Annotated in this window: 81 protein-coding genes and 4 tRNA genes; 30 read left to right on the top strand and 55 right to left on the bottom strand. The window is 35.0% G+C overall.

Annotated features, from left to right (window positions below):
• Positions 1-467 precede the first annotated feature (467 nt).
• The 6 genes from B0I10_RS07200 to prfB form a co-directional block, all read right to left on the bottom strand.
• Positions 468-779, bottom strand: coding sequence for a hypothetical protein (locus B0I10_RS07200; RefSeq protein ID WP_146740321.1), 312 nt, complete (start codon positions 777-779; stop codon positions 468-470).
• A gap of 223 nt (positions 780-1,002) precedes the next feature.
• Positions 1,003-2,673 (bottom strand): RluA family pseudouridine synthase, encoded by a 1,671-nt coding sequence (locus B0I10_RS07195; RefSeq protein WP_112085822.1) that lies wholly within the window; start codon positions 2,671-2,673, stop codon positions 1,003-1,005.
• A gap of 47 nt (positions 2,674-2,720) precedes the next feature.
• On the bottom strand, positions 2,721-3,149 hold the full coding sequence (locus tag B0I10_RS07190; RefSeq protein WP_112085821.1) for a hypothetical protein: 429 nt from the start codon (positions 3,147-3,149) through the stop codon (positions 2,721-2,723).
• Between the two features lie 41 nt (positions 3,150-3,190).
• On the bottom strand, positions 3,191-4,819 hold the full coding sequence (locus tag B0I10_RS07185; RefSeq protein ID WP_112085820.1) for an acyl-CoA carboxylase subunit beta: 1,629 nt from the start codon (positions 4,817-4,819) through the stop codon (positions 3,191-3,193).
• 65 nt (positions 4,820-4,884) lie between these two features.
• Positions 4,885-5,874 carry a UDP-3-O-(3-hydroxymyristoyl)glucosamine N-acyltransferase gene (gene lpxD, locus B0I10_RS07180; RefSeq protein ID WP_112085819.1) on the bottom strand — a complete coding sequence of 330 codons (990 nt, stop codon included), beginning with the start codon at positions 5,872-5,874 and terminating at the stop codon, positions 4,885-4,887.
• Positions 5,875-6,030: 156 nt separating this feature from the next.
• Positions 6,031-7,126 (bottom strand): peptide chain release factor 2 gene (gene prfB / locus B0I10_RS07175; protein ID WP_112085818.1). Its coding sequence is split into 2 segments (ribosomal slippage): positions 6,031-7,062 and positions 7,064-7,126, totalling 1,095 coding nucleotides; the frame shifts between segments, so codons are not numbered across the junction.
• 122 nt (positions 7,127-7,248) lie between these two features.
• On the opposite strand from prfB, the gene B0I10_RS07170 reads away from it, so the two are divergent.
• Together B0I10_RS07170 and B0I10_RS07165 are read left to right on the top strand one after the other, a co-directional pair.
• The gene (locus B0I10_RS07170) at positions 7,249-8,274 is read left to right on the top strand and encodes a threonine aldolase family protein (protein ID WP_112085838.1); all 1,026 of its coding nucleotides are present in this window, start codon (positions 7,249-7,251) and stop codon (positions 8,272-8,274) included.
• 48 nt (positions 8,275-8,322) lie between these two features.
• Positions 8,323-8,826: a hypothetical protein gene (locus B0I10_RS07165; RefSeq protein ID WP_146740320.1), complete on the top strand. Its 504-nt coding sequence runs from the start codon at positions 8,323-8,325 to the stop codon at positions 8,824-8,826.
• A 204-nt stretch (positions 8,827-9,030) separates the two neighbouring features.
• Here the strand turns inward: B0I10_RS07165 and B0I10_RS07160 are convergent, their stop codons facing one another.
• Positions 9,031-9,357: a YbaB/EbfC family nucleoid-associated protein gene (locus B0I10_RS07160; protein ID WP_112085816.1), complete on the bottom strand. Its 327-nt coding sequence runs from the start codon at positions 9,355-9,357 to the stop codon at positions 9,031-9,033.
• A gap of 142 nt (positions 9,358-9,499) precedes the next feature.
• On the opposite strand from B0I10_RS07160, the gene B0I10_RS07155 reads away from it, so the two are divergent.
• Together B0I10_RS07155 and B0I10_RS07150 are read left to right on the top strand one after the other, a co-directional pair.
• Positions 9,500-11,560 (top strand): S9 family peptidase, encoded by a 2,061-nt coding sequence (locus B0I10_RS07155; protein ID WP_112085837.1) that lies wholly within the window; start codon positions 9,500-9,502, stop codon positions 11,558-11,560.
• 76 nt (positions 11,561-11,636) lie between these two features.
• Complete coding sequence (locus tag B0I10_RS07150; protein WP_112085815.1) at positions 11,637-12,677, top strand: PLP-dependent cysteine synthase family protein; 1,041 nt, start codon at positions 11,637-11,639, stop codon at positions 12,675-12,677.
• 61 nt (positions 12,678-12,738) lie between these two features.
• Here B0I10_RS07150 and B0I10_RS07145 read toward each other — a convergent pair whose 3' ends face one another.
• Both B0I10_RS07145 and B0I10_RS07140 read right to left on the bottom strand, forming a co-directional pair.
• Complete coding sequence (locus tag B0I10_RS07145; protein WP_112085814.1) at positions 12,739-13,932, bottom strand: LETM1-related biofilm-associated protein; 1,194 nt, start codon at positions 13,930-13,932, stop codon at positions 12,739-12,741.
• Between the two features lie 84 nt (positions 13,933-14,016).
• On the bottom strand, positions 14,017-15,105 hold the full coding sequence (locus B0I10_RS07140; protein WP_112085813.1) for a M42 family metallopeptidase: 1,089 nt from the start codon (positions 15,103-15,105) through the stop codon (positions 14,017-14,019).
• A gap of 77 nt (positions 15,106-15,182) precedes the next feature.
• On the opposite strand from B0I10_RS07140, the gene B0I10_RS07135 reads away from it, so the two are divergent.
• On the top strand, positions 15,183-15,893 hold the full coding sequence (locus B0I10_RS07135) for a DUF4294 domain-containing protein (RefSeq protein WP_112085812.1): 711 nt from the start codon (positions 15,183-15,185) through the stop codon (positions 15,891-15,893).
• Positions 15,894-15,938: 45 nt separating this feature from the next.
• A complete protein-coding gene (locus tag B0I10_RS07130) occupies positions 15,939-16,874 on the top strand; it encodes a TerC family protein (protein WP_112085811.1) in 936 nt (311 codons plus the stop codon).
• Positions 16,875-17,410: 536 nt separating this feature from the next.
• Here B0I10_RS07130 and B0I10_RS07120 read toward each other — a convergent pair.
• The 14 genes from B0I10_RS07120 to B0I10_RS07055 all read right to left on the bottom strand — a co-directional run bounded on the left by B0I10_RS07120 (position 17,411) and on the right by B0I10_RS07055 (position 33,204).
• Positions 17,411-20,713 carry a T9SS type B sorting domain-containing protein gene (locus B0I10_RS07120; protein ID WP_112085809.1) on the bottom strand — a complete coding sequence of 1,101 codons (3,303 nt, stop codon included), beginning with the start codon at positions 20,711-20,713 and terminating at the stop codon, positions 17,411-17,413.
• Between the two features lie 400 nt (positions 20,714-21,113).
• Positions 21,114-21,572 carry a PA2169 family four-helix-bundle protein gene (locus B0I10_RS07115; RefSeq protein WP_112085808.1) on the bottom strand — a complete coding sequence of 153 codons (459 nt, stop codon included), beginning with the start codon at positions 21,570-21,572 and terminating at the stop codon, positions 21,114-21,116.
• Between the two features lie 365 nt (positions 21,573-21,937).
• Positions 21,938-22,022, bottom strand: a tRNA-Ser gene (locus B0I10_RS07110).
• Positions 22,023-22,179: 157 nt separating this feature from the next.
• Entirely contained in the window at positions 22,180-23,310 is a 1,131-nt protein-coding gene (gene ribB, locus B0I10_RS07105; RefSeq protein ID WP_112085807.1) for a 3,4-dihydroxy-2-butanone-4-phosphate synthase, read from the bottom strand.
• A 3-nt stretch (positions 23,311-23,313) separates the two neighbouring features.
• Entirely contained in the window at positions 23,314-24,753 is a 1,440-nt protein-coding gene (locus B0I10_RS07100; protein WP_112085806.1) for an LptF/LptG family permease, read from the bottom strand.
• Between the two features lie 8 nt (positions 24,754-24,761).
• Positions 24,762-25,403, bottom strand: a complete 642-nt coding sequence (locus B0I10_RS07095; RefSeq protein WP_112085836.1) for a LolA family protein — start codon at positions 25,401-25,403, stop codon at positions 24,762-24,764.
• A gap of 1 nt (position 25,404) precedes the next feature.
• Entirely contained in the window at positions 25,405-27,855 is a 2,451-nt protein-coding gene (locus B0I10_RS07090; protein WP_112085805.1) for a DNA translocase FtsK, read from the bottom strand.
• A 45-nt stretch (positions 27,856-27,900) separates the two neighbouring features.
• On the bottom strand, positions 27,901-28,284 hold the full coding sequence (locus tag B0I10_RS07085) for a diacylglycerol kinase family protein (protein WP_112085804.1): 384 nt from the start codon (positions 28,282-28,284) through the stop codon (positions 27,901-27,903).
• A gap of 6 nt (positions 28,285-28,290) precedes the next feature.
• Entirely contained in the window at positions 28,291-28,788 is a 498-nt protein-coding gene (gene tpx / locus B0I10_RS07080; protein ID WP_112085803.1) for a thiol peroxidase, read from the bottom strand.
• Positions 28,789-28,902: 114 nt separating this feature from the next.
• The gene (locus B0I10_RS07075) at positions 28,903-29,160 is read right to left on the bottom strand and encodes a DUF6952 family protein (RefSeq protein WP_112085802.1); all 258 of its coding nucleotides are present in this window, start codon (positions 29,158-29,160) and stop codon (positions 28,903-28,905) included.
• Complete coding sequence (locus tag B0I10_RS07070; protein WP_112085801.1) at positions 29,160-29,474, bottom strand: thioredoxin family protein; 315 nt, start codon at positions 29,472-29,474, stop codon at positions 29,160-29,162. Before B0I10_RS07070 ends, B0I10_RS07075 begins: the two co-directional genes overlap by 1 nt.
• 14 nt (positions 29,475-29,488) lie before the next feature.
• Positions 29,489-30,127: a peroxiredoxin gene (locus B0I10_RS07065; RefSeq protein ID WP_112085800.1), complete on the bottom strand. Its 639-nt coding sequence runs from the start codon at positions 30,125-30,127 to the stop codon at positions 29,489-29,491.
• A 280-nt stretch (positions 30,128-30,407) separates the two neighbouring features.
• Entirely contained in the window at positions 30,408-31,889 is a 1,482-nt protein-coding gene (nhaC, locus tag B0I10_RS07060) for a Na+/H+ antiporter NhaC (protein WP_112085799.1), read from the bottom strand.
• 88 nt (positions 31,890-31,977) lie between these two features.
• Positions 31,978-33,204, bottom strand: coding sequence for an aminotransferase class I/II-fold pyridoxal phosphate-dependent enzyme (locus tag B0I10_RS07055; RefSeq protein WP_112085798.1), 1,227 nt, complete (start codon positions 33,202-33,204; stop codon positions 31,978-31,980).
• Positions 33,205-33,372: 168 nt separating this feature from the next.
• Here B0I10_RS07055 and B0I10_RS07050 point away from each other — a divergent pair, with 168 nt between their 5' ends.
• The 3 genes from B0I10_RS07050 to B0I10_RS07040 all read left to right on the top strand — a co-directional run bounded on the left by B0I10_RS07050 (position 33,373) and on the right by B0I10_RS07040 (position 35,490).
• Positions 33,373-33,834 (top strand): Lrp/AsnC family transcriptional regulator, encoded by a 462-nt coding sequence (locus B0I10_RS07050; RefSeq protein ID WP_112085797.1) that lies wholly within the window; start codon positions 33,373-33,375, stop codon positions 33,832-33,834.
• 83 nt (positions 33,835-33,917) lie between these two features.
• Positions 33,918-35,066 (top strand): N-acetyl-alpha-D-glucosaminyl L-malate synthase BshA, encoded by a 1,149-nt coding sequence (bshA, locus tag B0I10_RS07045; RefSeq protein ID WP_112085796.1) that lies wholly within the window; start codon positions 33,918-33,920, stop codon positions 35,064-35,066.
• Position 35,067: 1 nt separating this feature from the next.
• Positions 35,068-35,490 (top strand): protease complex subunit PrcB family protein, encoded by a 423-nt coding sequence (locus tag B0I10_RS07040; RefSeq protein ID WP_112085835.1) that lies wholly within the window; start codon positions 35,068-35,070, stop codon positions 35,488-35,490.
• A gap of 38 nt (positions 35,491-35,528) precedes the next feature.
• Here B0I10_RS07040 and B0I10_RS07035 read toward each other — a convergent pair whose 3' ends face one another.
• Positions 35,529-36,029, bottom strand: a complete 501-nt coding sequence (locus tag B0I10_RS07035) for a hypothetical protein (protein ID WP_112085795.1) — start codon at positions 36,027-36,029, stop codon at positions 35,529-35,531.
• 97 nt (positions 36,030-36,126) lie between these two features.
• Entirely contained in the window at positions 36,127-36,957 is an 831-nt protein-coding gene (locus B0I10_RS07030; protein ID WP_112085794.1) for a UDP-2,3-diacylglucosamine diphosphatase, read from the bottom strand.
• Between the two features lie 160 nt (positions 36,958-37,117).
• Between B0I10_RS07030 and aroC the strand changes: the two genes are divergently transcribed.
• Positions 37,118-38,179, top strand: a complete 1,062-nt coding sequence (aroC, locus tag B0I10_RS07025; protein ID WP_112085793.1) for a chorismate synthase — start codon at positions 37,118-37,120, stop codon at positions 38,177-38,179.
• 5 nt (positions 38,180-38,184) lie between these two features.
• Complete coding sequence (locus B0I10_RS07020) at positions 38,185-39,456, top strand: dicarboxylate/amino acid:cation symporter (protein WP_112085792.1); 1,272 nt, start codon at positions 38,185-38,187, stop codon at positions 39,454-39,456.
• 91 nt (positions 39,457-39,547) lie between these two features.
• Here the strand turns inward: B0I10_RS07020 and B0I10_RS07015 are convergent, their stop codons facing one another.
• The 3 genes from B0I10_RS07015 to B0I10_RS07005 are packed head-to-tail and all read right to left on the bottom strand — an operon-like array spanning position 39,548 to position 42,799.
• Positions 39,548-40,822 (bottom strand): glucose-1-phosphate adenylyltransferase, encoded by a 1,275-nt coding sequence (locus tag B0I10_RS07015; RefSeq protein ID WP_112085791.1) that lies wholly within the window; start codon positions 40,820-40,822, stop codon positions 39,548-39,550.
• Positions 40,823-40,825: 3 nt separating this feature from the next.
• Entirely contained in the window at positions 40,826-42,241 is a 1,416-nt protein-coding gene (locus B0I10_RS07010; RefSeq protein ID WP_112085790.1) for a glycogen synthase, read from the bottom strand.
• The gene (locus B0I10_RS07005; RefSeq protein ID WP_112085789.1) at positions 42,242-42,799 is read right to left on the bottom strand and encodes a thioredoxin family protein; all 558 of its coding nucleotides are present in this window, start codon (positions 42,797-42,799) and stop codon (positions 42,242-42,244) included.
• A 95-nt stretch (positions 42,800-42,894) separates the two neighbouring features.
• Between B0I10_RS07005 and B0I10_RS07000 the strand changes: the two genes are divergently transcribed.
• Positions 42,895-43,227 carry a tRNA-binding protein gene (locus B0I10_RS07000; protein WP_112085788.1) on the top strand — a complete coding sequence of 111 codons (333 nt, stop codon included), beginning with the start codon at positions 42,895-42,897 and terminating at the stop codon, positions 43,225-43,227.
• 33 nt (positions 43,228-43,260) lie between these two features.
• Here B0I10_RS07000 and rimK read toward each other — a convergent pair whose 3' ends face one another.
• Positions 43,261-44,652: a 30S ribosomal protein S6--L-glutamate ligase gene (gene rimK / locus B0I10_RS06995; RefSeq protein WP_112085787.1), complete on the bottom strand. Its 1,392-nt coding sequence runs from the start codon at positions 44,650-44,652 to the stop codon at positions 43,261-43,263.
• A 91-nt stretch (positions 44,653-44,743) separates the two neighbouring features.
• The gene (locus B0I10_RS06990; RefSeq protein ID WP_112085786.1) at positions 44,744-47,293 is read right to left on the bottom strand and encodes an ATP-dependent Clp protease ATP-binding subunit; all 2,550 of its coding nucleotides are present in this window, start codon (positions 47,291-47,293) and stop codon (positions 44,744-44,746) included.
• Between the two features lie 259 nt (positions 47,294-47,552).
• Between B0I10_RS06990 and gyrA the strand changes: the two genes are divergently transcribed.
• The gene (gene gyrA, locus B0I10_RS06985; RefSeq protein ID WP_112085785.1) at positions 47,553-50,117 is read left to right on the top strand and encodes a DNA gyrase subunit A; all 2,565 of its coding nucleotides are present in this window, start codon (positions 47,553-47,555) and stop codon (positions 50,115-50,117) included.
• A gap of 28 nt (positions 50,118-50,145) precedes the next feature.
• Positions 50,146-51,417, top strand: a complete 1,272-nt coding sequence (locus B0I10_RS06980) for a tetratricopeptide repeat protein (RefSeq protein ID WP_112085784.1) — start codon at positions 50,146-50,148, stop codon at positions 51,415-51,417.
• A 52-nt stretch (positions 51,418-51,469) separates the two neighbouring features.
• Here B0I10_RS06980 and B0I10_RS06975 read toward each other — a convergent pair whose 3' ends face one another.
• Together B0I10_RS06975 and B0I10_RS06970 are read right to left on the bottom strand one after the other, a co-directional pair.
• Entirely contained in the window at positions 51,470-52,231 is a 762-nt protein-coding gene (locus tag B0I10_RS06975; protein ID WP_112085783.1) for a C40 family peptidase, read from the bottom strand.
• A gap of 18 nt (positions 52,232-52,249) precedes the next feature.
• A complete protein-coding gene (locus tag B0I10_RS06970) occupies positions 52,250-53,428 on the bottom strand; it encodes an acetyl-CoA C-acyltransferase (RefSeq protein ID WP_112085782.1) in 1,179 nt (392 codons plus the stop codon).
• 290 nt (positions 53,429-53,718) lie between these two features.
• Between B0I10_RS06970 and B0I10_RS06965 the strand changes: the two genes are divergently transcribed.
• From B0I10_RS06965 to B0I10_RS06955, 3 genes are all read left to right on the top strand, one after another.
• Positions 53,719-53,802: transfer RNA gene (locus B0I10_RS06965), tRNA-Ser, on the top strand.
• 8 nt (positions 53,803-53,810) lie between these two features.
• A tRNA-Pro gene (locus B0I10_RS06960) sits at positions 53,811-53,885 on the top strand.
• Between the two features lie 5 nt (positions 53,886-53,890).
• Positions 53,891-53,964, top strand: a tRNA-Arg gene (locus B0I10_RS06955).
• Between the two features lie 237 nt (positions 53,965-54,201).
• Here the strand turns inward: B0I10_RS06955 and B0I10_RS06950 are convergent.
• The gene (locus B0I10_RS06950; RefSeq protein WP_181456908.1) at positions 54,202-55,620 is read right to left on the bottom strand and encodes a hypothetical protein; all 1,419 of its coding nucleotides are present in this window, start codon (positions 55,618-55,620) and stop codon (positions 54,202-54,204) included.
• 164 nt (positions 55,621-55,784) lie between these two features.
• On the opposite strand from B0I10_RS06950, the gene B0I10_RS06945 reads away from it, so the two are divergent.
• A complete protein-coding gene (locus tag B0I10_RS06945; protein WP_112085781.1) occupies positions 55,785-56,849 on the top strand; it encodes a sialidase family protein in 1,065 nt (354 codons plus the stop codon).
• On the opposite strand, the gene B0I10_RS06940 is transcribed toward B0I10_RS06945, so the two are convergent.
• The 7 genes from B0I10_RS06940 to B0I10_RS06910 all read right to left on the bottom strand — a co-directional run bounded on the left by B0I10_RS06940 (position 56,846) and on the right by B0I10_RS06910 (position 61,987).
• Complete coding sequence (locus B0I10_RS06940) at positions 56,846-57,298, bottom strand: sensor of ECF-type sigma factor (protein WP_112085780.1); 453 nt, start codon at positions 57,296-57,298, stop codon at positions 56,846-56,848. The genes B0I10_RS06945 and B0I10_RS06940 overlap by 4 nt on opposite strands.
• A gap of 11 nt (positions 57,299-57,309) precedes the next feature.
• Positions 57,310-57,723, bottom strand: a complete 414-nt coding sequence (locus tag B0I10_RS06935; protein WP_112085779.1) for a hypothetical protein — start codon at positions 57,721-57,723, stop codon at positions 57,310-57,312.
• A gap of 30 nt (positions 57,724-57,753) precedes the next feature.
• Entirely contained in the window at positions 57,754-58,296 is a 543-nt protein-coding gene (locus tag B0I10_RS06930) for an RNA polymerase sigma factor (RefSeq protein ID WP_112085778.1), read from the bottom strand.
• 72 nt (positions 58,297-58,368) lie between these two features.
• A complete protein-coding gene (locus B0I10_RS06925) occupies positions 58,369-59,430 on the bottom strand; it encodes a GyrI-like domain-containing protein (RefSeq protein WP_112085777.1) in 1,062 nt (353 codons plus the stop codon).
• Between the two features lie 187 nt (positions 59,431-59,617).
• On the bottom strand, positions 59,618-60,454 hold the full coding sequence (locus B0I10_RS06920) for an OmpA/MotB family protein (protein ID WP_112085776.1): 837 nt from the start codon (positions 60,452-60,454) through the stop codon (positions 59,618-59,620).
• Positions 60,455-60,533: 79 nt separating this feature from the next.
• Positions 60,534-61,529, bottom strand: a complete 996-nt coding sequence (locus B0I10_RS06915; protein ID WP_112085775.1) for a glycosyltransferase family 2 protein — start codon at positions 61,527-61,529, stop codon at positions 60,534-60,536.
• Positions 61,530-61,531: 2 nt separating this feature from the next.
• On the bottom strand, positions 61,532-61,987 hold the full coding sequence (locus B0I10_RS06910; RefSeq protein WP_112085774.1) for a type I restriction enzyme HsdR N-terminal domain-containing protein: 456 nt from the start codon (positions 61,985-61,987) through the stop codon (positions 61,532-61,534).
• 45 nt (positions 61,988-62,032) lie between these two features.
• Between B0I10_RS06910 and holA the strand changes: the two genes are divergently transcribed.
• The 4 genes from holA to B0I10_RS06890 all read left to right on the top strand — a co-directional run bounded on the left by holA (position 62,033) and on the right by B0I10_RS06890 (position 67,261).
• A complete protein-coding gene (gene holA, locus B0I10_RS06905) occupies positions 62,033-63,037 on the top strand; it encodes a DNA polymerase III subunit delta (protein ID WP_112085773.1) in 1,005 nt (334 codons plus the stop codon).
• A gap of 61 nt (positions 63,038-63,098) precedes the next feature.
• Positions 63,099-63,281 (top strand): CAL67264 family membrane protein, encoded by a 183-nt coding sequence (locus tag B0I10_RS06900; protein WP_112085772.1) that lies wholly within the window; start codon positions 63,099-63,101, stop codon positions 63,279-63,281.
• Positions 63,282-63,301: 20 nt separating this feature from the next.
• Positions 63,302-64,996 carry an energy-dependent translational throttle protein EttA gene (ettA, locus tag B0I10_RS06895; RefSeq protein WP_112085771.1) on the top strand — a complete coding sequence of 565 codons (1,695 nt, stop codon included), beginning with the start codon at positions 63,302-63,304 and terminating at the stop codon, positions 64,994-64,996.
• Positions 64,997-65,068: 72 nt separating this feature from the next.
• Positions 65,069-67,261 carry a response regulator gene (locus B0I10_RS06890; protein WP_112085770.1) on the top strand — a complete coding sequence of 731 codons (2,193 nt, stop codon included), beginning with the start codon at positions 65,069-65,071 and terminating at the stop codon, positions 67,259-67,261.
• Here B0I10_RS06890 and B0I10_RS06885 read toward each other — a convergent pair.
• The 4 genes from B0I10_RS06885 to B0I10_RS06865 all read right to left on the bottom strand — a co-directional run bounded on the left by B0I10_RS06885 (position 67,258) and on the right by B0I10_RS06865 (position 75,299).
• A complete protein-coding gene (locus B0I10_RS06885) occupies positions 67,258-68,505 on the bottom strand; it encodes a DEAD/DEAH box helicase (RefSeq protein WP_112085769.1) in 1,248 nt (415 codons plus the stop codon). The genes B0I10_RS06890 and B0I10_RS06885 overlap by 4 nt on opposite strands.
• 259 nt (positions 68,506-68,764) lie before the next feature.
• Positions 68,765-69,232, bottom strand: coding sequence for a DUF1905 domain-containing protein (locus tag B0I10_RS06880; RefSeq protein WP_112085768.1), 468 nt, complete (start codon positions 69,230-69,232; stop codon positions 68,765-68,767).
• Positions 69,233-69,875: 643 nt separating this feature from the next.
• Positions 69,876-72,281, bottom strand: a complete 2,406-nt coding sequence (locus tag B0I10_RS06870) for an alpha-ketoacid dehydrogenase subunit alpha/beta (protein ID WP_112085766.1) — start codon at positions 72,279-72,281, stop codon at positions 69,876-69,878.
• A gap of 186 nt (positions 72,282-72,467) precedes the next feature.
• A complete protein-coding gene (locus B0I10_RS06865) occupies positions 72,468-75,299 on the bottom strand; it encodes an aminopeptidase (protein ID WP_317047181.1) in 2,832 nt (943 codons plus the stop codon).
• Between the two features lie 123 nt (positions 75,300-75,422).
• Between B0I10_RS06865 and B0I10_RS06860 the strand changes: the two genes are divergently transcribed.
• Positions 75,423-77,387 carry an endonuclease gene (locus B0I10_RS06860; RefSeq protein ID WP_112085764.1) on the top strand — a complete coding sequence of 655 codons (1,965 nt, stop codon included), beginning with the start codon at positions 75,423-75,425 and terminating at the stop codon, positions 77,385-77,387.
• Positions 77,388-77,463: 76 nt separating this feature from the next.
• On the opposite strand, the gene B0I10_RS06855 is transcribed toward B0I10_RS06860, so the two are convergent.
• Both B0I10_RS06855 and uvrA read right to left on the bottom strand, forming a co-directional pair.
• Positions 77,464-78,189 carry an LOG family protein gene (locus tag B0I10_RS06855; protein WP_112085763.1) on the bottom strand — a complete coding sequence of 242 codons (726 nt, stop codon included), beginning with the start codon at positions 78,187-78,189 and terminating at the stop codon, positions 77,464-77,466.
• A gap of 31 nt (positions 78,190-78,220) precedes the next feature.
• On the bottom strand, positions 78,221-81,052 hold the full coding sequence (gene uvrA, locus B0I10_RS06850) for an excinuclease ABC subunit UvrA (RefSeq protein ID WP_112085762.1): 2,832 nt from the start codon (positions 81,050-81,052) through the stop codon (positions 78,221-78,223).
• Between the two features lie 109 nt (positions 81,053-81,161).
• On the opposite strand from uvrA, the gene B0I10_RS06845 reads away from it, so the two are divergent.
• Positions 81,162-81,683, top strand: a complete 522-nt coding sequence (locus B0I10_RS06845) for a hypothetical protein (protein ID WP_112085761.1) — start codon at positions 81,162-81,164, stop codon at positions 81,681-81,683.
• Positions 81,684-81,751: 68 nt separating this feature from the next.
• Here the strand turns inward: B0I10_RS06845 and B0I10_RS06840 are convergent, their stop codons facing one another.
• Genes B0I10_RS06840 through B0I10_RS06830 form a run of 3 tightly spaced genes read right to left on the bottom strand, consistent with a single transcriptional unit; the run spans position 81,752 to position 85,867 of the window.
• Positions 81,752-83,566 carry a chloride channel protein gene (locus B0I10_RS06840; RefSeq protein ID WP_112085760.1) on the bottom strand — a complete coding sequence of 605 codons (1,815 nt, stop codon included), beginning with the start codon at positions 83,564-83,566 and terminating at the stop codon, positions 81,752-81,754.
• 37 nt (positions 83,567-83,603) lie between these two features.
• Positions 83,604-85,286, bottom strand: a complete 1,683-nt coding sequence (gene ggt / locus B0I10_RS06835; protein ID WP_112085759.1) for a gamma-glutamyltransferase — start codon at positions 85,284-85,286, stop codon at positions 83,604-83,606.
• Complete coding sequence (locus B0I10_RS06830) at positions 85,283-85,867, bottom strand: acyl carrier protein phosphodiesterase (protein WP_112085758.1); 585 nt, start codon at positions 85,865-85,867, stop codon at positions 85,283-85,285. The genes ggt and B0I10_RS06830 overlap by 4 nt, the downstream gene beginning before the upstream one ends.
• Positions 85,868-85,987: 120 nt before the next feature.
• Here B0I10_RS06830 and glmM point away from each other — a divergent pair, with 120 nt between their 5' ends.
• The gene (glmM, locus tag B0I10_RS06825; protein WP_112085757.1) at positions 85,988-87,385 is read left to right on the top strand and encodes a phosphoglucosamine mutase; all 1,398 of its coding nucleotides are present in this window, start codon (positions 85,988-85,990) and stop codon (positions 87,383-87,385) included.
• Between the two features lies 1 nt (position 87,386).
• Positions 87,387-88,034: a peptide deformylase gene (gene def, locus B0I10_RS06820; RefSeq protein WP_112085834.1), complete on the top strand. Its 648-nt coding sequence runs from the start codon at positions 87,387-87,389 to the stop codon at positions 88,032-88,034.
• On the opposite strand, the gene B0I10_RS06815 is transcribed toward def, so the two are convergent.
• Positions 88,031-88,450 carry a 5-fold beta-flower protein gene (locus tag B0I10_RS06815; RefSeq protein ID WP_245942957.1) on the bottom strand — a complete coding sequence of 140 codons (420 nt, stop codon included), beginning with the start codon at positions 88,448-88,450 and terminating at the stop codon, positions 88,031-88,033. The two genes, def and B0I10_RS06815, sit on opposite strands and share 4 nt — an antisense overlap.
• 112 nt (positions 88,451-88,562) lie before the next feature.
• Between B0I10_RS06815 and B0I10_RS06810 the strand changes: the two genes are divergently transcribed.
• Positions 88,563-90,044 (top strand): aminotransferase class V-fold PLP-dependent enzyme, encoded by a 1,482-nt coding sequence (locus B0I10_RS06810; RefSeq protein ID WP_112085756.1) that lies wholly within the window; start codon positions 88,563-88,565, stop codon positions 90,042-90,044.
• A gap of 1 nt (position 90,045) precedes the next feature.
• Here B0I10_RS06810 and B0I10_RS06805 read toward each other — a convergent pair whose 3' ends face one another.
• Positions 90,046-90,915, bottom strand: coding sequence for a lysophospholipid acyltransferase family protein (locus tag B0I10_RS06805; RefSeq protein WP_112085755.1), 870 nt, complete (start codon positions 90,913-90,915; stop codon positions 90,046-90,048).
• A 103-nt stretch (positions 90,916-91,018) separates the two neighbouring features.
• Between B0I10_RS06805 and B0I10_RS06800 the strand changes: the two genes are divergently transcribed.
• Positions 91,019-91,660, top strand: coding sequence for a rhomboid family intramembrane serine protease (locus B0I10_RS06800; RefSeq protein ID WP_112085754.1), 642 nt, complete (start codon positions 91,019-91,021; stop codon positions 91,658-91,660).
• A 57-nt stretch (positions 91,661-91,717) separates the two neighbouring features.
• Entirely contained in the window at positions 91,718-92,404 is a 687-nt protein-coding gene (locus tag B0I10_RS06795; protein ID WP_112085753.1) for an SIMPL domain-containing protein, read from the top strand.
• 62 nt (positions 92,405-92,466) lie between these two features.
• On the opposite strand, the gene B0I10_RS06790 is transcribed toward B0I10_RS06795, so the two are convergent.
• The 3 genes from B0I10_RS06790 to purB are packed head-to-tail and all read right to left on the bottom strand — an operon-like array spanning position 92,467 to position 96,342.
• On the bottom strand, positions 92,467-94,338 hold the full coding sequence (locus B0I10_RS06790; RefSeq protein WP_112085752.1) for a monovalent cation:proton antiporter-2 (CPA2) family protein: 1,872 nt from the start codon (positions 94,336-94,338) through the stop codon (positions 92,467-92,469).
• Complete coding sequence (locus tag B0I10_RS06785; protein ID WP_112085751.1) at positions 94,331-94,942, bottom strand: NAD(P)H-dependent oxidoreductase; 612 nt, start codon at positions 94,940-94,942, stop codon at positions 94,331-94,333. Before B0I10_RS06785 ends, B0I10_RS06790 begins: the two co-directional genes overlap by 8 nt.
• Before the next feature lie 53 nt (positions 94,943-94,995).
• Positions 94,996-96,342 (bottom strand): adenylosuccinate lyase, encoded by a 1,347-nt coding sequence (purB, locus tag B0I10_RS06780; RefSeq protein ID WP_112085750.1) that lies wholly within the window; start codon positions 96,340-96,342, stop codon positions 94,996-94,998.
• 171 nt (positions 96,343-96,513) lie between these two features.
• Here purB and B0I10_RS06775 point away from each other — a divergent pair, with 171 nt between their 5' ends.
• Positions 96,514-96,918 (top strand): DoxX family protein, encoded by a 405-nt coding sequence (locus B0I10_RS06775; protein ID WP_112085749.1) that lies wholly within the window; start codon positions 96,514-96,516, stop codon positions 96,916-96,918.
• Here the strand turns inward: B0I10_RS06775 and B0I10_RS06770 are convergent, their stop codons facing one another.
• Positions 96,919-97,608 carry an SIR2 family NAD-dependent protein deacylase gene (locus B0I10_RS06770; protein ID WP_112085748.1) on the bottom strand — a complete coding sequence of 230 codons (690 nt, stop codon included), beginning with the start codon at positions 97,606-97,608 and terminating at the stop codon, positions 96,919-96,921.
• Positions 97,609-97,620: the final 12 nt, after the last annotated feature.

The following is a 97,620-nucleotide window of genomic DNA, read 5'->3' as shown; positions in this document are numbered from 1 at the left end:
CGCCATACAAACACTTGTTAGTTAGAAAAGGCTACTCTCCGGAGTAGCTTTTTTGTCATTCACCTGCTATCGGTTATAAATTATCAATTGTCAATTATCTGTCAATCATCAATTGTCAATTATCAATTGTCAATTATCAATTGCCTATCCGTCCAATCCGTGGCAAATTACCAATCAACATTCTCAGTATTCAGCCTTGCAAACAACCGTCAACGCTCCCCAATTTTGTCATCCGAAATGTGTGTCATTTCGACAATAGCAGACCCGAACGATAGTGAACAGGCAAAGCAAATCACATAAACCATCTCGCCAGTCCTGTGTCATTTCGACGATAGGAGACCCGAACGATAGTGAACAGGCGAAGCAAATCACATAAAGTAGGTTTAGACAAAGTACTAAACAAAAATACTCAATTTCTCAAATCTAGCGTTGTCAAATCAGGAAATTTTTATGTAAAAATCGGTAATCTACCGTTCTTTCCAAACCCGCCGCTTTTTATCTCCTTGCAATAAAGTAAAAAGAATACAGTCTGTCCGCACCACAAACTTCAACCGCGGCACATAAGCACTCAACTTGTTTAGTTGCACCGCCATTTGCTTGTCCAATACAGTTATCATGATAAGCTCCCACACTAACATTTTTTCCCAATCAGCATCCGTTAGCTCTATACCTAACAGCTCAAACAACAACCTAATTTTTTGCTCATTCAAATCCGCAATCTCCACATCCAAAGCCACCAAAGCATCAAGATAGGAGGGCAGTACAATTATTTTTGCCATAAAAAAAACTAAAATCAAAACCCTAAAAATACTACTTTTCTCCAAAAAAAACATTAAAACAGCTTCCCAAAACTCCACCAAACAACCGACAACCAACAACCAACAACCGTCAACTGTATAGATAAAGCATAGATAAAGTATGGATAAAGCATAGATAAAGCATCAATGGTGACAGATTGATGACTCAATAAATAGTATGCTCAACAGTTTACAATCCATCCAATCAAAACGCAACTCTATCCACAACCTCCAATTCCTTCCCCAAAACCGGATGCCAAAACCGTATAGCTTCGGCATGCAAATACAAGCGGTCGGCTTTGGTGCCGTATAAATCGTCGCCCACAATGGGGGTATTTAAACCTTCGGGATGGGCGGCGTGCACCCGCAACTGGTGCGTGCGTCCCGTGATGGGGTGAAAGTGTACCAACGTGGTGTTTGCTCGTCGTTCGATGACTTTCCATTGCGTTTTAGCGGGTTTGCCGTGTTGGTAACACACCAACTGATTGGGGCGGTTGTCTAAATCGACTCGCAACGGTAAATTGATTTCGCCACTGTCTTGCTCAATTTTTCCGGAAAGTAAGGCAACGTAGCGTTTTTGCACCGTTCGTTTCATGAACTGCGCTTGCAAATTCAAATAGATTTCAGTGCTTTTTGCCATAACCAAAATGCCGGAAGTGGACATATCCAAGCGATGCACAATCAACGGACCTGTTGCTTCGGGAAATTTTTCTTTGTAGCGACTATACACCGAATCCTGTATCGATTTTCCGGGAACGGATAGAAACTCCGCCGGTTTATGCACAACCGACAAATACTCGTCGTCGTATAAAAAGGTTAATTCTTTGTTTTCTGCCGGATTTTGCAAGAGCGGATTGTCGTCTAATGCCATTCCGTGCAACATGTGAGCCAAAATGGGTTTGCATTTTCCGGTGCAAGCGGGATAGAAATGACCGTGTTTGCGGATTTCGGATTTGGGCGATTGTCCCCACCAGAATTCTGCCAACGCAATGGGTTTGAGTTGATGTGTAAACGCATACTGCAACAATTTGGGAGCGGCACATTCACCCGCACTTGCCGGAGGATTATCTTCAAAAATGGCTCCTAAACTTTTGGTTTCTCCATTTTGATTTAAAAAGGAATACTGCTGAAACAATTTTTGTTGCAACGCCGCCGATTTCGCTTTACGTTCTTCTTTTAATTGATTGATTTTGGATTGAAAATCATCCACTTTTTGTTGAGCTTTCGCAATTTCTTCCTTCCAAAAATGATTCATTTGTTTGAGCTGAATGCTTTCTAACTGACTTTCTTTGCTCAACCTTTTTTGTGTGCTTTTATAGGATTCAAAGTCTAATTCATTTTCAGCTTTCATCCGAATTTCATCACGAATGATTTTGTTTTGTTTGCTAAGTTCTTTCTTTTCGGTTTTGTCTTTTTCGGCATTCAAAAGGGTAGAAGCGAGCTCATTTTGACACGAAATGAAGTTTGTTTCGTTTTCTAACGCTTCAATTTTGCGGTTGTATTCGTTTAGGATTTTTTCTTCTTGTTTAAAGAAACCGTCTTGTTTCAACATATCAAAAACCGGCGGAACAAAGTGTTGGTGTTCGTTGCTATCGGCTAATTTTCCGGAGAATGCGGCTAAATAACCGATTTCACCTGCTTGATTTTGCACGACTAAAACGCCAAACATTTTTCCGATTACTAAGCCTTTTTGTCCTTCTTGGAGACCGAAATTGTGTTCCCAATCGGTTTGGGTTTGCAGATAGTCTTGCAATTCGGAAGCCGCTATTTTACTCAATTGATGAGGTTCGTAGTAAAACGGAAAAGTGAATTTTTGAGGTAAATGAATACCTGAAATGTTTTGTTTGAAAGCGATAAAATGCGAATGGTTTTTCATCGCTGCAAAGCTATAAAAGGAAATCGGAATTTGGATGGTTTTGGGTTTTATTCCTTCTTTGAAATTTTTAAGTTTTCAATCCAAAAAATGTTGGATTTATAGAATTGAAGAGCGGTAGGCACAATTTTGTCTGTTAAGTCTCTTGGTGATTTTTTGATTAAACGGGCTGTTGTTCCTGCAAAGTTTAACGTGTTTTTTGTATCCAAATCATCCTCATTGGTTGAAAAATGAAGAATTTTATTTTCAATTTTCCAATTTCCTTTACCGTAACTGTTTTCTTCTTTGCAAACCGAACAAATGATGTTTCGGTAAAAGTGAAAAGTAAACGTTTGATCAGTGTTTAATTTTAATTCATACTTAATCACATCCCCTTTTACATCTTTACTATAATATTCATAAGTCCCTATATGGTCTTCGTTTTGAGCAGCAACTGAAGCTGAAATGAAAGTAATCAGCAAAAAGAGAATTTTTTTCATTGCAATTGATTTTCATTTTTTAATTCAAAAACTAAGCCAATTTATACTTGAATCACTCCCAAATTAAATTTCTTTTCAATCGGAGCGTGGTTCGCAGCTTCAATTCCCATTGAAATCCACGTTCGGGTTTCGAGCGGGTCGATGATGGCATCCGTCCATAAACGAGAAGCGGCGTAGTAGGGGGAAACTTGCTCGTCGTAACGGGCTTTAATTTTATCGAATAATTCTTTTTCTTTGGCTTCGTCCACTACTTCGCCTTTGGCTTTTAGGGAGGAAGCTTCAATTTGAGCTAATACTTTTGCGGCTTGCGTTCCACCCATCACGGCTAATTCGGCACTTGGCCAAGCAAAAATTAAACGTGGGTCGTATGCTTTTCCACACATCGCGTAATTTCCTGCTCCGTAGGAATTTCCGATGACAACCGTGAATTTCGGCACAACCGAATTGGAAACCGCATTCACCATTTTGGCACCGTCTTTAATGATTCCGCCATGTTCTGATTTGCTTCCCACCATAAATCCGGTTACATCTTGAAGGAAAACCAACGGAATTTTCTTTTGATTACAATTCGCAATAAAACGAGTCGCTTTGTCCGCCGAATCGGAATAAATCACACCGCCAAACTGAATTTCGCCTTTTTTTGTTTTGGAAACTGTGCGTTGATTGGCTACAATTCCAACCGCCCAACCGTCAATTCGTGCATAACAGGTGATGATAGATTGACCGTAACCGTCTTTATACATATCCATTTCTGAATTATCGACCAAACGTTTGATAACTTCCATCATATCGTATTGATCGGATCTTGATTTCGGAACAATTCCGTAAATATCACTTTCTTTTAACGCAGGTTTTTCCGCTTTTACGCGATTGAAACCGGCTTTGTCATAATCGCCAATTTTGCTAACAATGCTTTTAATTCTGTCTAACGCATCTTTGTCATCTTTGGCTTTATAATCGGTGACACCTGAAATTTCGCAGTGTGTTGTGGCTCCGCCTAAGGTTTCATTATCAATGTTTTCGCCAATGGCGGCTTTTACTAAATAACTTCCGGCTAAAAAGATGCTTCCGGTTTTATCGACAATCATGGCTTCGTCACTCATGATAGGCAAATAGGCACCACCGGCAACGCAACTTCCCATCACGGCAGCAATTTGGGTAATTCCCATACTGCTCATAATGGCATTGTTTCTAAAAATGCGTCCGAAATGTTCTTTATCGGGGAAAATTTCGTCTTGCATCGGAAGGTAAACACCCGCACTATCTACTAAATAAATAATTGGTAAACGATTTTCGATGGCAATTTCCTGAGCACGTAAATTCTTTTTTCCGGTGATAGGAAACCAAGCTCCGGCTTTTACAGTCGCATCATTAGCCACCACAATACATTGTTTTCCTTTGATGTAACCAATTTTTACAACCACACCTCCGGACGGACAACCACCGTGTTCGGCGTACATTCCATCACCGACAAATCCACCGATTTCAATGCTTTTGGCTTTCTCATCCAATAAATAATCGATGCGTTCACGAGCAGTCATTTTGCCTTCAGCGTGTAGTTTGGCAATTCTTTTTTCGCCACCGCCTAATTTGATAATGGCAAAACGTCTTTTTAATTCGGCTAATATGAGTTTATTGTGATCTTCGTTTTTATTGAAGTTAATGTCCATAAAGAATGTAAATTTTGTTGTGTGCGAAATTACGAAAACGTTTGAGATTTAAAGAGCTGAATGGTTTAATTTTTAGCCAATCTTTTTAAAACAGCCCATTGTTTTAAGGCAGTACGAGCTTCCACCGCAGGATAACCCAGCATGGTTACTCCGGCAGGAATATCGGCAGTAACACCAGAACCAGCACCCACAATAGCACCCGAACCAATGGTTACGTGGTCTTTGATAGAAGCACTTCCGCCAATGATTACGCCATCTCCCAACGTGACAGAACCGGCTAAACCGCTGTTTCCGGCCATAATGCAAAAACGACCAAGAATAGAGTTATGTCCGATTTGAACTAAATTATCAATTTTGCAACCATCGCCCAAAATGGTGGAGCTGAATTTGGCACGATCGACACAGGAATTGGCACCGATTTCTACCCAATTTCCTAAGATTACGTTTCCGATTTGAGGGACTTTTACCAAACCTCTTTCCGGACAAGGTCGGAAACCAAATCCATCCGCACCAATGGTAGAGTTAGGGTGAAGGATGCAATGTGAACCCACGTGACAACGTTCACGAACAACAGCTCCGTTCCAAATTACGGTTTCATTTCCAATCGTACATTCGTCTAAAATGGAAACATTAGAATAAATGGTTGTATTTTTTCCGATGACAACATCTTTACCGATATAGGTATGAGCACCAATTCGTGTTCCTTCACCAATTTTTGCTGAGCTGTGAACCACTGCTGTGGGATGGATATCAAATTCAAAATGGGGTGGAGGTGGAGCAAAAAATTCCAACACTTGCGACATCGCTAATTCGGCATTTTTTACTTTGATGAACGCTTTATTGTCGCCGGGTTCAATTGAAATATCTTCATTTACTACTGCAATGGAAGCCTTTGAATCGGCCCAAAATTTTTCATATTTTTTATTACCAATAAACGTAATGTGGTTTTCGTTGGCTCGTTCAATTTGCTCGGGAGCTTCAATTGAGTGCGAAGTATTTCCCACAATTATTCCGTTTACAACAGCATTAATTTCTTGTAAAGTATGTGTTTTCATATCGAAAGTAAATATTTTTCTAAAAATAAGGTTTTAAAGTAATAAAAACCAAATTTAAGTGTGTTTGATTATAAATTTCACAAAAGATATTACGTTGTAAAAAAAATAACCCATCTAAAAAGACAAGTTATTCAACTATAATAGTATCTAAATTACTTATTCTTCTTTTTGTCCCATCATCATTAAGTAAGCTTTCAAAAAGGCATCTATATTGCCATTCATCACGCCTTCCACGTCGCTGGATTCGTGTCCGGAACGAACGTCTTTTACCAATTTATACGGATGCATCACATAATTTCTGATTTGCGAACCCCATTCAATTTTCATTTTTCCGGCTTCGATGTCGGCACGCTGAGCCATTTGTTTTTTGAGTTCAATTTCATACAATTGCGAACGTAACATTTGCATCGCTCGTTGTCGATTGTCTTGTTGCGAACGCGTTTCTGAACACTGAATTTGAATTCCGGTTGGTTTGTGAAACAACTGCACTTTTGTTTCCACTTTATTCACATTTTGACCACCGGCACCGCTTGATCTTGACGTAATGATCTCTAGATCTGCTGGATTAATTTCAATTTCAATCGTATCATCTACCAATGGGTAAACATAGACAGAAGCAAAGGATGTATGGCGTTTGGCATTGCTATCAAACGGAGAAATTCGCACTAAACGGTGTACGCCATTTTCGCCTTTTAAATATCCAAAAGCATATTCGCCTTCGATTTCTAGTGTAACGGTTTTAATACCAGCTACGTCGCCTTCTTGAAAGTTAAGTTCTTTAATTTTGTAGCCTTCTTTTTCCGCCCACATGAGGTACATACGCATCAGCATTGAAGCCCAATCGCAACTTTCCGTTCCGCCGGCTCCTGCAGTAATTTGTAATACGGCACTCAAATTGTCGCCTTCGTCTGAAAGCATATTTTTGAATTCCAGGTTTTCAACTAAGGTATTGGTTTGTTCGTAAATGGCATCTACTTCCTCTTCGGTGGCATCGCCATCTTTAAAGAATTCGAAAACCATTTGAAGTTCTTCCACTAAGGCTAATCCTTTTTGATAATCTTCTACCCATTTTTTCTTAGAGCGAAGGTCTCGGACTACGATTTCGGCTTCTTTGGGATTGTTCCAAAAGTTTGGATCGAACGTTTTTTCTTCTTCGTTGGTGATCTCGATTAATTTCTTATCGATGTCAAAGATACCTCCTCAACGCACCAAGACGCTCTACAATACCTTTTATTTGTTCGGTATTTGTCATAATTATTGTAGTTTTGTTTTTTGCAAATGTAGGAACAAGTTGTGATTTGTCCTAATGGTGAAAATTAATAATTGTGTAGAGCCAGTTCGCGACCTGTCCGTACAGAAAAAAATAAAAATTCAATGGAAATAAATTTAGTAAGCGATACCGTTACCAAGCCAAGCCCTGAAATGTTAAGTGCGATGTTTAATGCAAAAGTAGGTGATGATGTTTTTAAGCAAGATCCTACCGTGAATGAATTAGAAGCGTACACGGCTGCTTTTTTTGGAATGGAAAAGGCGTTGTTTTTTCCAAGTGGAACAATGGCGAATCAAGCAGCGATAAAATTACACACACAACCGGGCGAACAATTGATCGCCGATAAATATGCTCATATTTTTAATTATGAAGGTGGAGGTGTTTCGTTTAATAGTGGTGTTTCATGCCGTTTGTTGGATGGAAATCGTGGAATGATTACTGCTGAACAAGTAGAGGATGCGATTAATCCGCCGGATTTTTACCATAGTCCGTTAACGACCTTGGTCTCGTTGGAAAACACGACTAACAAAGGGGGTGGAGCTTGTTATGAAATGAAAGATTTGTTAGAAATTAGAAAAGTGTGTGATAAACACGGCTTGAAATATCATTTAGATGGTGCTCGAATTTGGAATGCTTTGGTGGCTAAAAATCAAGATCCGCTTCATTACGGGCAATTATTTGACACGATTTCGGTTTGTTTTTCCAAAGGAATGGGAGCACCAATTGGTTCGGTTTTGTTGATGAGTGAAAAGGATTATCAAAAAGTGATGCGAATTAGAAAAGTGCTGGGCGGTGGTATGCGACAAGCCGGTTATTTAGCTGCTGCGGCAATTTATGCTTTGGAGCACAACATAGAACGATTAACAGAAGATCACCGAAGAGCAAAAGAATTAGGCAAAGCCCTCTTGAAAACAAATTGGGTGCAATCGGTGGAGTCTGTGGAAACAAATATTGTTATTTTTTCAGTAAAACCAACGATTCAAGATGCGGTGGTGATTGAAAAATTGAAGCAACGAAATATTGCGATTAGTTCGTTAGGAAAAGGAAAATTGCGTTTGGTAACGCATTTGGATTACAAGGAAGTAATGCACACGTATGTGTTGGAAGCGTTAGAAAAAATGGTTTTTTAGTGGGAATTAATGAATCTTTTTCAAGTTTATAAAAACGTCAGAAAAAAAATGAAAACAATATTTCTACTTATCACTTTATTTTTTTCTTTCTTATGCATTGGACAAAATATTGATTCACTAGTTTCTAAAAGAAATAATTTAGAATGGATTAATGAATTGAAACAAATTAATTCTAAAGAAGAAAAAATTAAGAAGATTATTGAAAAAATTAAATCTGACTCAATTGTTTCGAAACCAGATATTCCAGAAATAATTGTAATTAAAGTTGATAAAGGAGAAGATCTGTCAGATGCAATTAGAAAGAGAACAAAATGCAAAATTATTTTTGTATTGACTCAAAAAAATAGTATCAGGTTACTAGACTTAAATCAATATCCAAAAAACACTATAATTATTAACTATTTTAATAGTATCTCTATCGATTCGATTGAAATAATTGAAGGTGATAAGGCACTTTCTCTGTTTGGAACTTCTGCAACTTGTGGTGTTGTAGTTTTAAAAAGTAATAATGGAAAATTAAAAAGAGCAATTAAAAAGAGTTTGAAAGTATAAATAAAAGCTTAATGTAATTTTGAAAAGCGATTTTTAAATGGTTTCCTTTCTAGCCCCGATTGCAGTGGAAATCATCTTTGGCAAAGTTTTTAATTTTGCCAATTATATTGGAACGGAAAGCGGGAATAGGGTTTGCTGAAAAAGCCCGAGCCATTCGCTTCTTAAAAAGTTGTCTGTTGTCTGTTGTCTGTTGTCTGTTTTCGGTTATTTGTTGAACATATCCATTCCCGGGATATTCGGCATCCCGTCTTTGGCGACTGCAGCGAGTTCTGTTTCGTTTACGTTGGTTGCTTTTTGGATGGCTTTGTTCATAACCAAAATCAAATAATCTTCTAATTGCTCTTTGTCTTCGAGCAAAGTGGGGTGAACATCGATTGATTTTAATGTGCGATTTGCGGTTAATGTTACCTTTAAAAGCCCGTCATTGCTTTGTTCGTCTACCAAAACGTGGTCTAAACGTTTTTTAGTTTCTTCGATTTTTTGTTGGGTTTCTTTAAGTTTCCCCATCATTCCCATTAGGTCTCCAAACATGTTAATAATTTTTATGGTTTGTGAACTGCAAATGTAGTATATTGCATAGTTTTGAGTAAATAATTTTTTTATGAATAAATCGTTAGCGTTAAGTTTAGTTTGTGTTATTTTTGCAACTTCTTGTCAAAAAAAAGAAGCTAATATGTCAGAAAACATAGTGCCGCCAATTGCGGCTAAAAAAGATACTGTTCTTGAAAAACATGGGGATAAACGTGTAGATCCTTATTATTGGTTGAATGACCGCGAAAATCCGGAAGTGATTCAGTACCTTAAAGATGAAAATGAGTACTACCAGAAAATGACGGCTCACACGCAGGCTTTTCAAAAAGATTTGTTTGAGGAAATGAAGTCGCGTATCAAAGAAGACGATGAGTCTGTTCCCTATTTATATAACGGTTACTATTACATTACCCGCTTTGAAACCGGGAAAGAATACCCGATTTATGCACGAAAGAAGGGAAGTTTAACGGCTAAAGAAGAGATTATGTTTGATTGCAATGAAATGGCAAAAGGGCAATCTTATTTCAATTTAGGCGGTTTGAATGTGAGTGAAGATAACAAATTGGTTTCGTTTTCTACCGATAAAGTAGGAAGAAGGATTTACACCTTACAGGTAAAGAATTTAGAGACCGGAGAACTTTTGTCAGACAAAATTGAAAATGTTTCCGGTGCAGCTGTGTGGGCTAACGACAACAAAACGTTGTTTTATACCACTAAAGAAAAAGTTACCTTACGTTCGGATAAAATTCACAAACACGTTTTGGGTTCTGATGCCAAAAAAGACGAATTGGTTTTTCATGAAAAAGATGAAACCTTCAGTGTATACATTGCCAAAACAAAAACGAAGAAATTCTTGGTAATTAACAGCAGTAGTACGTTGACCTCAGAATTTCAGATTTTAGATGCCAATAAGCCTACTGATCGATTTAACGTTTTTCATCCCAGAACAAGAGGATTAGAATACAATATTTCACATTATAATGACCATTTTTACATTGTTACCAACAAAGACAAAGCAACCAATTTTAAGGTAATGAAAACGCCGGATACCGCTACAACATCCGAGAATTGGGTGGACTTGATTCCGCACAACGCAGCTGTTTTGATAGAAGGAATTGAAATTTTTAAAAATTACTTGGTTGTCGAGGAGCGTTCAAATGGTTTAAACAAAATCCGTATCATGCCTTGGAGTGGCAGCGGTGAGTATTATTTGCCGTTTGAAATTGAAACATATTCCGCTTTTGTAGGAACTAATGTAGATTTTGATACTGATATTCTTCGTTATGGCTATCAATCGTTAGCTACTCCGTATTCGGTTATCGATTTTAATATGAAGACCAAAACAAAAGAAGTGAAGAAAGAAATGGCTGTTTTGGGTGGAAAATTTGATAAAAATAATTACAAAGAAGAACGGGTATGGGCAACCGCAACGGATGGAACAAAAGTTCCTATTTCGTTGGTTTACCGCAAAGAAGTGAAGAAAGACGGAAATAATCCGTTGCTGCAATATGCCTATGGTTCCTACGGCAACTCGATGGATCCTAATTTTGATTCTACTATTTTAAGCTTACTCGACAGGGGTTTTATTTATGCGATTGCCCACATCCGAGGCGGAGAAGATATGGGGCGTCAATGGTATGAAGACGGAAAATTATTAAAAAAGAAAAACACGTTTACTGATTTTATTGATTGTTCAAAATTTTTAATAGAACAAAAGTATACCAATCCCAAGAAATTATATGCACAAGGAGGCTCTGCCGGAGGTTTGTTGATGGGTGCAGTAGTGAATATGGCTCCTGAATTATACAATGGGGTGATTGCTGCAGTTCCTTTTGTAGATGTAGTTACTACCATGTTGGATGAAACAATTCCATTAACTACCGGTGAATACGATGAATGGGGAAATCCGAATGACAAGGAATATTATGATTATATGAAATCATATTCGCCTTATGACAATTTAAAAGCACAAAATTATCCTAATATGCTTGTGACTACCGGTTTACATGATTCTCAAGTACAATATTGGGAACCGGCAAAATGGGTGGCCAAATTACGAACATTAAAAACAGATAAAAATTTATTATTTTTAGATACAAACATGGATGCGGGTCATGGTGGGGCTTCAGGAAGATTTGAAGCCTTAAAAGAGCTGGCAAAAGAGTTTAGTTTTCTTTTAGATTTAGAAGGAATTGAAAAGTAAAATTTTTTTTTATAAATTTGCAAGGTTTTAAGGTTGCCAAAAACAATAGAAGTTTGCCTTGACTAACATATTTTTTATGAAAGAACAGATAAAAGCTTATAATAGTGTATTGGATTTAATTGGGAATACGCCATTAGTTAAACTCAATAGAATTACAGATAATTTAGAAGGTAATTTTTATGCTAAGGTTGAATCGTTCAACCCAGGTCATTCAACCAAAGACAGAATTGCACTTTACATTATAGAAGAGGCTGAAAAGCAAGGAATACTCTCACCGGGTGATACAATTATAGAAACAACCTCCGGAAACACAGGATTTAGCTTAGCAATGGTTAGCATTATCAAAGGATATAACTGCATTTTGGCTGTAAGTTCAAAGTCTTCTCGCGATAAAATTGATATGTTGCGAAGTATGGGAGCAAAAGTATATGTCTGTCCAGCACACGTATCTGCCGATGATGAACGTTCCTATTATAATGTAGCGAAACGTTTACACGAGGAAACAAAAGGCTCTATCTACATTAATCAATATTTTAATCAATTAAATGTTGATGCTCACTACAAATCTACCGGTCCTGAAATTTGGGAACAAACAAACGGTCAGATTACACATTTAATTGCTTGTAGTGGAACGGGTGGAACCTTATCAGGAGCCGCAAAATTTTTGAAAGAAAAAAATCCAAATATTAGAATTTTAGGGGTTGATGCGTATGGTTCTGTGTTGAAAAAATACCATGAAACCAAAGAATTTGACAATGAAGAGATTTATCCCTATCGAATAGAAGGTTTAGGTAAAAACTTAATTCCAACGGCAACAGATTTTGACATCATTGATAAATTTATCAAAGTAACCGACGAGGAAAGTGCTCACACTACACGAGAAATTGCCGTGAAAGAAGGTTTGTTTGTTGGATATACTTCCGGTGCAGTCGTTCAAGCTATTAGACAATTTGCCGAAGAAGGGGAGTTTGATGCAAATTCTAATGTAATTGCCATATTTCCGGATCACGGCTCACGTTATATGAGTAAAGTATTTAGTGATGAATGGATGAATGAGCAAGGCTTTTTTGACAGTGTGAATATGGAAGAAGTTCAAAAAATTGAGTTCATAAAATAAGAAGAAGTAGATTCCATTACACAAGAAATAATATAGAAAATCTTCCTTTTTATTGTTTTTTTTAATCCAAGTTCTCATTAAAAGCAGAAGGTAACATCTGCGGAATAAACTTTATCAAAATAGGCAAAAGCAAACTTCCGCCGGGTAGCAAAAAAATGGTTAGCGATGGTACGGTTTTGCAGACATCCAACAATTGTTTTTTCATTCGTTTCTTTTCGTCAGTATTGAGTTCTCTGGTTGTAGAAGCGGCTAGAAGTTTGACCAAATCTTTACTTTCAGTCAATTCTTTATGCAACCGCTTTTTATTTCGAGTGATAAGCATGACAACTGTCTGAGTAGTTTGATCATAAAAATGCTTAATCGGGTTGGAATAATTGAAATACGGAATATCATTTCTATGTTTTTTAATAAATTCATCAATAGCTGATAAACTCTCAATAACATAAAATTGCTCAAATTTAAAGATGCCACCTAAATCATATAAAAAGGCAACTTCATTTTTTTCCATTTTTTCATCAGACCAAATTGCCATACCTGCCAAATCCATGACGTAGTATTTTTCTAAATCGGTTTGAAGAAAATCTAAATTCAAGGCTTTTAAATCAGTTGTTTTGAATCCTGAAAATTTGGTGTATCGTACAGAGGTTTCAAATAATTTAATTAACAAATCATCATACTGCGATTTGTTTGATTTGGTTGTTAAAGCAAGTGTAACAATACCTACAATGGTTTCTTCCAGTTTTTGAACATAACCCTTGGTTATTTCTTTGTTTATTAAATAATTATGGAAGGACAAAACATCAATAAACAAAAGTGCATTGGTGACTATGTGCGAAAAGTTTTTAATCAAAAGATTGTCATTGGTTTGCACCCTTGCGTCAATTATTTTTTCTAATTGAATGGCCTTACTTTCAGAAGGTAGCATCTTTTTAAAAAATGAAAAACCTTTTGGATGCATTAAATTATAAAAATCCAAGGTCAAATCGATAAAAGAATTTTTTGAGGGATTTTTTTCAGTCAACTGATAAATGCCAAAAAGTGTATTTAGTAGAGCCACTTTAGAAACTTCTTCCGAAGTCCATCCTCGGATTGATAAAGGTTCCAATGTATCAATACTAACCACATGACCATAGATGAAACCGGTTTCTCTCGTTTTACAATAAAAATCCTTTGTGTTATGTAAATAAGGTGAATTCAACAAATAATATTTGCTGAAAAACTTATCTACCCAACCCTGTGCAGAAGGATTTATCATTGCTTTTATTTTTTTGCAAAGCTATCATTTTTAAAACAAAAATTCCCGAAAAATAGCATCGGGAATTTTAAATTTTAGTTATTTTTATTTGAAGTAGGAGAACGTTTCGTTATTCTCAATTTTCAACAAGGTTTCATAAATTAATTTAATTACGTTTTCCACATCATCTCGATGAACCATCTCAACGGTGGTGTGCATATAGCGAAGAGGAAGTGAAATTAGAGCTGACGCAACGCCACCATTACTATAGGCAAACGCATCGGTATCTGTTCCTGTAATTCGAGAAGATGCTAAACGCTGAAACGGAATTTTCTTTTCCTCTGCTGTGTTTATAATTAGTTCACGTAAATTATTTTGTACCGCCGGAGCATAGGTAATGACCGGACCTTTTCCAATTTGCGTTTCACCTTCAATTTTTTTGTCAATCATTGGGGTGGTGGTGTCGTGGCAAACATCAGTTACAATAGCCACGTTGGGTTTTATGGTTTTAGTGATCATTTCGGCACCACGCAAACCAACTTCTTCCTGAACAGAATTGGTAATGTATAAACCAAAAGGCAATTTCTTTTTATTTTCGTGTAATAAACGAGCCACTTCGGCAATCATAAATCCACCCATTCGGTTATCGATAGCACGACAGACAAATTTATTTTCATTTAATACCATAAATTCATCTGGGTAGGTAATTACGCAGCCCACATGAACGCCCATTTTTTCTACCTCCTCTTTGGTTGAACAGCCTAAGTCGATAAATAAGTTATCAATACGAGCCGTTTCTTCTTTACCGCGATTTCGGGTATGAATTGCAGGCCAGCCAAAAACGCCTTTTACAATTCCTTTTTTGGTATGAATATTAACCCGTTTTGAAGGTGCGATTTGATGATCGGAACCACCGTTTCTGATGACATAAATCAATCCGTTATCAGTGATGTAATTCACATACCATGAAATTTCATCAGAATGCCCTTCAATAACCACTTTATAGGCCGCATCAGGGTTGATTACACCAACAGCAGTTCCGTAGGTATCTGTAATAAATGTATCAACATACGGTTTAACATACTCCATCCAAAGTTTTTGACCCTCTGATTCGTATCCGGTTGGAGAAGCATTATTTAAATAATTCTCTAAAAAAGTAAGTGATGATTTTTTTAGTATGGTTTTTGCTGACATAGATTTTGTATTTTTTTGCTAAAATATAAATAAGATAACACAGTTATAGTATAAATCTTTACTTTTGATTTTTATTTATGAAAAAAATGAAACCCAATCTGGTATTTTTAGTATGCTTACTCATTACAACCTTTGCTTTTGGACAGGAAACTGAAACCAAGAAGGATTCTACGGTAATTTATTATTTAATAGGTAATGATTCCATCTTAAGAACATCGCTTGATTTAGATGAAGTGGTTGTTACCGGTAAAAAATCAAATAAGGTAGATGAAGATCGAAAAAAGTTTCTCTTACTTCAACAACGGGTTATAAAAGTTTATCCTTATGCTAAGGTTGCTGCAGATAATTTGACCAAATTGAATCAAAACATGGGAAAATTTAAAACAGAACGTGAAAAAAAGAAATATTTTAAAATTGTAGAAAATTATCTTGAAAATGAATTTGAGGAGCAACTTAAAAAGTTGTCACGTAAGCAAGGGCAGATTTTAGTAAAATTGATACACCGTCAAACCGGAAAAACCACCTACACATTAGTAAAAGACTTAAAAAGTGGATGGAAAGCTTTCTGGGCAAGTAATACGGCAAAAGTGTTTGATATCGATTTAAAGGAAGAATATGATCCGTTTACAGTGACCGAAGATTTTTTGATAGAAAGTATTTTAATTAAAGCTTTTAACGAAGGTAGATTGCAAAGGCAGCCTCCTGCAGATGCAATAGATTATGTGGAGTTATCTCGAATTTGGAGAGAGAAAGTCCAAAAAGTAAAAGACAAACAAGCAGAAAATTAATTATTTTTTGATTCGTATTCTTGACTACATTTACACAAAAAAAATATGATTGTCTGGATTATTTTCATTGCTTCAATTGTCTTGTTTTTAGCCTTAGATTTAGGAATTTTTAACAAAACTCCTCACATAATTAGTTCTAAAGAGGCCGGAATTTGGACTGGAATTTGGGTTACGTTATCTTTTGTTTTTTCCGGAGTTATTTATTGGCTTTATGGTAATCAATATATTTCAAATCCAGAAAATTATGAACCCGCCATTGCGTCGATGAAATTTATTACCGGATACCTCATCGAGTTGTCCTTAAGTGTGGATAATATTTTTGTGATTGCAGTTATTTTTTCCTCATTTAGAATTCCGCAGAAATACCAGCATAGGGTTCTTTTTTGGGGAATTCTCGGGGCAATAGTGTTTAGAGGTCTCATGATTTTCTTTGGTGTCATACTGATAAATAAGTTTAGTTGGATGACCTATATTTTTGGTCTCTTCTTATTATTTACGGCCGGAAAAATGTTATTTAAAAAAGACGAAGAACAATTTAACCCCAAAAAATCTTTTATTTATCGTACCCTCAGAAAAATAATGCCCATCACCATGCACATGGAAAAAGAGCATTTTTTTGTAAAAAGAAGGCATATTACTGCAGCAACTCCTCTTTTTGTGGCATTGATTGTTATTGAACTCATGGACGTTTTGTTTGCATTAGACAGCGTTCCAGCAATTTTAGCTATAACTCCCGATCCTTTCTTAGTGTTTAGTTCCAATATTTTTGCTATTTTAGGTTTGCGATCAATGTATTTCTTTTTATCGCACATGCTTAACAAATTTGCTCATTTGGAATTCAGCTTAATAGCAATTCTAACATTTGTTGGTATAAAAATGCTTTTGGTTCATCATATTAAATTCCCGGAATGGGTTTCCTTGGGATTCATCGCCCTTGCTTTAGGGATAGGAATTGTTGTTTCTCTTAGAAGTAAAGATTAGAAATGATTGAAAAATAGCTTTTTATCGATTTTATATTCCTATTAACAGAAATATTTTTTTTAACGGAAGTACTAGTATACTTTTGAATCACCATAAGTTAAGTAGGTTAAGTTTATGGATAAATTTGGGGCAAAAAGGGTGAAAGCAATTTCACCTTTTTTTTTGGAATAAACTGAATAAATAAAAAAAGACTTTTGATTTCAAAAGTCTTTTTACGTGTGTAGTGGTTTTTGGTTTTTGGAATTATAATGAATTGTATATTTCTCAAAAAGAAATATGAATGATATACTAAAAAGAGAGGCCTAGTTTTTAGTAAAACAAATTTATAAAAAATAATTTGCATAAAAAAAGCTCCTCCAAAAAGAGGAGCTTCATCCCAAATTTATTTTTAACCTTATAAAGGTAACTAGTTTCAAAAGTAAATAAAAACAAAAAATCAACCTAGTAAAACCTCCTTTTTTCGATGAAATGCCTTAATTAACAGATTGTTATGAAAAAAGCTGTTTTTAGAGTTTTTATATTACGAAGCATCAGATTTATCTTTTCAAGCTGAAATGTCCTTTGTGTGTACGTCCGTCATTTCGATAGATCATAAACCAATAATCTGCAGAAAATAAAGGTTGTCCATTGAAGGTTCCGTCCCAACCATCGCTTTTAGAATTAAAAACAGTAATTAATTTTCCATAACGGTCGAAAATATGGACAATAAAATTATCTTCCAAACGGGAATCTGTAATTAACCATTTATCATTATATCCGTCACCATTAGGGGTAAAGAATTTTGGATAATATAAAAGCCAAACCACTTCTGTAATTGTTCCACACCCAATGGAATCTTGAACATAAACGGTATAAATTCCAGGCAATAAATTGGTAAATGTATTAGCGGTTTGGTAATTTGTTCCATCTATTGAGTATGTATGAAAACCACTATTATTTGAATTTACGGTAATTACATTTTGATTTTCTGTCCAATCTACCGTAGTTATTGAATTGATAACGGGCGGTTCTGATATTGAAATTGTGATTATTTTGGTATTATCACAAATTAAATTAGAATTATTAAACGTAGTTGCTGCAGTGACATTAACAGCAGATGTTCCATAGGTTGAGACGGTGAATGACTCACCAACGGTGCCATCTGACCAGACATAGTGAGTATTTGGCAAAGGATTATTTATCGTAACAGTAAAGGGCAATTCATCACAAACTAAATAATCTGAACTTAAATTAATAAAAGGAATTTCTCCCACAAAAACAGTAAAACTTTTAACTTCATAACAAGAGGGAAGTAGATCTAGTATGATACGTGTGTAGATAGTTTGCGGATTTGATATAGGATTAAAATTGGAAGGATTTGATATTGGGTTTATATTTTGTTGTGCATTGTTAAGCGAGGTATAAAATGTAACGGTATACTGCTCCAAGTCATCGGGATGAATCATTGTTGAAATCTGATTGGTTAGATTAAACCGTTCATTGTTAGTGATTGAAGGCACACAAATAACCATATCTGTTGGTTCTAAACTATTTATGATTGATTTTAACGTATCTACGTCAAAAACTTGTGTTTTAATATTTCCACAAGCATCTTCAATTTGGAGTGTATACAAACCAAGTGGAAGGTTAAAAAATAGTGGGGAATTTCCATTATCTAAATTAATAATTTCACCATTTCTAAGGATTAATTTATATTGAATTGGTGCTTGTCCCATTGCGTTCACCACAACATCTAATACGCCATTATCTGAACAAGGTGAACGATTAATATCGATAATTTCCAGAGCTTCGTTAAACACAAAAGTTGGATTAAAAATTTCTAAGCAAACTTTTGTTTCATCAGCTTGATTTGTAATGTCATTACCATTTTGGTAAGCATTGAACTTTCGAGTAACGCGGAATTCACCATTAAAAACAAAGTTAAAATTCATAGAATTGTTTGTCAAAACAATTGAATTTGTTCCGTTAGGAGAGGAATTCTGTGGGTAAATGACATTTGTTTCAGGATGACCCCAGCTATTTGTTAGGGGATCAATTAATTTTTGAAGCCAAAACGACTGCCCATTAACGCCGTTGCTTAGAAAATTTAAATTTATATCGAATGAACCGCAATTAAAGATGGGGTTAAAAGTAGCGTTATTGATTATGTATTCATTTAATGTAACGGTGAGAGAATTAGAAAACCCACATTCATCGTCCACTTCAAATGAATAATCACCGGGCGGTAAATTATTCATAAAAAAAACACCATCATTGGCTGTGATAAAATTAGATGCATTAAATGGAATGTTCTGTCCAAAGGAACTAGGAGCAGCTGTAATAAGTATGTTGGTAATACTTGCGTTGTTACTATCAATTCGAATTGATGTTGTTCCTAAAGCACACCCTACACGTTCATTATAAGTTAGTCCTTGATTTTCAAAAATTGGTACTTCAATAGCCTCAATTTCAAAGGAGGTATTGCATTCATCAAGAATCGTAATTTCATAAAATCCAATTGGTACCGGGTTTAATTGAATAACTCCATCAACCAACTGATTCGTAACATTATGAGGAAGAGGAAAAGGAAAAGCAGGGGGTGCTACCACTACTGTTGCCCCAACAATTTCATTAATAGGAATAGCTATTTTGATAAAACCATCATTAACATAGCATCCGTTATTTCCGGTGGTTATGCTTGGAACAATCGTATTTTGAACAATTGAAAAAGCAACTGATTGTTCCCGTCCACAGGAGTCTAAAATAGTAAAGTTGTAATCTCCAAGTGGAACCAAATTTTCTTGACCACCGAAAACAATAGCACTCGAGTTTATTGGCCCGGGATAATCAGCATTAAAATTCTCCGGAGTAAAACCTGATGGTATGGTATCAAAATTGAGCTGAAATGGGGGTATTAAATTCGCAGTATTAATTGTAAAATAATTAGAATCACACGGTTGTCTATTTAATGTAACAGATACTGAACTTGCTAAATTAGCTGTAAAATTTTGGCTGGTAGTTATTCCGCAGTTATCGGTAATTTCTAATGAGTAAGAAAAATTAGTAAAAGTAAAGTTTGGAAAAGTAGTACTAATGCTTGTTTCTAAAGGATTTCCCGAAACGATTGTTTCATTACTAGTAAAGTTTGGAGAACCATCAGGTGCAAAAACAGTATAGTTAATCAGGAGCGGATAGGCAATTACTGCTCCATCATTCGGATAAATTGAATTTGAAATCATGGTATTATCACATGAAGGAGGAACAGTATTATTTAAAATAGGATTACCTATCGTTAATCCTAATGGAGAATAGGAAACTGTAAAAGTTGTGACTATTGCAATTCCACAAACATCAAAAACCCGGATAGTATATGTTCCTTCTGGTAAATTGGAAAAGATATTTGACATTTGTGGCGAAAACAGTACTGGTCCGGCTGTAATTTCAAAACTAGTAGCTATTCCGGAATTTATATTTACAACAACATTGCTCAGATTGCTACAAGATTGATTAAGGTAGTTAACAGAGTAAGATAAAGGGGTAAAGGTATTTGTGATAGTTACGGTGCCTTGTTGTGTGGTTGTCTGATTTCCGATTGTTTCAGTTGCAATAACTAAATAATCTCCGGCTACTAGTCCATTAATTGATGAAAGAGTTGGAGTAGCGTAAGGAATAGAGGTGTCAGGGAGCTTGAAAACTACAAACGAAATTGTTCCGGTTGCGTCTGGATTAGAAATCACAAATTCAATCGAACCGTTGCCCGGACAGCTTTCGTTAGTGATTGATAAATTAAGTTCAAAAGCACATGAAAACTGAGCGAACATCAACCATGTCAGTAAAAATAGTATTCTGAAAATGCTCATTTCAACAATTTTAATCAAATTAAATGCTTACGACTGTAATTTAATTTTGCATAAGTTCACAACAACTAAACATTTTATCTTTTCAAATAAAGTAAGGATGACAAAAAAATATCAGTTGTAGAATAAATTACTGCAAGTTCTGAGTAACCACTTTGAGTACAAAAATATATACAAATGTAGGTATTGTCTACCTCATGCAAAAATTTAAATTATAAAAATACAGCATTTAGGCGTACTATTATCTAGCTACATTTTTATAAATTTTTAAGAGTAGTATTCATGTCAGCATGAGCTTGAAGAAAATCTAACCACAAATAACGACAAGCTCAATTTGACATGTAACTTACTACTCACCATATAGTTTTTATGTAGAATAATGGTTCACTTTCCAACACTTTTATTAAACTTCTTGAAAATAGTTATGCAACTGATTAATCCTTTCGTAGTCCGCTTTCAGCAGATTATACTGCTTAAAAAGTACACTGTTTTTTTCTGAGTTTACCAAAGAATCACTCTCTTTAATTATTTTTTCATACTCATTAAGCACTTTATTTTCTCCATGCTTACATGAAGATAAAATTGATTGTCGGTCATCTTTTTTGATCGCTTTTTTCATTTCACCCCAAATGATAAAGAACTTTCCGGTTTCTCTAAATCCGTTATTTCTTTTCGCTCCTAATTTTTTTAATTCCTGAGTAAGCTCCTTTTTACATTCTAATGATGTGAGAGCCAAAGTTGAAAACATTATTTTGATATCTGGTTCTTTCGCTTCATAGAGAGCAGATTTATATCCTTCCACTCGGTCATTGTTAATACAAAGCAATGTATTTAGGTTCTCAATTGTTTTTTCAATGCTCATGGTATCCAAATTAGATGATTAATACTAGAGTGTAAATTTCATGATATATTGCCCACGATTACTTACATAATTTTGGATTTATATTACATAATTTATGATTAATTGATTTAATATGTTTTAACGTTATTGCCTCATTTGTAGAGATGTTGTACACAAGGCTTGAAACTCATTCCTGACTTTAAATAGCACTTCTAATTGTTTTCCAATAAACATAAAATCCGATATTATTTGCTTGATAGTTGAGCTTCCATAATAATTTACTTTACTGTAAAAATAATAAATTATAAAACAAAAAATTTCTCGGGATATAATGCAAATAAAAAACCCTAACTAATTGATATTCAATTGTTAGGGTTTTAATTTTGCGGAGAAAGAGGGATTCGAACCCCCGGACCTGTTACAGTCAACAGTTTTCAAGACTGCCGCAATCGACCACTCTGCCATTTCTCCAGTAAAACACAACCATTTTCTGATTGCGAGTGCAAATATAGAACGATTTTTGGTTTATACAAACCTTTTTAGGCGAAAAGTATGCACTATTTTAAAAGAATCTACTAAACGTTTCATTTTCTATGATTTAGAATCAACGGAGAATGAAAATACATAATTAATAATTTACATATTCTGTAATTTCCAATCCATAACCAATCATTCCAACTCTTTTTGTTTGTTCAGAATTAGAAAGTAATCGGATTTTTGAAATGTCTAAATCATGCAGAATTTGGGCTCCAATTCCAAAATCTTTTGCATCCATTTTAATTGGTGGAGCTTTCATTTGTCCTTGTTCTTGTAAAATCTTAAGTTCACTAATGCGATTTAATAATTCAATTGATGGAATTTCTTGATTGATGAAAAGAATTGCACCACGACCTTCTTCGTTTATACGATTGAACATGTTTTCCAAACGCTTTTCAGAATTGTTTGTCAATGTTTCTAAAATGTCATTATTCACTTGTTTCGAATTGATGCGGGTTAGAACCGCCTCGCCATTATTCCAACTTCCTTTGGTTAAAGCCAAGTGAACTTGTTTATTGGTGGTTTGAAGATAAGCCCTTAGTCGGAATGAGCCAAAACGAGTAGCGATTTCAAAATCCTCTTTCTTCTGGATCAAACTATCATGTTGCATGCGATAGGCTACTAAATCTTCAATAGACACTAATTTTAAATCGAATTTTTTTGCCACTTCAACCAATTGTGGTAAACGAGACATCGAACCATCTTCGTTCATAATTTCACAAATTACACCGGCAGGAGTGAAGCCAGCAAGCCTAGCAAAATCAATGGCAGCTTCGGTGTGCCCTGTTCTTCGCAAAACACCACCCTGCTTTGCAATTAATGGGAAAATGTGTCCTGGTCTGGCCAAATCAAACGGTTTTGTGTTTTCGTCCACTAAAGCTAAAATCGTTTTTGCTCTATCTGCAGCAGAAATTCCGGTGCTAACACCATTTCCTTTTAAATCTACAGAAACCGTGAAAGCAGTTTCCATGTGATCGGTGTTGTTCGTCACCATCGTGTGAAGCTCCAATTCTTTACAACGTCTTTCAGTGAGTGGAGCACAGATGAGTCCGCGACCGTACATTGCCATAAAATTAATCATTTCCGGTGTTACTTTTTCTGCAGCAGCCAAAAAATCGCCTTCGTTTTCACGATCTTCATCATCCACCACGATGATTACTTTTCCTTGACGGATCTCCTCTATGGCTTCTTCAATGGTGTTTAGTTGTATTTTTTGAGACATGATTTATGTTAGTTTTTTTTCTTTGGAACGCTTTTTAAATAATTTAAAGAAAGGTTGTAAAATGACATCCATATTCACCAGTCCAATATCGTTTGTGGCTCTGTAGGTTAGCAGGATTGCAACTGGAGTTAATAGAATTGAGGACATCCAAGCACCTAAAAAAGGTGTAATGCCATCTTCTTGAGCTAATTTTTTGCCAAAAACATTAATAAAATGGTAGACAATAAAAACAATCATTGCAAATACAATGGGTAAGCCGAGACCACCTTTTCTGATGATAGCTCCAATTGGTGCCCCAATAAAAAACATCAACAAGCAAGCATAAGCAATTACAAATTTGTCGTAAAAAGCTAGCCAATGGTTATTAATATTTTTTATTTTCTCAGCGAATTCATAGTTTGAACCTTCAATGGAGAACTTTATATTTGAAACATTTGCTTTTGCATTATCGTAGAGACTTATAACTTGATTAGGTTGAACAAGGGTAGTTAAGTCATTGACTACAGAGTCGTTACTTTTTTGATTACTTGTATACTTGGGTCGGGTTATTGAAAAACGCTGCTTTGAATTTTCTGTGAAAGAAGTGATATCTTTTTTGTAATTATTCTCCAATGAATCAAGCGTGTATCTTAATTCGTTGATATTTAACATGTTGTTTGTGTTCGAGATTTGATCTTGTTCTAAATCAATTTTTTGAAGAGGCGATAAATCAAAATTAATAATATATTTTTTGAAAGAACTCTTAGCAAAAGGAACTTTGTTTTTTTCGGTATAATTTTTAACGGGAACATCTTCATAATAATTTCCGTCATGCAAAATTAACTGAAGAAAATTTGAGTTTTCGTTACTGATTAATTCACCTCTTTTGGCTTTAATAACCACATTTGTTCCTACGCCTAAATTAGATAGTTTATGTATGGTAACATCTCTTAACAAATTATCGTTATCACCATATTTTTCGGCTACTTTTATCGTATGGTTTCCAACAGTACTAAATTGCCCTTCTGCAATAGCCGTGGAGGGTTTTTGTTGCACAATACTTTTTCGAAGGTTGATGAATTTGTACTCTGCTTGCGGAATGATATTATTAGCAAATAAAAAAGCTACAAAACTCAATCCAAGAATAAATATGGCTAATGAATGCATGGCACGTCTCAAAGAAATCCCTGACGATTTCATGGCAGCAAATTCATAATTTTCTGCAAAATTTCCAAAGGTCATGATAGAGGCCAATAGAACTGAAAGCGGTAGTACGAGCGGAACTACTTTGGGAGCATAAAAGGCGAGGAATTTAAAAATTAAAAAAGTGTCTAGATCTTTACCTGCCAAATCTGCGATAAAAAGCCATATTCCTTGAAGAATAAAGATAAAAAAGAGGATAACAAATACCGTAGCAAATGTACTCAAAAATGAAGTAAGGATATAGCGATCTAAAATTTTCACTGTAAAAATTAGTCTATTCTATTGATGTAGTAATTTTTGAATTTACTCTCGTCAAAGGTAAACTGATTTTTTGATAATGGCTGATTGGTTTTGAAAGAATTAACAGTGAGTGTTGTTTTGGTTCCTTTTTTACCCACTTCGATCAAATTGTAGATGTGTTTAGTTTGAACATCAATTCCCAAAAGAATTTCTTTTCTTTGGTCTTTGGAACTTATAGGAACTAGCTTGATGTATTGAATTTTTCTTCCTTTGATGTCTTGCGGAATATCCCAATAGTATTTATACCCCGAATTAAAAAAAGTTAGCATTTTGGCAGGAGTAATAGCATTTTCATCTTTTTCATCTACTTTTGAAATGGTTACTTCTTCATCTTCTGGGACAATCGTATACGTTTTTTTTCCATCAAAAATCTTAGTTGTTCCCATAAAACTTAGATGGTATAAATTACTTTTTAAGACAACACTTCCTTTACTGTCTTGATTAATGTTTTCTTTGGTATTTTGAAGACTGTATTTAAAATCAATTGAAATGTTTTCGTAGCTTTTTACTTTGGCGGTTACTTCATCCAATAAATCTTTTGCTTTTTTATCCTGTCCTTGTGCATTGAATACAGATAAAAAGAGAATTGAAATCCAGATAAATTTTTTCATTTCAAGCATTATTTTGTTCGTTGTTAAAAAATTCGTTTAACGAATTCAAGTCAGGAATATTGACCGATCGGGCTTTGCTTCCTTCAAAAGGACCTACAATTCCGGCAGCTTCCAATTGATCAATCAATCTTCCGGCACGGTTGTAGCCCAGTTTTAATTTCCGTTGCAATAATGAGGCGGAACCTTGTTGTGCGGTTACAATTACCTCGGCAGCATCTTTAAACATTGAATCACGTTCGGATATATCTATATCAAGCATTGTGCCATTCTCTTCGCCAACGTATTCCGGCAGCAAATAAGCGTTTGGATAGGCTTTTTGCGAGCCAATGAATTCTGTAATACGTTCAACTTCCGGTGTATCAACAAACGCACATTGCACCCTTACCAAATCGTTGCCGTTGGTATAGAGCATGTCACCTCGACCAATCAACTGATCGGCACCTTGCGTGTCTAAAATGGTTCGCGAATCTATTTTAGAAGTTACTCTAAAAGCAATTCGAGCTGGGAAATTCGCCTTAATCAAACCTGTAATCACATTTACGGAAGGTCGTTGCGTAGCAATAATCAAATGAATTCCGATTGCACGAGCTAATTGAGCTAATCGGGCAATTGGTGTTTCTACCTCTTTGCCGGCAGTCATAATTAAATCGGCAAACTCATCCACAACCAAAACAATATAAGGCAAAAACCGATGCCCTTCATTTGGATTTAATTTTCTGGCTTTAAATTTATCGTTGTATTCTTTGATGTTTCGCACCATCGCATCTTTTAGCAACGTGTAGCGATTATCCATTTCAATACAAAGTGAATTCAACGTATTGATAACCTTGTTATTATCTGTTATGATAGCATCTTCGGTATCCGGCAATTTAGCCAAATAATGACGTTCAATTTTATTAAAAAGTGTAAGTTCAACTTTTTTCGGATCAACCAACACAAATTTCACCTCTGCCGGGTGTTTTTTGTATAACAACGAGGTTAACACGGCATTTAATCCTACTGATTTTCCTTGTCCTGTCGCCCCTGCCATTAAAAGGTGTGGCATTTTAGCCAAATCTACTACAAAGGTTTCGTTGGAAATAGTTTTCCCTAAGGCAATAGGTAATTCCATTTCTGCTTCTTGGAAACGGGTTGAACCAATGACCGATTTCATTGGAACCATCGTTGGGTTTTTGTTTGGCACTTCAATTCCAATGGTTCCTTTTCCGGGAATAGGTGCAATAATTCTTATTCCAAGTGCCGAGAGTGACAAAGCAATGTCGTCTTCTAAGCTTTTAATTTTTGAAATTCGAATGCCGGCTTCGGGAACAATTTCATATAAGGTAACTGACGGACCAACCGTTGCTTTGATTTGAGCAATGTCGATTTTATAATTCCGAAGTGTTTCCAGAATTCGGTTTTTATTTTCTTCTAATTCTTCTTGATTGATTGTAATACCACTTGCACCATAATCTTTTAATAAGTCTAACGTTGGAAATTTGTATTTAGACAATTCTAACGTTGGATCAAATTCACCGAAGTCAGCTACTAAACGGCTGGCAAGGTTTTCTTCAATTTGTTCTTCTTCGGGAGCTTTTTCTATTACAAAATGCTCGTCTTCGGTTTGAATAATTTCGGGTTCTCTAGCAACGGGTAGAGGAGTAGGTTCAAACGTTTTAATCTTAGGTTCAAGATTAATTTCTGAAGCGTTTTCGATGGTTGGTTTAAGATTTTCTTTATTTATTTCGAAGGCTGAAGTAGGTTTTTTGATAGAAATAACGCCATCTTCTAACTCTTCTTCCTTTTTATTTTCAATAGGTTTATCAAATGGATTTATTACCGAAGCTTCTTCTAAATCTTCTTTAATTTCACTTTTCTTTCTTTCGAATAATTTTTGAAAGGTTTCAGGAGAAACATTCACTTTAAAAATCAAATAAATTAAAAAACTGAAAACCAAAATCAATAATGTTCCGGGTTTTCCCATAAAATCTTGAATATACGAATTCATTTCAAATCCGACAATACCACCTAATTCGGGAATATAGTTGGAAAAAAAACCAAACATTAGGGAGAAATTCACCATTGCAAATAAATCCCAAAACCATAAATTCTTTAATTTTTTTATCGGAAGACTTAAAATCATATAAATCCCAGACATAAAAAAAAGTCGCACCAGCAGAAAGGAAGCTATTCCAAAACCTTTATACAGAAACAAGTCGGCTAAGTAAGCCCCCACTTTCCCCAACCAGTTTTTTACATCAACAGAACGATTACCAATACTATTAACCGCACTTTGGTCTTCTTGCCAGTGAATAAAAAAGGAAACCATAGAAAGAAACAAAGCCACCGAAAAAAGCACTAGAAAGCATCCAAACAAAAAACGATGTTGTTTAGTAAAAGTAAATGATTTTTTAGATTCAGATTTTGTTTCTGCTTCTTTTTTGGCAGAATTTGTCGAAGATGTTTTAGCCATTAACTCCCTTAATTTGTTGTAAAAGTAATTATTTTTAAATTATTTTCAATATAATTCGACAAGGTAAGGAACATAAATTATCATTCCAACAGCAATTGCCGTTAAAGCGGCAAAAAATACTGCACCGGCTGCAATATCTTTGATAAAGCCAATCTTTTCGTGATAATCGGGATGCATAAAATCGGCCACTTTTTCAACTGCGGTATTTAATCCTTCAATTGATAAAACTAAACCAATACACAAGGTTTGAATTAACCATTCGTTTTTTGAAATATTAAAATAAAACCCGGCAATTGTAACAAGAATTCCTAAAGAAAACTGAATCATCACACTATGCTCCGTAAACAAAAGTTTGCAAGCACCTTTAAAAGCATACGAAATACTTTTTAAGCGTCCGTTAATGAAGCTGCTATCTTTTTGGAATTCCATGACTAATTATAATGCAGCTAAGGCTGTTTCATAATTTGGTTCGTCTGCAATTTCAGGTACTTGTTGAGCATGTGTTACCACCCCGTTTTCATCAACTACAATTACAACTCTTGAGTGAAGTCCGGCCAATGGTCCGTCTGTCATCGTTAAACCATAATTTTTTCCAAAATCTCCTTCTTTGAAATCAGATAAATTTTCAACGTTTTCAATTCCTTCTGCACCGCAAAAACGTTTTTGAGCAAATGGTAAATCGCGGGAAATGCAAAGCACTTTTGTGTTTTCTAAAGTGGAAGCTTTTTGGTTGAATGTTCTAACAGAAGTAGCACAAACTCCGGTATCAACACTAGGAAAAATATTTAAAACTAATTTACTCCCTGCAAAATCGCTTAATGAAGTGACTGATAAATCGGTTTTTACTAATTGAAAATCAGGTGCTTTTGACCCCACTTTTGGTAATTCGCCATTGGTATGGATAGGATTTCCTCCTAAAGTTATTGTTGCCATGTTTAATTTTTTTAAGAATTCAAAAATAGGAATTATTTAATAAAGTTTCTCTTATATCACCAACAAAAAAACGCTTCTCGAAAGAAGCGCCTTTTATAGGTATTTGTATGGAAATTATTTGTCTATTGAACCCAAAACCCGTTGCATAAAACTGTTTAAAGCTTCTTTTTTTTCCATTCCGTTTTGGATGGATTTATTCACCTCTAATGCTCCGTACATATTTGAAATTAACTCACCAATCACATCCAATTCTTCATCTTTTAGCGAAGGAACTTCTGTTAAGGCTTCTAAAACTTCGATGGTTTCAATGAGGTAATCTTTATCGTTTTCCTCAATAAATTGAGTCAACTGTTTGATAACGGGTAATTTCATTAGTTAACTGAAATTTCTGCAACCAATTCAGCTAAAACTTCTGCTTTGTTGGTTTGGGTTTGATTCACTAATTCTCCATTTACAAAAGTGGCAAACGTTGGTAAATTGGAAACATTGGCTAATTTTCTCGATTCAGGAGAATTTTCAGCATCAACCAAAACAAACGTAATGGTTTCATTTTCTGTTGCCAATTTTTTAAATTTTGGCTTCATAATTCTGCAATTTCCACACCAAGAAGCAGAATATTGAACTACTACTTTGTTGTTTTGATTGACTAAGTCTTGCAGTATATCTTCGGTTAAATCGATTAACATAGAAATTAGATTTTTTAGTTTTGACTTAAATATGCAGCAGTACTCAAACGGTCAGCAACCATTGCTTCTTTTCCTTCTTCCCAGTTGGCAGGACAAACTTCACCTTTGGTTTGCACGTGCGTGTAAGCATCAATTAAGCGTAAATATTCGTTCACATTTCTTCCCAACGGCATATCGTTTACACTTTCGTGGAAGATTTTTCCGGTTTCATCAATTAAATAGGTAGCTCTGTACGTTACGTTTGAACCTGAAATTAAATAGGTTTCAGTATCTTCGTTGTATTCTCCGGCTTCGATGTCTAAAATTCCTAAAGCAGATGATAAATTTCTGGCTGTATCCGCAATTAAAGGATAGGTTACTCCTTCAATTCCGCCATTATTTTTTGCTGTATTTAACCACGCAAAATGCACTTCATTTGTATCACAAGAAGCTCCAATAACAACTGTATTTCTTTTTTCAAATTCTGGTAAAGCCGTTTGAAAAGCGTGTAATTCAGTTGGACAAACAAAGGTGAAATCTTTTGGATACCAAAATAAGATTACTTTTTTGTTGTTTTTAACCGCTTCGTCCAACACATTGATTCTCAAATTGTCTCCCATTTCGGAAATTGCATCAACTGTAATGTTCGGAAATTTTTTACCTACTAATGACATAATTATTTATTTTTTAAATGTTAAAATCTACTACAAAATTACAATAGATTACAGATTTAAATCATAATAAATAGCATACATTTTCTTATGAAGGCATTGATTTTACTGATGCTAAAGAAAATTTACTTCATAAATAATTAAGTCTATAATTTTTGTATGATAATATTTTATTATCCCTAATTTTAAAACTAGTTTGATGAAGAATTAGCAATTGTTAAAATTGAATTAAATTAAAAAACTGCCGATTAAAGCAGTTTTTATGATTAATGAGTAGAAAATCTTATTTTGTTGTTAATTGTCGGATTTTTATATTAAACGCTGCAAACAACAATGTCATAAACGGACTAATAATGTTGAAGAAAGCATACGGTAAGTAAGCCCAAGTAGAAACGCCTAACACACCGGCTTGATAGGCTCCACAGGTATTCCACGGAATTAAAACGGAGGTTACCGTTCCGGAATCTTCTAAGGTTCTACTCAAATTTTCAGGTGCGAGACCTTTATCTTGATAAGCTTTAGAAAACATTTTTCCTGGAACAACAATAGCTAAATATTGATCGGAAGCAGTAAGATTTAATGCTAAACAACTGGCAACTGTACTGGCAAAAAGTCCAAAGGTGGTGTGAAATAGTTTCAATAATGAATCTGTAATTCGGGTTAACGCTCCAATGGCTTCCATAACACCGCCAAATACCATCGCACAAAGAATAAGCCAAATTGTATTGAGCATTCCAAACATCCCTTTCGATGAAAATAATTTCGCTAAAACAGTATTTGAACTTTCAATTGACGTTTCGACAGTGATGGCGTTTATTACCCCTTTGTATCCTGAAAAAAAGGATAAAGTATCACTTCCTCCAATTTTGGCTACTAATTCAGGTTGAAAAATAAGAGCAAAAACACCTCCTAATAACGTTCCGATCAACAAAGCGATTAGCGGCTCTGTTTTCTTTATAATTAATAAAATAACAACACCAGGAACTAAAAATAACCAAGGAGAAATGGCGAATGTTTCTTTAATAGAATTTAAAGTTTCGGCGTTATCACCGGAACCGTTCGTTGTTTGAGCTAGTCCTAAAAATATAAAAATGATTAACGTTATTACCATTGTTGGAACCGTTGTCAAGGTCATATATCTAATATGTGTAAACAAATCCGTTCCGGCCATTGCGGGTGCGAGGTTAGTTGTATCTGATAAAGGAGAAAGTTTATCACCAAAATACGCTCCCGAAACTACTGCTCCGGCAACCATTCCTAAAGGCATTCCAATAGTTGAACCAATTCCAATCAAGGCAATACCAACTGTAGCAGAAGTTGTCCACGAACTGCCTGTTGCAACTGAAATGACAGCACAAATGACAACGCAAGCAGGAAGAAATATAGCAGGATGAAGAATTTGAAGTCCGTAATAAATCATCGTTGGAATTACACCACTAATCAGCCAAGTTCCCGACAGTGCTCCAACCATCAATAAAATAAGAATGGCACTTGAAGTCGATTTAACGTTTTTGGAAATGTCTTCCATCATTGCTCCATAGGAAACTTTGTTTCTAAAACCCACTATGGCGGCAATTGCAGCACCAATAATTAAAGCAAATTGATTTGGTCCGTACGTTGCGTTATCTTCATAAGCATAAACATTATATCCTAAAATTCCAATGAGTAAAAATATCGGCAACAGAGCTTCTAAAAGTGATAAATTTTTGTTCTCAATTAGTTCTTCGTTTTTTGGGTCGAATGGTTTTATATCTTGACTTTCCATGTAATTTGTTTGTGGATGCAAGATATAAAAAAATCATTATTGAATATAAATAAAAAATCCGACTCGTAGGAATCGGATTCAACGTCATTTATACTTTTTGGAGTTCTTTAAGGACCCCAATTTCCATCATGCAGGCTTTCATCATTTGATACGTTCGTTCAATATCGTTGTCTAAACCAATTGAAAAACGAATCAAACCATCGGTTAAACCCATTTCTTTTTGTTCGTCAAGCGGAATTTCAGACGAAGTGGAAGTTCCCGGAGCACTGAACAACGTTTTATAAAAACCTAAACTCACAGCCAAATAGCCCAAGTTGCGATTTTGCATTAATTCCATTAATTCATTGGCTTTGTCAAGCGAACCCACATCAATTGTCATCATGCCTCCAAAACCATATTCCTTATTAATCATAGTAGAATAAATTTCATGACTTGGATGACTTTTTAAACCCGGATAGACGACTTTTAAACCATCTTTTTCAAATTTTTCAGCCAAATAACTTGCGTTGTAACTATGTTGTTTCATACGAATATGAAGTGTTCGCAAATTCTTTAAAATACTAGCCGATCGCAGGCTATCCATCGTTGGCCCCAACAACATACTCGCACCATTATTCACATTTTTCAAATCATTGATAAATTCTTGCGAAGCACAAACTACGCCACCAACGGTATCACTACTTCCGTTAATGAATTTAGTTAAACTATGAATCACCACATCAGCACCCAATTTAGCAGGAGCCACAGAAAGTGGTGAAAAAGTATTATCAACAACTAATTTAATATTGTATTTATTTGCAATTTTAGCTAAGCTTTCAATATCAGCGACTTCTAATAAAGGATTACTTACGGTTTCGCAATATAACACTTTGGTATTCTCTGTGATAGCTGCTTCAACTACATCTAATTTTGTAATGTCTACAAAGTTGGTTTTGATGTTCCATTTCGGTAACATATTTTTCATGAAAGCATAGGTTCCGCCATAAATTGTTCTACTGGAAACGATTTCGTCTCCGGCGGCACACAATTGCATTAAAACCGGCGTGATTGCTCCCATTCCAGAAGCAGCAACATTGGCACTTTCTGTACCTTCCATCGCGGCCAAAGCTTCACCTAAATATAAATTCATCGGAGAAGAATGACGAGAATATAAATAACATCCCTCGGCATTTCCTTCAAACGTATCAAACATGGTTTTGGCAGATAGAAAAGTATAAGTTGAACTATCTGAAATAGATGGATTTACTCCTCCAAATTCACCAAAATATTGCAGGTCTTGTATTTGATTGGCCGGATTAAACTGATTTGATTTCATATTGTTTGTAATTGTTTTTCATTACAAATGAAATGATATTTAGCAAAATAATCAATATATAGTTAAAAATTTAGTTTTTTATTCTATTTAAAGTAATTTTAATAGAAATTTGTGTTATATTTGGTTTGCTTTTGATAAGAACAATAGAAAATTTAAAATTTTTAGTATATGGAATTTGATATAATTGATAAAAAACTATTAATGCTTCTACAAGAAGATAGCAAAAAAACGACGAAAGATCTTTCCAACAAACTCAATCTTTCGGTCACTGCGGTTTACGAAAGAATAAAAAAACTGGAACGTGAAGGCGTTATTCGTCACTATGTTGCTTTGTTAGACAGAGCCAAAATTAATAAAAGTTTTGTCGTTTTTTGTCATATCAAGTTAATTCAGCATACCAAAGAATACCTTAATACATTTGAACATGAAGTGACACAATTGACAGAGGTCTTAGAATGTTTTCATGTAAGTGGTGATTATGATTATATTCTTAAGATTTGTGTTGGTGGAATGGAAGAATACCGTGAGTTCATGGTCACGAAACTTACTAATTTAAAGCATATTGGCAGCACGCACAGTTCGTTTATGATTTCTGAATTGAAAAACAGTACGCAGTATGAATTGCTCTAATGAATCGTAAAATTAATTTTTTAACGATTTCTTACCAAAAGGAAATGCTAAACACACTAACTTTGTTACACTAATTTTTTTACATGAAAATAGCAATAGTTTGTTATCCAACGTTTGGAGGAAGTGGTGTTGTAGCTACAGAATTGGGTTTGGAATTGGCTCAACGTGGTCATGAAATTCACTTTATAACCTACAAACAACCGGTTCGATTAGCCTTGCTTAATCCGAATTTACATTATCACGAAGTAAACGTTCCTGAATATCCACTGTTTCATTATCAACCTTATGAATTAGCTCTTTCGAGTAAATTGGTAGATATGGTGAAATTGCATAAAATTGAATTGATGCACGTTCATTACGCCATCCCGCATGCGTATGCCGGCTATATGGCTAAACAAATGTTGAAAGCGGAAGGAATTTACATTCCGATGGTGACTACGTTGCACGGAACAGACATTACTTTGGTTGGAAAACATCCATTCTATAAGTCAGCGGTAACCTTTAGTATTAATCAATCTGATGTCGTCACTTCCGTTTCAAAAAGTTTAAAAGAGGATACCTACAAACATTTTACGATTACCAAAGAAATTGAAGTAATTCCAAATTTTATCGAAATTGACAAAGCAAAAATAGATGAAGGAGCCCCTTGCTATCGTTCGTTAATGGCAAAAGATAATGAAAGAATTATCACACATATCAGCAATTTCAGAAAAGTTAAACGAATTCCGGATATTATCAAAATCTTTTATAAAATTCAACAACAAATTCCCGCCAAACTAATGATGGTGGGCGAAGGTCCGGAAAAAGAAAATGCTGAGTTATTGTGCGAAGAATTAGGCATTTCGAGTAAAGTCATCTTTTTTGGAAATAGCAATGAAATTGATAAGATTCTCTGTTTTACCGATTTGTTTTTGCTTCCCTCTGAAACCGAAAGTTTTGGATTAGCCGCTTTAGAGGCCATGGCTTGTAGCGTACCCGTTATTTCCACCAACACGGGCGGATTACCGGAGGTGAATAAGGATGGTTTTTCCGGATATTTAAGTGATGTTGGTGACCTAGATTCGATGGCAGAAAACGCCATTAAAATAATTCGAGACGATGCAACGTTATCTGTTTTTAAAAAGAATGCTTTTTCGGTTGCAGAACAATTTGATATAGTTAATATACTGCCGCTTTATGAGGCTGTTTATGAAAAAGCAATCAAAAATCAATTTAATTCTATTTCAAATTAAGATGAAAAAAATTTTTGCAACAATAGTTGTTGGTTTGGTATTGTTTTCATGTTCCACACAAAAAATTTCTGATGAGAAACCAGTACTTTATGAAATTTTAAAACAAGAAGAGCAGCGCGGAGCCAATTTTCGTTTTTTTGAAATCATTACAGAACAAAAAGAATTTAAAATGCTGTTGAATGACCCCGATTTAAAAAAGAAAATCAAGCCGACAGATATTCAAACCAGTAATTTTTTATTGTTGAATATGGGAGAGAAAAGTTCAGGGGGTTATTCTTTTTCAGTTGAAAACATTGAAGAAACAGAGAATGATATCATCCTAACCATTAAAGAAAACGAACCTCAAGGATTGGCAACGACAGTAATGACTTATCCACTTTCAATTGTGAAGATTAATTCTAAAAAGAATATCATTATCAGATAAAAAAAACGTCCCGTTTGGGACGTTTTTTGTATTCTATTCTAGAACTGGTAACGAATACCTAAAGCAATATCCGGACCAAAGTTGTTGTTTCTGTAGCCGTCTCCAATGTAGAATTCTGGTCTAAAATCAAGAGACAATAACAAGGGAAAATCAAAATTATATTCAATTCCGATGTCTCCGGCCGCTAAAACATAGGTTCCATTGTCTTTAAAATCGTCATTGCCAGGACCTTTGTAATTATGACTCCAACTACCAACACCGGCACCAACACCGGCATACCAATTAAATCCCCCTTCAATGTTCCATACCCACTGATAAAGTCCAACTAATTTAAAACCATCCCAATTGTTACTGTTTCTCCAGCCCAAATCAAACTCTAATCTGTTGTTGTCTGAAAGCCCTCTTTGATAGGATATTTCACCACCAAAACCGTCGTTGTCGCCTAAACGTAAACCAAGTGCATTCTTAGAAATTTCCTGAGCATTAGTACTCAAAATAAAGCCAATAACCATCATGGTTGATAAAAGTACTTTTTTCATTTTATGTTAATTTAAGATTTGTACAAAGATAACGCACAATTGGCCAAAATCGTATTTTAACAAGTTAAAGTATGTTAACAGAATTTTTTTGATAAAATTACTTTTTTGAAAAAAGTAAAGAGGCAATGAGTTGTTCGCTCAATTTGGTCTCCATTTCAAAGAAATCTTCTTCAATCATATTAGAATCCTTGTCATAGCGGTATATTTTCCAACGTTTTTTGTTGTATTCTAATGCCGTTAGATTTTCAACCCAGTCTCCAGAATTTAAGTAGAATGTAGTTCCTTTTTTATTGACTTTTCTGGTCATTTTTGGTTCGTGAATGTGTCCGCAAATGACATAGTCATAGTCGTTTTCAATAGCAAGCTCTGAAGCTGTAACTTCAAAGTCGGAGATAAATTTCACAGCATTTTTTACATTTGCTTTTATTTTTTTAGAGAAGGAGTAGGGCTCTTTTCCAATCTTTAACAGAATCCAATTGACAAATCGATTCAAAACAATCAACAAATCATAACCCCAACCACCTAATTTTGCTATCCATTTGGAGTGTTGCACCGAAGCATCAAAAACATCACCGTGAAAAATCCAAGCTTTTTTATCGTCTAATTCTAATACTAATTTATCTACTATGGAAAAGTTTCCAATTTTTGTGTCACTGAATTTTCGTAGCATTTCGTCATGATTTCCTGTTATGTAGTACACTTCCGTTCCTTTTGAAGCTAAATCAATTATTTTTTTGATGATTTTTAAATGAGATTTTGGGAAATAAGATTTTCTAAACTGCCAAATATCAATGATGTCTCCATTTAGAATTAGTGTTTTTGGTTTAATTGTTGACAGATAATGGTATAATTCTTTTGCATGGCAACCGAACGTACCAAGGTGTACGTCAGAAATAACAACCACTTCAACTTTTCTCTTTTTTAGCATACATAAATGAGGTTTAGCAAATTAACGAACAACTGGTGAGGTTTGCTTTATTAAAAAGTTAACGATTTATCCTCTTATATTATATTTATGTGAATTCAAATCGTTTTTAATGATACTATCTTATTGAAAAAACTTATTTTTGTTGAAACATCATTACACAATGGCAGGAAATAGTTACGGAACTTTATTCAAAATCACCACTTTTGGCGAGTCACACGGCGAAGCTTTGGGCGGAATCATTGATGGTTGCCCTCCCGGAATTTCATTGAATTTAGAAGCAATTCAATACGAAATGATTCGAAGAAAACCAGGACAATCGGCTATTGTTACCCAGCGAAAAGAACCGGATGAGGTACAATTTTTATCAGGAATTTTTGAAGGGAAAACTACCGGAACGCCAATCGGTTTTATTATTCCAAATACCAATCAAAAATCAGGTGATTATAGTCACATTAAAGATGCGTTTCGACCAAGTCACGCCGATTTTACCTATGAAAAAAAATACGGAATCAGAGATTATCGCGGGGGCGGAAGAAGTTCTGCACGTGAAACAGCAAGTAGAGTAGTGGCAGGTGCAATTGCAAAGCAAATGCTTTCGGAGATAAAAATCAATGCTTTTGTTTCTTCTGTGGGTAATATTTTTATTGATAAACCCTATCAAGACTTAGATTTTTCTAAAACAGAAAGCAATCCTGTTCGTTGTCCGGACGAAGCTACAGCCGCCAAAATGGAAGAATTAATTCGTTCCATTAGAAAAGAAGGTGATACGGTTGGTGGAACAATAACCTGTGTGATTCAAAACGTTCCGGTTGGATTAGGTGAACCTGTTTTTGATAAATTACATGCCGAGTTGGGAAAAGCAATGCTTTCTATTAATGCTGTAAAAGGGTTTGAATTTGGAAGCGGTTTTTGTGGAGCAACCATGCGAGGAAGCGAGCACAACGATTTGTTCAACAACGACGGAACAACAAAATCTAATTTGTCAGGCGGAATTCAAGGTGGAATCTCAAACGGAATGGATATTTATTTCCGAGTGGCATTCAAGCCTGTGGCAACCATAATGCAAAAGCAATCAACTATTGATAAAGATGGAAATTCCATCGATTTAGAGGGAAAAGGGCGTCATGACCCATGTGTAGTTCCAAGAGCTGTACCGATTGTAGAAGCCATGGCCGCTATTGTGTTGGCCGATTTTTATTTATTACAAAAAACATACAAATAACACTTATGAAATTAGCTTTGCATTGGAAGATACTTATCGGAATGATTTTGGGATTGATTTTCGGTTATCTGATGAAAAACATGGAGCTCAAAGAGATTGTCGTTGATTGGGTAAAGCCTTTTGGATCAATTTTTATCAATTTATTAAAAATGATAGCTGTTCCGTTAATTGTTGTGTCATTGATCGTTGGATTGTCTGATTTAAAAGATATTTCAAAACTTTCTAAACTTGGCGGAAGAACAGTTGGTTTATATTTGTTTACCACGGTGAGTGCTGTGTCTATCGGATTGGTGTTGGCTAATTTAATCAGACCAGGAGATTATATTAATGATGAATCGCGTAAAAGTTTGTTAGAAAATTTTGCCGGTGATGCCGCTCAAAAAATTGAATTAGCCGAAAAAGCCAAAAGTAGCGGACCCTTACAGCCGTTGGTTGATGTAGTACCGGATAATTTTTTTATGGCGATGACCGATAATGCCTCTATGCTTCAAGTTATTCTTTTTGTAATTTTATTAGGCATAGGCTTAATTTTAATCGACGAAAAAAAAGCCAAACCAGTTGTTGATTTTTTTAAAGGTTTGAATGATGTAATTTTAAAAATTATTGACATCATTATGCTTGGAGCTCCCATTGGTGTTTTTGCTTTAATGGCGGCTTTAATGGTTGAGATACCTGATTTTTCTACATTGAATGCCTTATTAATTTACGCTTTAACAGTTGTTTTAGGACTTTCTGTAATGGTTTTTGTCTTGTATCCTACCTTGTTGGTCGTTTTGGCAAAATATTCACCAATAAAATTCTTTAAAGCGATTTCACCCGCTCAATTATTAGCTTTTTCAACAAGTTCAAGTGCAGCAACCTTGCCAGTTACAATGGAAAGAGTAACAGAACACGTTGGTGTAGATGAGGAAGTTTCCAGTTTTGTTTTGCCCTTAGGAGCCACAGTAAACATGGATGGAACCAGTTTATATCAAGCTGTTGCTGCTGTATTTATTGCTCAAGCAATGGGAATTCCTTTAGATTTGCAAACGCAATTAATGATTGTGGTTACAGCCACTTTGGCTTCTATTGGCTCAGCGGCAGTGCCAAGTGCCGGAATGGTTATGCTCGTAATTGTGCTGGGTCAAGCTGGAATTCCGGAAGCTGGATTGGCCTTGATTTTTGCGATTGACAGACCACTTGATATGTGTAGAACGGTAGTGAATGTAACAAGCGATGCAACAGTTGCAACGGTGGTGGCAAAATCAGTTGGAAAACTACATGATGTTGATAAATAGCTTTTTATGATATTTTAATGAATTACTTAGATTAAATAAAAAAAGGTTTATCAAAATTTTCAATAAACCTTTTTCAGTTGTTTTTAGCAGCTTATTCTATCCTAAATCCGTCTGGTAAAGTAGCTCCTTTTTTCACCACAATAATACCTTCTTTGATGGTATACAAAGGGGTGTTGATTTCTTCTAGGTGTTTTCCTCCGTTTAAGTAAACATCATTCCCAATTCTACAATTTTTATCTACAATGGTGTTGTTAATGTAACAACGTTTTCCAATCCCGATGTTTTTGATATCATTGGCGATGTTACTATTTAACTCATCTAAGTTTTGATAGTAATCGCTACCCATTACATACGAATTTTTTATGATTGTGTCTTCGTCTACGCGAGCACGAATTCCTATTACAGAATGTTCAATAATAGCAGCGTTTAAAATGCAACCTTCGGCAACAATTGATTTTTCAATCGTTGTTTTTCCTAATGTTTTTCCGGGTGGTAAAACCCTCGCACGAGTATAAATTTTACTGTTATTATCGAATAAATTGAATTTTGGTATATCATCAGTTAAGCCTAAATTAGCTTCAAAAAAGGAATCAATATTTCCAATGTCTGTCCAATATCCTTCGTATTGATAACTTAAAATCTTTTGTTTTCCAATGGCTTGCGGAATAATTTCTTTACCAAAATCTTTGGTGTCCGGATTTTTCATCAATTCAATCAATAATTCTCGATTGAAGATATAAATTCCCATTGAAGCCAAATAATGTCTTCCTTCATTTTTCATTTCATCACTCACATCAGAGGTCCACTGAGGTAATAAATCAGTTGACGGTTTTTCGATAAAGGAAGATATAAAACTTTCTTCATCTGTTTTTAAAATTCCAAATTCTGGAGCTTCTTTAGCTGATACCGGAAGTGTAGCTATGGTGATAGAAGCACCACTTTTTTGATGAGCTTCCAACATCAAATTAAAATCCATTTGATACAATTGATCCCCGGACAAAATCAAGGCATAATCGAATTCGTGATTTAAAAAGTGTTGCATACATTGGCGAACTGCATCGGCTGTTCCTTGAAACCAAGTGGGATTATCAGGAGTTTGTTCGGCGGCTAAAATATCTACAAATGCTGTACTGAAATAGCTAAAATGATAGGTGTTTTTAATGTGTTGGTTTAACGATGCCGAGTTAAATTGTGTCAATACAAACATTCGTTTAATGTCTGAATTGATACAATTTGAGATAGGAATATCCACCAAACGATATTTTCCTGCTATCGGAACAGCAGGTTTTGAACGACTCTCGGTTAACGGATACAATCGAGATCCTTGTCCTCCTCCTAAAATGATGGCTAATACTTCTTTTTTCATGTGTTAGTTTTTTAATGATTGGTAAACATCGATATATTCTTGTGCAACTTTATCCCACGAATGGTCAATTTGCATGATCGTTTTTCTGGTTGATTCAAAAAGTTTGGTGTCGTTATACAAATCGATTGCTCTCGTAATGGAATGATTTACATCGTAAACACTAGTATGATCATGGCAAATTCCAAATCCGCCATCGCCAATATCTAGCACTGTATCTTTTAATCCTCCGGTTCTTCTCACGATGGGAATTGTTCCGTATCGCAACGCATACAATTGATTTAAACCACACGGTTCAACACGGGAAGGCATCAATAAATAATCTGCTCCGGCATAAATAATGTGAGCTAATTTTTCGTTGTAACCAATGTAGGCGTTATAATTTCCGCTGTAGAAATGCGTTAATTGTGTTAAACCATGTTCCACATTTGAATCTCCAGAACCTAAAATTAAAATATTGATTTCGTTCGGGTTTCGGCTCAAGGCAATGCTGCAAATTTCAGGTAATAAATCGGCTCCTTTTTCACCCACTAATCTTCCGATGAAAGTAAAAAGTGGTTTGGTTGGGTCTAAATTAAATTGCTCACACAAAAACTTCTTATTCTGCGATTTTCCATCTTTTAAGGTTTTCACATCATAATTAAAGTCGAGCATTTCATCGGTTTTAGGATTCCAAACTTCGTTGTCAATTCCGTTTAAAATGCCGAGACATTTTGGTCTTTCAAATCGCAATAGATTTTCTAAACCATTCGCTTTTTCACTCATTTCATCCAAATAACTTGGCGAAACGGTGGTGACCTTCCAAGCACATTTTATAGCAGAAGCTAGTGGATTGATGATGCCGTTCCATTCTAAAAATCCTAATCGAGACGAACTCACTTGCGGTAAATAATGCAATTTGTCAAACCCAAACCAACCTTGGTATTGCCCGTTATGAATGGTTAACACCGTTGGAACACGATTCAAATGTTGATAAATTGGTGCGTGCGACATCATAAACGGAATCAATCCGGTGTGATGATCGTGACAATGAATAACATCCGGAACTTGATTCGTTTCGGTTAACCAATTCAAGAAAGCTACTTCAAAAGCGGTGAAACGTTCCGTGTCATCTTGATAGGAATAAACATTAGGTCGGTCAAATAATTCAGGAATAGCTATCAAATACAACTCAAATCCTAATTTATTGGTTTTTTCTTTCAGAATAGTGTATGAAAATTGAAACCAGCCCAATCGCAATTGACCTTGATGAACGGTTTCAAATTCGTTTTCATTCGTGAATTTATTGTCATAACCCGGCACAACTACCTTGGCATAATGACCTAATTTGTTTAGATACTTGGGTAAAGCTCCGACTACATCGGCGAGACCGCCCACTTTTGCTACCGGATAACATTCGGCACTAATATGAATAATTTCCATTTATTTTTTCCATTTAATATTACAACCAATGCTTGGCTTTTGGATAGGATTGATGCTTCGATTGTACAATAAACCATCGATGGCACCCCGTAAATCGCTTCCACTTAATGGAATACCGTTTCCAGGACGAGAATCATCCAGTTGACCTCGGTAAACCAATTTATCTTGACTATCATAAAGTAAGAAATCGGGAGTGCAAGCTGCATTAAAAGCTTTAGCTACCTCTTGTGTTTCATCATATAAATAGGGAAAGTCAAAACTGTTTTCAAAAGCAAATTCAGTCATCAGTTTCGGACTATCTTCGGGAACTTGTTCCACATCATTACTCGAAATCGCCACCATTCCAATTCCTTGCACGCGGTAATCATTGGCTACTAATAAAATTTCTTCTAAAACGTGATGTACGAATGGACAATGGTTACAAATGAAAAAAACGAGTGTTCCTTTTTCACCTTTACAAGCTGAAAACGTGAAAAAATCATTTGAATTAGTGTCTTTTAAATGAAAGTTTGGAGCTAAAGTTCCCAAAGAAATCATGTTAGATTCTGTTCTGGCCATTATTGCGTATACATTTTATAAGTTAATGCTTAAAGTTAAGAATTTTTAGATTGATATTCTTATTTTTGAGTTTAAATTTTTAAGAATAATTTAGTATGCTTACTTGGGAAGAATTTGATAAAGTAGAAATGCGAATTGGAACCATAGTCATTGTAAATGATTTTCCGGAAGCCCGAAAACCAGCCTATCAATTAACAATTGATTTTGGCTGTGAAATTGGCATTAGAAAGACATCGGCACAAATCACCAAACGATACCGAAAGGAAGAATTAATAGGAAAGCAAATTGTGGCCGTAGTTAACTTTCCCAAAAAGCAAATCGGGAAATTTATGAGTGAATGTTTAGTGCTTGGTTCGTTAGGAGCAGAGCATGATATTGTGCTATTGTCCTCTGATCAAAAAGTTGTAAATGGTTTACGAATTGGGTAAAAATAGAACTCAAAATAGAACTACAACTATATTTTAGTCTAGCTGTATATTTTGATTTGTAATTTTAAAATTCTTCTCAATCGCTTTGATCATTTCACCTGCAATATCTTTATTGGTCGCACCCTCAATTCCTTCTAAACCCGGAGACGAATTTACCTCCAACAAAAGTGGTCCTTTGCTCGAGCGAATAATATCCACTCCGGCTACTTTTAATCCCATCGCTTTGGCAGCTTTTACAGCAATGATTTTCTCTTCACGCGTTGGTTTGATAACTGATGCAGTTCCTCCCAAATGAATGTTTGCTCTAAATTCACCAGCCAGTGCTTCTCGTTGAATGGTAGCCACTACTTTTCCGTCAATCACAAACAAACGTAAATCTTTTCCGTTGGCTTCTTTAATGAATTCTTGCACTAAAATGTTTGCATTCAAACTTTTAAACGCGTTGATTACACTTTCGGCTGCTTTTTTAGTTTCTGCCAAAACAACTCCTTTTCCTTGTGTTCCTTCTAGTAGTTTTACAATTAATGGGGTTCCGCCAACCATCTTTATTAAATCATCAGTATCTAATGGTGAATTGGCAAATCCGGTGGTTGGAATATCAATTCCGTTATTTAATAACAATTGCAACGAATATAATTTATCACGTGATTGCGTAATGGCCGAAGAAGAATTCAAACAAAAAATCTTTAACGCTTCAAATTGACGGGTTAACGCACAACCATAAAACGTAATATTCGGACGAATTCTCGGGATAACGGCATCCAATTCATTCAAAATTTTCCCACCTCGATAATGAATTTCAGGTGTGTCGGCATCCAATTTCATATAACATTCTTTGATGTTTAGAAATTGCATTTCGTGTCCGCGACGTTCACCGGCTTCCATAATGCGTTTGTTGCTATACAATTCAGGATTACTGGCTAATAACCCAATTCGAAGTCCGCTTTTTTCTTTTAAAACATCCGGATATAAATCTTTTAATTTGTCGGTTGAATTATCGCCCAACAAATATTTTCGCTCCGGGTCAACCATGGTTCTTCCACTCATGGCTTCACGACCCAATAACATGCGGAAACCCATAGAATCGCGATTGGTTAGCGTCATTTCAATTACCCAGTTAGAATCGCCCAATTTAAGTTGCGTTTGAATCACAAAGCGTTGTTCGCGAAAACCACTAGAACTTTTTACCACTCGTTTATCAATTAAGGGGGCTTGACAGTGAATGATGGTTTTGACATTATTTTGAATTGGGTTAATGTCAAATTTTACCCAGTGTTCGCCATCTTTGATAAACGGACTGATATTGATGGCATGTAGGGCAGAGGTTTTGGCTCCAGAGTCAACTCTAGCTTTAATAGTTGGGATACCTAAGTTAGGAAAGGAACACCATTCTTCGCTACCTAAAATTAATTTATTGTCTAACATGATTTAATTGATGATGATAAAAAAAAGCCACGAATTCAGAATTAAAAATAGCTATAATTCGTGAATTCGTGGCAGTAAATAAAATTATTTTTTAACTCGTTGGTTTTTCTGCTTTTTGAATTTTTACATTCAATTCTTGAGCATCGTCTTCAATATCCATAAAAATTTCGTCGCCTTCTCCAATTTTAGAAGTGATAATTTCTTCGGCTAATGAATCTTCCACATATTTTTGAATGGCTCTTTTTAACGGTCGAGCTCCAAATTGTTTGTCAAAACCTTTTTCGGCAATAAATGCTTTTGCTTTATCAGATAAATTTAAGGTATAACCTAGATCTTTGATTCGAGCATATAATTTTTTCAGTTCGATTTCGATGATTAAATCGATGTGTTCTTTTTCTAATGCATTAAACACAATCACATCATCAATCCGATTCAAAAATTCAGGAGCGAAGGTTTTCTTCAATGCGTTTTCAATCACACTTTTCGAATGATCATCCGCTTGTGAAACTTTTGCTGCCGTTCCGAAACCAACACCTTGACCAAAATCTTTTAATTGACGAGCTCCCACATTGGAAGTCATAATAATAATTGTATTTCTAAAATCGATTTTTCGACCTAAACTATCGGTTAAGTAACCATCATCCAAGACCTGTAACATCATATTAAATACATCTGGATGGGCTTTTTCAATTTCATCCAAAAGAACAACACAATAGGGTTTGCGACGCACTTTTTCGGTTAATTGACCACCTTCTTCATAGCCAACATATCCCGGAGGAGCACCGACTAATCTGGAAATCGCAAATTTTTCCATGTATTCACTCATATCAATTCGAACCAAAGCATCTTCAGAATCGAACAATTCTTTCGCTAAAACTTTGGCTAATTGCGTTTTTCCAACACCGGTTTGTCCCAAGAAAATGAAGGAACCAATCGGACGATTTGGATCTTTCAATCCGGCACGATTTCGTTGAATAGAACGGGCAATTTTCATTACTGCTTCGTCTTGACCGATTACTTTTCCTCTGATCAATTCGGGTAAATGAGCTAATTTATTGCTTTCAGTTTGAGCAATTCTGTTTACAGGAATTCCGGTCATCATCGAAACTACATCGGCAACATTATCTTCGGTAACGGTAATTCTATTGTTTTTAGAATCAATTTCCCATTGTTCCTGCGCAATTGCTAAATCTTTTTCGATGCGTTTTTCATCATCTCGCAACTTAGCCGCTTCTTCGTATTTTTGTTTTTTAACGACGGTATTTTTCAATTCACGAACATCTTCCAATTGTTTTTCCAGTTCCAAAATTTGTTTTGGCACTTCGATGTTGGTGATGTGAACGCGTGAACCGGCTTCGTCTAATGCATCAATGGCTTTGTCCGGCAAAAATCGATCAGACATATAACGACTAGTTAATTTTACACAAGCATCAATGGCTTCTTGCGTATACGTCACACTATGATGATCTTCATACTTACCTTTAATATTGTTCAAAATAGTAATGGTTTCCTCAATCGAGGTTGGCTCGACAATTACTTTTTGAAAACGTCTCTCTAACGCACCATCTTTTTCAATGTATTGACGGTATTCGTCTAACGTTGTGGCACCAATACATTGAATTTCGCCTCTGGCTAAAGCAGGTTTAAACATATTAGAAGCATCCAACGAACCGGTTGCTCCGCCGGCACCAACGATGGTATGAATTTCATCGATAAACAAAATGATGTCGTCATTTTTTTCCAATTCATTCATCACCGCTTTCATTCGTTCTTCAAATTGTCCACGGTACTTTGTCCCGGCAACTAAACTCGCCAAATCTAGCGTAACCACGCGTTTATTGAATAAAATTCTAGATACTTTCTTTTGTATAATTCGCAAGGCTAAACCTTCGGCAATGGCCGATTTACCCACACCGGGTTCACCAATTAAAAGCGGATTATTTTTCTTTCTTCGGCTTAAAATTTGAGAAACACGTTCAATTTCTTTTTCGCGACCCACCACCGGGTCAAGTTTTCCTTCTTCGGCCATTTCGGTTAAATCCCGCCCAAAATTATCTAAAACAGGTGTTTTCGATTTTTTATTGGTTTTGCTCGCCGGATTATTGAAATTACCCTCTTTCAAACTGTCATCTTGTCCTGAATCTTCATTAAACGATTCATTTTTTGGAAAGCTGTCAGTGTATTCGTCTTCGTTGTTATTCGGTATCATATTCAAATATTGTTCTTTCGCTATATCGTAATCGATTTTTAGCTTGTTTAAAAGTTTTGTTGTCGGATCGTTTTCATTCCTCAAAATGCAAAGCAAAAGATGTGCCGTACTGATGGAAGAACTCTGAAAAACTTTGGCTTCTAAAAAAGTTGTTTTTAAAGCTCTTTCCGCTTGACGGGTAAGGTGAAGGTTTTTCTTTTCGTTACCCACTTCTGCATTTGGATTAGGCGGACTCAAAATTTCGACTTTTTTGCGTAAATAGTCTAAATCAATATCCAAATTACTCAAAATAGTAATTGCTTTACCGTTTCCATCTCTCAAAATTCCAAGCATCAAATGTTCAGTTCCAATAAAATCATGCCCTAAACGCAAGGCTTCTTCTTTACTGTAAGTGATTACATCTTTGACTCTTGGCGAAAAATTATCATCCATAGCACTTCTTTTTTAGAGGTAAATTTACTAAATATGGTTGGTAAATGCAAAAACTATTCCCATTCATATCTCTTGTCAGCTAATTGACAAAAAATATTTGGAATATGAAAGTTAAAGTTCTGATTAATTATTAACCAAAGAACACCTTGTTTTTGTTAATAAATTATATAAATTACTTTGTCATTTAGTTTGAAAAAACTATTGAAATCCATATATTAGCACGTTTTGAAATAACTATAATTTTAATATATAAATACTTATGTCTGAAGGAGAAAAGTTAATTCCTATTAACATCGAAGACGAAATGAAATCAGCCTACATCGATTATTCGATGTCAGTTATTGTTTCACGTGCACTACCTGATGTTAGAGATGGTTTAAAGCCTGTACACCGTAGAGTACTTTACGGAATGTATGATCTAGGAGTTTTTTCGAATAGAGCCCACAAGAAATCGGCTAGAATTGTTGGAGAAGTTTTAGGTAAATATCACCCGCACGGCGATACATCAGTTTATGATGCAATGGTCCGTATGGCTCAAGAATGGAGTTTGCGTTACCTTTTGGTAGATGGTCAAGGTAACTTTGGTTCAGTCGATGGCGATAGTCCGGCAGCGATGCGTTATACGGAAGCCAGAATGCAAAAGATTTCGGAAGAAATTATGGCCGATATAGAAAAAGAAACCGTTGATTTTCAATTAAATTTTGATGATACGTTATACGAGCCAAAAGTAATGCCAACTAAAGTTCCTAATCTTTTGATTAATGGAGCGTCGGGTATTGCAGTTGGTATGGCAACAAATATGCCCCCTCACAACCTTACTGAAGTTGTGAATGGAACATTGGCTTACATTGACAACACTGAAATTGAAATTGATGAATTGATGGAATACATCAAAGCACCCGATTTCCCAACAGGTGGAATCATTTATGGTTATGAAGGTGTTCGTGAAGCCTTCAAAACCGGTCGTGGTCGAATCGTGATGCGTGCCAAGATTGCTTTTGAAGAAAGCAATGGAAAAGATGCTATCATCGTAACCGAAATTCCATATCAAGTGAATAAAGCTGATATGATTAAGAAAACGGCCGATTTAGTTAACGATAAAAAAATTGAAGGTATTTCGAATATCCGTGACGAATCGGATAGAAACGGAATGCGAATTGTGTACGAATTAAAACGTGATGCGGTTCCGAATGTGGTGTTGAATACCCTATATAAGTATACTCAATTACAATCTTCGTTTAGCGTAAATAATATTGCGTTAGTAAATGGTCGTCCGCAAATGTTGAATCTAAAAGAATTGATTCATTATTTTGTGGAACACCGTCATGAAGTAGTGGTTAGAAGAGCAAAATTCGATTTGCGTAAAGCGGAAGAAAGAGCTCATATTTTAGAAGGTTTAATCATTGCTTCAGATAATATTGACGAAGTAATCGCCTTGATTAGAGGTTCGAAAGATGGTGATGAAGCTCGTACAAAATTAATCGAACGATTTTCGTTATCCGAAATTCAAGCTCGTGCAATTGTAGAAATGCGTTTGCGTCAACTTACCGGTCTTGAGCAAGATAAATTGCGTGCCGAATACGAAGAAATCATGAAGTTGATAACACATTTAAGAGAATTATTAGCCAACAAAGAGCTGAGAATGCAAGTTATCAAAGATGAGTTAGTTGAAATTCGTGATAAATATGGCGATGAAAGACGTTCTGTGATCGAATATGCAGGGGGTGATGTGAGTATCGAAGATTTAATTGCTGATGAAAATGTAGTTATTACCATTTCACACGCCGGATATATCAAACGTACAAACCTATCGGAATACAAAACACAAAATAGAGGAGGGGTTGGTCAAAAAAGTGCAGGAACAAGAGATCAAGATTTCTTAGAGCATTTGTTTGTGGCGACCAATCATCAATATATGTTGTTCTTCACTCAAAAAGGAAAATGTTTCTGGATGCGGGTGTATGAAATTCCGGAAGGAAGTAAAACGTCAAAAGGAAGAGCGATTCAAAACTTAATCAACATCGAAAATGAGGATAAAGTAAAAGCCTTTATTTGTACCCAAGATTTAAAAAATGAAGAATACATCAACAGTCATTATGTGATTATGGCAACCAAACAAGGTCAGGTTAAAAAGACGTTGTTGGAGCAATATTCTCGTCCGAGAGTGAACGGAATTGCCGCGATTACCATTCGTGAAGATGATGAGTTATTGGAAGCAAAATTAACCAATGGAAACAGTCAAATTTTAGTGGCAGTAAAATCCGGTAAATTGGTTCGTTTCGAAGAAAGTAAAACACGTCCGATGGGAAGAGGAGCTTCAGGAGTTCGCGGAATCACTCTAGCGGATGAAAAAGATGAAGTGATTGGCATGGTTTCTGTAAATGATATGAGCAGTGAAATTTTAGTAGTATCTGAAAATGGTTATGGAAAACGTTCTTCATTAGAAGACTATCGTATCACAAACCGTGGAGGAAAAGGGGTAAAAACCCTTAACATTACTGAAAAAACAGGAAGATTAGTTTCGATTAATAGCGTAACGGATGCCGATGATTTGATGATTATTAACAAGTCTGGATTAACCATCAGAATGGAAGTTTCAGATTTAAGAGTAATGGGAAGAGCCACACAAGGTGTCCGATTAATCAACATCAAAGGAAATGATTCCATTGCTGCGGTTACGAAAGTTATGAAAGAAGAAGTGGCTGAAGAAGTAGAATTTGAAGATGTTTCTGCTGCAGTTGCAGGAGAAATTTCTCCCTCAGAAACAACCGATTTTGACAACGAAACCGATTCTGAAGAGGAAAATGAAGAAACCGAAGAATAAATAAATAGTAACTAAAATTAGATTTACAATGAAAAGTAGATACATCATTTCAGCTTTTGCTTTGATGTTGAGTTTGGGCGGTTATGCTCAAAAAGATCAATTGAAAGCGTTAGAAAAAGCAATTAAAAACTTTGAACCAACTGCTGTTAAAAATGCTTTGGCAGCAGCAGAAGGTGTCATTGGTAGTGCAAGTGACCAAGAAAAAGCCCAATTTTATTTCCTAAAAGGTAATGCTTTGCTAGAATTGGCAAATAAAAACATGGAAGCAGGCAAGAATTTAAAAGCCGCGGCAAAATCGTATCAAGAATTGTTGTCTACAGAGAAAAAAATTGGAAAGCAAAAATATTCTGTTCAAGCGGAACAATCTTTGATAGATGTAAAAAACAAATTAGTAACTTCTGCAGTTAAAGATAGTGATGAAAAAAGATTTAAAGAAAGTGCAGAAAAATTGTATGATGCTTACAGCTTGAGTCCAAAAGACACAATTTACCTTTATTATGCAGCCGGTAGTGCCGTTAATGGAAAAGATTATGATTTAGCTCTTTCGCATTATGAAAAGTTAAAAGAATTGAATTATTCCGGCAAAGGTGTTGCTTATTATGCCAAAAGTGTTTTAAATGGTTTAGAGGAGTCTTTTAATTCTAAGCAAGATAGGGATGGTTCCGTAAAAATGAAACTTCATACCGATCCTAGGGATGAAAAAATCCCTTCTAAAAGAGGAGAGATTTATAAAAATTATGCTCTAATTTTAGTTGAAAAAGGACAGAAAGAGAAGGCTTTACAAGCCATTATCGATGCTAAAAAAGATAATCCTGAAGATACATCTTTGGCATTAACAGAAGCAAATTTATATTTGGAAGCCAAAGATTATACTTCTTACAAAAGAGTGATTGAAGAGGTTTTGCGAAAATCACCTAATGATGCGGATTTATATTATAATTTAGGAGTAATTGCAGGAACATCAAAAAATGAAGCTGAAGCAGAAAAATATTATCTAAAGGCCATTGAGTTAAACCCGAAATATTCAAATGCCTATTTAAATTTAGCCATTTTAAAGTTAGATGTTGACGTCAAAATTGTTGAGGAAATGAATACTTTAGGAAATTCTGCCAAAGACAATAAGCGTTACGATGAATTAAAAGGAGAAAGAGAAAAAGTATTTAGAGTTGCATTACCCTACTTGGAAAAAGTTGTTGAGTTAGAACCTGGTAACATTGAAGCAAAACAAACCCTTTTAAATGTTTATACTTCATTAGATATGACAGATAAGTATAAAGCTTTGAAAGCAACTATGAACTAGTCAAATGACAATTTGATAAAAAAAGTAAAAATCCCGATTTCTCGGGATTTTTTTATATAATTTTTTTAATAACTCTAAGTTTATGTGTATGACGATTTGTCTCCGCATTATAAATTCCTAGGTGATCTAAACGGTCAATCCTAACTTTACCACTGGCGTGAATGATGTAATTGTCATTCATAATAATACCAACATGAATAATTTTTCCTTCTTCATTATCAAAGAAAGCTAAATCGCCCGGTTCACTTTCTTCAATAAAGCTCAACGCTTCACCTTGAGTAGATTGCTGAGAGGCATCACGCAGCAGTTTGTGTCCGTTAAGTTTATAAACCATCTGTGTAAAACCTGAACAATCAATCCCAAAGGGTGTTTTGCCACCCCAAAGATAGGGAGCATTCAAATACAGAAAAGCGGTTTTAATCAAATTATTTTTAGGTTTTATTCCAGTAACTTTCAATCCTTCAAACTCAAAGTTATTTTTGTTGATTCCTTCGAAATTTAAAAATGATACGGAAGCACCAATCGGAATTGGAATAAGCGAATCATCTATAGTTGTTACGTATTCGACTAAATCATAATTTAAAATTTGAGCACAATTAGAAATTTCATGGAAATCACTTTCCGAAATAATCTGACATTGTTTGGAGTCTATCCAACCCTCATAATTATCATACTGCAAACGAACTTTAAACCATTGTTTGAGTTGTTCGAGAATTTCGAAATGTTCACCAAACAATACTTGCGAAACTTGTTCGCTTCGGTCATTGGGTTCTATTCTAAGTGGAATGATGGCTAAATTGCAGATTCCGTACATGAAAAATAGTGTTACTGGTTATGCTCTTTCTATTACAATTGCTGACGCACCACCGCCACCGTTGCAAATTGCAGCAGCTCCAAGTTTAGCATTGTTTTGTTGTAATACATTTAGCAAAGTAACAATAATTCTTGCACCCGAGCAACCCAGTGGATGACCTAATGATACGGCACCACCATTTACATTTATTTTTGAACCATCAAGACCTAAAATTTTTGCATTAGCTAGACCAACTACGGCAAACGCTTCATTAAATTCAAAAAAATCAACGTCATTAATTGAAAAACCAGATTTGGCTAACGCCTTAGGTAATGCTTTTGCCGGAGCAGTTGTAAACCATTTCGGTTCATGTGCTGCATCTGCATAGCTTTTAATGTAGGCTAATGGTTTTAATCCTAGCGAAAGTGCTTTTTCTTCACTCATTAAAATTAAAGCCGCTGCACCGTCGTTTATGGTTGAGGCATTTGCTGCGGTAACTGTTCCTTCTTTAGTGAAAGCAGGATTTAAACCCGGTATTTTATCTAATTTTACATTCGAAAATTCTTCGTCTTTTGAAATAATTATTGGCTCGCCTCTTCGTTGTGGAACGGATACCGGAACAATTTCCGAATCAAATTTTCCTTCAGACCATGCTTTGGCCGAACGTTCATACGATTGAATAGCGAAAGCATCTTGTTCCTCTCTTGAAATTTTATATTCTGACGCACACAAATCTGCACTCACACCCATGGCATTGTTGTCATACGCATCCGTTAATCCGTCTTTTTGCATTCCGTCTACCATTGATGTTGGTCCAAATTTATAGCCATTTCGCAAATGAATGTAGTGCGGAATTAAACTCATGTTTTCCATACCGCCGGCAACCACCACTTCGGAATCACCAGATTGTATGGCTTGTGCACCTTGCATAACGGCTTTCATTCCAGAGGCACATACTTTGTTCACAGTTGTACATGGAACAGTGTTTGGTAATCCGGCTAAAATGGCAGCTTGTCTAGCAGGAGCCTGACCAACTCCGGCTTGCACCACGTTACCCATTAAAACTTCATCAACCAATTTTGGATCTAAATTTATTTTTGCTAATGCACCTTGAATGGCAATTGCTCCTAATTGTGGCGCAGTAACAGTGGATAAACCTCCCATAAAGCTACCAATAGGTGTTCTAACTGCAGAAACAATGACTACTTTTTTATTCATAACCTAGTATATGTTTGTTTAGATTGCGAAATTAACTATTTTACAGCTATTTTTAGCACATAAATTATATTTTTTGTAATTTTTAAGTTTAAAAAGGCATATTTAATAGTTATGATTTACTGCTAAAGTCGTACAAATTTAATTTTTCAATATTTTGTCTATGTATTTGACTTTGAAGTCATTTTAAACAAAAGCAAAATAATTATCAAAAAAATAGTATAAATACTTGTAAACTAAAGAATGAAAAGCTACATTTGCAACCGCAAAAAAGCTAAGTTCTTTGCAGAATAGGAGAGGTGCCGGAGTGGTAACGGAGCAGATTGCTAATCTGTCGACGGGTAACTGTCGCCAGGGTTCGAGTCCCTGTCTCTCCGCTTTTTTTCGGGGTGTAGCGTAGCCCGGTTATCGCGCCTGCTTTGGGAGCAGGAGGCCGCAGGTTCGAATCCTGCCACCCCGACGAATGGCCCAGTAGCTCAGCTGGATAGAGCAACTGCCTTCTAAGCAGTAGGTCTCAGGTTCGAATCCTGACTGGGTCACATCAAACCATCTGTTTTTCAGGTGGTTTTTTTGTTTTCTCAAATGTCTTTACTGATAATTTCTACAAAATACATTATTGCATCCTTAACTTTTCTGATTTAAAGAGCAATACTTTTTTCTTTTGTTCTTTCTTCAGTGCTCTTCAACTACTTTCTAAAGTATAAAAAAGTTTTTATAGAAAAAAGCAGCAATCTCAATTTTGATTTTGCTGCTTTTTGTAATTGTATAACTTAAACTTAACCTCTTCTTGCAGAACTTCCAGTACCTGAGCTAGCAGATCTAGAAGAACCAGAACTTCTTGGGGTACTCATTTGGCTTGAAGTAGATCGTGGAGCCGATTGTACTTTTGGAGCCGAAGAACTTCTCGGTGTACTTATTTGACCGGAAGAAGAACGTGGAGTCGATTGCACTTTTGGAGCCGGAAAACTTCTTGGTGTGCTTATTTGACTTGAAGAAGAACTTGGCGTATATTGTGATTTTGGAATAGATGTATTTCTGGGTGTACTCATTTGACTAGAGGAAGAACGTGGTGTAGATTCTACTTTTGGAACATTACTAGAACTTCCAGAAGTATAAGCACTGGATCTTGGTGTGTTTCTCGGCGTTGACAATATCGGACTTGCTGAGGAAGAATTATTTCTCACTCTTGGAGTTGAATTTTCAATCGTTGCAAAATTATTACTTCTAATTTCGGAACTTCTTGTATTGCCTTTTGTAGAACCAACTGAATTTCTGGGTGTATTAATCGCCATATCATTAGAACGTATTGATCCATTGCTTTGTACTCTGGTACTACCTTGATTTACATTTGCACGTACGTCATTGTTTCTGGTTCCAGTATATGAAGCTTCAGAAAGTTGATTGTTTCTAGTGCCTCCTACCGAATAATTAGAATTGTTGCCTTGACTTCTGGTGGCTCTGGTTTGCGTTAATTCATATCTATTGTTAACACCATTGTTTCGCGTTGAAAACGATCGGGTAGGATGTTGCGTTTCATAATAATTAGATCTCCTTGTTTGGTGCATTGCAAAGGCTCTTGCACTTCTTCTGTGATTAACATAATGACAAGTGTTATTTACATTTACAAAAACATTTACATGATTTCTGTATCGAAAGATTGGCCAAGGATTCCAAGCATAATAATAGGTCGGATAATAACCCCAATACCAGGAAGAGTAATACGGTCGATAGGAATGTACCCAAAACGTATTAAAAATGATTGGTCTGTGAATATAAATTGGCTCATAAATATAATTTGATCCATACATATAAACATCTCCCACAACTTGAACTTGAACATTGTTATTGCGGTCTCTTTCAACTTCAACAGTCGCAACATCTTGAAACATATCTCTCCCTAAAACAGATTGAACAATGATTAAATGTGTTCCGTTTTCCACTACTTCAATCACACGCAAATAATCAACTTGATTATCATTGTTTAAATCTAAATTAGAAATAGGATTTGAAGGATCATTTAATCTTCTTTCAAAATCTTCTAAATTCGAAGCTTCACCAAAAATGTGGGCAACAGCTCTCAAATCTAAGTTATCGCTAATATCAATAGAATTTGCTCGCACAGTGGTTCTATCTTGGGCATTTATACTTGTCATCCCGACAAACAAAACACAAAGGGTTAATAATGTAGTTTTCATAACGTTGAGTATTTAAAGTTTATAGTGTAGCTAACTTTTCTTTTAATCATTATACAATTTTTGTGCCAATACTTTTTTTGATAATTTTTTAATAAGAATATATTGTAAAAAAGTACTTGAAAAAAAATAATTTTGTTTCTATATTTGTATAAATTTTTAGTAAAATGCGTAAAATTTGTGAAATTCTCCTTTTAATCTTTTTAGTTTCTTGTACTACTGTTGAAAAAAAACCAAAGCCAAATTTACGAGCACCCTTTACCGGAGTTGAGATTGATACGCTTTTAATTGATTCGATGAGTGTTAGAGCCATTACTTTAGAAAAAGATAAAGTTTGGTATGCAACGGATAAAGGCACTTATGGTTATTGTACCTTTGATAAATCAAAAAAATATATTGGTCAGATTACTTTGGATTCAGTTAATCCTCATTTTAGAGGAATAGCTAAAAACAGCTCATCTATATTTTTGATTAGTACCGAGAAACCAGCGGTAATTTATCAAATTTCAAAAAAGGATAATTTGATTACTAAGGTTTTTGAAGATAATCATCTCAACGCTTTTTATAACGGAATTCAATTTTGGAATGATTATGAAGGAATTGCTATGGGCGATCCACAAAATGGATGTCTCTCTGTTGTAATCACTAGAGATGGTGGGAGTACATGGACAAAAGTTCCGTGTTCAGATTTGCCTAAATTAGTGTCAGGAGAAGCCGGTTTTGCTGCTAGTAACAGTAGTTTAGTTGTAAAAGGTAATAATACTTGGATTGTGACCGGAGGAACCAAAGCAAGAGTTTTCTTTTCAAATGACAAAGGTAAAACATGGTCGGTATTCGACACTCCAATGAATCAAGGAAAACCTATGGCAGGAATTTTTACAGCCGATTTTTACAATGATACAATCGGAATAATCGCTGGTGGAGATTATGAAAATCAAGATGAAAATTCTAAAAATAAAGCTTTAACAATTAATAGCGGACAAACTTGGGCTTTAATTTCAGATGGAGAAGGGTTTGGTTATACTTCCTGCATTCAATTCGTGCCTGAATCGGGTGGGCTTTTAACGGTTAGTGTTGGTCCTCAAGGAATCTATTTTTCTGACGATAGCGGTAATTTTTGGAAAAAAATCAGCGATGAAAAAAACTTGCATACCATTCGATTCATTAATGAACGAAATGCCATTGCTGCCGGAAAGAATAAGATTATCAAAATAAAATTTACGTCAAACTAATTTCGTTTGGTCGAGCGATTTTCACGGTATTGTTTTAATAAATTTCGATTAAAATCTTCTTCCGCTTTTTTAAGTTTGATGATTTTATGTGAACTAATTACACTTTTTAAATCAGCTACTAATTTCTTTCTCAATTGATGCGTTTCTTCTTCTACGTTTTCCATTTGAGCAAGTAAATTTGACGCTTCTTTTTCAGACATTGTATCTAAATCAGAATCCATTCGTTTCATATACGATTTCATTTTTTCATGGCGTAATTCAAATTGCTTTTCTTCAAAAGCATTATAAATAGGCCAAAATTTTTCTGCTTCTTGTTGCGTTAAAGACAATTCAGTAGTAATAAATGCTGTTTTTAATGTTTTAATTTTCTCTCTTTTTCCGCCCTGAGCAAAACTCATTGACACAAAAATCAAACAAATAAGAATGGAATAAATGGAACTTTTTTTCATGGTGTTTTTTATTAATCTATAAGATATTGTTCTATCAATTCGCTTTCAAGCAAATATTTTTCAATTGTTTCAGATTCTAAAGATTGTTTTTTTTGTAAGGAAATCACGTCTGAATCATCTAAGTGACTTATGATATCTTCCGTATAAACATTTGTTTGATAACTCAAATATTGTTCGATGGATTCGTTATCAAGAGGAGTAGAGTTGATTTTCCAATTTTGATATAACGGGATACTTACAGCCAAAATCACAACTGCAGCGACAGCAGAAAACCAGTATTTTCGATACGATTTAAGTTGAATGACTTTTGGCTCTTCGTTATCAATCTGACTCAAAATTTTAGATTCAAGTTCGTCAAAGTAATTTTCGGGAACTTTAAAGCCAGTTTTAATTTTTGGATGCTTATGTAAATCTATTGGATTCATGTTTGTTTGACTCTAAAAATCATAAATGGTTTAATCATGCGATAAATATTCTTCAATTTTTTTAACGGCTATGTGATAGGAAGCTTTCAAGCCCCCTACTGTGGTTCCTAAAATTTCTGATATTTCTTCATATTTTAATTCTTCAAAATATTTCATTTTAAACACTAGTTGTTGCTTTTCGGGGAGTTGAGCAATGCCTTTTTGTAATTTTAACTGAATTTCATCACCATCAAAATAGTCATCGGCTTGCATTTTTTCGGTTTGTTGTTGTAAATAATCCTCGCTTGTTGTTTGAAATCGTTTTGCTTTTTGTTGCAAAAAAGTCAATGCCTCATTGGTTGCAATTCGATAGATCCACGAAAAAAGTTTACTTTCTCCTTTAAATCCATTTAAATTTCTGAATACTTTTACAAATGTATTTTGCAAAACATCATCAGCATCATCATGATTTAAAACCAAATTACGAATATGTGCATAGAGCGGTCGCTGATACTGCGATACCAACTCCTGAAAGGATTTTTGTTGCGTATTAGGGTTTAATAACGCTTCTATAAAAGCTTTTTCGTCTTGCAAAACCGTGTTTGTACGTTAAGACTGTGAATATACAAAAAGGTTTAATAGATGATCTTGATTATAAAACGAAGTTTATTCTGTTGGAGTTGCAGATGGGGAAACTTCTTGGTTAATAGCGTTGGCTTTTTGAATAACAGGCATATATATTTCTGTAATCCATTGCGACGGTTGCTTTACATCGGTTCTGTTTTTTACATAAACTTCTCTAAAAGCTCCATTGTAATTTTGTTCTAAATTATTTTTTTTAAGGTAGTCAAATCCTTTATCCCAAGCTTCTTTACTATGAGAATAATCGCCTTTTAATACAATTTTTAACGCACGATGAGACTGAATGCTATCTACTGTAAATTCACTTTCGGGTGTTGTATAAATAATTTCGTTTAATGTTGTGGCAATTGCAAAATCCACTTTGTCATTTGTAACATCATAGTTATCAAAAACAACAAATTTTTGTCTGTTGGTTTTTATTTTATTTTCATGAACAAAGCTATACAATAAAGGCATTACTTCTTGAAGTACAGTATAAAACCCAGAAATACTAGATTGTCCCTCACGCTTTAAATATTTTTGAAGCGAAACCTCTACAATACCTTCTAAATCAATGGAATAAGTTGATATTTCTTTGCTAAGAACTTTTTCTAATGCGACAAGATTATTTTCAAAATCATTACTTAATTTATTTTCAAAACCACCGGAAAACAGGGATTCAAATTTTTCCATAAAATTTAATTTTCCAGAAGTATTCCAAGTTACTTTTGTTCCCCCAACGGTATCTTTAAATGTGATATATGCATCCCATAAATTATTGTTTCGTGAAACTTTTTGTGCAATACTATCGTTCTCTTTTATAAAAATAGTTTTAACAGAACCGTTTCCATTTGTTCCAATCCAATCGAATGAACCCCCTACACCAAGAGTGTTTTTGGGATAGTTAACTTTTCTGGTTTTATCATTTAAGTAATAAAATGATTCCCAATTCTGGTAGTCATTTACATATTGAAAAAGAGTTGATTTGTTTAGGTTAATCAATTTACTTTTTGATACAGAAAATGTTCCATCTTGAGTTGAAAGATAAACTGAAAAAGCAAGTATGATTAATAAAACCAGCAGTAAAATATACTTAAGTATTCTCATTACAAAATGTAAGTTATTAAATGACTAGGTAAAGGTAGGAAATTTATTTTGGTTCAAGCGAAACAAAATTTTCAATTAAAATAACAAATAGTTCCTTATGTTTGAAAAGAATAAATGTATTTAATGAAAATACCCCAAATAATTAGCCATTATTTGGGGTATTTTTAATTTTAATCAATTCAGAAAATTATTTTCCGGTTTGTTTTTTCATTTCTGTTTCAATCATTTGATAAAACTGATCTATTTTTGGCATTACAATAATTCTTGTTCTTCTGTTTGCTGCTCTGTTTTCAACGGTGTTGTTTTCTACCAAAGGTAAAAACTCACCTCTACCAGCTGCAATTAACTGACGCGGATTTACTTTGTGCGTATTAGTTAATACTCGAACAACTGCTGTAGCACGTTTTGCACTCAAATCCCAATTGTCTAATAATACACCATTTTTATAAGGAACATTGTCTGTGTGGCTTTCTACCATACATTCAAAGTCAGGTTTGTCGTTTACTACTTTTGCAACTTTGCCTAAAATTTCTTTAGCACGGTCGCTAATTTCATAACTTCCTGATTTAAAAAGTAATTTATCGGCAATAGAAATCATTACAACGCCCTTTTCAACATTAATTTGAATATCCGGGTCAGAAATTCCAACTGCTCCTTTTAAACTAGTTACTAAAGCCAACGTAACACTGTCTTTTTTCGTTAGAGCATCCTGTAGACGAGAAATTTTTAAATCTTTTTCTTTTAAACTTTCTAACGATTTTTCAAGGTTTTCTGCGCCTTTAGTGGTCAAAGTTGTCAAATTACCCATGTTATTGATTAAGTCCGAAGTGTTTTTCTTTAAATCACTCACCTGATTGGCTAATAATTCTTTTTCAGATAAACACATGTTTAATTTAACCGTGGTAGAATTCAACAAGTCTTGACATTCTTTGTTTTGTGCCTCTAAGGCTGCAATTTTCTTTTTTGTACCACAAGAGCCTAATGTTAAGGCAACAACTGACAGTAATAAAACTACTTTTTTCATGATTTTTGACTTTGTTTTTAATTTTACAAAATTAACGCCATTCTATCAATAGAATTACATTTTGATAGATAAACTAATGTTAAAATTTATTATCAAATATCGTGCAATTTTTTACAAAATAAGTATAAACAATAGTATTAATTTTATAATAGTTAGTCTTTATTTTGATCTCTCGTTTACGTAGTGTTTTGATTAACAAAGCGTAAAATGAAAAATGAGCTTTTAGAATTGCAAAAGTATGATTGAATTTTCCTTTGACTAAAAATTGAATTCCGGCAATTCCGTCTAAAATCATTCTTCCAACAATGATGATAATTAATTGATTGCTGGGAAGGTTTTTAGTGAGCATCACCAATGAATTTCTAAAATTTAAAAAAGTTTTCTTCGGATTTGAGGTTGCCAAAGTTGCTCCTCCCAAGTGATAAACCGTTGATAACCCACAATAAAAAGTATTATAATTTCGATTGAAACTTCGCCAACATAAATCGATTTCTTCCTGATGAGCAAAAAAATCGGCATCAAAACCGTTTAATTCTCTGTAAACTTCTTTTCGAATAAAAAAACAAGCTCCGGAAGCCCAGAAAACCGGAAGAGTATCATCATATTGACCATTATCTTTTTCTATCGTATCAAAAATACGTCCGCGACAAAACGGATAACCAAATTTATCGATAAAACCACCACCTGCGCCGGCATATTCATAGTAAGCTTTATTCTTGTAATCTAAAATTTTAGGTTGAATAATAGCTGTGTTTGGATTTTTATCAAAAAGCGATAGAATAGGAATGAGCCAATTTTCGGTCACTTCAATATCTGAGTTAACTAAACAATAAATTTCTTCTTCAATACATTGTAAACCTTCATTGTAACCTTGTGCAAAACCGTAATTAGCTTTGTTTTGAATAAGTTGAACCGATGGAAATTCTTCCTTTAAAACCAACAATGAATCATCGGTAGAAGCATTATCAATCACATAAACAGTGGCTTCTTGCGAATAATTAACGACCGAAGGCAAAAACTCTTTGAGTAATTTTGCTCCGTTCCAATTGAGAATAACAACTGCGATTTTTTTCAAGATTATTTTACGATTAAATTGTAATTCGGAATATCGTTTAAAAACAAATAACTTTCCTTTTCAAAATCCATTTGGCAAAAATAGTGATTCAATCCATTGGTTACCATTAAATAATCAGCTTTTAATGTAAGATTATACCGTGCAATTTGATCAAAAACAGTTTGGTTTATCAAAACGTTTGTTTGCTTGCATTCAACTACTAAAAAAATATTTCCATTTGGCTGAAAAACAACAACATCATATCGTTTTACTAAACCATTAATTTTAATTACTTTTTCAACATTAATTAATGATTTTGGATAATTCTTTTCTTGGATAAGAAATTGCACCACATGAATGCGGACCCATTCTTCTGGAGTGAGCACAATAAATTTTTTCCTGATTTCATCAAACACCAACACTTTATTTTCACTATTTTTGAAGCGAAAGGAAAAGTCGGGAAAATTCAGTTTTTGCATACCGCAAATTTAATTATTTAAAGCGAACTGCCAACAGTTAGTAGAATGGACGAAATTGTAAAAATCATCAACGATATTAAAAACGGAAATATCAAACCTATTTATTTTTTAATGGGTGAAGAACCTTATTATATTGATAAATTAACTGAATATATCGAAGATAACGTGTTGTCGGAAGAGGAAAAAGGATTCAATCAAATGGTTTTGTACGGAAGAGATGTATCGGTAGAAGATATCATTTCGAACGCTAAACGTTATCCTATGATGGCCGAAAGACAAGTTGTGATTGTGAAAGAAGCACAAGAACTATCCAGAACGATTGATAGATTGGAAAGTTATGCCGATAATCCACAACCATCAACAGTTTTGGTTATTGCCTACAAATATAAAACCTTAGACAAGCGGAAAAAATTAACCAAAACAATTGATAAAATTGGACTGCTGTTTGAAAGTAAAAAATTATATGAAAATCAAGTAGCGGCCTGGATTTCAAGAGTTTTGAAACCAAAAGATTATTCGATAGAACCCAAAGCTTCTGCTATGTTAGTCGAATTTCTAGGAACCGATTTGAGCCGAATTAGCAATGAATTAGACAAATTGCAAATTATTTTGCCAAAAGGAACCGTCATCAATCCGAATCATATTGAAGAAAACATAGGATTTAGCAAAGATTTTAATGTGTTTGAATTTCGAAAAGCAATTGGCGATCGTGATCAGTTGCAAGCCTATCGAATTGCCGATCATTTTGCTCAAAACAAAAAAGAATATCCAATGGTTTTAACAACCGGAATGGTTTTTTCGTTTTTTTCTCAAGTGCTGCAATACCATGGTTTAAAAGATAAAAATCCTAAAAATGTGGCGAGTGTGTTGAAGATAAACCCTTATTTTGTAAAGGACTATGATGTGGCTTTGAAAAATTATCCCATGAAAAAAGTCAGTTCAATTGTTGCCACTTTGCGTGACATTGATGTGAAAAGTAAAGGAGTTGGAGCGAATCAATTGCACGAATCGGATTTATTGAAAGAAATGTTAGTTAAAATCTTTAACTAGTCTTTAAAAAATCTTTAAATATTACCGATATTTGCCACTCCAAAACAAAAAAAACTAAATTATGGGAATGAATAAAAACACGGTCCTGGCTTGGGCAACTTTTATTATGATTTTAATGGGGTTAATTTTAATCGGATTGGGAATTTATCGCTATGCCGATGTTGCCGGTTGGGGATTTGCCACCGTAGGCTTTGGTTTTTTTGCCATCGCTTGGGTTTTTAATGCGTTGAAAGGAAGAGTATAATTTTATAAACAAACACAAAAATGTCAGACGATAAAAAAGTAATTTTTTCGATGTCTAAAGTAAGTAAAACTTACTCCAGCACGAACAAACAAGTTTTAAAAGATATTTACCTGAGCTTTTTCTACGGAGCAAAAATTGGTATTTTAGGTCTCAATGGTTCCGGAAAATCATCTTTATTAAAGATTATTGCCGGAATTGATAAAAATTTTCAAGGTGATTTGGTTTTTGCACCGGGCTATAAAGTAGGTTATTTGGAGCAAGAACCGCAACTAGATGAATCAAAAACGGTGATTGAAATCGTTCGTGAAGGAGCTGCTGAAATCTTTGCTTTATTAGAAGAGTTCAATAAAATCAACGATATGTTTGGTTTACCTGAGGTGTATGAAGATGCTGATAAAATGCAAAAACTCATGGATCGTCAAGCTGAATTGCAAGATAAAATTGATGTTGCAGGAGCTTGGGAAATTGACAACAAATTAGAAGTGGCTATGGATGCGCTTCGTACACCCGATCCTGAAACACCAATTAAAGTATTGTCCGGTGGTGAAAAAAGACGTGTAGCCTTATGCCGATTGTTACTGCAACAGCCAGATGTGTTGCTGTTGGATGAGCCAACCAACCACTTGGATGCAGAATCAGTTTTATGGTTAGAACAACATTTACAACAATATCCCGGAACTGTGATCGCTGTAACGCACGACCGTTATTTCTTAGATAATGTAGCGGGTTGGATTTTAGAATTGGATAGAGGAGAAGGCATTCCGTGGAAAGGAAATTATTCTTCTTGGTTGGACCAAAAATCGAAACGAATGGAATTGGAAGAAAAAGTAGCTTCCAAACGCAGAAAAACATTAGAACGTGAGTTAGATTGGGTACGTCAAGGAGCAAAAGGCCGTCAGACGAAACAAAAAGCACGTTTGCAGAATTATGATAAATTGTTGAATGAAGATCAAAAAGAATTGGATGAAAAATTGGAACTTTATATTCCAAATGGTCCGCGTTTAGGAACAAATGTGATTAACGCGAATGGTGTTTCTAAAGCGTTTGGCGATAAATTATTGTATGAAGATTTGAATTTCACCCTGCCACAAGCTGGAATTGTAGGAATTATTGGTATGAATGGTGCCGGAAAAACTACTATTTTCAAAATGATTATGGGTGAAGAAAATCCGGACAAAGGCGATTTTACTACCGGAGATACGGTAAAAATTGCCTACGTAGATCAATCACATTCTAATATTGACCCAGAGAAATCGATTTGGGAAAACTTTTGTGATGGTCAAGAATTAATTATGATGGGCGGAAGACAAGTGAATTCCAGAGCTTATTTGAGTAGATTTAACTTTGGCGGAAGCGATCAAAACAAAAAAGTAGCCACACTTTCCGGAGGTGAACGAAACCGTTTGCATTTAGCCATCACTTTAAAAGAAGAAGGAAACGTTTTACTTCTGGATGAGCCAACCAACGATTTAGACATCAACACCTTGCGAGCTTTGGAAGAAGGTTTGGAAAACTTTGCCGGTTGTGCCGTAATTATTTCGCATGATAGATGGTTTTTAGATAGAGTTTGTACGCACATCTTAGCATTTGAAGGCGATTCGCAAGTTTATTTCTTTGAAGGAAGTTTCTCTGAATACGAGGAAAACAAACGCAAACGACTGGGCGGAGACTTAACACCAAAACGTATCAAATACAAAAAATTAGTTAGAAATTAATTAAATAGAAATCCTGAGAAATCAGGATTTTTTTTGTAAAAAAAGTTTATATTCGATAAAATATATTTTAGGATGCCCCCCAAAAACCTACTACTTTTTATTTTTGTATTAACTTCGTATGCCCTTTTTTCTCAAGAAGATAGGATCACAAAAAAAGAAGTCCTGCAACTATTAAATTCTTCGGATAGCTGTCTGTATAAATCAGATTATAAAAACTCGTTAACTTTTTCCAGAAAAGCTCTCAATTTTGCTTTGCAATTAAATGACAATGATTTAATAGCTCGGTCGTATAACACCATTGCCGGAAATTATGAAGAAATTGTTGAAATTGATAAAGCACTTGAATATTATGATAAATCGGTTTATCATTTTGAAAAAGCCTTCAACGACACTCTAAAAGCTGCTGTATACAATAATATAGGAAATATCTATTTCTACAGAAAAAAAGATTTCGAAAAAGGAATTCAATTTTATACTAAGTCCGTCGAAATTTCTGAAAAGATCAACAATATCTATTCAATTGTTTTATCAAAGCTAAACCTAACGTCATTGTATTTTGAAAATAATCAATATAACCAAGGAATTATTCATTTGGATTATGTTGAAAAACATCAAAGCTACATCAGAATAATTTATGTTAAATCTTATTTTCATATTCTACTAGGAAAAAAATTTCAGCATTTAAAACAATATGAAAAGGCCGAATTAAATTTTAAAGAAGCAATTAACATTGGCGAAAAAAATAATTCAAAAATTTATTTATCTGATTCATATCATGATTATTCTAAGTTTTTATTTGCAATAGGAAAACATCAAGAAGCTTATACATTTTTAGAAAAACACCAATTTTTAAAAAATGAAATATTTGATTTAGAAAAAATCAAGAATGTTAAAATCATCGGAATGGATATTGCCTTAGACGAATCCAAAAGAGAATTATCTGCGATAAATAAAGAAAAAAATCTTCAATCGGAAAATTTAAAAAAAACAAAAATTATTGTTTCATTAATTCTTGTGTTTTTGATGCTAATGCTGTTCCTACTTTACATTTTATATCGAAATAATATTTTTAGAAAAAAAATAAATGATTTTTTGGAAGATAAAAATGAAGAATTAAAAATAGCCAAGGAAAAAGCGGAAGAAGCCTCCAAACTTAAAACACAATTTATTTCGACCATCAGCCACGAATTACGAACGCCACTTTACGGAGTTGTTGGGATAACGAATATGTTATCTGATGAACATAAAGAACTGGCTGATAGTCCGCATTTGAATTCATTAAAATTTTCTGCACGCTATCTTTTATCATTAGTAAATGATTTGCTTCAAATTAATAAAATTGAGGAAAATAAAGTGGTTTTAGAAAATTTGACGATGAATATTTACGACGAAATTAATATGGTTTCCAATTCACTTTCTTTTATAGCCAATCGAAATAAAAATAAAGTGGTTACTATAATTGATGAATCCATTCCGGATTATTTAGTTGGCGACAAATTGCGATTATCTCAAATTCTAATGAATTTAGTTTCAAACGCTCTTAAATTTACGCAAAATGGAGAAGTGATAATCAAAGCCAATTTAGAAAAAAGAGATAACACAATATGTTTTGTAAAGTTTGAAATTGAAGATACTGGGGTAGGAATTGCAGAGAAAGATCTTTCAAAAATATTTGACAAATTTGTTCAAATAGATCGGAAGGAAGATGATTATCAAGGAGCTGGTTTAGGACTTTCGATAGTAAAAAAATTAGTTAATCTTTTTAAAAGTGAAATTTTTGTGGAAAGCGAAGAGGGAAGAGGAACTAAATTTACATTCACTATAGCTTTTGATGCCGATATGTCAAAAGTAAATGAAATCATCAACGACATCAAAGTTGATTTGTCTAGCGATATGGTTTATAAAGTTTTAGTTGTGGAAGACAATAAAATAAACCAAATGGTTACTCGCAAAATTATGGAGAGAAACAACTTTAAAACGGTGATTGTTGATGATGGTTATGCCGCCATGGAAGCGTTATCAAAAGAACAGTTTGATGTAATTTTAATGGATATTAATATGCCACTCATTAATGGATTTGATACAACACGACTAATCAGAAAAAAAGGAATTACCATTCCAATCATCGCCTTAACCGCTTTTGCCAAAGATGAAATTTCAGAAGAAGCTATTTCTGCCGGAATGAATGATGTTTTAATTAAACCATTCGAACCATCAAAATTAATCTACAGTATTGAAACGTTAGTGAAAAGAAAAATGGATTAATACCAACGTTTTTTGTTCTTTTTAGAAGCGTCTGATTTGCGAGAAGGCGTTGCTTTCTTAGTGTTGCGGTAGTCTTTTTTTTCTGGCTCTATTACCTCTTTAACTTCACTCCAAGGAAAAGGATGATCTTTAATAGTTTTCACATTCACTTTCACCAACTTTTGAATATCTTTCCAATATACTTCTTCATCTTTACCACAAAAAGAGATGGAAATTCCACCATTTCCTGCACGACCGGTTCTTCCAATTCGGTGTACGTAGGTTTCCGGAATATTTGGTAAATCGAAGTTTAAAACATACGGTAAACTTTCAATATCAATTCCGCGAGCGGCAATATCTGTAGCGACTAAAACAGAAATTTCATTCTTTTTGAATGCCTCCAAAACGCGTTGACGTGCCGACTGCGATTTGTCTCCATGAATGGCTTCCGCATTTACACCGTTTTTCTTCAAGGCTTTCACCACATTATCAGCTCCGTGTTTGGTCCGGGTAAAAACCAATAATTGTTTCAAACCTTCATTTCGAATCAAATGATATAACAATTTACGTTTATCTTCTTTACCAACAAAATAGATGTGTTGCTCCACTGTTTCTGCCGTAGATGAAATTGGACTAACCGAAACATATTTTGGTTTAGTTAAAAAACTGTCAGCCAATTCTCTGATTGCGATTGGCATAGTGGCAGAAAACAACAACGTTTGTCGGTTATCCGGCGTTAATTTGATGATTTTTTTTACATCATTAATAAAACCCATATCCAACATTTGATCGGCTTCATCTAAAACCAAATTGTGCAAATGATCTAGATCGATATAGCCTTGCTTGTGTAAATCTAATAAACGACCGGGTGTCGCAATTAAAACATCAACTCCTTTTTTCAATTGATCGACTTGCGATACTTGGCTTACACCACCAAAAATAGTGAGCTGACGAATGTTAGTATAACGACCATACGTATCAAAACTTTCACCAATTTGTATTGCTAATTCTCGTGTTGGTGTAACCACTAACGCACGAATATTTTTGCGTTTTTGAGCCGAACCGACCATTCTGTGCAATAAATTTAGTATCGGAATAGCAAAAGCTGCCGTTTTTCCGGTGCCGGTTTGAGCACAACCAACTAAATCTGTTCCTTCTAAAATGATTGGAATGGCTTGTTGCTGAATAGGTGTTGGCGTTGTGTAGCCTTCGTCAGATAAGGCGTGTTGTATATTTTGAAGAAGATTAAGATCTTGAAAAGTCATATAAATAAATTTGCATGCAAATATAAGGTAATTTTTGAGAGCATGGGTTATATACCGTTGAAGGAGTTTAGAGAATAATTATTTTTGCAAATAAGGTGTCTCTCTTTTATAATTAGTATATTTTTTTTCAAATAATTGCAAACTGTTTTACAATTAAGCGAAAAAAATGTTCAATCTTGCACTTTAATGTTAAAAAAGCACTTCACGCTCGCTTTGAGATATTCTGTTGGAGATTCGAGTAAAAATCAAGGATGTTTGCTTAATCACTGTTGTGGCTGAGTTGGTCAATGCATTTCAACATCATCTTTATTTGTTTGTCTTCGGATTTCAACGTAGTAATTTTTCCGATGATCTCATTTCTTTCATCTTTTGATAATTTTTTGAAGGCAGGCAACACACTTGCATCTTTAAAAGTTGCTAAAAGTTCACTTTCTGTAAGCTGTTTTTTTGTAGTCAACAAATAAAGTGTAACCGTTACCATGTCGCCACCACTTTTTTTTATAGCTCTTCTGATTTTTTCATTTATTGAAATCAGTTTGTCTTGTCCCGTAATCGTAAAAAGATTGATGCTATCAATTTTGTAATGATCAATAGTGCCTGCTACTTTCAAAGAACCCCATTTTCCTACTATATGTCTTGTATTTGGAATTTGAATATGATAGGTCCAAGCACCTTTTCCCGCTTCATATTTCAACTCAAGTTTTTCGTCTTTTACTAAGAATTCCATTTTCTCGAAGGCTGTTTTTTAGTTTTTATGCGGACTCGTTTTTAGCCACACAAAACGCTGACTTTTATCTATAAAAATACTTTTGGTCCAAACGCAAATTAACATTCTTTCGTTAAAAAGTGTGGTATTTTATAATGTAATCCCAAAGCTACTACCTCAAGAACGAAAAACACAGAAGGTGCAGAAAATATTATAATTTTTTGGTTAGCTTCGATGATTTTAATTCATTTATTGTTTCGCAATACTAACGAAACGCTGTCAATTGCATACTGTTTATTCTGAAATTAAGAAATATGAGACACCAGTAGTGAAAACAAAAACTAGCAGAAGATAGAAAAATATGGAGTTAATGTTAAACTTATCTTTATACCAAAAATAAAATGCAGCAGAAGGTAGTAGAATTATTGTAGCAAGCATAGGCAACCAAAGAATTTCATATAGTGCTCCAACAATCGCAAATCTATAAACATCGAGATTCTGAACAAGTATCCAAAAAATCATTGTTATAACATAACCAAGTAAAATTACTCTAAATGATAAGTTAGGTTGATTTTCGGTCCTACTAGCTTTCATGTCTCACGATTTTAGTACTATGTGTTTGTCGATTTTTTGGCTAAAATAGAATTGTGAACGCAGTAAGCGATCAATACAACCCCGGAAATTCTCTCGGATTCACTTCATGCATCATCGCATAGACTTTCTCATAAATATCCTCTACCGAAGGTTTGCTAAAATAATCTCCATCCGTACCATACGCCGGTCGGTGCGGTTGAGCCGGTAAGGTTTGTGGTTTGCTGTCTAAATAATCGTAGCCGTTTTGGACATCCAATACTTGTTGCAAAATAAAGGCAGAAGCTCCTCCCGGAACGTCTTCGTCTACAACCAAAAGGCGATTGGTTTGGGCTAAGCTTTTCTTAATGTCATGGTTAATGTCAAAGGGTAAAAGTGATTGAATATCAATAACTTCACAATCAATTCCAACTTCCGCTAATTCTTTCGAAGCTTGTTCTACCAAACGCAAGGTAGAACCATACGAAACAATGGTAATATCGGTACCTTTTTTGATAGTTTCCACCACGCCAATCGGTGTTTTAAACGCTCCTAAATTGGTTGGCATTTTTTCTTTTAAACGGTAACCGTTCAAACATTCAATAAGTAAAGCCGGTTCGTCGGTTTCTAATAAGGTATTGTAAAATCCCGCTGCTTTGGTCATATTTCTCGGCACCAATACGTGAATACCACGCACTGCATTAATTATCATTCCCATTGGGGAACCCGAATGCCAGACACCTTCTAAACGGTGTCCACGCGTACGAATAATTAACGGTGCTTTTTGACGGCCTTTGGTCCGGTATTGTAAAGTTGCCAAATCATCGCTCATGATTTGAATGGCATACAACAGATAATCTAAATATTGAATTTCAGCAATAGGGCGGAGGCCACGCATTGCCATTCCGATACCCTGTCCTAAAATGGTGGCTTCACGGATACCGGCATCGGCCACACGCATTTCGCCAAATTTTTCCTGCATGCCTTCTAAACCTTGGTTCACGTCGCCAATGTTGCCGGAGTCTTCCCCAAATATAAGCACTTCCGGATACTTGCTAAAAATAGCATCAAAGTTATCGCGAAGTACCAAACGGGCATCTACTTCTTCGGCAGTCGCATCATAGGTTGGCAATACTTCTTTAATGGAGTTTACTTGATGAACTGATTCAGAAAACAAATGCGAGCTGAATTTCGGTTGGATGGTATTGATGTAGTTTTTAATCCAAAACGCCAATTGCGGCTGACTTTTTTCGCCCACAATCATGCGGAGTACTTTTCGGGCAACGGTTATAATATCTTTGCGAATCGGTTCTTTGATCTCTTTTAAATCGTTGGCATATTTCTGAATAAAAACACGGTTCACACTGCTTGCAGCGATGCTTTCTAACAAAGCAACCAATTCGTTTTGTTCTTTTTTAAACGGCTCTACAAAAGCTGTCCAAGCGGCTTTTTTGCCTTCTAAAACTTCTTTTTTGGTTACATTATCAATTGCATCAATTTCTTCGGCGGTGGCGATGTTGTTGGCAATCATCCACAATCGCATTTGAGCCAAACAATCAAATTCGGCTTCCAAAGCTAAGCGTTCTGCGTTTTTATAGCGTTCATGACTTCCGGACGTAGAATGACCTTGTGGTTGCGTGAGTTCGTTCACGTGAATTAAAACCGGAACGTGTTCCTCCCGGGCAATTTGAGCTGCTCGTTGATAGGTTCCCACCAAAGCAGCATAATCCCATCCTAAAACGTTCATGATTTCGTAACCTTTATTGTCTTCATCACGCTGAAAACCTTTCAGGATTTCGGAGATGTTTTCTTTGGTTGTTTGGTAGCGGGCATGAACGGAAATTCCGTATTCATCGTCCCATACGCTCATCACCATCGGTACTTGTAAAACTCCCGCAGCGTTAATGGTTTCAAAAAACAAACCTTCGGAAGTACTGGCGTTTCCAATGGTTCCCCAAGCAATTTCGTTGCCGTTTTCGGAGAATTTATTCTTTTTTGGTAAGACCGATACATTTCTATAAATTTTTGAAGCCTGAGCCAAACCTAACAAACGCGGCATTTGCCCGGCAGTAGGAGAGATGTCGGCACTGGAATTTTTTTGTTTGGTTAAATCGTTCCAGTTTCCGTTTTCGTCTAGCGAATGTGTGGCAAAGTGTCCACCCATTTGTCGACCACCGCTCATTGGGTCATGTTCCAAATCGGTATGACCGTATAATCCTGCAAAAAACTGTTGAATGTTTAACTGACCAATTGCCATCATAAACGTTTGATCCCGGTAATAACCGGAACGGAAATCACCATTTTTAAACGCTTTAGCCATGGCCAACTGCGGCACTTCTTTTCCATCCCCAAAAATACCAAATTTCGCTTTGCCGGTCAGCACTTCGCGTCGCCCTAAAAGGGAACATTCTCTACTGGTAATGGCAATTTTATAGTCGTTTAACACTTCGGTTCGAAAATCTTCAAACGTCATGGCTTGTTTTGTATCGGGTGCTGTCATAAGTCAATAAAATTCTTCTAATGAACAAATTTAAGTAAAAAGTTGGAAAAACAATGCAATCTAGTTAAAAATAAATTTATAGTATTGCTAAAAAATTAGATGATTAAAGACTAATATTTGTTTTTTTCGTTACGAAACAATTATATTACTGAATAAAATGTAAATAATCAAAGATTTATCAATCAATTAAAGCCATTTTCGGGTAAATAAACTAACCAATACATTTGGGCTTAAAGTAGCCATAAATCGGATGCGTTCGCCATAATTACCGTTTCCGACTTCCCAACCGTTAGAGGAGTAAACAGGGAAATAAAGTTCAAAAAAGTCGGTTACTAAATTGAGTCGAATGCCACTATCGTAAACAAATTTAGCCGCTTGTTTTTCATTTTTTAACGCTCCGATATCACCGTACACTTCTACCCAATTCCAAATATTAACGCTTGCGTTAACGGTTGTAATCCATTGATTTGCATAAGGTGTATCGAGTTGCGATTTAAAAGCACCTTCGGCTACAATATATTGTTGACTAAATAATCCTGAAGTTTCAGATCGGCCGTACAAACCATAATCAAACAAATAATCAGTAGGACGGTCTAGTGCAAAACTGAAGAAATCGGAGTTTGTTTTGCGGTATAAAAAAGAACCGGCATAAAAACGCAAGTTAATTTGCCTGTTGCTTTCATATAGTTTTCGATATTCTAATTCTACTGCTGCTTTTCCAAAAGAATTAGCTATTTGTAAATCAGATCTAAATCCAAAATGGTTTTTTACTTCTGTTCTAATATTCGCATACCGCATATTGAAAATGGAATAATTCTCGTTTCTGCCTTCCAAAGATACAAAGGGTGATTCTTCTCTGTCAATAATTATTTGGCGGACTACAAGTGATTCTTTCCGATTGTCCCTTAAGTTGTCAGGACGTTTAAAGAATTGAATCATTGGGTTAAACCGGATGTAACTCGCATCTTGAGCATAATCAAAAAATTGTCCGGAAAATTGGTATCGAATGAGGTATATATTGCTGTCTCTTCGGAATTGATTTCCGACGACACGAAAATTCCCAATCATTTTTTGGGTTAAGGTCGAGTAGGCAGGATTCACATCAAAAAGAATAGGTTTGTCTAAAAAAGTTTTATTGTGAAATCGAAAACCAGGCATCAAACCATTATATAAATTGTATTCTAACGTGGGAACATATAAAATTTGGTTATGGTAAGGGTCTTCTAAATCCTTCAAAAAATTAAATTTTATCGGTCGGTCATTAAACGAATATTCTTTCAATGACTTCCAGTTGTTTCTCAGATTGTACTCCGGTACTTCGTTTTTGTAATTCAAAACAATACGGTCGGCTTCCTTTCGTTCCATCGTAATAGTGCTGTCGCAATCGATGTTTTCCAACCATTCTTTAAAAACAATTTCTCCCTTTTTTAATCCATAAATTGGAATTGGAACCTTGACACCGGTTTTATTTAGAACGGTGAACGTAATGCTGTCATTTGTTTTGGAAACTTCGGTGAATTTATAATCAATTATTTCTCTGGAATTGATAATGATATCAAAAAACCAATCAATGTTGTTTGGACAATTTTGACGAAGTATAGTTTCAAAATCTTTTTCTGCTGTTTGTTGTTTTTGGTTCATGGCAACAAACGATTGAATACTTTTTGTAGCTAGGTTGTTGCCGCAATAATCATCTAAGTATTTTAAACTTAACCCGGCGCGGTATTTTCCGGCAATTTGTTCGTTGAATTTTAAGAGTGTGTTTTTGGAATTGCCGATGGGTTGGTCTAAATTTTTCCGAGCCATCAACAGATAATAATAACTGTATTGTTCATTGAAATCAAGACTAAATAAGTTAAAACCTTTCAGTATTTTTAGTTTTGAAATATTTCCCATCATTTTCATGTCGGGATAATATTCATCAATGTACTTCATCATTATATACACCTGAATGGCGTCGTAAATCCAGTTATCATCCCGTGCATTAAGTTTCAAATTGTTTTTTAAATAATTATTGACGTATGTTTTTAAAAACATTATTTCATACATAAATTGGTCGGGAAACGGACTGATAAATCCCGGAAGTTGATTTAACCCATAGAACGGATTACGCTCATAATCAACCTGTGAAACAATAGTGGTTGAATGATTAGTTGAGCCAATATTTTCATTTGTAAATTTAACAATTTTGTCAATGATAACCGCTTTTTGAATATCATCTAACCGGTTGTCTTTTAAGTTACAGTATACATCGGCAATTTCATTTTTGTAGCGATTAAAGGTGATGTTTTTTTCGGCGTATATACTGAAATCAGTTCGGTCTTTTCCTTCTAAAGTATAAATAGTATGCTTTCCTTTTTTTTCTGACGTTAGAATGGTTAGGTCGGTAAAAAGTTTTAAATGCTGAGGTAATTTAAACGTTATGTAATAATCCGATGGAGCATTGGTACTATCATCCACATTAAAGTGACTATTTCTGCAAAAAACATTGCCTTCTAATCGTGCGGGTGTTAAAAACCAATTTTTAAGATTAAAACCTCCATCACTTGTATAGCCGTATTTAGTAAATTTATCACTCGGAATTTTAACGCGATAGGTCAGGTTGAATTTAATTTTCTGATTTGGCCCTAACTTTTCATGTAGTGTCAGTTCAATCAAATCAGGATGCTTATCGGGTCTGCACCACTCCAAAAAGGATTTATTTTCGTCAATTATTGTAATTTCTGTGGTAGAACCTCGCTCGTAAGGTTTTGCCAAGTGAAAACTTCGTACAAATTCATCTGAAAAACGTTTTGCCAACGGTGTATTTTTCCCGGAAAAGGCATTGTTCCAATCGTTTAAAATAATTTTACTCAAACTATCGGTTCCGGTATTTACAAAAACAATTTCCTGCTGAATGGTCAACGAATTTTGATCTACCAACAATTCAACATAAAGTAAATTGGTGTTTTGAGCAAACAAACACTTGCCGGCCAACATAATAGCCAAACACACTATAGTTTTTATAAATAAATTCAACTGCAATTTTTTAGGTTGAAAGGTATTAAATTATTTGCATGAAAATGTTATTAAAATGTTTAAATTGTTAAAAATTCACCGCCTTTGCCTTAAATTCTTTAGATTTGTCAAAACTAAAATCCAATGACAAAAAGAGTACTTCTTTGGGTCGGCTTATTTTTGCCCTTTTGTTTCTATGCACAAGTGGTAATCAATGAGGTAGACGCAGACACCCCAGGTTTAGACGTTCTTGAAATTATAGAATTAAAATCCGAAACACCCTATTTTTCCCTCGATGGTTATATTCTTGTTCTTTTTAACGGCGGAAGTAGCGGAACAGGAACTTTGAGTTATTATACCATTAATCTCGCTGGTTTGGTAACGGATGGTAATGGGATTGTACTTTTAGGAAATTCACAAGTGAATCCTTCACCTTCGCGACTTTTTCCCCAAAATACGATTCAGAATGGACCGGATGCCATCGCAATTTATCAAGATGTAATTGATACCTTTCCCCTTGATACTCCTGCCACAACAACAAACTTGGTAGACGTTATTATTTATGGAAATGGTGCCACTCAAGCGACTGCCTTGCAAACCGTTTTTAATGTTTTTGTTCAAACCAACGAAAATGTAAATGGTTTGGCTGCTACGCAGTCCATTCAACGAAAAAACGATGGCACGTATGAAGTAAAAACACCAACGCCGAGAGCAAATAATGACGGTAGCGGAATTGTTTATAATGGAATAGAAGTTATTACTTCAACTACGTTACTAAATGAAGGGCAAAGCTTAACAATTTCATTTGAAACTGACTCACCGGTTGCAGAGACATTAAATTTTACTTTAGACTTAAATAACGGGTCTTTTACAACTGATGATTATACCGGAAATCTCTCAATTACTATTCCCGTAGGCACTTCTTCTGCATCAACACAAATTCAAATCCTTAATGACGGAATCAATGATGGTGACGAAGAAATGTCGATTGTTGTTGGTTCATTACCGGAAGGCTATATTACGTTGAATAATAGTGTAAAAGTTCGCGTGTTGGATGTAAATTTCCAAGTAGCAAGTTGGGGAACACCAAACACGCCAACCTTTGGAAATGTAACTAGTACCGCACCAGCGGGTTATTATGCTTCTTTAGAGGGACTTTCAGGAGCCTCGTTAAAACAAGCGGTTCAGGACATTATCGCAGATCCGAATAGTGTTCGTGCTCATTCATACGGTGATGTGGTTGAAATTTTAAACAATGCTGATCAAAACCCGGCTAATAATAACCAAGTATGGTTAATGTATGTAGAACGTCCGCAAACAAAAATTGATTACCAAACCGGAGCCAGTATTGTTGGCTTTTGGAATAGAGAACACATTTGGCCGCAATCTAGAGGCGGTTTTTCGGGAGGAACTTCCTCTTTTCCGGATGGAATTGATATTTGGTTGCCTACGAATGCCAATGATATTTTAACAGGGCATTCCGATGCACATCATATTCGTGCAGAAGATGGTCAGGAAAACAGTTCCAGAGGAAATCGCGATTATGGATTGACTGATTACAACGGGCCATCAGGAAACACCGGCACTTGGAAAGGAGATGTGGCTCGTTCCCTATTTTATATGGCTGTTCGCTACAATGGATTAAATTTAGTAAATGGAAATCCTCCTGATAACACAATGGGGCAAATGGGCGATTTAGCTTCCTTATTGTCATGGAATACCACTGATCCTTCGGATGATTTTGAAATGAACAGAAATAATTATATTTATACATGGCAAATGAACCGAAATCCATTTATCGATTATCCGGAATTGGCTAATTATATTTTTGGTTCCAATTTTGGAGATCAATGGTTTGCACCTCTCAGCATAAATGAAAATAATTTTAGTGATGTAAAAGTGTATCCAATTCCTGCTAAAGATGAAATCAATATTAGCGGAATTGATAATGAAGCGAATGTGACAATTTTTTCATTGGAAGGAGTTCAGGTTTATCAAACTAAAATATACGGATTTACTCAATTAAATTTGAATTTAGCGTCAGGAATGTATTTGATGAATATTGAATCGGATAACCAAAAATTGACCAAGAAAATCATCATAAAATAAAAACGAACCTAAATTATAGAGTCGTTTATAAAATAAAAACCGCAAATTTCAATTGAAGTTTGCGGTTTTTTTAGGATTAGAAATTCGGACTTAAATTGTATTTTTTATAGAAAGCATCCAGCACTTCAACTACTTCATCTTCGGTATCCACTACTTTGATTAGATTCATATCCTCCGGATTTGCATTTTTCTGTTTGTCGATCATCACATTTTTAATCCAATCTAATAAACCGGACCAAAATTCGGTTCCTACCAAAATAATTGGAAACTTACCAATTTTCTTCGTTTGAATTAAAGTAACCGCTTCAAACAATTCATCCAATGTTCCAAATCCGCCCGGCATTACAACAAATCCTTGTGAATATTTCACAAACATAACTTTTCGAACAAAGAAATAATCAAAATTCAAATTTTTATCTTTATCAATATAGGGATTAAAATGTTGCTCAAAAGGCAATTCGATATTCAAACCGACAGAAGTTCCTTCGCCGCGATGAGCTCCTTTGTTTCCGGCTTCCATAATTCCGGGTCCGCCACCGGTGATGACTCCGTATCCGGCTTTACTGATTTTGTAAGCCACACTTTCGGCCAATTCATAATATTTTTCGCCCGGTTTTGTTCTGGCTGAACCAAAAATGGAAACACACGGACCAATTCTGGCCATACTTTCATAACCATTTACAAACTCGGACATGATTTTAAAAATCGCCCATGAATCATTCGTTCTTATCTCGTTCCAGTTTTTTTGTTTGAATTTTGCCTGGATTCTGTGATCTTCATTTTCGTATTGATCTACTGACATTTTCTTTTCTTTTTTTAATTAAACAAACGTGCTAAAGTAACTCTTTTTTTAGAAACTGAGCAGTGAAGCTTTTTTTGTTTTTCACAATTTCTTCCGGAGTTCCTTTGCAAATAATTTCACCACCGCCTTTTCCGCCTTCTAAACCAATATCGATGATGTAATCGGCTAATTTAATGACATCCATATTGTGTTCGATAACTAATACGGTATTACCTTTATCTACTAATTTTGTGATGACTTCCATCAACACACGTATATCTTCAAAATGCAAGCCAGTGGTGGGTTCGTCTAAGATATAAAAAGTATTTCCCGTATCTTTTTTAGATAATTCGGTAGCCAATTTAATCCGTTGAGCTTCTCCACCCGAAAGCGTTGTACTTTGTTGACCTAACGTAATATAACCCAAACCAACATCTTGAATTGTTTTTACTTTTCGATATATTTTGGGAATGTTTTCAAAAAATTCAACGGCTTCATCCACCGTCATATTCAATACATCCGAAATCGATTTTCCTTTGAAACGAATTTCTAATGTTTCCCGGTTAAAACGTTTTCCCATACACGTTTCACATTCCACATAAACATCCGGTAGAAAACTCATTTCGATGGTTCGAACACCGGAACCTTCACAGGTTTCGCATCTTCCGCCATTGACATTAAAACTGAATCGTCCGGCTTTATAACCGCGAATCATGGCTTCGGGAGTTTGCGTAAACAGACTTCTGATTTCCGAAAAAACATCTGTATACGTGGCCGGATTGCTCCGTGGCGTTCTGCCAATCGGACTTTGGTCGATGTCGATGACTTTATCAATATGTTCCAAACCTTCAATTTTTTTGAACGGTTGTGGTTTTTTTACCGCATTAAAAAAGTGTTCGTTTAGAATAGGATAAAGTGTTTCGTTAATTAAAGTCGATTTTCCACTTCCTGAAACTCCGGTAACGCAAATTAGTTTTCCCAATGGAAATTCTGCCGTCACATTTTTTAAATTATTCCCGGTTGCTCCTGATAATTTAAGGACTTTTCCGTTTCCTTCACGACGTTTTTTGGGAATCTCTATTTTCATTTTTCCACTCATGTACTGAGCCGTCATCGTATTTTCTAACAACAATTGTTTTGGAGTTCCTTCGCTGATGATTCTTCCGCCAAAACGACCGGCTTTCGGACCAATGTCGATGACCCAATCAGCACGTTCAATCATATCTTTGTCGTGTTCCACCACTAGAACCGAATTGCCAATGTCACGAAGATTTTCTAACGAATTAATCAAACGTTCATTATCTCGCTGATGCAAACCGATGCTTGGTTCATCCAAAATATATAAAACACCAACCAACTGTGAACCAATTTGCGTGGCCAATCGAATGCGTTGAGCTTCGCCACCCGAAAGCGATTTGGAACTTCGGTTTAACGACAAATAATTCAAACCAACATCCAACAAAAATTGCAAACGTGCCTTAATTTCTTTCGAAACTTCAATAGCGATGGCTTTTTGCTTTTCGGATAAATTTTCATTTAAATTTAAAAACCAATTGGCTAGTTCCGAAATATCCATTTGCGATAAATCGGCGATGTTTTTTTCGTTAATCTTAAAATAAAGCGATTCCTTTTTCAAACGAGAACCGTGACATTCCGGACATTCAATTTCGTCCATAAATTCTTTTGCCCAACGTTTGATGGAAGTGGAACTGCTTTCGTCGAATTGATTTTTGATGAAATTTGAAATCCCGTCAAACTCAATTTTGTATTCTTTGGTAATGCCTAAGGTTTTTGATTCAACCGAAAATTTATCTTTTCCGCCATTCAAAATCATTTCCATTGCTTCGGCAGAAATACTTTCCACCGAATCGGTTAATTTAAAACCATATTTTTCGCCAATCGTTTCCAATTGTTTGAAAATCCAATTCGATTTATATTCACCAAGCGGAGCAAAACCACCTTGTTTGATGGTTAATTTTGAATTTGGAATAATTTTTTTCAAATTAATTTCGTTCACCGTTCCCAATCCATTGCAATGATCGCAGGCACCTTTTGGCGAATTGAACGAAAAATTATTCGGTTCCGGATTTGGATACGAAATTCCCGAAGTCGGACACATCAAGGTTCGACTAAAAAAACGAACTTCGTTACTGTCGTGTTCAATCACCATCATCACATCATCACCGTGATGCATGGCTGTTTTGATGCTTTCTGAAAGACGTTTTTCGGTTTCTTCATCTGAATTAATTTGCATGCGGTCGATGACGATTTCGATGTCGTGGGTTTTATAACGATCCACTTTCATTCCGGATGTAATGTCCTTAATTTCGCCATCAACACGTACTTTTACAAAACCTTGTTTGGCAATTTGTTGAAACAATTCGGCATAATGACCTTTGCGAGAACGAATAACCGGGGCCAAAATATTGATTCTTTTCCCGTTGAAATTCTCGATAATTAATTGATTGATTTGTTCATCAGAATAGGAAACCATTTTTTCGCCGGTGTTGTAACTGTAAGCATCGGCAGCTCTGGCAAATAACAAACGTAGAAAATCATAAATTTCAGTAATGGTTCCAACGGTTGAACGTGGACTTTTGCTGGTCGTTTTTTGTTCGATAGCAATTACAGGAGAAAGTCCGTCAATTTTATCCACATCCGGACGTTCCAATCCACCTAAGAATTGTCTTGCATACGCCGAAAATGTTTCGATGTATCTTCGTTGTCCTTCTGCATAAATTGTATCAAAAGCCAACGATGATTTTCCCGAACCTGAAAGTCCGGTAATGACCACCAATTTTTCCCGTGGAATGGATACATCAATGTTTTTGAGGTTGTGAACCCGAGCTCCTAAAATTTCAATCGTTTCGTCTTGTTGTTGCATAATTTTTTTTGGCAAAACGCAAAGTTACGATTTTAACAGCAAGATTTATGCAGACAGATAAGAAGAATTTGTTAAACAATTTCTATTTTTGAAAAAATTAAAATACGATATGAAAATACTAGGAATTGGTTCAAGAATTAAACATCCGGAACACGGAGCAGGAGTAGTAACAAACGTGACAGCCAAACATTATTGGGTAACTTTTATCGAAAGCGGATTAGAAACCATCGATGTTGACAGCGAATTTGAAGTCATAGAAGCCTTGGAAGACGAAGTAGACTCCGTTAGTTTTTATGAAGTTGAAAAAACCTTGAAAAATCTATTGCAAAAATGGTCGGATGTCTCGCAAATTGTTCCGATTGCCGATAAATGGAAAGGCGGAAAACTCATTATGGAACCCGGAACGGCAACGCAAAACAAAGAAGTTTCTATTGATACTTTTTTCCATAAAATCATTATGGTTCGTGACCGTTTAAGAGTAATGGAGCAAAAAATAAATGCCAGTAATCTCGACGCTGCAGAAAAAGTTGATTTGCAACAGTACATCACTAGAATTTACGGTAGTTTAACCACGTTTAATGTGTTGTTTAAAAGTACGAATGATTATTTTGTGGGAGAAAAAACAAAGTAGTGTTCAGTGGTCAGTTTTTAGTGTTCAGTTAAAACTGCTAACTGAACACTGATTTAACTATTCTACAGTTACTCAATAATCATATTCTTCAATCGAATTCGATACGCTTCTAAAATTGAGGTTTTTGACAATAATCCAATCACTTGCTTATTCTTTAGAACAGGAAGAAATTCTTCTTGTGTGTGGTCAAATTTTTCCATGATGGTATCCATGGTTTCATCATAGTTTATTTGTTCTTTGGCAGGAAGCATTATGTCTTGAAGTCTTGTATATTTTACTTTGTAAGTGTTAAAAATATAGGGTCGTATGTCTTCAAAATTTACAATTCCAATTAATTCATTTTTATCATTGACAACCGGAAAAACAGATTGATTGTGCGTTGCAATTTTCTGAACCAATTCTTCCAATGAATTTGATAATTTTAAGGATTGGATATTCGTAAGAATAAGATTTGAAGTTGATATTCCGGAAAGAATATTTCGATCACGATCATCTGTAAACACATCACCTTTGGCCGCCAGATTTTTTATATCAAAAGAATACGGTTCATACCTTTTGGAAATCGCAAAACTAATGGAAGAAACCACCATCAACGGCACCATTAAACTATACCCGCTCGTAATTTCGGCAATGAGGAAAATAGCGGTAAGTGGAGCATGAAACAATCCACTCAGAATTCCGGCCATTCCAACTAAAGTAAAATTAATTACCGGAAGTTTAAACCCAATTTGATTGAAAAATGTAGCGACAACAAATCCCAAATAGGAACCCACAAATAGGGAGGGAGCAAAATTTCCACCGTTTCCACCACTTCCAATAGTAATACTTGTAGCATACACTTTTATCAACATGGTCGCACCCACAAAAAGAAGTAAGATCCAAATGTTATCTTTAAAGTTTTGAAGTACAGTGTTTTCTAAGATTTGTTGCGGATTTGTATTGGCGAGCATTTTAATACTTTCATATCCTTCACCAAATAGAGTTGGGAAAAAGAAAATAAGAATAGCCAAAATGAAAGCCCCGTAGAAAGCTTTTCGAATTGGTTTCAGTTTTGATTTTTCAAAATGATGTTCAATTTTCCGGAAGGTTCTGGCATAATTTATGGAAACAAAACCTGAAACTACTCCCAATAAAATATAAAAAGGTAAGTTATGATAATCAAAATCCAATTGTTTACTGAACGTAAATAGAATTTCATCTTTCAACAAAATGGCTGAAACAATTGCGCCCGTTGCCGACGAAATCATGATTGGAATAAATGCGGTGATGCTTACATCCATCAAAACTACTTCAATGGCAAACAGCACTCCTGCAATTGGAGCGTTAAACGCAGCAGCAATTCCGGCAGCAACTCCACAAGCTAAAAGTAACGTTCTGTCTTTATAACTCAAGCGATAATTTTGTGCAAAATTACTTCCAAAAGCAGCTCCGGTGATGGTGATAGGCGATTCTAATCCGGCAGATCCACCCATACCAACCGTAAGTGAACTGGTTATAATCTGAGCATACATTTGCTTTTTTGGCATGATCCCCGACTTTTTTGCAACGGCATACATAATTTGAGACGTTCCTTTTTCGATGGAACCGTCTAATACTTTTTTAACCACAAAAGCAGTAAGCACAATTCCGATAATGGGAAGTGTACTGTTACTGTAAGGCAAATGAAAAATAGAATCGATGTATTGTGCAAAAACGTACACCCAGTGAGCAAAAGTTTTTAGCACTATTACAGCCAAAGCAGAGGAAATTCCCACCAAAAAACAGGCTAAATAAATAAATTGTCTTGGCGATAAAAAAGACTTTAAATAAAAAATAAATCCTTCCAGTCTTCTGAAGTTTTTTCTGAAAAATGTTTTAAAGATTGATTTTTTTTCGTTTGGCATGAAAATTCTATTTTAAACCGCTAAGATAAAATTAAAATTAAAAACCGACGGCTTTATCATCACCTCTTTTATCTGCTCCGCCTTCATATTTTCCATCTGGAAGTACTAGAATGGCATCGACTTTTCCTAGAATTGGAGTGGTTTTTTCATTAATTTGATATTTTTTCCTTTTTAATGATTGAAGGGTTTCTTTAGAAAAGCTATCTTCTTCAAACACAACTTCGTCGGGCAACCATTGATGATGAAAACGAGGAGCATTTACCGCTTCCTGTATGCTCATTTCAAATTCGGCTACATTTAAAAAAGTTTGTAAAACGGAAGTGATAATAGTTGAACCGCCCGGAGTTCCTAAAATCATAAAAAGTTTTCCATCTTTTTCAATGATTGTTGGTGTCATCGAACTCAACATTCTTTTTTGAGGAGCAATGCTATTGGCTTCGGAACCGGTTAGACCAAACATATTAGGAATGCCGGGTTTTGCTGAAAAATCGTCCATTTCATTGTTTAAAAAGAAACCTAATTCATCACAAAAATACTTAGAACCATACGCATCATTAATTGTTGTGGTGGCAGAAACGGCATTCCCAAATTGATCAACTATAGAATAATGAGTGGTTTCCAAACTTTCCGAAAATTGAACGTTTCCTTTTGAAACATCACTTGATTTTGTGGCTTCATCAAATGAAAAATTACTCATTCGGCTTTTCAAATACACCTTATCCAAAAGTTCTTTAGTCGGAATCTTTACAAAATCAGGATCACCTATATAATGATTTCGGTCGGCATAAGCTCTTCGTTCGGCCTCTACTAAAAGTTGAATGTACTTTTCCGAATTATGGTGCAATGTATGCACGTCATACGGTTCAATCATTTTTAAAATTTGACCTAATGTAATTCCGCCACTGCTTGGCGGAGCCATTGACGTTACTTTGTAATTTTTATAATCGATTGAAATTGGATCACGCCAAACCGCTTGATATTTTTCTAAATCTTCTAAGGTGATGATTCCGCCCTTGGTTTGAATGTACATGACTAATTTTTTAGCCGTTTCGCCTCTATAAAACTCATCTCGTCCGTTTTTGGCAATTTGTTCTAATGTATTGGCTAAGGCGAAGTATCGAATAGTATCATTTTCCTTGTATGATTTTGAAAATAGCGATTCATTTCCGTTTGCTTTGATGATAGCACTTCGATAATAGTTCAATCGTTCTTCTTGTTTTTTGGTTACGATGACACCTTTTTTGGCTAATTCAATAACCGGTTTTAAAATAGTTTCGATCGGAAGCGTTCCAAATTTTTCATGCACAGCAAAAACACCAGCAATTGTTCCGGGAACACCAACACTTTTGGCCGATTTGGTACTCATTCCATTTATAACATTCCCTTTTTCATCTAAAAATATACTTGATGTAGCGGCTAATGGAGCTTTTTCACGGTAATCTAAACTGCCGGTTTCGCCGGAAAATTTTCTGAAAACCATAAATCCGCCTCCGCCAATATTTCCAGCATACGGATAGGCAACAGCCAAAGCTAGTTCGGTAGCAATCATGGCATCAAACGCATTTCCGCCTTGTTTCATGATTGCTACACCAATTTTTGACGCTTCTTCACGGGCAGAAACAACCATTACTTTTTCTGTGACTAATCCGATTGGAACCGTGGTTTGTTCCGATTTACAGCCGATTAAAATCAATAAAAAAAGTAATGACATAGTTCTCATAAAGTAGCTAATTTATCTTGGCAATGGATTTGTAGTTCTTCAAAAAAGGCAGTGAATTCTTCTTCAAATTCAGTATAAAATTCTTTTAATTCATTTATTGAAAGATGCATATCTACTCTGTTTTTCGTGCGATGATCCATTTGAAACATAATCATCGACAAACCTTCTAATGAAGCATAACTCACCAACCAATTTCGGGCAATCATATAAGGCATCATTCCTTTGGTTCGATCGGTCAAAATGGCATAATTTGAACTTAAATTTTCATAAAAATCTGTTGCTATTTTTTCAAGCGATTCATCGGAATACTTTTCCCAATTTTTAGCTAAAAAATGATCGTAAAAAATATCAATTATCACGCCCGAATAATGTCCGTATTTTTCATGTAACCGATGCTTACTTTTCCTAAAAATAGGGTGAGCATCTGTAAATGTATCAATGGCTCTATGTAAAATAATTCCTTTTTGAATCTCGTCGGGATAATTCAAATAATCGTTGCCACGAATGCCATCGGCCATAAAATTTCCGATTTGAATTAGCTGGTTGTCGCCAGAAAGATAAATGTGTGCTAGAAAATTCATTTGCCTAAATTAGGAATTAATTCTTAAAAAATTGAATTTTAAATCACTTTTAGATACTTTCATTTCTATATCTTTGTCATAAAATTAAATAAAATTCAGAAATTCAAATTCAAATATAGTATGACATTAATTAAATCAATTTCAGGAATCAGAGGTACAATTGGCGGAAAAGTTGGTGATAATCTTACTCCGGTGGATGCAGTAAAATTTGCTTCGGCTTATGGCACTTTTTTAAAAAACTCGCAACCCGCAACCCGTAACTCGAAACTTAAAGTGGTAATTGGTCGCGATGCCCGAATTTCAGGTCCGATGATTCATAATCTAGTAGTAAATACGTTGGTTGGATTAGGAATTGATGTGATTGATTTAGGACTGTCAACAACGCCAACAGTTGAAATTGCAGTTCCGATGGAAAAGGCGGATGGTGGAATTATTTTAACCGCTTCGCATAATCCAAAACAATGGAATGCATTGAAATTGCTGAATGAGAAAGGTGAATTTTTAAATGGTGCAGAAGGTGTAAAAATCCTTGAAATTGCTGAAAGTGAAGCATTTGATTTTTCCGATGTAGATAGTTTAGGTGAAGTTACTGTGAATGATGCTTACATGGATATTCACATTGATGAAGTGTTGAATTTGCCCTTGGTAGATGCAGAGGCAGTGGCAAAACGAAAATTTAAAGTGGTGGTTGATGGTGTGAATTCTACCGGCGGAATCATTATTCCGAATTTATTAGAACAAATGGGCGTGGAAGTTGTCAAATTATACTGCGAACCAAACGGTCATTTTCCGCATAATCCGGAACCATTGAAAGAACATTTAGGCGATATTTGCGAATTGGTTGTGAAGGAAAAAGCCGATTTTGGAATTGTGGTTGACCCAGATGTTGATCGTTTGGCTTTTATTTCAAATGATGGCGAAATGTTTGGAGAAGAATATACTTTAGTTGCCGTGGCGGATTATGTATTGAGCAAAACGCCCGGAAATACCGTTTCTAACATGTCATCCTCAAGAGCTTTACGCGATATTACCGAAAAACACAACGGAAAATACCAAGCCAGTGCTGTAGGTGAAGTGAATGTGGTGGAATTGATGAAATCGACCGACGCTATTATTGGTGGCGAAGGAAACGGCGGAATCATATATCCGGAGTCGCATTACGGACGGGATAGTTTGGTGGGTGTGGCATTGTTTTTAACGCATTTAGCCAATTTGGATGTTACAGTGGCGGAATTAAGAGCTTCGTATCCTCAATATTATATGAGTAAAAACAAAATTGAACTAACGCCCGAAATTGATGTAGATGCTATTCTGGTTGCGATGACAGCTAAATATGCTCACGAACAAATTTCGACCATTGATGGGGTGAAAATTGATTTTGCAAACGAATGGGTTCATTTACGAAAATCGAATACTGAGCCAATTATCAGAATTTACACGGAAGCACCAACGCAACAAGCAGCGGATGCGTTGGCTTTGCGAATTATTGATGAAATTAAAGCCGTTATTTCAAAATAAAATGAAAAAATGCATTCTGGTTTCTTTTTTATTGATTTCGATTGTGGCTTTTTCTCAAAAGTTTACAAAAGAAGAACGTGACTTTATTTTGGCAGCTGATTCAACCCAAATGTTTAAAGTAATACAAATTACAGAACCGAATGAATTGAAAATTTTAAAAGCAGTTTCAACCGATGTTAATCCGAAAGACAAATTACTTCCGATTGTAGCGAAGAGAATGCTTTTGGCCATGCAAAATCCTGAAAATCCCGGAATTGGTATTGCCGCTCCGCAAGTTGGAATTAATCGGAATTTATTTTGGGTGCAACGATTAGACAAACCCGGTGAACCGTTTGAGTTTTACGTTAATCCGAAAATTGTTTGGCGTTCCGATTTATTGCGAAAAGGAATGGAAGGTTGCTTGTCAATTGCAGAAGACCGGGGCGATGTGTATCGAAATTATACCATCAAAATCACTTATTTTGATTTAAAAGGAAATTTTAAAGAAGAAATAGTAGAAGGTTTTACAGCCGTTATTTTTCAACATGAAGAGGATCATTTAAACGGAATTTTATTCACCGATAGAATTAATGAACAAACCAACTGGAATCTTCAATCGATTAATAATGAGGTAAATTTATTTTTGAAGAAGAAATTGAGACGCAACTAATTTTCAAATTTAAAAAAGAAAAACACCACAGCAGCCCATTCTTTTTTGACTCCTTTGGCATAGCCAATAGTAGAATAATTGTTGTTTTGAACGGTTCCGTCGTCTTTGATGTATCCTAAAGTGGAATAATTGTTATTTTGAACGGTGCCGTTTTCTTTCACATAACCAACAGTTGAATAATTATTATTTTGAATGGTTCCGTCGTTTTTAATGCAGCCAATGGTTGAATAATTCCTGTTCTGAATCGTTCCGTTTTCTTTGATGTAGCCAACCGTTCTGTAATTCCTGTCCTGAATCGTGCCATCATTTTTAATATAGCGGGTTGTGCCGTAATTGTTGTTTTGAATGGTTTGTCCAAAACAAATAAATCCATTCAATAAAAAAAACACAAAACTACACACAATTGTTCTATTCATATTTTGAGAAAATTGGATTGCTAAAGATATTTAATTTTTATGTGAGAAATGTAAAAAAGTAAGATTAAAAAAATGAGGTAAAAAATGTATATTTGTACAAATCTTTTTTCGCATGACTACAACGGAAATGACAACGCAACTGGAATTGTACTTTCAACAATTTCGTGAAAATATAATCGGAATCAATCAGGAATTTGTTTCGCCATTTGGTAAGCAAAAAATGGTTTATACCGATTGGACTGCTAGTGGAAGATTATATCGCCCAATCGAAGAAAAATTAATGAACGATTTTGGTCCGTATGTGGCTAATACACATACCGAAACAACGATTTCAGGAACGGCGATGACAATGGCGTATCATCAAGCGAGAAACATCATCAAAAAACATGTGAATGCCAACGAAAATGATGTGTTAATTACCGATGGAACAGGCATGACAGGGGTTGTGAATAAGTTTCAACGTATTTTAGGTTTACGAATTGCGGAGAATTTAAAAGAGTACACAACTATTCCGAAAGCGATTAAACCAATTGTGTTTATTTCGCATATGGAACATCATTCCAACCAAACATCTTGGTTAGAAACGATTGCGGATGTTGTGGTAATTCCTGCCGATTCTGAAGGACTTTTTTGCCTCAATGAATTTAAAAAATTAATAGAAAAACATAAAGATAGAAGTTTTAAAATTGCATCAATTACTTCTTGCTCCAATGTAACCGGAATTAAAACTCCGTATTACGAAGTGGCCAAAATTATGCATCAAAATAATGGTGTTTGTTTCGTTGATTTTGCTTGTTCCGGACCTTATGTTGAAATCGATATGCATCCCGATAATGAAAGTTATTTAGATGCTATTTTCTTTTCGCCACACAAATTTTTGGGCGGACCAGGAACTTCTGGAGTGTTGATATTTAGCAAAAATTTATACAAAAATAATATACCCGATTGTCCTGGGGGAGGAACTGTTTCGTGGACCAATCCGTGGGGTGGACACAAATACATCGACAATATTGAAGATAGAGAAGATGGCGGAACACCGGGCTTTTTGCAAGTAATTAAAACCGCTTTAGTTATTCAGCTTAAAGAAAAAATGGGCGTTCAAAATATTCTTGATCGCGAGCACGAATTGGTAGAATATGTGTTTGAACAACTTGAAAATGTTGATAATTTATCCATCTTAGCCAATCAACATAAAGATCGATTGGGTGTGATTTCGTTTTACATAAAAGATTTACATTTTAATTTAGGTGTAAAAATCTTGAATGATAAGTTTGGTATTCAAACCCGCGGCGGTTGCAGTTGTGCAGGAACGTACGGGCATTACTTGCTTCATGTGGATGAAGAAACTTCGAATGATTTGATTTGTCAAATTACCTCTGGTGATTTAATCAAAAAACCGGGGTGGATTAGAATGTCTATTCATCCAACCACAACATCCGAAGAAATTAAATTTGTTTGCGAAAGCATTAAACAATTAGCAGCAAATCATTCAACATGGGCGGATGAGTATGTCTACGATGGGAAATCAAACAACTTCCGTCACAAAAACGACTTGGTTTTAGAAAAAGAAATGGTGAGGGGTTGGTTTTTGTAACTTATTTCATATACTTAAACCGCTTATGCGTCCACAAATAATATTCCGGAGCTTCTAAAATAAGTTTTTCCAACTTTTTCATAAATAGGTCGGTAATTTCATAATCAGGAACAGTACAAGGATTTTCCGATAGAATTTCTAATTCGGCTTCATAATAACCGCGTTTTACTTTGCGAATTCGCATAAAGATAATATTCATATCAAATCGTTTCGAAAGCATTTCTGCACCGGTTTGAAGTGGTGTTGAAACTCCAAAAAAATTTCCCCAATGAAACGCTTTAGATATTTTTGGAGATTGGTCGCTGGCAAAACCATAGATGCCTAAATGTCCATTTTTAAAATTTTCTTCGATGGTTGGAATTGTCTCTTTGGTTGTAATTAATGTAGCACCGAATTTTGATCTGATGTTACGAACTAATTTATCAAAATAGCTATTGGCAATTTTTTTATAAATAGCATATCCTTGAAAACTAAAACTTTTGTTCATTGAAATCGACCATTCATAACTGGCGTAATGTCCGGTCATTAAAGCGATGCTTTTTCCTTTTCTTTCCAATTGCTTTATAACCTCTATGTTTTTGGTAACAAAACGCTTATTCATTTCTTTATCTGAAATGGTCAGCGTTTTAATCATTTCTAAAAACAAATCACATAGATGATGATAGGATTTTTTTTCAATCGCCAAGCGTTCTTTTTCGGTAATATGTGGCAATGCAATCACTAAATTTTTTCGCACCGTTTTCTTCCGATAACCTATTACATGGTACATTATTACGAAAAAAAAGTCTGAAAGTAAGTACAATAATCGAAAAGGAAGCATGGAAATAATCCAAAGTAAAGGGTAAATCAGAATAAAAGCAATGAATTGCATGCCGAAATTTTTTACAAATATACAGTAATTTCCAGTTTTATAAATCAAAGTTTAACAATTGGTAATGAAACAATTGTTATTTTTACAATTCTAAAAAATCAGTATGAATATCGCGTTAATTGTCATTATCGTTGCCAATGCCTTAATTAGTTTTAAAGCATTTGACGATCAATTTTTCTTCAGAAAGTATGAATTTCATATTGGTAGCATTCGTGCAGGTGAACATATAAGAATGTTTACTTCAGCTTTTTTGCACGTAGACATTGTTCATTTGGCTTTTAATATGTTTGCTCTATTTATTTTTGCGCCAGTTGTGATAAGCTTTTTAGGAACACCTTCTTTTTTAATGATTTATTTGGGAAGTTTGCTTTGCGGAAATTTATTGACATTACAATTTCATAAAGATGAATATCATTACCGTGCCGTAGGAGCTTCCGGAGCAGTTACTGGAATTTTGTACGCGGCTATTTTACTCAATCCGGATATGAATTTGTATTTGTTTTTTATCCCGATTCCAATTCCGGCATACATTTTTGGAATAGGTTATTTGCTCTATTCTATTTATGGAATGAAATCAAGAAAAGATAATATTGGTCACACGGCTCACTTTGGCGGAGCTATTGGTGGTTACTTGATTACACTTTCAAAAGAACCTCAAATGCTGACAGAAAATATATTAATGGTTGTTCTATTAGCCATTCCCATTATTATTCTTTTTATCATGGCTAAGATGGGAAAAATTTAATTTAAATAACTTTTGGCATACAAATTGGAATAGACGTTAAACATAAATCAATACAAAATGAAAAAGTCAATTATTATTTTATTAACGTTAGTCGCTACGTCAATGAATGCACAAGAAAACAAAATAGTTCCACAGATTTCCGTTTCCGGTGAAGGAAAGGTAAAAGTTGCTCCAGACCAAGTTGTCATCAATTTAGGGGTTCAAAATACAGGGAAAGATGCAGCGGAAGTCAAAAAAATGAACGATGAAACGGTGGATAAAGTGGTGAAATACATTAAAAAATTTGGTATTCCAACTTCCGATTTTCAAACCACGAATGTAAGTTTATACAAATCGTATGATCAAGAAAAAAAGAAACACAATTTTCAGGCTTCACAAACGCTAACCATCACTTTAAAGGACATCAAGAAGTATGATGAATTGATGATGGGATTGATTGAGACTGGAATTAATTCTATAAACGGTGTGGAATTCAAATCATCTAAATTAGAAGAACATAAAGTAGCCTCAAGAAAACAAGCTGTTTTGGATGCGAAGAAAAAAGCCGAAGATTTTGTTTCTGTTTTAAATCAAAAAGTGGGCAAAGCAATTATGATTACTGATAATTCTCAGGCTTATTTTCCGGCAATGTATGATACCATGAATTATGGTAGAGAGGAAATTAATTATTCTAAGAAAGAAACAGTTGCTATTGGTGAAATTGAAATTATAACCAATATTAATGTGACTTTTATACTGGAATAACAAAATAAATAATAAAGATAATAACCACGAATTCAATTGATTTCGTGGTTTTTTTATAAACATTATTCTGAAATCTGTTTTTTCAAATGCTCGCTATCCCAAGCATGGTCGCTTGCTGAAAAATTGATAAGCATGTCGCTTTTTAATAATTGTTCCTGCATTTCAATTTCGTCTTTTACGGTGGCTAAATAAGCCATTTTATCATGTCGTTTGGCGGCTAATTTTCGAATTGCGGCTTCATCATATTTGATAAAACGTTGTCCTTGACGCGTGGCAGAATATTTTCGATGACCTAGTTGTGTTAATGCATCAACACCCAAATGAACGGCAGTATAAAGTGTTTCGCGGTAAATTTTATCTACTCCGTGATCAATTAATTCATACGCATCTACTCGGTTTCTGGCTCGGGTTAAAATATTCAAATGTGGAAAATGTTTCCGTAAAATTTCAACCACACTTAAATTTACTTCCGGATTATCAATGGCGGCGATGAAAATTTTGGCATCTTCGGCACCGGCTGCTTTAAGTAATTCTAAACGTGTAGCATCACCATAATAAACTTTAAATCCCATCTTACGTAATAAATCCACTCGATCAGAATCATGATCCAAAATGGTTGCTTTAACACCATTTGCTTTAAGTAAACGACCAATTGTGCTGCCAAAATGTCCAAATCCGGCAATGATAACTTCGTTGTGTTCATCAATTTCATCCTGTTTTCTGTCTTCTTTTTCTTTGACCCCAAAAAATGGATCAATCCATTTTTCATTAATTAAAAGTAAAAAAGGAGTCGAAAGCATACTCAATGCAATAATCGCCATCATTTGATTGGCCAGAATGTTTGGTAAAATATTCAATTGCATCGAAAAACTTAGGATAACAAAACCAAATTCACCGGCTTGACTCAATCCAAAAGAAAATAATAAATTTTGATCGTTACTTTTTTTATAAAATTTTCCGATTCCAAAAAGCACAAAAAACTTGACCGCAGTAAAAATTGCTCCAAAAACCAGTATAAATATCGGATTTTCAATAATTAACTTAAAATTGATAGAAGCTCCAACGCCAATAAAAAATAAACCTAACAATAAACCTTTAAACGGAGCAATATCGCCTTCTAATTCATGTCTAAATTCTGAATTGGCTAATACAACTCCGGCTAAAAATGCACCAAGAGCAGGACTTAATCCAACCAATTGCATCAAATAAGAAACAGCTACAACCAGCAAAAGTGCCGAAGCAGTAAATAATTCTTGCAAGCGGGTTTTGGCTACCATTCGTAGAACCGGAATTACGAGTAATCTTCCACTAAAATAAACAGCAATTATTGTTGCTGCAACGATAAGAGTTTGAATCCAAGCATCAAAATCGGATATTAAAGAGGAATGTAAATTTTCTGCCTCAACATTACTTCCGGAAATCATCAATGGAATAATTGCCAGAATTGGAATTACTGCGATGTCTTGAAAAAGTAAAACAGCAAAAGAGGCTCTTCCCATCGAAGTTTGCGAAAGCCCTTTTTCTTTTAAGGTCTGCAAAACAATGGCAGTAGAGGAAAGTGAAAGTGCTAAGGCGATAACAACCGTGGTTTGCCAAGACCAATCTAAAAATAATTGACAAAGTATAAAGATAACAAAAGCACTTCCTAGTAATTGCATAGAACCCATTCCGAGGATGAATTTTCGCATTTTCCAGAATTTGTAGGGGTCCAATTCTAACCCGATAAGGAAAAGCATCATCACGACGCCAAATTCGGCAAAATGCATAATATCTTCCCCTTCGTTACCAATAAATCCTAATACAAATGGGCCAATAAATATTCCGGCAAAAAGATAACCCAGAATGGAACTTAGTCCCAATTTTTTTGCAATCGGAACACACACGATGGCCGAGGTTAAATAGATGATGGCTTGTATAAAAAATCCGTTATCCATTTGATTTTATTTTTAAAAACCATTCATTTAAATAGAAATTGTTTTTGATTTCTTCAGGATTGATTTCGTTTTTGGTTAAAAAAAGTAACAGTTCTGCATATGTTTTAGCATAATCGAGTGCTTCATTTTTATCCATTTTATGCGTTCCATGCACCACAAACGGGGGTAAGTAACTCATGTTGCATACTTTCGCCGTTTGATTGAATGGTTCTAATAAATCTGGAATTGTAAATCGATCTCGTCCCGTTTCGCAATAATTTTCCTTTGCTCCACCAGTAGTAATTGCTTGAAAAATGAATTTATTGCGAAGAGCTTTGCCTTTCTTACCATAAGCCCAATCATATTCTAACACCATATCAATCCATTGTTTGAGCAGTGGTGGGCAACTATACCAGTACAATGGATGATGCCAAATGATAATGTCGTGCTTTTCAAGCAAGACTTGTTCCCGTTTTACGTCAATATCAAATTCAGGATATTCTTCATACAAATCATGAAAAGTAATGTGGTTTGATTTTGGAATACGACTTACCAACGTTTGATTTACAAGCGATTTTTCAAACAACGGATGAGCAAATAGAATTAAAATTTTGTTTTGCGGCATGATCTAAATCTACGGCTTTTTTTGGATTATACGGATTTTATCTCACAAAAAATCTAAATACCTAAATAGTTTGACGGAGTAATCTGAAGTAATTCTGCTTTAATTTTATCGGAAACGTCTAATGTTTCAATAAATGCATGAATTGTTTTTTGATTCATCACGTCATTTGTTCTGGTTAATCCTTTCAACGCTTCATACGGATTTGGATAACCTTCTCTTCGTAAAATGGTTTGAATTGCTTCGGCAACCACAGCCCAATTGCGTTCTAAATCTTCTTCTAATTTGCTAGGATTTAAAAGTAATTTACCTAATCCTTTCAATGTGGCTTCAAAACCAATTAATGTATGACCGATAGGTACTCCAATGTTACGTAAAACCGTACTATCGGTTAAATCACGTTGTAAACGAGAAAGTGGTAACTTGGCCGAAAGGTGTTCAAAAATAGCATTAGCTATGCCTAAATTTCCTTCTGAATTTTCAAAGTCAATTGGGTTTACTTTATGTGGCATGGCTGATGAGCCTATTTCACCGGCCTTGATTTTTTGCTTAAAGTAATCCATTGATACATACGTCCAAATGTCTCTATCTAAGTCGATTATAATGGTATTTATGCGTTTCAAACAATCAAAATATGCAGCACTATGATCGTAATGTTCAATTTGCGTGGTAGGGAAAGAATGATGGAGTCCTAAGGTGTCTTCCACAAAATCAGTTCCAAATTTTTTCCAATCAATTTGTGGATAGGCAACATGATGTGCATTGTAATTTCCGGTTGCACCACCAAATTTTGCAGCAAATGGAATATTGAATAACTGACGCATTTGCTCTTCCAGCCGTTCTACAAAAACCCCAAATTCTTTTCCTAATCGGGTAGGAGAGGCTGGTTGTCCGTGCGTGCGTGCAAGCATAGGAACGGCTGCCCATTCTTGACTAAGCTCTTTTAATTTTGAAATAACATTGATTAAAACAGGTAAATATACTTTTTCAAAACTTTCTTTGACGGAGAGCGGAATGGCTGTATTATTGATGTCTTGAGAGGTTAATCCAAAGTGTATAAATTCTTTATAGCTTGTTAAATCTAATTTGTCAAATCCATTTTTGATAAAATATTCAACTGCTTTGACATCGTGGTTAGTGGTTTTTTCAATTTCTTTGATGGATAAAGCATCTTCTGTAGAAAAGTTACGATACAAATCTCTTAATTTTTCATGATTGGAAGCATTCACCTCTTTTAATTGCGGAAGTGGAATTTGACAAAGAGCAATAAAATATTCTATTTCGACCAAAACTCTGTATTTAATTAGAGCTTCTTCAGAAAAGTAAGCGGCTAATGAAACGGTTTTATTGCGGTATCTTCCGTCTATGGGAGAAATGGCGTTAAGTTCATTTAAAGGATGCATAGTAGTTGTGTTGTTGGGTTGATTTTCTGAATTTATCAGGTTTTATTCTAATTGCAAATATAGTTTTTCTAGTCAAGAAAAGGAAATGAAAAAGTTTGTTCCTTTTGTTGTTATTTTATAAAAATAGAGTATTATTGCAATTGCAATTTAGATTAATTAAAAATAAAAAACATGAAGAGAGGTTTAGAACTTTTGATTGTTGTGTTGAGCATCATTTTAGGATTATTTTTTATTTACAAAGGAGTTAATAAACATTTTTTATCACCTTGTAAAGTATATGACGAAACAAGTACAATTCCGTTAGTATATCAGCAGGTTATAACTGGGATGTGTCAATCTGGGATGTTAAAAGTGGTTGGATTTTTTCAGATTTTGTCAGGAATATTGTTGCTTATTCCAAGAGCCAGATTAGTAGGAGCAATTGTGTTATTGCCCATTATATTCAATATTTTTATTCTTCATTTGTTTTTGGATAACAGACCGGAAGAGTTGGTTGAAACCGGAATTCCTTTAGCTTTTACCCTTATCATCATTGGTTTTTATTACAAAGTTTGGAAGAATATTTTCTTAAAATAATTATTTCAACAGCAATAATCGCTCTTTCAACATCATCATTCCTTCAGCACCTGAAAGCGGAATAATTTCTAGCGGATTAGCTAATTGAATAACACTTGCCGGTTTTGGATCAATATAGAAAACAGGCGTTTCAGGATTTGTGTAATGCATAATTCCGGCTGCAGGATAAACTTGCAACGAGGTTCCAATAACAATAAAATAATCGGCTTCTTCAGCCAAATCAATTGCTTCTTCAATGGCTGGAACATCTTCGCCAAACCAAACAATATGTGGTCGCATTTGGTTTCCATTTGGGTCTTTGTGTACTGATGTTAAGTCGTCATTCCAATCTAAAATATAATTTTCATCTTGTGTACTGCGAACTTTTAGTAATTCGCCATGCAAGTGCAAAACCTTTGTACTTCCGGCTTTTTCGTGTAAATTATCAACGTTTTGAGTGATGATATGTACGTCAAAATGTTTTTCTAATTCGGCTAAAATATAATGTCCGTTGTTGGGTTGAACTTCATGCAACTGCTTTCTTCTTTTATTATAAAAATCTAAAACAAGTTCAGGATTATTGTTCCAACCCAAAGGAGAAGCCACTTCCATGATGTTGTGCCCTTCCCAAAGTCCGTCTGCATCACGAAAGGTTTTGATGCCACTTTCGGCACTAATTCCGGCTCCGCTTAAAACAACTAATTTTTTCATACGTAAAAAGAA

Origin of the sequence: Flavobacterium lacus, assembly GCF_003268815.1 — a bacterium.
In the GTDB taxonomy this organism is placed as follows: domain Bacteria; phylum Bacteroidota; class Bacteroidia; order Flavobacteriales; family Flavobacteriaceae; genus Flavobacterium; species Flavobacterium lacus.
This window is presented reverse-complemented; position numbering and strand designations above follow the sequence as displayed.

Coding starts and splice junctions, on each gene's coding strand:
- B0I10_RS07190 (WP_112085821.1), bottom strand. CDS start 3,149: ATGAAAAAAATTCTCTTTTTGCTGATTACTTTCATTTCAGCTTCAGTT.
- B0I10_RS06840 (WP_112085760.1), bottom strand. CDS start 83,566: ATGCCAAACGAAAAAAAATCAATCTTTAAAACATTTTTCAGAAAAAAC.
- B0I10_RS07020 (WP_112085792.1), top strand. CDS start 38,185: ATGAAATTAGCTTTGCATTGGAAGATACTTATCGGAATGATTTTGGGA.
- B0I10_RS06970 (WP_112085782.1), bottom strand. CDS start 53,428: ATGAATAAAAAAGTAGTCATTGTTTCTGCAGTTAGAACACCTATTGGT.
- B0I10_RS06945 (WP_112085781.1), top strand. CDS start 55,785: ATGCGTAAAATTTGTGAAATTCTCCTTTTAATCTTTTTAGTTTCTTGT.
- B0I10_RS07050 (WP_112085797.1), top strand. CDS start 33,373: ATGGAATTTGATATAATTGATAAAAAACTATTAATGCTTCTACAAGAA.
- B0I10_RS06990 (WP_112085786.1), bottom strand. CDS start 47,293: ATGGATGATAATTTTTCGCCAAGAGTCAAAGATGTAATCACTTACAGT.
- tpx (WP_112085803.1), bottom strand. CDS start 28,788: ATGGCAACAATAACTTTAGGAGGAAATCCTATCCATACCAATGGCGAA.
- ettA (WP_112085771.1), top strand. CDS start 63,302: ATGTCAGACGATAAAAAAGTAATTTTTTCGATGTCTAAAGTAAGTAAA.
- B0I10_RS06925 (WP_112085777.1), bottom strand. CDS start 59,430: ATGAGAATACTTAAGTATATTTTACTGCTGGTTTTATTAATCATACTT.
- B0I10_RS07160 (WP_112085816.1), bottom strand. CDS start 9,357: ATGTTTGGAGACCTAATGGGAATGATGGGGAAACTTAAAGAAACCCAA.
- B0I10_RS06795 (WP_112085753.1), top strand. CDS start 91,718: ATGAAAAAGTCAATTATTATTTTATTAACGTTAGTCGCTACGTCAATG.
- glmM (WP_112085757.1), top strand. CDS start 85,988: ATGACATTAATTAAATCAATTTCAGGAATCAGAGGTACAATTGGCGGA.
- B0I10_RS06830 (WP_112085758.1), bottom strand. CDS start 85,867: ATGAATTTTCTAGCACACATTTATCTTTCTGGCGACAACCAGCTAATT.
- B0I10_RS07150 (WP_112085815.1), top strand. CDS start 11,637: ATGAAAGAACAGATAAAAGCTTATAATAGTGTATTGGATTTAATTGGG.
- bshA (WP_112085796.1), top strand. CDS start 33,918: ATGAAAATAGCAATAGTTTGTTATCCAACGTTTGGAGGAAGTGGTGTT.
- B0I10_RS06855 (WP_112085763.1), bottom strand. CDS start 78,189: ATGTCAGTAGATCAATACGAAAATGAAGATCACAGAATCCAGGCAAAA.
- B0I10_RS07070 (WP_112085801.1), bottom strand. CDS start 29,474: ATGTTAATCGATTTAACCGAAGATATACTGCAAGACTTAGTCAATCAA.
- aroC (WP_112085793.1), top strand. CDS start 37,118: ATGGCAGGAAATAGTTACGGAACTTTATTCAAAATCACCACTTTTGGC.
- ribB (WP_112085807.1), bottom strand. CDS start 23,310: ATGTCTCAAAAAATACAACTAAACACCATTGAAGAAGCCATAGAGGAG.
- B0I10_RS07010 (WP_112085790.1), bottom strand. CDS start 42,241: ATGGAAATTATTCATATTAGTGCCGAATGTTATCCGGTAGCAAAAGTG.
- B0I10_RS07115 (WP_112085808.1), bottom strand. CDS start 21,572: ATGAGCATTGAAAAAACAATTGAGAACCTAAATACATTGCTTTGTATT.
- B0I10_RS06810 (WP_112085756.1), top strand. CDS start 88,563: ATGACTACAACGGAAATGACAACGCAACTGGAATTGTACTTTCAACAA.
- B0I10_RS06800 (WP_112085754.1), top strand. CDS start 91,019: ATGAATATCGCGTTAATTGTCATTATCGTTGCCAATGCCTTAATTAGT.
- B0I10_RS07200 (WP_146740321.1), bottom strand. CDS start 779: ATGGCAAAAATAATTGTACTGCCCTCCTATCTTGATGCTTTGGTGGCT.
- B0I10_RS06910 (WP_112085774.1), bottom strand. CDS start 61,987: ATGCAAAAACTGAATTTTCCCGACTTTTCCTTTCGCTTCAAAAATAGT.
- B0I10_RS06775 (WP_112085749.1), top strand. CDS start 96,514: ATGAAGAGAGGTTTAGAACTTTTGATTGTTGTGTTGAGCATCATTTTA.
- B0I10_RS06785 (WP_112085751.1), bottom strand. CDS start 94,942: ATGCCGCAAAACAAAATTTTAATTCTATTTGCTCATCCGTTGTTTGAA.
- B0I10_RS07130 (WP_112085811.1), top strand. CDS start 15,939: ATGATTGTCTGGATTATTTTCATTGCTTCAATTGTCTTGTTTTTAGCC.
- B0I10_RS06980 (WP_112085784.1), top strand. CDS start 50,146: ATGAAAAGTAGATACATCATTTCAGCTTTTGCTTTGATGTTGAGTTTG.
- B0I10_RS06880 (WP_112085768.1), bottom strand. CDS start 69,232: ATGGAATTCTTAGTAAAAGACGAAAAACTTGAGTTGAAATATGAAGCG.
- B0I10_RS06790 (WP_112085752.1), bottom strand. CDS start 94,338: ATGGATAACGGATTTTTTATACAAGCCATCATCTATTTAACCTCGGCC.
- B0I10_RS06870 (WP_112085766.1), bottom strand. CDS start 72,281: ATGACAGCACCCGATACAAAACAAGCCATGACGTTTGAAGATTTTCGA.
- rimK (WP_112085787.1), bottom strand. CDS start 44,652: ATGTTAGACAATAAATTAATTTTAGGTAGCGAAGAATGGTGTTCCTTT.
- B0I10_RS07055 (WP_112085798.1), bottom strand. CDS start 33,204: ATGAAATCAAATCAGTTTAATCCGGCCAATCAAATACAAGACCTGCAA.
- B0I10_RS06885 (WP_112085769.1), bottom strand. CDS start 68,505: ATGACTTTTCAAGATCTTAATCTTCTTCAAAATATACAACACGCCTTA.
- B0I10_RS07035 (WP_112085795.1), bottom strand. CDS start 36,029: ATGAAAAAAGTACTTTTATCAACCATGATGGTTATTGGCTTTATTTTG.
- B0I10_RS06845 (WP_112085761.1), top strand. CDS start 81,162: ATGAAAATACTAGGAATTGGTTCAAGAATTAAACATCCGGAACACGGA.
- gyrA (WP_112085785.1), top strand. CDS start 47,553: ATGTCTGAAGGAGAAAAGTTAATTCCTATTAACATCGAAGACGAAATG.
- B0I10_RS07120 (WP_112085809.1), bottom strand. CDS start 20,713: ATGAGCATTTTCAGAATACTATTTTTACTGACATGGTTGATGTTCGCT.
- B0I10_RS07015 (WP_112085791.1), bottom strand. CDS start 40,822: ATGAAAAAAGAAGTATTAGCCATCATTTTAGGAGGAGGACAAGGATCT.
- B0I10_RS07040 (WP_112085835.1), top strand. CDS start 35,068: ATGAAAAAAATTTTTGCAACAATAGTTGTTGGTTTGGTATTGTTTTCA.
- uvrA (WP_112085762.1), bottom strand. CDS start 81,052: ATGCAACAACAAGACGAAACGATTGAAATTTTAGGAGCTCGGGTTCAC.
- ggt (WP_112085759.1), bottom strand. CDS start 85,286: ATGAGAACTATGTCATTACTTTTTTTATTGATTTTAATCGGCTGTAAA.
- B0I10_RS06860 (WP_112085764.1), top strand. CDS start 75,423: ATGACAAAAAGAGTACTTCTTTGGGTCGGCTTATTTTTGCCCTTTTGT.
- B0I10_RS07000 (WP_112085788.1), top strand. CDS start 42,895: ATGCTTACTTGGGAAGAATTTGATAAAGTAGAAATGCGAATTGGAACC.
- B0I10_RS07095 (WP_112085836.1), bottom strand. CDS start 25,403: ATGAAAAAATTTATCTGGATTTCAATTCTCTTTTTATCTGTATTCAAT.
- B0I10_RS06815 (WP_245942957.1), bottom strand. CDS start 88,450: ATGAATAGAACAATTGTGTGTAGTTTTGTGTTTTTTTTATTGAATGGA.
- B0I10_RS06950 (WP_181456908.1), bottom strand. CDS start 55,620: ATGAAAACTACATTATTAACCCTTTGTGTTTTGTTTGTCGGGATGACA.
- B0I10_RS07065 (WP_112085800.1), bottom strand. CDS start 30,127: ATGTCATTAGTAGGTAAAAAATTTCCGAACATTACAGTTGATGCAATT.
- B0I10_RS06920 (WP_112085776.1), bottom strand. CDS start 60,454: ATGAAAAAAGTAGTTTTATTACTGTCAGTTGTTGCCTTAACATTAGGC.
- B0I10_RS06890 (WP_112085770.1), top strand. CDS start 65,069: ATGCCCCCCAAAAACCTACTACTTTTTATTTTTGTATTAACTTCGTAT.
- B0I10_RS07155 (WP_112085837.1), top strand. CDS start 9,500: ATGTCAGAAAACATAGTGCCGCCAATTGCGGCTAAAAAAGATACTGTT.
- B0I10_RS06975 (WP_112085783.1), bottom strand. CDS start 52,231: ATGTACGGAATCTGCAATTTAGCCATCATTCCACTTAGAATAGAACCC.
- purB (WP_112085750.1), bottom strand. CDS start 96,342: ATGCATCCTTTAAATGAACTTAACGCCATTTCTCCCATAGACGGAAGA.
- B0I10_RS07030 (WP_112085794.1), bottom strand. CDS start 36,957: ATGCTAAAAAAGAGAAAAGTTGAAGTGGTTGTTATTTCTGACGTACAC.
- B0I10_RS06940 (WP_112085780.1), bottom strand. CDS start 57,298: ATGAAAAAAAGTTCCATTTATTCCATTCTTATTTGTTTGATTTTTGTG.
- B0I10_RS06935 (WP_112085779.1), bottom strand. CDS start 57,723: ATGAATCCAATAGATTTACATAAGCATCCAAAAATTAAAACTGGCTTT.
- B0I10_RS07085 (WP_112085804.1), bottom strand. CDS start 28,284: ATGGAATTCCAAAAAGATAGCAGCTTCATTAACGGACGCTTAAAAAGT.
- def (WP_112085834.1), top strand. CDS start 87,387: ATGAAAAAATGCATTCTGGTTTCTTTTTTATTGATTTCGATTGTGGCT.
- B0I10_RS07170 (WP_112085838.1), top strand. CDS start 7,249: ATGGAAATAAATTTAGTAAGCGATACCGTTACCAAGCCAAGCCCTGAA.
- B0I10_RS06900 (WP_112085772.1), top strand. CDS start 63,099: ATGGGAATGAATAAAAACACGGTCCTGGCTTGGGCAACTTTTATTATG.
- lpxD (WP_112085819.1), bottom strand. CDS start 5,874: ATGAAAACACATACTTTACAAGAAATTAATGCTGTTGTAAACGGAATA.
- nhaC (WP_112085799.1), bottom strand. CDS start 31,889: ATGGAAAGTCAAGATATAAAACCATTCGACCCAAAAAACGAAGAACTA.
- B0I10_RS07195 (WP_112085822.1), bottom strand. CDS start 2,673: ATGAAAAACCATTCGCATTTTATCGCTTTCAAACAAAACATTTCAGGT.
- B0I10_RS07185 (WP_112085820.1), bottom strand. CDS start 4,819: ATGGACATTAACTTCAATAAAAACGAAGATCACAATAAACTCATATTA.
- B0I10_RS07075 (WP_112085802.1), bottom strand. CDS start 29,160: ATGAAATTACCCGTTATCAAACAGTTGACTCAATTTATTGAGGAAAAC.
- B0I10_RS07140 (WP_112085813.1), bottom strand. CDS start 15,105: ATGTCAGCAAAAACCATACTAAAAAAATCATCACTTACTTTTTTAGAG.
- holA (WP_112085773.1), top strand. CDS start 62,033: ATGGACGAAATTGTAAAAATCATCAACGATATTAAAAACGGAAATATC.
- B0I10_RS07005 (WP_112085789.1), bottom strand. CDS start 42,799: ATGGCCAGAACAGAATCTAACATGATTTCTTTGGGAACTTTAGCTCCA.
- B0I10_RS06770 (WP_112085748.1), bottom strand. CDS start 97,608: ATGAAAAAATTAGTTGTTTTAAGCGGAGCCGGAATTAGTGCCGAAAGT.
- B0I10_RS07090 (WP_112085805.1), bottom strand. CDS start 27,855: ATGGCTAAAACATCTTCGACAAATTCTGCCAAAAAAGAAGCAGAAACA.
- B0I10_RS07135 (WP_112085812.1), top strand. CDS start 15,183: ATGAAAAAAATGAAACCCAATCTGGTATTTTTAGTATGCTTACTCATT.
- B0I10_RS07165 (WP_146740320.1), top strand. CDS start 8,323: ATGAAAACAATATTTCTACTTATCACTTTATTTTTTTCTTTCTTATGC.
- B0I10_RS06805 (WP_112085755.1), bottom strand. CDS start 90,915: ATGCAATTCATTGCTTTTATTCTGATTTACCCTTTACTTTGGATTATT.
- B0I10_RS07145 (WP_112085814.1), bottom strand. CDS start 13,932: ATGATAAATCCTTCTGCACAGGGTTGGGTAGATAAGTTTTTCAGCAAA.